This window comes from Flavobacterium sp. FG139, from assembly GCF_057809695.1.
Genome location: NZ_JBMDKL010000010.1, coordinates 57,672 through 163,670 on the forward strand (window position 1 = coordinate 57,672; position 105,999 = coordinate 163,670).

Below are 105,999 nucleotides of genomic sequence, written 5' to 3' on the forward strand. Positions count from 1 at the left end.
TAAGATATTGCCAATAAAGTTGAAACGAACAAACCGCTGAATACTGGTTTGTCTTCAATTATTTCGTATTGATCTTTTAAATCGTCTATTTGAAATATAAAATCTACTTCGTAATTACCCCCTTGGTTTATCGCTTTGTCCTTAATTATCCCATTGACATCTATAAATAAACGAATTTTTACAATTTTTTTTTCTAGATTGTGCATCACATTGTGTGCCATTTTAAAATCGTAAGTTGGGTTTTTGGACAACTTTTTTTCTAAAATAACCGTATTTTGAACAATCCAATGGATTTGATTCAAATGTATTTTTTCTGGTATTATTTGATTTGCCACTACTTTAGGATACTTTTTTCACAAAATCTATATCTTCTGTATTCACGTTAGAGTTTTCAAAAGCCATTTCTTGTTCTTCTTGTTGGTCTTTTACCATTACTTTGAAATAAATGTATTCTTTTTGAGGTTCAATATGAATAATATCAACTCCAAGAATTGATTCTATTTTGGTAATTGTTTTTGTTGTAAAAGTATGTGTGCCTGTTAGCCATTTGCTGATTTCAGATGGTTTTTTGTTTAGCATGCGTGCTAAATCTGCAGGCTTTAGACCTCTTTCTTGAAGTAACTCATAGATTTTATTGGCAATAGCCAAGTTTTTTTCTACTAATTTTTCAATTTCGGGGTTTCCTTTTTCGTTTAACCAATCGTTGATTATGTTGTTTTTTGGGAATTCCATAGTTTAAAGGACTAATTTAAAGTCTGGTGAAAATTTTATTAAAGAACCATCATCATTCCAGACGATGTGTTTTTCAGCAAAAGCTGTATCAATTGCTTTTGTTAATTGGTTTGCTACTAAAAAATGATTTTTGACATTTGGACAATCTTGTGCATAATGCGTAGTTTTTATGTCTCCATTAAATAGAAATACTATTTTTTCATTTGCTCTAAGGCAATATAACCTGATGTTATTTGATTTTGGTTTTCCCAACTCTGTATAACATGGTTGTCTGTTTTTTCCTTGTGGAGGCAAAGCGGAAGCGTCTGCGAATTCTGCCTCTGACCTAAATAAGTGAGTTTGTGCACCATATTTATTTCCTATAATTTTTATCCATGCTAGCACGTGATTTAGTTTGGATTTATTGTTTATTTCATGATACTTAAGAAATTCGTGAAACAAAGAATCACTTTGACCATTGATACAAACGGAATAATAAGCTACCTTTTTGTAACGTGCTATAGGTTTTATATGTGCAAAAGTATTCACTTATAAGTTAATATCCAAATTTTTGTTCACTTTTAAGTTAATATTAGTAAATTAACTTTTGTTTATCAGTACTTTCAAATGTATGTAATCTAGCTGAAAAAGTAAGAATTATTTTGTTTTTTTTATAAACAATTGTAATTACTATTGTTTATTTCTGAAGATGTTCAAATGCTACTTTTTTTGTTTTTATATCAATACTCCCAATCATTATGAGCGACTGGCAATTTATTCAATTCTGTTTTATACATTCTCCATTTAGGCATAAATTGATTCATATAGGATACAAATTTATCATTATGATTTCGTTCTAATAAATGCACTAGTTCGTGAACAATAATATACTCTAAACAAATAACAGGTTTCTTTGATAATTCTAAATTTAACCAAATTCTTTTAGCTTCAATATTACAAGTACCCCATTTGGTTCTCATTTGTTTTATTGCCCAGTCATTAGATTTAACACCAATAATGCTTTCCCATTTTGATAGTAATTCAGGAATCTGTTTTTTCATTTCAGTTCTATACCATTCTTTTAAAATGATAGCTTTATCTTCATTTGATGTATTAGGACGAACATAAAGATTAATATTTTTTGTACCTTTTATTTCTACTTTATTGAAACCTTTTCGTTCAATTACATTAAGCATATAACGTTTGCCTTGGAAAAAATGGCTCTCTCCTGAAATATATTCTCTGGGTGTTTCTCTCGGTTGCGCTTCAAAATTTTTAATGTGCTTTTTTATCCACCCAATTTTTGAAATAGCAAATAAACGCATCATTTCGCTATCCGTGTTTTCTGGAGCAGACAAGCGAATTCTACCATGTGGTGGATATACCGCCAAATGCATATTTTTAATGTCCTTACGAACAATATCGATAGTTAGATTTGATATTGAAAGCGTTTCCATATTAATATTCGCTTTGCGCTTTTACAATTTGCATAATAACTGCTGTTGTTTCATCATCTTTAATGACTTCATTTATGGCAAGTCTTAATTTCTTTTCCTTTAAACCGCCATCACGCCATCCATCCATTTTATTGGTTTTAATTACGTTGTCTAATGCTAGGGCAAGAATTTCATTTTGTTCTAAATTATCAAATAAGGCTCTTTTGGCATTTGAATCAAGCGAAGTAGGGTAGTTAGTTGTTCCCATTGGATTTGAAACATTACCTGCCAATTGTTTTATCTTTTCTAGATATTCTTTATAAGCAATAACTTCCTCTTTTCTTTGTCTAATAAGTTCTTCTAATAATTTAGACATCCTTTCAAAATACTTCGGATTGGTTTGACTTTCTTCAATAATTACTTTTCGAACATTATTTTCCATTGTTTCAGCCACAGCCTCATGACTTCGAATATTTCCATAAGGTTCTCTATCAGGTTCACTAACATGGATTATCAAATCCACTAAAGATTTGTTTTCAAAATCAGATATTTTTTGACTGCTTTTGGCATCAATATACATATCCATTAATTGACGCATTCCAGGTTCAAAACGTTTTAAATCAACATAATCACCATTAGCTTGTTTAATGGTTTCTCTTAAATCAGAATAGAATTGAACTTGCTTTTTTATTTTTTCCGCTTCTTCTTCTGAATAACCAATTTTATGCATTTCATTAGCAATATTGGCATAGGCTTTAATTAATGAAACAACGGCTTTGTATAAAGTAACTCTTCGTTCTTCTGTATCTTTTAAATCATCAGGATTTTCAGTATTTCCGCAAAAGTATCTAATAAAGCTTGGTTCATCTTGTGGATGAACTGGTTCACACAAAGCAATAACCGTTTCTAATGCACTTTCCAATCTATCTTTACTTACTTCATATCTATCAGAAAGTAATCCTTTAACATCGTCAATATCATAATCATCAAAGGCTCCCGAAGTATAATCGGTGATTGATTTTTTCAAACTATCAAATAAGTCTTTGTAATCTACAATATACCCATAATCTTTTCCATCATCGTCAACACGGTTTACTCTACAAATGGCTTGAAATAAACCATGATCTTGCATCGATTTATCAATGTATAAATAAGTAGCTGATGGCGCATCAAAACCTGTTAATAGCTTATCCACCACTATTAACAATTTCATTTTATTTGGTTCTTTTATGAATTGTGTTTTGGCATTTTGTTCAAACTCTTCGGTCGATTTACCGTTCAACATTCGTTGATACACTTCATATTTTAAAAGCTTTTCAGTTGGATTAGCTTCTCCAGTTTCTTCACCTTTAATGTCTCCATGATGTGGATTATAGGAAGTGATTATAGCACATTCTTTAAAACCTGCATTTTGAAACAATTCATAATATTTACAAGCATTATAAACACTACTAGATACTAACATTGCATTTCCATCACCAGTAGAAATTCTTGGTTTTATTTTGAAGTCTTTAATAATATCAAAAACAATTTTTTCTAAACGAGATTTTGAACCCAATACTTTCTGCATTGTGCCCCATTTTCTTTTTAAATCTATTTTGGCAGCATCGGTTAAACCTCTTGTTTCAGCATCAAACCATTGGTCAATGCTCTGTTGGTCGGTTACAAATTGCTCTACATCACGAGCTTCATACAATAAGTCTAAAACGACACCATCGGCAACGGCTTCATCAAATTTGTAGGGTTCACCAATGTATGGTCCAAAAACTTCTATACTTTTTTGTTTGTCTTTTTTCAATAAAGGTGTTCCAGTAAAACCAATGAATAAAGCCTCTGGTAACAACATTTTCATAGCATCGTGTAACTTGCCTGATTGTGTTCTGTGACATTCATCTACAAAAACATAAATGTTTCCTTTAGCTCTAAAATCGGATATTAAATTCTTTTTTAAGTCTTCAATATAACCTTCAAAATCGCCTTCTTCAGAATTTCTACCAAACTTGTGTACTAAACTTGCAATCAACCAAGGACTTGTATTATTTAGAGTGGAGATTAAATCTCTACCGCTTTTGGTTCTGTAAATGTTTTCATCAACACCTAAATATAATTTTTCTATTTGGTCATCTAATTCCTCACGGTCAGTGATAATTAAGATTCGGCTGTTATCTACATTTTCTCTAATCCATTTTGCCAACCAAACCATTGTCAAACTTTTGCCACTTCCTTGGGTATGCCAAATGATACCGCCTTGTTTCGTTCTTACATTGGTATGAGCAGCTTTGATTCCAAAAAACTGATTTGGACGGCATAACTTTTTAGTTCCTTTGTCAAAAACTACAAAGTCATGCATTAATTCTAACAAACGTTCTTTTTGACACATCAAATACAAATGTTTATCTAAGTTGTAGTCAAACAATTTGTCAGCTTCTTCTTTCCATTGCAAATAATATTTTTCAGAAGTTTCAATAGTTCCATAACGCAAACCTTGTGTATCATTACCTGCAAAAAGATATTGTGTTGTAGTGAAAAAGCTTTGAATAAAAGCTTCTTTTTGATTGTCTAAATTTTGACGAATTCCTTGTGTTACGCCGACTTTACTTCGTTTCAATTCAATAACACCAATAGCAATACCATTAACATAAATGACAATATCAGGACGCTTGTTGTTTCTTCCTTTTACGGTTACTTCCTCTGCAATAGCAAAATTGTTTTTCAATGGTTCCTTCCAATTGATAAACCAAGCACGTTCTTTTAGTTCTCCCAATTCCTCACGAACGGAAACACCATAGCGTAACAATTTATAAACTTCTTTATTGGCTTCATACAAACCACTAGATAGGTTAGTGGCAGCTTTGACCAACTCTTGAACGGCTTTTTTTGCTACAATTTCAGAATAGCCTTGTGACTTAATTAGAAAATCTAATAACAAGTTTTCTTCAATAGGTTGTATTCGTTCTTGGTCTTCCCAATTTCCCAAATAAGTGTATTTTAACTCATCCTTAAAAAGAGCTATAATACGGTTTTGGGTTTCGCGTTCTGATTTGCCTATGTTATTCATTATTTTGGTTTTTTTGTAAAGAATTTAATATCATCCAAATTGCTTATTAGTTTGGTTATAATTTGTCCTGCAACTTAAGTATTATCAAATACTAATAAATTGAAAAACAAATCAATAGCTGTTTGTTCTATTAAATTATAGTGTGAGTATTCCCAAGTCATGTTAATATTTTATTTAAAAAGGTTTCAACATCCATAAATTTGTTAGACTCAAAATGTTTTGACCAATTATTGTTTATCATTAAAAACTCTGTCTCTTTAGGGTCAAAATTCAAATCAATTTTGTATTTATGAGTACCATTAATATTTTCAAAACAAACATAGACATTCATTTTTTCCTTTACGAACAATGTTGTCAGTGGTGTTTCAGTCTGTGAATTAAAATATACAGCAGACCAGTTGTTTTGACCATCAAACATTAAATTCCAATAATATGTATTTAGTTCGCTATGCCTATTAAATCCAATCCATTTTTTACTTGTTTCTAACAAACAGATTTCCATCTTATTTTTATCCCAATAATCAATTTGATTTTGTTCACACCTATTATAGATTTCAGGTTTAATTAAAAAACACCTTCTCCAATCTTCGATTGTTTTTACTGCATTTTCAATTTCAGCTATACAAAAGTCTGTAATAGAGCTATTTTCACTGTCGATAAATTTGTCAACCACAATTTTAATATTTTGAGACTTTTGTAAATTTCTCAAATAGCTTTTCCAACTCCTGTCTCTGTTTTTATTATTCTCAACCAAACAATCATCTTTCAAAAGTAGATAGTTGTCAATATTTGCCATTAAACAGTTTCTAAACAAATGAGAATTATTATTACTTAGTTCTGCTGTTAAACCGTTTGAATCAAATATTTGATTAATTGCGTTTTTGTAAAATATGAAATTTTCTAAATTATAGGAATCACCATCTTTAGACCAATTTAACAAGAATCTAATCTGTCCTAAGAAAAATCTATGTTCTTCAATTTCTTGAATTTCTTTCCACCATTTTGAATCATTTGAGTTTTCAATAATTAGTTTAGCTTTGTTAATTTCTTCTTCAAATTGGTCTTTGACAAATCGTCCTTTGGGTTCATTTGTTATCCGATGATTAGCAAAATATTGATTGATTGATTTACCACCATTATCGCCATATACTTCTTCACACCATGATTGATAGGTAATTAAAGTAATATGAAAATCTTCTACATCATCAATAAATGAATTAGAAAGTGTTGAAAGGTTTCTGATAATTCTTATCCAATTATTTAGCTCTGTTTTTAAATCTACGTCTTCATGAAGATTGGTCGTTTTATTTGTTCTGCTAAAACATATTAATGAGTAAAACAGCAAATATGTTTCGTAATCTATGCTTTCATTAATGAAAGAGTCGAATAGAGTTAAGTTTTCTTTAGAAAAACTTACAGTAGTTACTAAATCTGAAACTTCATGTTTTAAACCTGTTTGGTCTTTGTAAATCATTTTTTCAAAAACATCAATTACGTATGTAAAAAAGCTTTCATTAAACAAACAAGTTTTGAAGAATAAAGGGAAAAGCATTGATATATCTTTTTGAATAGCTTGGTCAAGAAGTTTTCGTTTTAAATTATCCTCATCAAAGTCATTAAAAGGTATTAGCCTTTGAATATTAAAATCTTCTATATCATATTTTAAGGTTGAAATATTTTCAGCAAAGTACAAACCAATAAGTCGTTTGAAGAATATAAGAAAACCCTTTTCAACTGATTCAACAATTCTTTTTTGTTCTTCAGAAGATATGTTTTCACTTATGTTGTTTTTTGCCAATTTATTCCAAAATAAATCAATCCAATTGCTATCAATATTTGACTTCCACTTATTTTGAATTTCTTCTGATACGTTGTTTAATTGCATTTGCTCTTCTAGAGAGGATTTAAAAATGTCAAAAGAGGATAATTCTTTACCACGAGCATTCATTTTTACGTAAAGTTCATCAGTAAGTGCAAATTGTTCGAGTGGTAATAAATGAAAAATGATTTTTCCTTTTTCTAATTGTTCCCAAATTGCATCCTTTGCTTCTACATCAATTTGCTTAACACGCGCTTCGATTTCATCAAGCATTACCAACATTGCTTTTACTGTTGGGTCTTTTCTCCATGACCATAAAAACCAAGGTTGATTTTTGATTATATCGGACAACAATTTTTGAGAACCAATGTTAGTCGCATTTTCCTGAATTAGTAAAGACTTTAAATCATTACATGAATATTCTGCAAGAGCATTACAAAAATCCTTACTCGAAATTCTAGTTTCGTATGAAAATAAAGAATAACAAGAATTACCATCAACTTTAAATAAAAGAGATTTCTTGCTTTCAGGTATAAAATACCAATGCAATAAAAATAGAGTAGTTAATCGCTGTTGGCCATCTAATGGTGTAAAAAGATTGTTATGAGTTGAACCATAAATAAAATCTAAAAGTAAAGGAGCACTATCTTTTGTAGTTAAGGCCTCAAAAATTGAACTTAAGAAATTATTTCTAATTTCAGAAACTTTAATATCTAAACGTCCCTGAGCATAATCACGCTGAATTTTTGGAACTACTATTTTGTTGTTTTTAATTAAGTCTATAAATGATATTCCTTCTCGCATTTCAATATTATCTTTCATATTCGATTATTTTAAAATGAAATCTATTGTTTCATGGATGGTATTTAGATATGCTTTTCTATCGCTATCTTCCCAACTATTTTTCCATTGTGAATTACTTTCATCATTTGAAGAGTAATATTTTAAAAACAAGTTTTTCGTACAAATAGGTATAAAAACCCCATTCATATCATTTTCAATTATTGTTTTTCTTTTGGTAGGGAAAAGAGCATTTCCATAGCCTCGGTTAGTTCCAAAATCTAACAAAGCTAAATTATCAAGTGTATCTTTTGAGTCGTTTTCATTTTTTTGAATTACATCGACTATATCAGAATACAGACCTTTAAATTGATTGCCATCATCTTTGTTTTTGTCTTTAAGTGTTTTATATAGCTCCTCGGCTCTTTTTTTCAAATTAGGCCAATTTTTATCATCGCATGAAATGCCTGGAATGTAACTAAGCCAAACAATTTTATCTTTTACTTCATGAAGTGGATTCTCTGTTTTTGACCCAACATGCTCAATATCCCAATCGTTTAATTTAAATAAATCAAAAGGAAATCTATAATAGGTAAGGTTGTCTAAATTTTTTACCTTAGAGTTTTGATTTATTTGTTGCTTAATAGAAGTTTCAATGTTAAAGAATAGAAGTATTCTTTTGCATTCTTTATAGTTATCATCTTTTAGAAAAGAATCAATATCAGATTTGTTATAATTTAATAGTTTATCTCCAATTAGAGTTTGCAAATAATTAATTGTATCTGACTTTGTTTTACCCTTGCAATCTTTGTAAATAGTATGAATAGAAACGCCATTATAAATTAAGTATCCTACATAATGATAAATACTGCTGTTTTCGTACCAATAAATAAAAGTTTGATAAACCTCTTTTACCTTTTGCCAAGCTTCAGTAAAATTCTCTACTCCTTTGCTTTTCCAAAAGTCATCACCTGAATTATCGTAAAGATTCTGAAATCTACGGTATGCAAAATCATCGTCATCATTTTTATTTTTTTCAGTGAGAAAATCAAAGATTAAGTCAATGCGTGTTGCAGGATTATAATCTTTATTTGCTAAGAAATACCATAAACGGTTGTCCTGCAAACTACTTTCAAATTCGTTCCACTCATAAGCCAATTCCTCAATGTTTAATACTTCAACTTTTTTATCGTTTTTGTATTCTTGGGTTTTTAAAATAAAAAGTGCCTTAATTAATTCGGCATTAGTAAGCCTGATTTTGCCTTTGTTTAAATTATTGAAGATCTTTATAGAATCAATATCTTTTTCGTTTTCTGTTACGTACCATATGATTTTTACTTGAGCAATGTCTTTACTTTTGTTGAAAAGGACTTTCTCTAATGCAGCATAATCAATTTCGTTAATTCTGTCTTCAAACCATTTGTTAATTACATTTCGTGCTTGAAAAACATGAAAACTATCAATATCTGCTAACTTGTCAGGATTATTAAAATCCATAGAGCCTCGTGTATGATAGTCAATGTTGTACATCATAGAGTTTACAACAAAAGGCGTACGTGAGCCATTTTTTATAAAGTTAAGAAGGAGTAACAAAGTTGTCAAACGTTGTTGACCATCAATCACAATCCATTTGTTTTCTTGCTTTTTTACCACAACAGGTTGCAAACAATAAAAATCTGTTTTCTTTTTTTCATCATCCTTTGCAAAATCCCAGATATCTTTCAATAAATCTTCAACTTGCTTATTATCCCAGCGGTAACCTCTTTGATAAGAAGGAATATAAAAGTGATGATTACCATCCAATAACTCAGCAATCGCCTTGAGTCTAAAATTCGGATTTTCGATATTTTCTGTTATTTCTGCCATAGTTTAAACTTCTATTTGTTCGTTCATTAGTTTAGGTGATTTTTTTATTCTCTTGTTCGTCAAATCGACAAACTATGTCGTTACAGATTTTAATAATTTCTTCACTTTTTCGATATCGTTATTGCTTCGCAAAATCTTATCCCGTCCATCAAACTTAAAATCCGAATACGAAATCTCCATAACTTTAATTCCGTGTTTGGGTAGCACATCCAATCTTCTTTGGTCATAAATCTTTCGTTGTTCACCTCTGTGTACACCACTTACAGTAAACAAATTAGGCTTATCAAAATTCTTGTTGGGTTTGGTATGTTGTTGTTCTTTATATTCAATTACCAAATTCAAATTAGGATAATAACAATCAACAGGTAATTTAACACATCTTCCTTGAGCATTTGGGTCACCTAACAAAAAATCAAAACGATGTTGACGCAATCCAGTAATTCCTAAAACTTCATTACATAAGTCCAATACATAATGCTCATCACTATCTTTTCTTGATGTAGTTTTAGAAGCTTTAGGTTCTTTTTGTTTTACTGTGACAACTTTTTTGGGAATAGGAGCAGAGACACCACTTCGTTGAAAATACCAATTTGTATTAGCATCTTTTCTTTCAGCATATACAAAAGGGATTTCATGCAATTCATTTTTAGAATCCAATCTTCTTAAGACCTCTCTAATTGGTTTTCCATTTTTTATGTCTTTAGTAAATATACCAGCTAATATAAAATAAGGCATCATATCCTTTGCAGGAATAGTATTAATGCTTTTGTTAAGTTCAAAATACTCTTTAACTACTTTGTTTATTTGGTTTATTTTTGACATGTATATTTAATTTTAAAATGCCAATTTTTTCTCCACTCTTGTAAAATAAAATTTCTTAAAGGAGTTTTATCATAGGGATTATTTATTTTAAATTCTTTTATCTGAAATCGTGCACTTGCAGATGGTGTAAGCAAATTTTTGATATGATATCCTTCTTTATTATTTAAGTATTCTTTTATTTGATTCCATTCCGAATCAAATAATTCAACACCTTCATTTCTTGTTAAGTAAATATTCTTTATTGTTGGGTATCTTTCAAGGATTGATATAATATCAGTAAATTCAAATTTGCTAAAATAATCTGCAATTGATGTGTCAAGATAACTTTTTAATATTTCTTGGTGCTCTTCATTTTCTTTATCAGCATCTTGAATTGTAGTTATTAAATCAGTAATTAAAATGCCATTTTCAACACAAAAGCTTTTCCATTCTTTTTTAGTTGATTTTCTTAAACTTTCTTCTCCATATAATCTGGGTAAAACATCCCAAAAATAATTACGAGCTGTCCTTCCATAAAACCACTCTGCTTGATTACCTGCAGGCCATTCAGGATTAAATGTACCAACAATCAAAGTAGTTGGTTCAAAATCTAAATTTTCTAAATTTAGATACTCAATAAATTTATGATTACAAGCCATATTATATTAATTTGAAAAAAGCGTATTTGTCTTCAATGTAATAAGATTTACAACCATTCTTGTTTATTTCATCATCCCAAGTATCTCTTAAAACAGTTATATTATTAAACCAATAATTCATTCCCTCATCCCAAGCTTGCCATACTTTGCCAACAATTCTTCCTTTTTTGTGCCAAAAATACTCTTCTGCACATAGGTTTAAATAATCTAGTACATCATTGTATAAATGTTCATCTTTTTTAAGTTCTTCAAGAGTGTAACCATTAAGTTCTAAATGGTTTAATGTACTATTCACTTTATTGTATCTTTCGTTAAAATCTCTAAAAAGTTGATGAAATATTGTATCCTCATTTAGGTTTTGAGATTTTTTTGAGTACTTTTCAGTCAACTTATAAGCCATTATACCTAATATACTTGTTGCAACTAAGTTTAAACAGCTTACAATTAATTCGATAGTTTCTTTATTCATTTATTATTTTTTATATATCTAAAATTTCAATTTCTCCAATTCTGTCAAACTTAAATGTTCTTTTTTCTTGTCTTTTATGGCAATAAGCAGTTAAATAATTACTGTTTAATCTATAGTTTTCAATATGTTCATTAGATAACACATTTATTGCTAATTGAACATTACTTACTGTTCTAATACTTTCCTCTGCTTCAACATTATCAATAAATAATTCTCCAGTTTCTGTATCAACTGCCATATTTTGCCAAGCAATTCGAGTATATTTCATTCTAATATATTTCTCATACTCAATAGCTGTGTTTACAATATTTGAAATTTTATCGATTCCAATAGTTGGTCCTGATAATCTTACAGTATAATAGTTTTGTTTTATTTCTGCATTTTCTATATCAGCAAATGCAAATGTTCTTATTTCATTTTTTACGTAACAAAAACCAGACGTTTCATTTTCGTTTACTTGAGTTGGTCTAAAAATTGTTTTTTCTCCATTAGTAGTTAATGAAACATATTTTCCAGCCATTTCAGCCATTAAAATTTTATGATAATTATTAAACTCAACAGTTACTTTCTCTTTTTCTTGAATTTTTTCATTATCAACTAATTCCTCAATAGCCTTTCCAAGTTCTGTCTCTTCAACTTCAAGCAATTGATTTGTATTCGTAATAACCCCAAAATTATCAATACCTAAATAATGTTCTCTGTACTTCTCCAAAGACCATTGTTTGGCTTCTTCTTCTGTCCATTGCAATATGGGTTGAATTTTGTCTTGGTTTAGTAATGATTCAGGGATGCTGAATTGTTGATTGATACTTTTTAGGATATGAGCTATAAATTTGCAACAAGCATCGGGTTGTTGATGTATTTGTATTTCTGCAAAGCGAATAACTACCCAACCTCTATCGGTGAAAGCATAATTCCTGCTCGTGTCTGAATATTTAAAGTGCGTTGGCTTTCTGTTTTCTATGTCATTTGTACCTTCGTAAGGTTCGTCAATTTCTATGTCAACAAAAATATTGATGCCGTTTTTTTCATTGATTAAAGTGAAGTCAGGTTCATAAGGCCTTGTATTGTTGGCTACTAGCACAAATCTGTCATCATAAACTTGATAGTTGCTTTTGAAGTATTTATCAATGTATTGTTTAAATGCTTCTTCCTTAAAACCTTTTCTGCCAGTTCTACCTTTTCTTGGAAACTTAATCACGCAATTGGGCTTTGGCATCATCACATATGGAAAATACAACGGTTCTGTTTGTTTTAATATATTGATTGGATTATAGCCAATATATTTTTCTTTACTATGTTCTTCTTCCTCTTCTTTAACAACAATTTTAATTATTGTCTCCTCTACAGGTAGTTGTGGTATTTTTTCAATTTTTTCAATTGGTTTTTCAATTGAAGGTGTGTTTGGCTTAGATATAGGTGTTTTAGTAGAATTGTCTTCTAATTTATTAATTTTAACCTCTGACTTAACTAGAGGTTTTTTTTCATTAGTTTCAGATACTATTTTTATTTCATCATTCTCAACTTCTTTTGGTGTTTTTGGTCTCAATATTACATACAATAGAATACAAACAACAATAATCACTATAATGAAAAGAATGTTTTCATTTGAATTATCAGTAGTAGCTATATTTCCTAAAGTGTCTTTATTCATTATTGATTGTATTTTACTATTACAAAATCTTCTACACCAGCCTAATCCTCCCAGTCAACAACTCCTGCATCATGCCTTGTTTGATTTGCTTGGCTTTGGCTAACTTGGTTTCTAATTGGGCTATTTCTTCATCCATATCGCTTAAAATAGTAGCGATGCGGGTTTGTTCTTCAAATGTTGGTGGGAATGGAATTTCAAAATTTTCAAATGTTGGCAACCTTAATGAATCAACTGTCGCTTTTACAGAATTTTCCATTGCATGTTTACCAAAAAATTCAGAGATATATCTATAAATATATTTTCCAAAAAATCCTGAGCTGAAATTACTTATTTTATATACTCTTTGGTGAAAATCAAATTTTCCATTTATGTAGTGAAAAATTTTCCCAATGTTTCCTTCGCCAGGAATTAATATTGCTTCTCCATCAAATGAATAAGAATTAATTCTTTCAATTGTTTGTGAACGAACAAAAAATGGATATAATCCATTTTCAATTTTATCTTGATTATTTTTTTTTCCTGTATATATTTTTGAAACCTCCCCCAATTTCTTAATTTCCCAACCTTCTTTAGGTTGCAACAACTCCTGCATAGCACCTTGTTTGATTTGGCGTTTTTTTGTTAGTAGTTGTTCTAAACTGTTTATCCAAGTATCGCTGTCAGATAAGGCATTAGCTATTGCTGTTTGTTCTTGGAGAGGTGGTTTTATGAATGAAAGACTTTTTAAATTTGGTAAACCAATTCTTAATCGAGTAGAGCCAGTACTAATGTCAAATGCTCTTAATCTAAAATATTTAGAATTAATATATTCATGAACAAATCTCTTGTTGAATTTTTTTTCATTTACTATTAACTTAATACCATCTGATGCCATCAAAAAACGTTCTGCCGTATTTGGAATAAAACAACATCTAGCAACAGGGTCACCCATTTTTGAAAGGATAATTTCACCAGGATAAATGTTGCAACTCAATAATTGATTTGCTTTTTCTTTTGAAGTGTAAACTTGACTTTCATTAATAAAAGAACCATCACCAATGTTTTGTAATTGAATTATCTGAACACCATCATTAGTGTAATCACTTGTTTTTAAATTAGAACCAAATGGACCACCCGTAATACTCCACTTTTTAGTTTTATCCGCAATATTTTCAAAAGTAGTAACTTCCCAATCCTCAGGAATAACTCCAATTTCTGTTTGTTTATATCCTACTTTTACTTCCATGCCAATCCCATTTTTTGTAAATGTTGCAATACTTTTTCTTCTTGGGTTTGGGTGCTTTGGTTTAAAGCTACCAAAGTAGTGGCATAGCGTTCGGCTAATTCTTTAACTCTACTTGTTAAACGTTGGCTTATAGCGTCAATTTCGGTTTGTATGTTGGCTTTTATGGTAGTAAGCCATTTGTCATCAACTACTAATGTTTTTACTTCATCGGCGGTTAGTTTTTCAAATTGTTGTAAGGTCAATTGGTCTAATTGTTCTTCTAAGGTTTTTAATTCTTTTTTGGCTTTGGCTTCTTTTTCAAATAATGCCAATACTTTTTCTAACAAAGCAATATCTTCTTTTTCAGTCTTGTCGTTTTTAATTTCTTTCAAACGTTTGGTGGCAGTGGCTTTGGTAATTTTGTTATTGTCGTTGGTCGCATCAGCCAATAAACCTTCTTCGCCAGTGTGTTCTTCTTCTAGTTCGTTCAATTCAATTTGCAATAATTCCAATTCGGTTTGATTTACTTGTACCGCCAATTGTTCACGGGTTAAGTACTTGTTTACTATCAATTCTTTAGGTATCAAATCGCAAATCCAACCTTTGTCAATTTCTTTGCCTTTGTTGTTTTTTTCAATAATGCGACGCACTTTAGCAGTCCAACCGTCTTCTACCACCAAATACACATCGTCTTTCATGGTTTCGTTCCAATAATCCATCAAATGTTGGTAAATGTTATAATTGTCTACCAAAGCTTTGCCTTCATATTCTTGTAATAACGCTTCCGAAAGCGCATGAATGAATTTTTTGGGTGCTGTTGTATTGCTAATATCGGTTAATGACGAATATATTTTAGTTTTCCAACTGTCGTATGTTTTTTCTAATAAAGTGCTGTAATTTTTAAATTCAGCATGCGAGAAAATAGTTTCTTTTATATCTGTAGGAGCAACCGTTAATTGCAAATAGTTTTTAGAAAATGGTTTGAATAAATCTTTTTGTAGTGTAGGGTAAACTTCCCAAAAAGCTTTTAAATCATCTACATCACGTTCAGGAATACCACCATTCAAATGGGCAAACAAATCTTGAATGTCTTCGCTTTCTTGAGTATCAATATAACGCGGTATGTTGAGGTTGTATTCGTTTTTTTCTATTTCTTCAAAAGGTACAAAACGAGCAAATTTTTCTACTTTACGTTGGTTGTTAAATACATCTACAATCTTATGAATGTCTTGCTCACGCAAACGGTTTTTATTTCCATCTTTCATAAAACCTTTAGAAGCATCAATCATAAATATACCTTTGCGGATTTCGGTTTCTTCTTTGTCAATTACAATAATACAAGCCGGAATTCCAGTGCCATAAAACAAGTTGGCTGGCAAACCAATAATACCTTTAATCAGTTTGCGTTCAATGATGTTTTTTCTAATATCGGCTTCGGCATTACCACGAAACAATACACCGTGAGGCAAAATAATAGCACCTTTTCCAGTACTATTCAACGAGGCAATAATATGAAGTAAAAAAGCATAATCACCATTTTTATCAGGTGGAATACCATAACCTCTAAAACGGTTGTATTCGTCATCCATAGGAGAAATTCCATTGCTCCAATTCTTTACCGAAAAGGGTGGATTTGCGACTACATAATCAAATCGTTTTAACTTACCATCAGCTTTATGTTGAGGGTCGGCAATAGTATTTTTACCGGCTATTTCAGCTTCGGGATGACCATGCAACCACATGTTCATCACCGCTAAACCTTTGGTAGCAATGTCTTTTTCTTGTCCGTAAATGGTCAACCCTTTTTTAGATTCATCCACCACTTTAAGTAACAACGAACCTGAACCACATGTTGGATCATATACTGTAAATGAGGGTTTATCGGCTTTTTCGACACTGATTACTTTGGCTAAAATACGCGATACTTCTGAAGGTGTATAGAATTGCCCTTTACTTTTTCCGCTTTCAGTTGCAAAGTGACGCATTAAAAATTCGTAGGCATCACCTAGAATATCATCATCTTCGGCACGGTTGTTTTTAAAGTTTAATGCTGGGTTTTCAAAAATTGCAATAAGGTTAGTCAGTAAATCTATTTTTTCTTTACCGCTACCCAATTTGTCATCATCATCAAAATCGACCAATTCAATAGAACCTTCCAATCCATTAGCCGCAAAAAGAGGTTTTAATATTTTTTTATTGATTTGTTCTCCAATATCTGATTTTCCTTTCAGCGCAATCATATCTTCAAAAGAAGCACCTTGAGGAACTTCAATCAAACTGTCTTTTTGATTGCCATATTTATCGGAAACGTATTTTACAAAGAGTAAAGTCAGCACATAATCTTTATATTGAGAGGCGTCCATTCCACCACGTAATTCATCACAACTTGCCCATAATGAGCTGTATAATTCTGATTTCTTAATTGCCATTTAATAATATAATTGTATTTATTTTGTATTTGATAAATCTATTGAAAAAATATAAGGTGTCCAACTTTATTTCATAGGTAGTTTTAGGTGTTTTTTTACAAAAATAATATTTTGTTTCAATCTATTTTATGGGAAACCGTATTGAAGTTATTTTTTGTTTTGAGAGCCATGATTAAAAGCAAAAAATTATCTTTCGTTACTAATGAATTTATATTTTACATTTTTTATTTATGTTCCTTAGAGTTTTTGCGAAAAAATGAAGAAGAAAGAGAATAGAAGCAAGAGTCAAGATGATAGAAACAAGAGGCAAGAGGCAAGAGAATAGAAAAAAGAGTCTTGGTACCTAGCCTCAACACCCCATTCTAAAAATAACAAAAATAAACCATTGAAATGACCGCCATAAAAAACATAGCAGCAATACTAGCAATCTGTAGTGCTTTAGGGTTATAAAAAATAGTCACCACCGAAAGTAAAAGGGACAGCATCACTAAAACAAATAGAAACGTGTTGGCGAACACACCAACTTTTAGTGTTTTCCAACCTTTATCCCAGATTCGAATTTCATTGATATTATTTGAAATGACGGCACGAACCAATATAATTTTGCTTCCTTTAGCATAGTCTTTATCGGGTAGTTTTCCAATAGGGTAATCTTGACCGTCTACCAATTCAATTTTGCCTCGGGTTTCTATAATGGGTCTTCTAGACGTTCCAGTATTGGCTGAACCACTGTAAAAAGAGCTTAATTGGTTTACATCGCTTTCAGTTCCCGGAATTCCCAAGTCGAGCAGAATAAACCCTGATAGAAACAGGGTAAAGGTTAGCATGCGAAGTAGTATGTTTCGTTCCAAAATCAGTTGATTGTGTTTATTATAGAGGAATGGTAATTGATTTCAAATATATGAAAGAAACTAATAATGCCTTATGAATTCTTCTCGATACGATTTCACTCCATTGCATTGCGTAAAATCACTCGAAGTGACGCTGGGGTGGATGCTTCTCGATACAATTTTACTCCATTGCATTGCGCAAAACCACTCGAAGTGACGCGTTGGAAGGACATTTTCATTATCTAGCACTACCGTCATTTAGAGTGTTTTATAAAATGCGATTAGCTTTTTATAAAATGTATCGAGAACTACTGAAAACTAAACTTCTCGAAACCATTTTGCTTCATTGCATTGCGTAAAATCACTCGAAGTGACGTTATTCAATTGTCTTTTCTTCCGCCCAAATGATGGTCTGCTTGTCTTTTGGTCGATTAAAAATAGTTAGGGCTTCTAAATTTTTAGTTGTTACGTCGAACGATTTTTCAACCGAATAGAAGTCGAACCCCAATTTAATTTTTGTTTCCTTGCTACTGCATCTGAAATGGGCCACAAAATCATATTTCTCATTTGGAGCTATTTTAATAATACTAGGAAAACGAGCATTACAATTTTATAGCCACTTGATACACTTTGTCATCGCCGTCTTTCAATTGGATGCCTTTTAAATAATAGCGGTTTTTGATTTTTACTACATGCGATTTCAAAGGTTCGTCTTCGCATCTTCTGTAGGTTACACTGGTTATTTTGTTCCATTGTTTGCCTTTAAGACTGTAAACATAAAGTTGTCCCCAACAGCTCGTAAACCAATTGGGCGAAAACAGCAATTCGGCATAACCGTCGTGGTTGATGTCACCTATGCTTTCGAGATTACCCCAAACCGATTCATCAAAGTAGAGTTCGGGTAACGCACACGAAAAAGTAATTTTATTGTAGCAATTGTTGTCTACACAACCAAATAAAAACAACAACTTACCCGAGTCGTCGAGTTCTTTAATGGTGGGTGGTGTGTATACAAAAGCGGTATCAATAATCGAATCGTTGTTGAGGTCACCCACAATAAGGGTATCGGTATCAGCAGGTTCTATTTGTTGGTTTTTTTCGATGGTATCGATCAATTGGGTTAGATCACTAGAACACCGATTAACTCTTTTAGTTTTAGGAAGAAACCCAACCGAGACAAACGAAATAAGAAGTAGGATTGCGATTTTTTTCATTAGTTATTATGGCTTTATTTACTGTATTGCAACAAACTAGCGGATTTGTATTGTCTATCAGTATTTATATACTTCTTTTATTTAGCAATTCGGGTTCATATTTATGGAACCGTACTTTGCGCACCATAGAAATTAGTAGGTTTTTAGATTGTATTGTAGCATAAACATCATAGGCTAACGGACCCAAATGCAGGGTGTCAAGTTGGAGTGGAAATGTACCATTCAAAGTCGTTATATTCGATTTTAACTCAATTTGATAACGGTCTTTGCCTTGAATAATGATATCGTATTTGATATTTAGGGTCTTGTTTGGATTAGGTAAGGAGATGGATTTATTCCAATCGTTTATTAGGATTTCTTCCTCGAAATCTAAATAGTTATGAATTTCAGTAGGGTATAAAGATTTACCATCAATAACAATGCGTTTAGCGCTCCAATTTCCTTCTAATGAGATTGCATCTTTTTGGTAAAAAGATAGGTAAATCATGAAAAGAATTATGCTGCTAAGTCCTATAATTTTGATTTTTTTCATGTAAAATACCTTATACAAGACCTACTTGTGATGCTTTTATTAATTATAAGATAGCTTATTTAATTTTGGTATAAATGATAATAGAGGGTTGGGTTGCTTCTCTGTTCATGCCGTTAGGTTCTAATACCAAAACTTCCATTTTGGCTACATTTTTGGGGTCAATTAGGTATTCGTCGGCGTTTTCAATCAGTAAATCGTTGACCATCACATTAATGTTCTTGGCATTTTTGAGTGCTTCATTTTGGGCTTTTATTCGGGTCACAAATTCGGTTAGACTTATGGAAGCCGTTTTGTTTTTATTGGTTTCTGAAACCAAATTTTGAGAAGAAGCACCTATCGAAACTAAGATAAAAAGAAGCGAGACTATTTTTTTCATGACCAATAAACGAGACAAATTAGATTTTCTTCACCAACAATGCCGTGTCAGTTATTGGGTAATAACCAGACCGACATTCACAAATGTAAAAATTTGTTTCTAAAATAGGCTTGTGCTACAGAAATAATTTTAACACTAATAGTATTTTACTAATGATTTCCTTTTGCGTTTGCCAAAATGCTCTGAAGCGTTCTATTTAACGTATCATTGGAAGTTATTTTTTTGCAATTTCAAATACAATTACAATACTTTCTTCCAGCTATATTTCTTCAATTTCAAACGAGTCAAATGAGGTTTTCGGACCAGCACTAGTAGGTGCATCTGCTTTAATATTTGGCATACCCAATTTCATATTAGTTACTCCAAGAATTTCTCCAAATTCTTTAGAAACGTGTTTTACAGTTCCCAATTTCAGGTCTAAGGCAGCAGCGATGTTTTCGGCATTGTATTTGGCATCAGTAATGGCGAGTTGTAGTAATTTTTTGCGCGATTCTTTTTCAAGATCTACTGATAAATAAGAATCAAAGGCAACTTCTAGATCGGTAAAGTTTCCATTTTGAAGTTCTTGGTAAAATTGATTGATGACTTTATTGTCAATTTTGAATTCAACGACCAAGGTATTTGTAGCTGTAAACGACTTCGAATTATTAGAATACTTGTTTTCATTCGAAATTTTATAAGTAGAAATTTTGATTTGAGAAGGAGTAAAGCCTATTTTGGCTAGCAATAGTTTGATTTTTTCAATCTCTTCGTTCAGTTCTTTGATGGCATCTTTTTCAATTTCATTTTCTTTTAGAACTGTAATTTCAAATCGAGCGATATCGGGTTTAATTTTAGATTTGGCACTTCCAGATGAAGTAATTTCATTTGAATTTGTAGTTTGAGCATTTGTTGCAGCTGCTGCAAAGAGTAATAGTGTAATAAAAAGTATACGCTTCATGGTGGTTTGAATTTGGTTACTACTGAAATACTAATGATTAGTTTAGGGGATAATGTACCACTCCTAACTTATCTTATAACCTAATTTTTAGTTAAATAGTATAGCTCTAATGCAAATTATACAGATTGAATAAGTCTGAATAGCTTTATAATAGTTATATTTATGATTTTTCATTTATGGCATCATTTGATATTATCATTGCACGAACCACCACCAACTCGGCGGTTAGATTGAATACATTTCTGGGAGAAGGTACAGTAGTGTTGCGTTCTTTTGAAATCTACGGTGATTATCAATCGCCAACCACCTTCAAAATTATAATCGACCATCAAGATACAGTAGAAGAACAACTTATAACGTTACGTATTGATGCGCAAAACAAGTGTTATGTGTCTCATTATATTGGGAAAAGAATCAGCGCTATTGATAGTAGTATAAAAATTATTGGATGGACAGATTGTGAAACAATAAAAAAAGAAGCCATTAGTTATGCCATCAATTTTGAAAATAATGAGGGTGATGAGGCAGATGATGGACTTCCAAACGATAGTGTTTTTAAAAAATCACCAACTACAATAGAACAAGAGATTTCATCTTTTGTAATACAGGATTAACTTCGTTGTTCCACAATATGCTCCTCATGAGACTACGGGAGTGGAAATAAAAAGCCTTTTTCAATCAGAGATTTTGTTTTTAGTACTACTGGATTAACTTCGTTGTTCCAGAAAAGCTGCGTAGTGGAAATGAAAAGCCTTTTTTTCAATCAGAGATTGAAAAAACTTTTTTGTATGCCTTTTTAATTTACTGAGCGAGCTCAGCATTAAAAAGTCATACAAAAAAAGCCCTGACTTTCGTCAGAGCTTTTCATTCTTAAGTGACCTCGACTGAAGGGTTTTTAGGTCATGTTTTTTTATGATTTTAGCGTCAACTCGACGTTTTTAAAGGCTTTTTTATAATTGATTTTTTGTTGTAGTGGACACAAATGGACACAAATGGTTCAGAATGGTCACAAAAACGGTCACAAAATTTTGATTAAAATTTACCAAAATCTAATATTACAATAGTAATCTTTTTAAAAAAAGTTAACCGATGAAAATTAGATTTTATCTTCGTAAAAGTACAAAAAGTTATTCAATAAATTTTGAATACAGAAACTCAAATGGAAACATTAGATTGAGAACATCAACAGGTTTTACCATTCTTAATTTGAAGGAATGGGATTCCAAAAAAGAACGTCTCAAATTACCTTCTTCGGTATTGGGTGCAGCAGATATAAACATGAAATTATCAGAATCACTTATCAAATTCAATAAATCAATTTTGTCATTTGATGAAAATGATCTTTCTGAAATGATGGCTCTAAAAATTATGAATGAAGCTTTTGGTAAGAAAGTTGAAATATCAAATAGCTCAACTGCCCCAAAGCATAATTTAATTGATTATTACGAATGGTTTTTAGTTTATTATTCTAAAAACAACAGTCCCTACACCAAAAAGATATTGACCACTGGAACCTTAAAAACCTATAAAACTGGACTATCAAGATTAAAGGAGTACATTGCAAATAGAAAATTAAAGAGGTTTTCATTTAACGATTGTAATCGGGAGTTTTACAATGATTATATATTGTATTTAACCGAAAAGAATTATTCTAAAAATTACATTGGAACAATTATACAAAAACTCAAAACAATATTAGGATTTGCCTATGATGAAGGAATTCATAGCAATAGTGAATATAAGAAAAATTATTTCACTAAAATGACTGAGGAAATAGATCATGTATATCTTACGGTTGAAGAACTTAAAAGGATTCAGGAATTGGATTTAAAAGATGATTTACTTGACACTGTTCGAGATATTTTTTTAATAGGATGTTATACTGGATTACGGATTTCTGATTTATCAGGATTGCTTAGAAAACAAACTGAGGTAATACGCACGGAAGATAGTGTTAAGTATTTTCACATAAAGCAAATAAAGACGTCTAATGCTGTTATTATACCATTGAATACAATTGTGACTGATATTATCAACAAAAGGCAAGGAAGTCTCCCAGAATACACTCACAAGACAGTTGTCAATAAACACATAAAAGCTATTTGTAAAAGAGCAAAGATCACACAAAGTCATACTTTAACCAGAACAGAAGGAGGGAAGGAAATTGAACATGTAATGCCAAAATATAAACTAGTTTCGTCACATACTGCAAGAAGGTCTTTTTGTACGAACGCTTACAAATCGGGAATGCCAATTCATGATATTATGGCTATTAGTGGACATAAATCGGAGAGGGTATTTGCAAATTACGTGAAAGTTGAAAAAGCGGAGAATGCTAAACGTATTTCTCAACATGCTTTTTTTAGATAGTAAATTATTCAAAGTTTAAAAAAATATAAAAAAATATCGAAAAATAACAAAAGCGAAGCATTATGCTTCGCTTTAAAGTTAAGAACAAATCGTTTTACCATTCGTAAGATAGATGTAAGACTACCGAAATAAATTGATTTGTATTTGAGAGTGTTATTGTTGAAGGAAATGTTAGATCTGATGCATTATATATAAAAGAAGGTAAAGTATTTCCCATTATATCATAAGTATTATTTGATTGATTGAAATCTCTTAATTCTAATATTATTGGAGCATTAATTGACGTTATAGTAATTGGATTGATTAATGTGAAAGTATGTGCTAAACTTGGATCAGAATCATTAAATACATAATTATGAACATAAACATAATTACTATTTTGATATAAGGCAAAAAACATATCTGGTCTTGAGGCATTTCCAACTTCATTTGCATCCCAAGCAATATTTCCATTGTTATAATCAACTACTGGATAATTGGTAATATCTATACTTGTAATTTTTATTTTTGAAGGAGTTATTTTAGTTGTACAATTTGCTCCTGTAAACCCTTGTGGACATGGAGAGGTTTGATTAGTTGGCGAATCTTTTGAACAGCTAAAAATGGTAAAAAGACAAATAAGGGCGATTGATTTTTGAAATAGTGTTTTCATAAAAGTTTTTGTTTAACCCCAGTCCCAAAGAGTTTTTAAAATTGATTAAAAAAACCAAAAGCGTGGGAACAAACTCTTACCGTCACTCAGGTATCGCCAAACACCCACTCAACAAGAAAAGAGAAGCCCACGCCACAACGTGAGCGTTCACTTATTAATTCTTTGTTGAGTATAATGAAATTGGCGATTTCGAGTAACAAGATTAATAGCTAACGCTTATGGTAAAACAAGAATAATATTTATGTATTCAATTTATTTAAAATTTATTTTATCAAATGTATTAAAAACAAAATTATCATCAAATTAAAAAAGATACTTTTAGATTAAAAGAGTAAATATTAATGTGAAAATAAAATTTTCATATTAATATTTTTTATATCCATCCCTTAGCTGGTATAAAAAACGTTCAATCAATCTCAAATCTTTTGTAACAATATCAGCGGAACCGCTCATTTCCTGCTGGAATACTATATGTTTTTTATAAGATGTTATTAATCCATTTGGTAATGAAACATCAATTAGAATTTTACCATCTTTATCAGGTGTTAAAGAAATGGCTTTTATAGTTCCTCGTACCACACCAAATTCTCTATCGGGATAATTAGCTAATCGAATATTTACTTTTTGACCTACTTTAATTTTACCCGAATTTTCTGCTGGAGCTTTTGCTTTGCCAATAAATTCATTTTCATTGGTTGGAATAATGGCAAAAACATTGTCTCCTGAATTTACGGTTTGGTTCTCTGCCCAAAGTTGTAAATACGATACTTTACCATCAATTGATGAGCGAAAAACATAATTTAGTTCCCAATCCTTAATAGCTTTTTTAAGTCCATAAAAAGCCTGTATTACATTACGCTCTAAATTGACATTCTCTTTGTTTTCATTTATTTGAGTTGTTTTACTATTCTTGTTTAAATCATTCAAAGATGATTTAATTTGTGATATAGAACTGAGCAAACTTTTGTAATTCCGCTCCGTTTGTAAATAAGTTAGTTTATGTTTTTCTAATTCTTGTGAGGCAATAATTCCCTTTTTAAAAAGTGTTTCGTACCTATCTAAATCACTTTTTTGTAATTCTAGTTCATTTTGGTTAATACTTTTTTGTGATTGTAATAAACTTAAACGTTCTTTTAATTGAATGGCTTCATAACTTTGAGCCTTTCCCTCGACTTTAAAAGGCTGTAATTTATTGTTTAATTCACTGACCGAACACTCTTTTTGAAATACAGCAAAACTACTTTCTATATCCCCCAATTGAGCAGATTTTAATTTATCAAAAGGGAAACTATTTTTGTCAATACTAAAAGTATCAACAATACTTTTCAATAAAAATACATCTTTGTAATTAGCTGTATTTTCTATGACTGCAATCGGAGTATTTTTTAAAATAATGGCTTTATCTCTTATCAAAATTGTTTCAATTTTCCCCATAGTTTTAGCTACTAATTTTTGAGGTGGTACATTAGTTGTTATCACAATTTTACTAGTAACAATATCGGGATATTTTACTAACCAAGAAACAAAAAAAAGCATCAGGATAATACTAAAAACAACCACAGAACCCCATCGGATTAACCAATGCGGTACACGAGTAAGTATTTCTTGAACTTCTTCGCTTCTAAGTTCAAATGAGGTGTTTTTATCTTCCATACTATTAACTTCCTAACTGCAATTGATTTTTGACCAACTTAAAATAACTTCCTTTCAAATCTACTAACTCTTTGTGATTTCCAAGTTCAACAATCTTACCTTTCTCTAAAACTACAATTTGGTCAGCATTCATAACCGTACTTAAACGATGAGCAATTACTACTACTGTTTTATTTTTAAAGAAAACGTCCAGTTTCTCCATAATTTCCTTTTCATTATTTGCGTCTAAGGCAGAGGTAGCCTCATCAAAAAATAACATTTCAGGATTTTTGTATACAGCCCTTGCAATTAAAAGACGTTGTTTTTGTCCTGTACTCATTCCAACTCCTTCCATTCCAATTTTAGTATTATAACCTAATGGATAATCTTGTATAAACTCTTTTATATTGGCTACATCAGAAGCATATACTAATCTTTCTTTATCAATTACATCAACCCCAATGGCTATATTATTTGCAATGGTGTCACTGAATATAAACCCTTCTTGCATTACAGCACCAACATGATTCCTCCAAGTCTTTTGAGCTATGTTTTTAAGTGGAGTTTTACCAATACTAATCACCCCATTTTGAGGGTCATAAAACTTCAATAATAGTTTCATTAAGGTAGTTTTACCGCTTCCGCTAGTTCCTACAATAGCGGTTATTTTATTGGTAGGAATAGTTAAATTTAGATTATTCAAAACATTTACATCAGAGCCAATATACCTAAAAGATAAATCTTTAATTAGAATATCTGAATTCTGTGGTATATCGTGTGTTTGGTTTTGTTCCTGTTGGGTTTCATCCTCTTTATCGTGAATTTCAGATAATCTTGCTAATGATATTTTGGCATCCTGTGCTTCTCTAATAAAATTTATTGACATCAAAACTGGAGTATTTAAGCTACCGACAATACTGCTAATTGCCAACATCATACCTAGAGTTATTTCGCCATCAATAACTAGTTTTGCAGATAAAAAAACAATGATAATATTTTTTAATTCATTAATAAAATTTGAACCAATACTTTGAGTTTGTTCGAGTACCAACCCTTTCATTGATACTTTAAACAATCTAGCTTGAATATATTCCCAACCCCAACGTTTTTGCTTCTCAGCGTTGTGCAATTTAATTTCTTGCATTCCATTGATAAGTTCAATTACTTTGCTTTGTTCTTGAGATACTTCAGAAAATCGCTTATAATCGAGTGTTGCACGCTTTTTTAAAAATAATGTCACCCAAACAAAGTATAAAATACTTCCAATAAAGAAAACTGTGAATATTTTTAAGTTGTAATAAGCCAAGACACCACCCAAAATAATCATGTTAATAGCAGAGAATAATACACTCAAGGACGATGTAGTTAATATTCTTTCGATTCTGTGATGGTCGTTAATACGCTGCATGATGTCGCCTGTCATTCTAACATCAAAAAATGAAATAGGTAAGTTCATTAATTTGATAAAAAAATCTGAAATGAGTGAAATGTTGATTCGGGTGGAAAGATGCAATAATGTCCAACTCCGGATAAGTTCTAATGCTGTTCTGCCAAAAAATAAAAATAACTGTGCAAATAACACCAAATAAATGAAATGAATATTTTGATTTTGTATTCCGACATCAACAATACTTTGGGTTAAAAAAGGCACAATGATTTGTAATAAACTACCAGCTAAAAGTCCTATTACTAATTGAATAACAAAGGACTTGTACGGTTTGACATATTTAAAAAGGAAAGAAAAACCTAATTTTTTACTGTAGTCACTTTCAAATTCCGATTGATGAAATTTTAGGGTTGGTTCTAAAAGTAATGCAATTCCTTCTTCCGTTGTTTCGTTTGCATTGTTTCCAATCCAAAATTTTAAAAATTCTTCTTTGGAATATTCAATTAATCCGTGTGCTGGGTCAGAAATATAAAAGACATTTTTCTTGATTTTATATAATACTACATAATGATTCTTGTTCCAATGTAAAATGCATGGCAAAGGAACTTCATTTAATTTTGTTAGATTGATTTTTATTCCTAAAGAACGAAACCCTATTTTTTCAGCAGCATTACTTAAAAACATCAAATTACTTCCCTCTCGATTTGTCTCGCTATAATCACGAAGCTTTTGTATATTGAATATCTTTCCATAATGTTTTGCTATTATTTTTAAGCAAGTAGCACCACAGTCTTTGGAATCGGCTTGTATGTAATTTGGAAATTTTTTCAATTAGTTATAATTTGGTCTGAATTCAACGGTTTTATAATATCGGTGTAAATGGTCATAAATCAGACATTCATATTGTCTTTGTTTTGAAGTATATTGTCTATTAATTGTCATGTGTATATGGCTCTGTAAAAAGTTAAACAATGGAATCTTCAATTTATTAACAAGGGATGGAATTATTAAACTCATTTTTTCATTTTTTTGATTTACAACACTATAAAGCTCCGAATATTCCTCAGCAGCTTTATTTGTTAAAAAACGATTAACATCATTTAATAATTCTCTATAATGTTTATCAAATTCCTTTTTTAACAATTTATTTGCTTGAAACTCTTTTTTGAATGACAATTGCAATTCATTCATTAAAGCCAATTTGTCGGTATTATTTAATGAAAAAGAGTTTAAAAAATTATCTATTGTCAAAAAACTAAACAAGAGTTGCGTTTCTTCTTTTATAAAGGATGGTTTAATTGCAAGATATTCGACAATCATTTCGCTATCAAAATAAAACAGACTTTCAGAATCTACAATGGTATTTTCTCCATACCGTTCAATTTCTCTTTGATAGGTATCGGTTTGTAATTTCCAAATAATATCCGATTCGATTAATTCATTAAAAACTGGGTAAAACGAACTGATAACATTACTAACTGAAGTTTCAGAATTGCAATGCAATCTTAATCTGAGATGTTCATCGCTATCTTTATATCGAATGAAAAACCATTTATCTATTAAAGAGTTTTGTTTTAGGGATGAAATTATTGGATACAACTTTTCAATCAAAATAACATCCGTTATTTTTACACCTGTGTATATTTTATAATACAACCATTCACTACCGATACAAAAATCTCTTTTCATAAGTTAATAAACTTTTTCTTTATAAAATGACATTATAACTTGATTAGTAAACGATTCTCCAATGGTGTTTTTTACAATTGAATCCTCATTAATTAAAAACTCCTGCAAAATAATTTCTTCGAAATTTTTAACTGATTTAAGAAATAATTGAATTCCAATTTCTTTTTCTAAATCGAGTAAAAGAGTATTATCAAAATGAACCCAATTCACATATTTTGGTATATTTCTGCTATTCTTCCACATTGTAAAGTTTTCAAATAGTTTCACCCCATATTGCGAGTAGAAGTCTTTTATTTCAACTTTAGTGACTTTCCATTTCGCTTTTGATAGTATGACGTCGTTATAGATAACTCTAGGAAAATAGTTGTAATGTTCTTCAAGTACTCCCCAACTGAAGCTATAGATTGGTTTCAAATTTTGTAATTGTAAATCGCATAAAAAATGATAAATAGGTAACGAATTTTTATGATAATTATGTGCATTTGACAAACATGGTATTACTTCTTTATCAAACTTTTTTGATTTTAATACAATTCGATTGTTTTTTACGGATACCATTAGATCTGAAACTTCTATCTGAAATTCTTTTTTTACTGCTGAATTGCATAAATATGGAATTTCATAGTCTCTTAATATTGGTCTCCGTAAAATATTCCCTGTACGTGATTCGGGAATATGAACTATCTCAGCCAATATCTTATCTTTACAAAAGGATTCTTCTTTTTGTATTATTTCTTTAGTCAAATCATATATAGATTCATTTGTATTGCAAAATCTAGCTAATAATTTTGCAGCACTAACATCCCCAGATGAATCTATGTAAACAGTTTCTTGGTTGTCGTTTTTTATGATCTCAACCATAACAGAAAATGTAACTGGTACATTATTAAAATCCGAATCTGAATCGGGAAAATCACTTTCTGAAAGAATTATTACATTGCTGTTTTCTGCATTTGCATTTTGCAATTTTGCTTCCAAAATAAAGTCATTTGGAGACCAATTTTGTAAAAGTGCTGCCTTCTCATTGTTTTTAAAAGTGAATTTATCTAAAATAGGATTGGTGTCATTCATCAATGTGTTTTGTAAGTATCCAATTCCTATTTCAGTATCTAAAGCTATTGTAAGTGGGACTTCTTTAGTTTCATATCTTTTTTCAAATGCATTTATAAAAGCTTTTTGATTTTTTGGTTGATAAGATGCTTGAATGGAATTCAAAAATGATAGTGCTGCTTTAACTTTTATATTTAAAGTACTATTCAAGCTATTGGTTAATGCTGATGTGTTCAAATCTGTTTGAAATAAATATTTTTCATCGTATTCAACTCCTGTTTTTAGTAATAGCGTTTTTAGTTCTTTATATTTATTTTCAGAGGGAATTATTGTACTATCTAACTCCGAAAGCTCAGTTTCAATAGTTTGTAATATTTCAAGAAAATTGTCGATAGAGGGTGATTTCTTTAAAATTGAATACACTCTTTTAAACTCATTTGTTTCAGTTAAAGTAGCGTCTAATTCACTAACTAAAAATTGAAAATTGATAAGGTCATATATAAACTCTAAAGCATCTTCTTTTTCGGTTTCATTTTCTGCAAGTAACAAAAGCATTTCATCAATGGTAATGCCTAGTTTGGCTTTTTCAAATACAGTTTCTAGATATTCAGACTTTTTCAAAGCTGTTATACTATGCTCTCTATGAGTTTTGACATATTTGTATTCATTATATCTAAAGTAATCTCCGATTGAATAAATAGAATTGTTTGGATAATACGTCAGTATATGATTTATTTCTTTTCTTTTAGAAAAATGTTGCAACAATGATACCCAAAAATGCATGTCAAATTGAGTAACTCTTGAAAAATGTTCTTTTGTTGTTAGCCCGATCATGGACAGATTACTTTGAAATGTGCCAACGGAGCATCCAGCAAATATTCCAAATGGAGTACAACGAGAAGAAATTCGTGCACAATATTTTAACAAAGTAATTTCTAATGCTTCTTTATTTTCTACTGATAAAAAGTCCCATTTATTCAAAATATTCATTAATTCAGGAGATGCAATTTGAATAGCTTCTTTTAAAAAAGGTTCTTCATAAAATCTGATGAGCTTTTCAATTGTATAATTTTCCATTAACTCAAAATAACTATTAATTGGAAAGGCAGGTGTCCTTAATACGTATCTGTTAAAAGGGAAAACATGAAATTGAGACATTATTTTTTATTTTTACTCATTTCTTTTGCCATTTTCATAGCATTGTAAACATTTAAGACTTTACCAGATTTAGATAAATCTTTAAAAGGCAATTTTTGTCCTTCTCCTCCGGGTACTAATACATCAACATCATATGATGTTCCGGAGTCTAAAATGATTTTTTTTACTTCCTGTACGGTAAGATTAGGATAATGAAGCCAAATTAAGGCAGCTGTTCCAGAAACCATTGGAGCTGCTAAAGATGTACCATTATCATAAGTATATTTATTATCAGGTGCTAAAGTATATATATCACTTCCAGGAGCAAATAAGTCTACATTTTTTTTGCCATAACTAGAAAAGGTTGCCACAAATTTTTCATCTAACTTATTTGTTGTTGCTCCAACATTTATAAAATTATTACAAAGTTCGGTATCACTGGTATAATCATTATCATTAGGATAAACAGGACTTTTGTCAAGATTAACACTGTCGTTACCTGAAATATGTACAAATAAAACATTATGTTTTTCTGCATATTTTAATGCATCAAATACCCAGTTTTTGTGTAATGAAAATTCTTTGTATGATGACATATTAATTATTTTAGCACCATTATCGACAGCATAATAAATTGCCAAAGCGATATCTTTATCATTTTCATCACCTGAAGCCGATATTGCAAGAGGCATTATTTTTATATTATTACTGAATCCATTACTACCAATTGTATTTTGTCTATTTGCTGCAATTATTCCAGAGACTTCAGTGCTATGTCCATTAAGGCTGCGAATACCTGTTATTTTTTGATTTAATTTATCTGAACCATAACCTTTTTCTAAAATATCGGGATTATCACCAATTTGTGCTCTATCATTATAATCTAAACTAAGATTTTTGTTTACAATGGAGTCTACTTGAGTTTCAACATCTTTCAATTCTTCAAATTTTCTCTGATTTGTTTCAATATTACCCATCATATACGAAATTAACGCACCTAAATCTTTATCATTGTCATCACGTCTTTCTCTATAACTTTTATCATTAATTTTATGAATTTTATACAAACTATCTAATTGTTCATAAGTATAATCCTCCTTAGGGAAAAAATATTTTAGTGTATCCTTAACTATTGGATACACATCTACATCGTGTTTCATTGATTTAAGCCAAAAAGAGTAGTAGTTTTTATTACTCTTATATTTTTTAAGGGCTCTTTGATATTCTTTGAAATTTACTATATCTTTTTTATCTATTTGTTCTTCTGTTTTGCCTTCAAAATAATTCCCCCACTTTTTTAATATTCTTACATATTCGAAGTTAGTCCATACAACATAATTTCCACTCATAGTTCCTGTATAATTCCACCCATTTATATCATCAATATAACCGTTTTGGTCATCATCAATTTTGTTATTCGGAATCTCTTTTTGATTTGTCCAAATTTGATCTTTTAAATCTTCATGCTCTAAATCTATTTGAGTATCAATTACAGCAATAATAATGTTATTCTTAACTTTTTTTGTGTTTTCATTGTACCATTTTTCAAGCGAAATACCTGGAATATTATCTAAAGTAAAATCTTTTTGATACCAATTTTTTGAAGTATTTCCAAGTGTATTATTTGTTGGATTAGATTGTACCTCTTTTGTAGATTTACAGCTAATGGAAAACAAGATTATTATGAAAATGTAATATTTATGCATTTCTTAGTTTGTTTAAATTATAAAAAACTCTTACTTAAATAATGTAAATAAAAGTAAGAGTTTTGAAAATCAATAAAAGTAACTCTTACGGTGTAGGCGTTGGTTCTGCGCATTTAGCAGAAGAATTAGCACCAGCATTTCCAGTACCACCAATCACGCCGCCATCACCAAGTCCACCAGTTATAACTCTAGGATTTTTCAGTTTAGCAACTTCAAATTTGTCTAATGAAAATTTACTTTCTTTTTTTGTGTTCATAATTTTTAATTTTTAAATTAAGTTATCAAATTTAATAGTCTTGACGAATTGTAAATGAAAAAAAAACAATTCTGTATCGAAATTCCTGAATTTCGACTTTTTTTTAAACGTAGTTTGCTGAAATTTAAATCATTGTAAATTACACTTTCTCTAGTTCTTTTATGAAAAAGCTAGGCTTAATCCCAGTTTTTTTATAAAATGCGGTATTGAAAGATTCTGAATTATTAAATCCGTATTCTAAAGAAAGTGCTTGCATAGTATATTTTCTGGCTCGTCTATCATTATGTAAATTCTCTATAGCGTAATCAATTCGAAGATCATTCATATATTGGATGAAAGTTTTACCTTTATAATGATTTATTATTTTAGATAAATACTTAGTGTTGGTATTAAAGGAATCGGCTAGTGACTGAATGGTTATGTTTGAATTTAGAAACTCTTTTTTTAATTCAAATTCACTTAATTTTTCCAAAATTTGATCTATTATATCACTAGATATACCTATCGATTTATCTTCAATAATATTGATTTGTTTATTTTCAATTGTTTTTGATACTTCTTGAACTTGATTTGAAAAATTTTCCGAAACTAAGTTTTCAAATCTTTTTTTATAGATTTTGTTTAAACGTCTTTGATTAAAAATTAGTGATATAATAATGCTAAATAAAAGGATGATTGCCCAATAATAATATTGTCTTTTATTTTCTAAATCATTTATTAATACTTGTTTGTCTTTTATTAGGTGAGGAATATCATAATCATTTTGCAGTACTTTATCTAACTCTTTATAATTTTTATTTAATGTACTGTCTATTGACATGAATTTTGTTATATATCTCAATTCATTTTCTCTATCATTTTTCCCTCTGTAGTATGATATTAAAAACTTATACCCATCTGTAAATTCTGGTGTAATAATATTTTTGTCTAATTGATAGATTGAATCTATTTTTTTGAAATAGGTCAAAGCTAATTTTTTATTATTTAGACCTTCATAGGCTTTTCCATAATAATAATATGAAGCAATTACATTGATTGTGTTTTTGTTTTTGATAATTTCAGGAAGTGCAATATTAATGCTGTCAATTGTTGCTTTATAATTTTTTCTAAGAATTTGATTAGCCCCTTCATTCAAAATAAAAAGCGATAAAAAATTTTTATTTTGAGTCGTTTTAGACTCCTTGTACCCTACATTATTGTAATAAGAGCATGAGTCTACTTTTTTTAATGATTTATATGCATCGGCAATACCAAATATAATTGACAAATAAGCAGATGAGTATTTCTCATCATGAATATCTTTCGTTTTATAATATTTATAACATTCTTTATAAATTTTGAGTGCTTCATTAACTTCACCTAAATTCTCTGATTTTGTAATGGCAATGTTTTCCCTGATTATATAGTAATAATCAATATTATTATTTTTTGAATATGACTCACCTTTATTAAAATTATTTAAGGCATTTTTAAATAAATGCATTTTCACCAAAAGATTTCCTTTTTCACAATATGCTGCGGCTGGAAAAAAGGCGTCATTACCATTTTTTGAATACTTTATGACGCTGTCTAACAGTTTTATAGCATTTTTGCGGTCAATATCGTAATAAAGAAGAGCTTTAAAATAAAATCCTCGTGAAATTCGTTCTTCTTTATTCTCAATTTTACCTTTACTTAAGTATGCATTGGCATAATTAATTAAATCTTTCTTGGGTGTTTTTGGATTAAAATAGTAATTTTTTAATTCATCATAACTGAGTTTAGTTAAGTCTTTATTTGGTTTTTGCCCAACAGTTAAAATTGGAATAGTGATAAGTAGTAGGTTTAGAAATCTAATAAATCTCATAAAGTTAATTTTTAACCAGTTTTAGGGCTAAACTGAATAGTTAATTTGATAAACAATAATATGATTTATTTATTAAATTCTAAATGTTTTTCCTTTTTTTCATCAAAATTGTTTTTCCTTATTGTATAAATCTAAAGTAATAATCCATATTATCTGCTATATGTTTATCATCAATTATTGAATTATTAAATTTTTATTGCATTAAAAAATCTGGTATTTTGTGCCTTACTATTTTTTAAAGCTAGAAATTCCCGAATTTCGATAAGCATTGTTTGTTAATGAATATGCTTGAATTTAGATTTGCTGACAACAAAATTAAATTCTAAAAAAATGAAAAAATCACAAATTTTAGTACTATTTTTTTTCGTCACAACTTTAACCTTTGGACAACAAACACTTTTTAGTTATGACGCAGCAGGAAATCAGATAGCTGTTTACGTAGAAATTCAAATTGTTGCTGCCAGCAAAATGGATTCTACTTCAAGTTTGCAAAATAATCCAATCTACAAAGATGTAAAATACTTTCCGAATCCTGTAAAAAGTGAGCTTTATATGGAATGGCAGACAATTGATGAAATCACATTGTCTACTATCTCTATTTTTAATATCGAGGGCGTTCTTCTTAAGGACTATAAAGAGTTAAATAATGTTAACAATTATACTTTGTCTTTTGAAAACTACCCTCAAGGCATCTATTTTGTCGCTTTTTTATATAAAAATGGAGAAGAAAAAACTTTTAAAATCATCAAACAATAATTAATATGAAATTGCAATTAACAAAAAGTTTGCATTTGCAAACAAAAACTGCTATAAAAGTAGAACCATTTGGTAAAACTAAATTAAACTGTGTTAAATTTCATTTGACTCTTTGTATATTATTTATTACTAATTTTATAATAGCACAAAATTATCACGATACACAAGGTAAACTGGAAATTTCTGCCTCAGGTCAAGCCACCTATTTATTGCCTATTGCTTTGCCGCCAAGTATAAATAATATTGGGCCAACTATTAATGTCGTATATGCAAGTGGACAAAGTAACGGTATTGCAGGACAAGGTTGGAATATAAGTAGTATTTCTAATATTAGTAGAATTGCAACTCGTCAAGATGTTGATGGATTTAGAGATGGTGTTGACTTTGATGATAATGATAAATTAGCACTTGATGGGCAAAGACTTATTGTAAAATCAGGGTCTACTTACTGGCAGGATGGTTCTCTATATGAAACCGAGGTACAGAGTAATTCCAAAATACAATTAATGGGTACTGGAGCAAATATGTATTTCATTGTTACTTCTCCAGATGGTTCTAGATCATGGTATGGAAATTATGGTGGTATGGACGCAACAGATTTATCTGCTTACTACATTGTAAGATACGAAGATGCAAATGGAAACTTTATGCTCTACAATTATAGCAAGCCTCTAAACAAAAGCTTATGTATTGATACTATTCAATTCAGTGCTAATACAAATAGTAATATCACACCATTAAATTATATCAAATTTACATACATTACAGCTGATAGAACTGAAAGAGCTTATTTCAAAGGAATGTTAATTGAAAAGCCTGAATTATTAAATAATATAAAGGTTTATACCAATAGTGCTTTGTTTAAGGAATATCGTTTTACACATACTACTGATAGTCAATTGGGTTATCAACGTGTTACAAAAGTTCAGGAGTATAATGGTGCTGGTGAAGAGGCAAATCCAGTTTTATTTGAATATAACGCTACAAGTGATTCTGTCAATGAAATGACAACAATATCTACAGATATCTACAACATAAATGATGGTGCACAAATAACTGGAGATTTTGATGGCGATGGAAAAATGGATGTTGTTGAAAGTAGTAACTTATATACCAATTTATTTTCAAACTCAACAAGTAGTGCAATACTTCCATTCTCAGCGCCAACAAGGCAAAAATTTGCAGCAACCACACTAACAAATAATAAACTAAATCAATCTCAATCAATTGTTTATGCAGATGAAACTATAGATAATATAGCTTTTAAAATTCATAAATTAAATATAAGTTCTAATACGGTCGCTTTAGATTATACTAAAAATGTTCCATTTGATAATGCAAATACTTATTTTAATGGCTGTGAAGCAGAGCCTTTGGCTGCAATGCCAGCATCAACAGTTAAACACAGTAATGAGTATCTTGAAGGAGATTTTAATGGAGATGGAATTTCAGAAGTTTTAATATTTTCTCATTTTGAACAAGATTTTTATGGGCAAGTTGCCCCAACAACAGTTGGTAAACCCGTAAATCCAAACCCATGTGTATGGACCCATGTTTACTATCCTACTTATAATGACGTGAGATTAGTGAACTTAAATCCAAATGTTTCTAATTTAGTAAATACTGCAGGAAATTGTTCCATCCCAACACCAAATATTTATTTGTATGGAGACAAAAAGTATGTTATGGATTTTAATTCTGATGGAAAAGCAGATGTTTTAGTTTTAACAGGCTCTAGTTATAAGGTAGTAAGTTTTAAACAACTTAATTCAGCTCCATGGATTGAATTGGAACTTATTGGACAAGGTGTTTTTGACAGTTTTGCTACTGATAAACCCTTGCTATTTGGTGATTATAATGGTGATGGAAAACCAGATGTAATGATACCTCAAGCTGGCGGAAATTGTATACCAAGTCCTGCTTATACCGTAACAAATAATGGAGTTACTACGACAATTCCAGCAGTTGTATGTACTGATAGTAACCTATGGAACGTGTATTATGGGAATCCTAGTCCAACTGGAGGGACTTTTTTTACAAAGCAATCTTACATAATTACAGATTATATTAAACAAATAGGGGATGATACTAATTTATTTTACGCCCTTGATATTAATAAAGATGGTAAAACCGATTTAGTAAAAGCTACAGTAGGTGTTTATGACGTGGGTGGCTTTTTTGACCCAACAAATCGAAATTCACGATGGACTATTTCTTCTTACGTTAACAATATAGGTAATAATCAAGCTGGTGCACTTAGCTTTTATAATAATTATAACTCACCACAAAATCATGTAAGTGATGATAATAGTTATCCTATTCCTTTAGTAGCAGATGTTAAATATAAAGGATTGTCGAGTGATATGTTAATGATTCGTTATCACGGCAGTAGTAGTTTTGCTAAATTAATCAGCTATATTGAATTTACAAAAGATGTTACGTTTGAAAATTCACTAAAAAAAGTAACTCAGTCCAATGGTGCTATTGTTGATGAAATCACTTACAAACCAATGCAAAGCAGTACTTTTAATGGTGGTTTGGGTATTGCTTCTGATTTTTATTCTTCTAACAATTCAGTTGACTATCCTTTATTAGAAATCAAACAAATTCCAAGTAATAAATTAGTTAGTAAAATAACAAATACCACTTTAGGAATTTTAAAATTTCAAGATTTTAAATACAACGGTTACCTTGTTCAACTTGATGGAGTTGGCAGTATTGGATTTAAAAAATCGGCACGAAGTGCTTGGTATAACTCACCTGCTGATAAAAAAGTATGGACTGTAACTGAAATTGATCCACTATTAAGAGGTGCTACAAAAGTAACATATACTTTGTTTCCGAGTACAACAAATTTTTCATTTCCACTGAGTTTAACAACCGGAATATTGAGTAAATCAGAGAATAATTATACGGTCTCAGCTCAAGGTGTAATTCCTTACTCTATATTGTTACAAAACCAAAAAACAACTGATTATTTAACAGGAGTAGTTAAAGAAACAGTTTATGATAGTTATGACTCCTATTATCTTCTCACAAAAGTTACTAATAATAGTTATTTAGGTACTACTCTTCAATCATCTACTATTAAAGAGACAATATATGATGTTCCTAGTTTTGGAACAGGTAGTAATTATTATATAGGGCGTCCTAATAAAATAACTACTACTACATCAGCGTATGGGGACGTTAAAAAATCGGTACAAAGCATGGATTATATTAATGGTAATGTATATCATATTTACAATAATGTTTATGTAAACGGAAGTACAACAGTTTTAGACCCAATAACCATGGTTGAAACCATGAGTTACTATTCGAACGGATTATTAAAAGATAAGGAAGTGAGTGCCACTGGAACTACTGCTGGTGTAAATGATGTTATTGCTAGAAAGATTTCATATACTTATGACCCAACCAACAGATTTGTAAGTACGGTTACAGACCCAGAATTATTAGTTACCACCAATGTAAGTTTCCATCCACTATACGGTACTGTGTTGGTTGCTAAAAACCCTTTCAATCAAACTACAACAAGTGTCTATGATAATTGGGGAAAACGTACTAGTATAACTGATGATATTTTGAATTTAAGAACTAATTATGCTTATAGTAGGATAAATAATGTCTACACTACATCTGTAACTAATACAACAGCAACAGGAGTTTCTGATGGTAGTGGTTCTATTATAGAGCAGGATATTTTGTCTCGAGAAATACGAAAAGGAAGTAAAAACCTAAACGGTACATTGACTTATGTTGCTACTGAATATGATGCTTTTGGAAGAAAATATCGAGTTAGTGAACCTTTTTTCAGTGGTAGCTCACCATCTCAATGGACTGTTTATGCTTATGATGATTATAGCAGACCTATTACTGTAACTTCATTTACTGGGAAAATAGTAAACACCATTTACAATGGATTGACTGTGACTGTTAATGATTCAGTAATGAGTAAGTCAAAAACTATTGATTCAAATGGACAGGTTACTACAACAACAGATTCACCAGGAGGTACTATATCTTTTAAATATGATGCCAATGCTAATCTTTTAGAGTCTGATTATGATGGTATTAAAACCACTATGTCGTATGATAATTGGGGAAGAAAGACACAACTAATTGATACTTCATCAGGAACTTATACATATAGCTATAATGCTTATGGGGAAACTAAAACTGAAGGAACTCCTAAAGGAATTAGTACCTATACTTATGACGGCTTAACCGGTAGAGTTCTTTCTAAATCTACACAAGGATTAACTACTGCCGATGCTACAAATATAGTAAGTACCTTTGCTTACAACACTACTAGCAAATTGTTAGACTCGATGACGGTTACAAATCCGAACGATGGAAATAGCTCTTTTGTATACACCTATGACCCACAAAGAAGATTATATAAAACAGTAGAAACACAAAATTTGTTGCCTTCTGGAACTGCAATTTTTACAAAACAATTTTCTTTTGACTCTTTTAGTAGAATAGATGTTGAAACAAACTCTGCAACAGCTTTTGGAAAAACAAGTACTAAGGCTATAAAACACAATTATTCTTCAAATAATGGTGTAGAAAATCAAATTAAAGATAATTTAACCTCCTCAAATCTATGGCAAGCTAATACAATTGACGAGAGAGGAAATATATTAACTGCTTCTTTAGGTAACGGAATTAGTATTACTAATACTTTTGACCAATATGGATATGCTTCTCAATTTCAACATAAATTAGGAACGACTGATGTAATGAAACTTAATACAATATTTGAACCTATATTAGGTAATTTAACTTCGCGTTACAATAGTTTGTTTGACCAACAAGAAAACTTTGCTTATGATTCATTGGATAGACTTATTTCTTGGGAAGGTAATACAAGTACACTATTATCACTGCCTTTTAACACCACAACCGATTCATTTGTTTTTGTGAAAAGTATTACTAGTAGCACAGGCTCAGTCAGTAACGTTACAGGTACATTAAAAGCAAATTTGAATAATGGTTATGCCCAACGTCCATTAACTGGTATAAATATAACCACGGGGAATAAATTACGAATAAAAGCAACTATTACTGGTAAAACAGGAACTCCAAATGTTATTGTTGATGTAGTGATGGTTGAAACCGATCCTAGCAATGCACTCTCAACAAATGAAGTGCTTGTAGGTACTTTAGAAAACGGTGTTTTTGATGCGCAATACACATCAACTAATTTTGTTTCAAACCCCAAGTTAACTTTAAAGTTTGTGGTAGATATTGATAGTCCATCAGGTAGTAATGGTGGAGGAACAGTTGCACCGAACGCACTATTTTATGTTGATAATCTTCAAATTGATAATGTATCCATAAACATCCAAAATTATGACGACCGTGGACGAATTACAAGCAATAGGGTAGGATATTATAATTATGGTAGTGCAAACAAACCTTATCAAAACACCTCTGTGGTTGCCGCACAAAATGACCCTATTACGACTTCTTCCAGTCTTGTACAAAGTATTAATTATAATGCTTTTAAAGCACCTGTTCAAATTAGTAGCACATCTAATTTAACTAAAATTAGTTTTGGCTACAGTAACAATGAACAAAGAAGTGTAATGTATTATGGTAGTAATGCAACTGATAAATTAGCTCGTACCAAAAGACGCTATTACAGCGCAGATGGTAGTATGGAGATTAACGCAGTTTTCCCTACTACTAGCACTACATCTCCTACCACTGTAGAATTTCTTACATATATTGGTGGTTCGGCATATAATGCTCCATTGGTGTTGAAAAGTGATGGAACTACATATAATTATTTTTATTTGCATAGAGATTATCAAAGTAGTATCTTAGCTATTACAAATGCCACTGGAGGGTTAATAGAAAAACGTGCTTTTGATCCTTGGGGTTTTGTAACTAAAGTGCAAGATGGTGCTGGTGTTACGCTAGCTAAAATGACGTTCTTTGATAGAGGTTATACAGGTCACGAGCATTTGCAAGATGTTGGTTTAATCAATATGAATGCGCGCTTGTATAATCCAAGTTTGCACCGCTTTTTGGAAGCAGATAATTTTATACAAGATCCTTACAATACTCAAAATTACAATAGATATGGTTATTGTGTAAATAATCCATTGAAGTATACCGATGTAACAGGAAATGTTTTTAATATCGCAACTTTGGCAAGTTGCATACCACTAGTAGGCTCTATTTATTCTAGTTTACTATTACATCAACCTATTGACTGGGGGCGTGTAGGAGTAGATGTTGTGATTACTGGTGTAAGTATAGCTGTGACTGCTGGTATTGGCACAGCTTGTTCAACCATTGGAAACTTTTATACTAGAGCAACTGTTTCGGCATTAGCTCATGGTGTTTTTCAAGGTGGACTTAGTGCTGCTACAGGTGGTAAATTTTGGGCTGGTTTCGCCTCAGGCGCTTTAAGTAGTATAGGAGCTAGTTTTTGGCAAGGAGGAAGTAGTTACACATTCAATGCTGACGGTAGTGTTGCTTCCTCAACTTTAGCTTTTAAGGGAATTGGAGCTGGTACTGGAGCTGTAGGGACATTAGCTTTTAGTGCAATTGTTGGTGGAGCAGGTAGTGCAATAGGTGGAGGAAACTTTTGGCAAGGTGCAGTTACTGGATTGATTGTTAGTGGATTTAATCATTTGATGCATCAAAATGATAGTAGTAATGAGCAACAAAAGCCTAAAATTAGTACTGTTGAAGATACACTTAGAAAAAAGCTAAATTCAATGGGAATTGGTGATACAATTTCTGGAGAAGCATTAAATTTCTTAGATGAAGATGCTTCTAAAGGAATAAAAAATATTGAAAAAGTTAGTCCTACAAAATTTAAAGTTCATCCAACTTGGAAAGGAAATTTAGCAGGAATTGAAGATGATGCTTATATTATAATAGAGGCAAATAAAGTTATAACAGGAGATTATTATGATAGGGGCATTAAATCATTTAAAGGCTACAAAATCACAACTTTTAATATGCCGCAAATGAATGTAGATGGTTTGAAATTTAATTCGTTCATTATAAAAGGTAATTATGGTTTTTACAACATTAACTCTAAAACAGTTTCATCATGGAAATTAATAAAATAAAAATTACAATGTCATATTTAATAATAAATACATTTATATGGCTATTTGGATATTACTTTTCTTTATTTAATATTTTATTTTATGATTTATCAGTATTTATATATAAATTAATTTTTAAAGATGTTATTTATCCATGGTCTATAATAACTGTTTTTATGATTATGATTTCAATTTTTCTTATTTTAACTAATATTGTTATTCATTTATTTTTTAAAACAAGTTATTCATTTATTAATGCACTAATTTTTATATTTTTAGCAATTTTAATATGTTTTTTTATATGATTTTAGGTAAGATTGATTTAGTCAAGACTATATAAAACTTAAGTATAGTCCACTTCATTTTTTTAAAGAACTTCTTAATTTTTTTTGTTCTTTCACAACCAATTTAGATTAATAAATTAAAATTATAAAAACTTAAACTATGAAAAAAATAATCATTTTATTATCACTCTCTCTCATTGTTTCATGCAGTAAAAGTGAAGATAGTACACCAGCTTCTTTACCTCTTACTTATCAAAATTTAGCTGGTAAGTGGAATTTTAAATCAGTTATTAGAACTAACGGATCTGTTGTGCCTTTTGTAGGGCAGTGCCCTACAAAAACTGATTATATAGAAGCATTTAATTATGGAAAAATAGTTACTTACAATTATTATCAAGATTGTCTTAGCTCTGAAGATAATGGGTCTAGTACTTACTATATTTTTCCTGACAACTTTATAACGTCAGCAGGTCCAATTTTCGATAATGCAACTGTTAAAAATCTTACAGCAAATGGGTTTACACTTGAATTTAACGCTTCTAAAGGATTAGGTTTTATGATAGATGTAAATGATGCAAAAGCCATTGTTTTTGAAAAAAGGTAGTATATGACTTAAAATTTATCATTTGACATTTTAAAGTAAAGCAATATTTACTTTTGACTAAATTAAACGTAAAAACTACAACTTTTTGAGTTGTAGTTTTTATTATATAATGTTATGAAATAAAACGAAAATAAAATATCTAATTAATTCTCGAATTGATTATGTGTTTATTTTATTAGGTATTTATAAAAAGGTATCGCAAAAGTCGTCTTAGTTAATAAAACTCTTCCATAAAATCTCGCTTCTCTTCTCTTTCAATGTCTTTGTTCTTCCAAATAATCCTTTGCTCGAAATAATCTATATGCTCAGAATAGTCTAATATATTGGGTAATGTATTTATCATTCTTAGAATATCTTGATAAAATACTATTTTTTTCTGATAAACGGGAACCCAGCTCCCGGTTGTGCTTGAAAATCTACCAAAACTAATTTGCTTTGTAATTTCAATATCCTTATTCAGCAAGAGAAACTCTTTAAAATAATCCATAAACCAATCTCTGTAAGTGCTATAGACAACTTCAACTAACATTAACAGTAATTTTTTATTGTTTGAATGCTTCTGCGTTAACTTAAAAATAAATGCTTTGACTCTTTCTGCTCTATTTTCATCAGTATTACTAAATCTGAATATGGAATTAATATCATCGTCAATAAATAATGTATATTTCTCTTTATTTAAAATTGTTACTAATATATCTTCTATCAATTCTTCATATTCAGGATAGTCCCAGATACAATCAGTATTAATGTTTTTTAGTTTAATTTTAGAAGAATAGTCTAGACCAATCACATCATTTTTTAAACTTTCATTAATAAAGGTTCTGTTGATCTCCAATATTGCCCTTAACTCTTTGCCATCGTAATCAAAATGAGAATCAATCTCGTATTGTGCCCAATACGCACTTTTTAAAAGTTGAGTGTGGTTATTAAAATAAGAGGAGCACTCTGCACAAAAATGAAAGCCAAAATCACGGCTTGTTTTCCGAGCTTTATTCAGTCTAATGCTTGTTATGTAAGAGATAATGTTATGATCTTCTAATTCTTTATTATTTCCTTTATAGCTGTCAAATACAGTTTCATATTTAACATAGTCTAGCATTTTATGTATATAAATGTAGTCATTCGTGTTTTTGAAAATATTTAGTAGTAATTCTAAGAAACTTTCATTAATTTGGTCCTTTGGCAACATAGTTAAAAGAACAGATTCCCAATAAGGTCGTTCTTTAAATTCATAATCGTTTATTATACTCAGGAGTTCCTGTCCTGTCATAATATTTTCTAACAATGCTACATTTACAACGGTTGTTTGTAATGGGAGAAGTACTTTACCACTAAAGAATAATCGCAATGCGTTTTCAAATTCATATTTATCTTTTCTTGCAATAGAAGCATAAATATCAGTAACGGCACATTCTATATGCCAGCCATTATTGTCTTTTTGCTGTTTGTACAAATCATCAATACTTAGAAGCAACTTTTCTAAACTCTCCCAATCATTTATCTTCACAAAATCATTAAGCTCCTGTCTTTTCTCCGATTCAGATTCTTCAATGGATTTCCCTTCTCTATATTCCCAGCTTGGCTTTAAAAATTTGGATAATTTTCTTATATCAGAATCAATAAAAGCATTCCAGTTTTCAGGATATTTAGTTCCAGCTTCTGTTAAGTGTTTAGCAAGTACACTTACAAATTTGCAATGTGAGTATTGTTTGTTATCCAGCTTTTCAGAAATGATTTTTTTTAAAAGGGGTAATTCATCTACATAAATACTCTTATCAATTTCTCCACTAGGATAACTATATTGATGCAGTATTTTCTGAATTTGTTCGTTTTCAGTATCAATCAAATGGTATATTTGATTTAGAGTTCGTTCTCTTAATTTCATTAATTCATCTGATTTATATAGATCAAAGTTGTAAATTGTAAATTTATGTCCTTTGGCTGATGTAAACTGCGTATAATGCCATCCAAACAGAGCTTCTGATAATTTCAGGAAAATACCATTTGCAAATGATTTTTCAATACCACTTAAATTTTCATCTAACAAAATATCGAATAACATATTTTGTCTAATGTAACTGTGCTCTCTGTCATCTAATCTGTACTTAAAATCTTCGTGGATAAACTTTAATATTTCGGGTAATCGACTTGGTTGCTTGTTTAATAAAATTAATGTGAGCTCAAGTGAAGGTTTGAGTAATTCATTTGGATGGTTCCAAAAATCTTTCAAAAGTTCAAAATGCTTCGAGGCTCTTGTATGATCATTATTCACATAACTAAAAGTAAGTTTCTCTGGTTGTTCTTCCTGTGGAAGGCTTCCTATCCATTTTTTTAAATACAGCAAACAGTCACGTCCTTTATAAAACCAAAACAGATTGTAAAAAGTATATAATTCTTCATCTGAATTTATATGTTTTGTCACTTCATTCAAATGAGGTAATACCAAGTCCTTCACGTGATGATAGGCAAATGTGTTATTAACGTCTACTAGTGTTGTTCGAATTCTATTTGAAAACTTCTCTATAAAAGTAGTAATCCACTCTGCATAATTGATAACGGCAGACTGCTTGTCAATAAAGCACTTATAAAAGGCATATGTTGCCAAAACCTGATCTGATACTTTTACTATTTCATTGGAATAGACATCTAATATTTCATTATTGTGAAGTTCAATAATAGAACTCCATAATTCATTCCATTCAATACTAAATTTAATTGAAAGCGTTTTTTGTAATTCTTGATTATTTCTGTCTAGAACACCAAAAAATGAAACAATAGCAAGGGATTTGAGAATAATAGGATTGTTAAAGATACCTATTTCTTCAGATATCTTATTAAAGTACTTTTCATAAAGTAGTACAGGACTACTCAAATAATTTGTTTCTGAATCTGGAGTTACTGAATAGGTAGCCATTAAGGCAACTCTGGCATTTCCTTTGGCTAAGTCAATTATTTTTCGTTTTATATCGTTATGATGTTGAAGATTAGGTAAAGCCGCTACAATGATTTTACCGATTTCTTCATCCTTAAATTCAGGTATATTAAATTCTTTATATGGATAATTGTAAAGGCTAACAGATACTTCCTTTTTCACATAATCTCTTGATGTAATAATCAATTTTACAGTATAGGATTTAGAATCTTCTAATTTGCTCAACAAGTAGTTTAGGTTATTAATTGATTTATTAGCATCATCAAACAAAATTACATGTTGTTTACCCACAGAAAAAAGATGCTGATAATCATCCCATAAGGACACTCCTGAACTTTGGATAACAATTGGAACATAATCATCTTTTGAAAGTTTCTCCAAAATCTTAACCGCCAATTTAGATTTGCCTACACCTGCACCACCTGATAATAATAAAATGTCATATTTCTTTAAAGCATCTATACTATTTTTGATTTCTTCTTCTCTCCCTATGAATTCATTTGTTAACGATGGCTGTAATCCCTTTTCTGTTTTTAAAAGAAATTGATCCAAAGTGTATATATCTCCTTTTACCATTTGAATATTCAGATACTCATCAGCTAATTTAGGGATGTCAAATATCATCATTGGCAAATTTTGGATATTGAAAATCTCAAACTTTGTATTTGGATTAAGAGATTTTACTTTTTCATTTAGCAGATTGTATTCTTTAACACTAACTTTGTCATTGCAGGCTAATATGACTTTCTCTATTTTATTCTTTTCTATTTTTGTTACAGCTTCTTTAAAGCAATGGTCAACATCTTTTGATAGTTTTTCAAAGAAAGTTTTCGATTCCCCTAATCTTTCTTGAGTTGTACACTCAACAAAAATGTATTTATCTTCGTTTACAAAAAATGAATCTGGCGTTCCTTTACTGGTTTTTTCTTTGCCAACAACAGCTCCAGGAGCACTAATAAATTTGTTACCTTGTAAGTGTAATAAATGGTTTATTAAAGTCTGAAAGGTTGCTTGATTAATTGCTTTTAGGGCATTCTCAATTTGAGCTATTGTATTCATGAATAATTAGATAAAATTGTAAAGTTCATTTTTAGAGGATTTCCTATAACCTTATATCGCTTCAGCCGAGTACCGGTTTTCGACATTAACGAAAATAAATATACCGAAAAGTTAGAACGAAAAAACGCAATTGAAAGAAAAAGATATTCACTTCCTCATCCTGATAGATCCCGAGCCACGCCATTGGTGCAAACCATTGACAGCAGAATGACTTTTTTTGTTTTTTAATAAATCTTTGACAATATTATTATTCCGTAAATCCAAAAGTTATATAAAAGAGTGTACATTAATCCGTAAAATATACTTCTTTCGACATTTCCGCTACATTCTGAGGATTTTTTAAATATTAATCTTAATGCTCTAAAAAAAATCCAATATATCATTCCCAAAAAAATCAAAATAGACAACCAAATTATTGTTCCAAGGGCAAAAAAGAGATAACTAATAATTATAGTTGCTAAAATCCATAAAATTATGCTCATAATTATTCCAATAATTCCATCACCGATTTCTGGGATAGAATCTCCAAAAGCATGATCAGCATTAATTTCTTTTAAAAAATTTAATTTTTTGGAATCGAATTTGTCAGTGAATTTTCCAAGATTATCTTTAAGTTTAGTTCCATTATACAAACTAATTGATATAAAAAGGAAAAAAGCGATTGAAAGAATTGAGGTTGAAATTAAAGAATTTTCAATAACAGTTTTATGTTTTCCAATATCATAAAACCAAACACTCAATATTGTAATTATCATTGTAATTAATGATATTGTGAATATTTTTTTTGAGTCGATTAATGTTCTTCTGTTTGGTATTTTCATCTATTAACTAAATTTGTTTTAGTCTTTACACTAACGTTTCACGGCTTAAATAAGTGGCGATGAACCAAGACCAATCCTTCACAAATATAAACAAAACTTTAAATTAAAAACCTTACCGATTTCAAATAAATCCCATGCCTCACCATTTCTTGAAACGGCTGATAGCAGAAGTTGTTTTGTATAGAAAACTACTTGTCTTTTTTTCCAAAAATGAAACCTAAAGCTAATGTAATTAAAGGTGTTATTATTCCCCAAAATTCTAAAATTCCAATCGCCTTGGGATTATTTTTTGTGTCACATGCTAACATACTTATGGTGTATCCAATTCCAGATAATAGAAGCACAAATATTGTAAGTCCAGCAATATTCATCTTGATAGAATTTCCAGAGCCAAAAAATTTTCCAAGAGTTCCAAGCTCTTTATCGGCAAAATCATGCTCAAACGATTTAGTAATTATCATTTGGCTAGTTTCTGGATCCTTAGGTAAGTTTTTTAAATCTAATCCTTTCATAAGTTTTCATATTTACCTACAAACCAGGTGTAGTTTATCATTGGACAGTCACTAACCTCATTAATATCAATTCTAAAATTAAAATAAAGTGTTCTACCATTAAATGTTCCTAAATCCAAAAATTCAGTAGGACCAAAATTATTAGCTTTACCAATATAATTAACTTTGACTAATAATGTCTCATAATCAAATTCACTTAAATTTATATAATTTTGAGTAAAAATTGGATTACCATTATAAACTCCTTTTGAATCAACATTACTTGTCTTAAATTCAAACCGAACTTTTATGGGCGTGCCATCTTCTTCTTCAATTTTTAATATAATAGGTTTTGTAATATTATAATGTATAATAGACCCACTATCTATAACATCGTAATCTTCATCAAATTCTATTTTCGTCATAATTTTTAATTTTTCTTGTTTTATTCTAAAATCATACAATTTTTGCTATAGTATATATGCACAACTTATTACAGTTATTTATTTTTTTATTGTTTATTTTCAGTGTTTTAGTAAAGTCGATTTATAAATGTGCAATGTGTATATTTGTTTAAATCAAATGTATAAAATAATTTAAATTAAACTTTCTAGTGGACTTATTATTTTTCTTATGCTTTTTTCAATAAAATTGGTGCATAGCAATCATATTTTGATGTCCTTAAGACCAAGGAGTTCTTGAATAAAACTAATTTTTAATATTCATTTTTTTGATATGGTTATTTTTTTGTTTTCTTCTTATACTTAAAGTGTTTAATTTTTGTAAAACTATTTTAGGTATTAATTTTAGCTTTAACTTCACGTAATTCTTGACGCATTTCCATCATTAAAGAAGTTAAGTTGTCAGCTGAAAAATCAGTTTTTTTATCTGTTCGACCTATACTGCACTCATATTCCCAAATCTCCAAAATGTCGGAAGCTTTCACTTCATAAGGCTCATAAAAAGTATTATCAGAGTTTAGCATTAAAGAATTTTTCCCATTTTTATTCAAACGTTTATAAACGATACCATTATCTTTTGTAATCACTATGTAAGTCTTGCCATCTAGTACATTACCCAATTTTTCGATATAGCGACCGATAATAATCGAACCATCTTCGTGTGGTGGCATAGAATCACCTTCTACTGGAAAACCTCTGTGTTTGCCTGGCCCGAGAAAAGGTAGTGAGATTTGTTGTAATGATTCAATATACTCAGGATCAGAATAACCATTTAAATAGCCTGCTTTGGCTTTTTGAGTAACTACTTCAACTAAATTATTACCATGTGAATCTACCGTTATAGGAAGTAATAATCTGTTGTTTTCTAACTTCAATAAATCTCCAATTGGTATTTTTCTGACGTCTACAGAAAGTAATAAATCAATACTCATTGAAAAATATCTAGATATTGCTAGTAGCGTTTCTGGTGGTGGGAAGTTTTTTCCATCTTCGTATTTAGCATATCTAGGTCTAGGAATTCCAATACCATCAGCAATAACTTGTTGTGATACATCTTTTTTAATTCGAAGGTACTTTATGTTTTCTGAAAATAGTGACATATGTTAATGTGAGTATTTGTCACAACAAATATAAATATAATTGTGCGTATTCGTCCTAATTTTGTAAAATAATTTTTAATTTAAATACAATAATAAAATGACTAGGGCAATTGTACACATGGACATGGATACCTTCTTTGTGTCTTGTGAACGACTCACAAACAGTTCTTTAAATGGAATTCCACTCATTATTGGTGGTGGAGACCGTGGAGTTGTGGCTTCATGTTCTTATGAAGCTAGGAAGTTTGGAGTTCGTTCAGCTATGCCCATTCGAATGGCGATTAAGTTATGTCCACAAGCCAAAATTATCCGTGGTGATATGGATTTATATTCCAAACTTTCTGCTAATGTTACTCAGGTTATTGAAGAAAAAGCTCCCATAGTTGAAAAGGCAAGTATTGATGAACATTATCTTGATATAACGGGCATGGATAAGTTTTACGGATGCTATAAATGGACTGAAGAGCTGGCTCAAAAAGTTATGAAAGAAGTGGGTTTACCCATAAGTTTTGCACTATCAGTAAATAAAACGGTTTGCAAAATTGCCACTGGTGAAGGCAAACCAAGAGGTAATTTAGAAATATCAGAAAATAATGTACGTCCTTTTTTAAATCCTTTATCAATACAAAAGATACCTATGGTTGGTGAAGTTACTTTTCAATTATTAACTCGCATTGGAATTAGAAACATTCAAACCTTATCTGAAATGCCTCCAGAAATCCTTCAACAAATGATTGGAAAAAATGGAGTAGAGTTGTGGAGGAAAGCCAACGGAATTGACAACAGTCCTGTAGAACCATACAAGGAGCGAAAATCACTATCAACCGAACAAACCTTTATACAAGATACAATTGATATTCCGGTAATGAAATCAATTCTTGTTGGAATGGTTGAAAAGTTAGCTTATCAATTGAGATCTGAGCAATGGTTAACTTCAACAGTTGTGGTTAAAATTAAATATGCCAATTTTGATACACAAACTAAACAAGTTGGAGTTTCTTATACCTCAGCTGATCATGTTTTAATAAAATCTGTGATTGAATTATTTGATAAATTATATGACAGAAGAATGCGACTTAGAATGATAGGGGTATCCTTCAAAGGATTAGTTAGAGGTACTTACCAAATAGATTTATTTGAAGATACTGTTGAAATGTTATCGCTTTATGAAGCTCTTGATAAAATGAAAAAACGATTCGGATTTAATGCAGTAGGAAGAGCAGATACAATACTTAAAAATAATTTATAAATGCATCTTAATTGTCATTCTTATCATAGTCTACGCTACGGAACCATTCCGTTAGAAGATTTAATTGCACAAGCAGTGGAATTGAATATATCTGCGATGGCATTAACTGATATCAATACCGTTACAGGAATTTATGAGTTTATTAAAGAGTGTAAAAGTGTAAACATTAAACCTTTAGTAGGAATTGAATTCAGAGACAACAACCAATTAAAATACATTGGAATAGCAACAAATTTTAAAGGTGTAGGTGAAATGAATCGGCTTCGTACTAAACACAATTTTGAGCAAACGGAACTTCCATTAATTGCCCCAAAATTTGAAAATGTAATACTTATTTACCCAATAGATAATATTCCAGAAACACTAGCTGAAAATGAGTTTATAGGTATAACTTCTGAGCAATTAATCAAGTTGTATGATACTAATTTAAAAGCTCAAATTTCTAAAATGGTCATTCTACAGCCTGTGACTTTTAGAACTAAAAAGGAATTTAATTTGCACAAAATTTTGCGTGCTATTGATAATAATGTCATTCTATCTAAATTAACCCAAAGCGATTATTGTAGAACATCTGAAGTAATGATTTCTGAAAAAGAATTAGCAGCAAAATTCAGTGATTACCCAGAAATTATTGAAAACACTTTAAAAGTCATTGATAAATGCAATGTCGAATTTGAATTTGAAACTCCTAGAAATAAGAAATTCTACACTAATAGTGAAGAAAGTGATATAGCATTGTTGACAAACTTAGCAAAGCAAGGTTTGAAATGGCGTTATGGAGACAACAATATTTTAGCACAACAACGTGTAGAGAAAGAATTAAAAGTTATTAATGAATTAAAATTTAGCGGTTATTTTTTGATGACTTGGGATATTATACGATATAGTAATAGTTGTGGATTTTTGCATATTGGTAGGGGTAGTGGTGCAAATAGTATTGTAAGTTATTGTCTTGGTATCACTGATATTTGCCCTATTGAATTAGACTTGTATTTTGAACGGTTCTTAAACGTAAATCGTAAAAGTCCTCCTGATTTTGATATAGATTGGTCGTGGAAAGAACGCGACACTATTTTAGAATATATTTTTAATAGATATGGTGCTGAACATGTAGCTTTTTGTGGCACAAACGTTGAGTTTAAATATCGTTCTATCTTTCGGGAAGTGGGTAAAGTATTTGGTTTACCAAAAGAGGAATTGGATGTTCTGGCAAAAAATCCGATGAGTTTACATGATGGAAATAAGATAGTAAAATTGGTCCAAGAGTACGGAATGTTACTAGAAAAATATCCAAACCAAAGAAGTATGCATTCTTGTGGGATCATAATATCAGAAGAACCTATAACTAATTTTTCAGTATTAGAAATGCCTCCAAAAGGATTTCCAATTGTATTATTTGATATGCATGTTGCAGAAGATATTGGGTTTGAAAAATTTGATATTTTAAGTCAGCGAGGTATTGGACATATTGATGATACAGTGAAACTCATTGAGAAAAATAGAGGTATAAAAGTCAATATTAGAGATACATCCATTTCAAAAAATGAGTCTTTATCCAATACTTATTTGAGTATAGGAAAGACCATTGGTTGTTTTTATATTGAGAGTCCAGCGATGCGTGGATTATTGAGACGATTAAAATGTAATGATTACATTACTTTGGTTGCTGCTTCTTCAATAATTCGCCCAGGTGTGGCGCAATCGGGAATGATGAAGGAATATATTTTTAGGCATAACAACCCTGACAAATTTGAATACTTTCATGATGTATTTAAAGAGCAACTAGGAGAGACGTATGGTATTATGGTTTATCAAGAAGATGTAATTAAAATTGCCTTGCATTATGGAGGTTTGCCAGCTGCTGATGGTGATATTTTACGACGAGCGATGAGTGGAAAAGGACGTTCTAAAGCAGCATTGCAAAAAGTAAAAGATCATTTTTTTGAATGTTGTAAAGCTAAAGGTCATCCTGAGAAATTGAGCACCGAAATTTATAGACAAATTGAATCCTTTGCCGGCTATTCTTTTTGTAAAGCTCATTCAGCTTCCTATGCTGTAGAAAGTTATCAGAGTTTGTATTTGAAGGTGTATTATCCAATTGAATTTATGGTAGCTGTAATCAATAATCAAGGTGGCTTTTATCGAACTGAAGTTTATATTCACGAAGCTAAAATGTCTGGAGGAAACATTAACAATCCTTGTGTCAACAAAAGCAATTATGAAACTACTTTGTATGGTGTTGAAGTATTTTTAGGATTTATCCATTTGGAAGGATTGGAAACTAGAATCGCACAGTTTATTGTTAAAGAAAGAGAAACCAATGGAGTTTATTTATCTCTGGAAGATTTTATAAATAGAGTTCCCATTGGAATAGAAAGCATTCAAACATTAATTTTTATTGGTGCTTTTCGATTTACAGGACAATCCAAAAATCAATTACTTGTAAAGGCTCGATTGATAATGGTAAATTTTAAACCCGAAGATAGGAGTTGGACTTTACTGCAACAACCCATCAAAGAATATAAATTGCCTGTTTTACAACGTTCCGATTATGAAGATGCATTTGATGAGATTGAACTATTAGGATTTCCAGTTTCTTGTTCTCCTTTTGATTTGCTTCAAACGAAATATCGAGGTGATGTTTTGACTAAGGATTTATTGTCATATCATAAGAAAACGGTTAAAATGCTGGCTTATTTAATTTCTAGAAAGCAAGTACCAACTAAAATGGGTACAATGTATTTTGGAACTTGGATAGATGCTGAAGGAGCATTTTTTGATACGGCGCATTTTGCCGATTGTTTAAGAAAATACCCATTTCAAGGTGGTGGTTGTTATTTGTTATTAGGTCAAGTTGAAGTTGATTTTCATTTTCCAACAATTACTATTTCCAAAATGGCTAAAATGCCTTTTATTGTAGATCCCAGATATTCTAATTCTAAAGATAGAGCATTTACAACGCAACAAAATTTAAAAGAGGATGTAAGTAGTACACAACGTCAACCTTATCCACAAGAACATGAAATTAATTTGCCAAGACTAAAGATGAATTAGAGTTCAAAATCATACTATAATAAAGAGAGTAACGTTAAACAAGCAATGAAAAAACAAGAATACGCCATAGTCGATATCGAAACAACAGGAGGAAATGCTAGCGGAAGTCGCATTACTGAAATTGCAATCATCATTCATGATGGAAAGAAGATTATTGATAGATGGGAAACATTAGTTAATCCACAAAAAGACATTCCGCCAGCTATTTTTGCGCTTACAGGAATTACTAACGAAATGGTTAGTAGCGCACCAATCTTTGATTTTGTTTCAGAAAGAGTTTTAGAATTACTCAAAGATCGAATTTTTGTGGCTCATAATGTTAATTTCGATTATTCATTTGTTAGAAACGAGCTCGAATTGTCAGGATTCAAATGGACTGCAAGAAAGTTATGTACTGTTCGTGCTGCTAGAAAAATCAAACCTGGGTTGCCTTCTTACAGTTTGGGAAGATTATGTAATTCCTTGGGAATTACTCTGGAAAATGCCCATAGAGCAGGAGGTGATGCTGATGCAACAGCCATACTATTTAGTAGATTATTAGAATGGGATGAGGCAAATGTTATTGAAACAATGATTAAAAAAACAGCAACAGATCAGCGTTTGCCACCCAATTTACCTCCAAGTGATTTTGATGCTTTACCCGAAGAAATAGGAGTGTATTATTTTTATGATCAATTTAAAAAAGTAATTTATGTGGGTAAAGCCATAAACATTAAAAAGCGAGTTTCATCTCATTTTAGCGGTCATAATATCAACTCACAACGACAAAATTTTCTAAGAGATATTCATGGAATTTCCTTTGAAATTTGTGCTACTGAATTAATCGCACTCCTTCTTGAATGTAATGAAATAAAAAAGTTATGGCCCGTGTACAATAGAGCATTGAAACGATTTGAGTTCAACTATGGACTATATGAATATGAAGCCAGAAATGGTTATCGTTATTTAGCAGTTGGTAAACTTAGCAAAGGGCAAAATTGCATTGAATCGTTCAATAGTTTACACATTGCAATAAATAGTCTCATGCATCTAAGAGATCAATTTGGCATTGATAATCGTTTTTGCAATTTCGGAATGCCAGAACTTCCTCAAACAATTAGTAAAGAAGTCGAAATGCTACCTGAAATGGATTTACATAATGAGAAAATAGAAAATGCTCTTCAATATTTAGTTTCCAATAGAGAAAGTTTTGCAATAATTGACAAAGGAAGAGCCAAGGATGAAAAGAGTATCGTCTATATTGAAAACGGTCACTTTTATGGAATGGGATATTTATCTTCAGATTTTGCTGTTAATGAACCACACGAATTAAAAGAACATGTGGTACGTTATTCAAGTAATCAATATATTATGCAGTTGATAACTGCTTTTGCAGATAAATATCCCCAAAGAGTTACTTCAATCCCTCAATATTAGCTCTAAAACTAGCCAACCAATATTCTGTTATTTCAACTTTATTTCAGTCTTTATGAATTTTGAGTAAACAATCTGTAATAAAACTACAATAATATTATCTGAATTATGTTGATGTAGTCGGTAAATTGAAATTAAATCACTTTTTTGAAGAGTTAATTTTCCTATACATATTGCCATTAAGAACTCATAAGGTGCAGTATCTTTGTTGTTATTATCATCTATTGAACTTATTATTATTGTAGACATCAATGAACTTGCATTGCTATCAATTTCATAATTCAATTCTTTATTTGTAGCTGCTCTCAAAAAAGATGCTTGTATTATTCCATCATTATATCTGTTGAAGTTTTCAGGATCGAAAATATGTCGTTCGTAAATTGTTTGCTTTATGTTCTTTTTAATCCTAAAATTATGCAATACTGATAATATAGAAAAATAAACTTTCGATTGTTGAATATCCTCAGGATTCCAATTTGTAAATTTAAAGAAAGCAAAATTCTTATTAAGGACTAACCTATCTCCATTTGATTTTTTTAAATAAACATTATTGATTAAACCATCAATATTGTTATTCAATTCATTATATCTATTCTGAAAATATTCTTTTGTATTATCATTAATTAATGTTTTTGTTTCAAATACATTAAATCCTTCTAATAGTATATTTATCAATTCTTTTTCAAACTCCCAACTTATACTATCGCTATCTTCATTAGGCAACAAAATTTTGTCAATTGTAATAAAACTATATGTTGAAAAATCATTGTATTTACCATATTTGATGTTACTCATTAAATTAGAGTATGCTTTTTCATCAATACAACGCACAAATCCATTAAAATAAATAATTTGTGAATGTTCTTGTGTTCTCAGCTTTCTACTTACATCTGATATTTTTTTCCCATTTGAAATACAAGACGAACAAACTAAATAACAAGATGGTTCTGAAAATGTCTCATCTAATTTTAATTCTTTGTATAAAATTGATTCAACAGTTTTTGAATGGGCTACTTGATAGTACTCTTGTATCTTATCTGCTATGTATTTTGATTCAGCATCATCAACATATATTATACTTTTAATATTGATTGGAAGTTGATTAATAATTAAATTTTTTGTTTTCTTTTCAAAATGATTTAATTTTTCTCTGTCAATATCAATAAATAGTTTACTAACATCAATATAGATGTCTCTTGTTTTTCCTAAAGAATTTTGACCTTTATAACAACTAACAAAATCATAATCTAAATAATTATACATCAAATCACTTAAATTCTCTGGAGCATCTTTTAATATTATTTTAAACCTTGAAACTGTCGGTGGTGATGGGATAAATTGTTCATCTTCAAACTTAATTTCAAATGTTCTGTTAGGATATAGTTTCTTAAACTCTTCAGGTTTTCTTGAGACAAACTCTGTACTTAAAATTTCTATTGAGTTTTGTTTACTCATAATAGAATATCGACTCACTGTACTATTATCAAAAGCAAATAATACAACAATTTTTGACCAATCAATTCCTAAATCATTCAACTTTTTAGGCAAAGAACCATTTATTGAAGTAGATACAATAAATAATGAATTTCCAATATTTTCTATTTCATCTTTTGTAACGTGATTAGAAGAATAAAATTTAACTCTTGGATTATAAACCTCTGATTTATTAATGTTTTTATATAAAATACAAGAGTAGATTAATGGAAAGATTGTTGGAGTATCTGAATAAATTATGTCTGGATTATCTTTAAAATATGGTAGTAGAAAAATAGATAAAACATTTATATCTTGACTTTCTTTAAAAATATTAGCTATCCTGATAAAATGGGTTGCGTAAACACCTGATGGCAATAAAAAATAAGATTCTAAACCTGCTTTTAATATTGAATCGTACTTAACTAAAAAATGAGTGCAAATAGATTTTGAAAGTTCTGAATAAATATCTTCTTTAATATTTTTACCATCTGAAACATAAACTATTGAACCATCTGAATTGTACTTATATTCGGTAATCTTTATACTTTCGAAATTTGGTATTCTTTCTTTTTTAATCTCATAATTTTCTGAATTATCAGGTCTTAAAAAGTGAATAAACTCTGGTGTATAATTAAAATTAAGATATGACTTTATTTCTGTTTCTAGTTCTAGATTATTATCACAAGAAGATATTGCAATGCACCAATGCAATTTATTTGAATGATTGAATGAAGTGATTATCATAAATTAATTTATTTGGATTGGTAAAAAAATTGAAAACATTGTCCCTTCTGTTTTGTAACTAGGAATTGTTTTCTTTTGAATACTATGCCAATCATCTAATTTATAATTTTCACGATTGTTTTCTGTATAACCATTAAAAGGATTTTTATCAAAATCTCTAAAAAGTTTTAATCCATTAGTCCTTAATTTAAGATACCCTTTTCTATCTCCTAATAATGTCATCATATTATGTAATCCGAAACCTCGTTCGTAACTACTTGTTTTATCGCTAGTATTATTTTTAATTAAACAATCAATAATACTTTCGTAAATCTCCTCTTTTGAATCAAAGTCTTTAACTTCTTTTTTACTCCATTTGCTAGCCAATCCTGCTCCTGAATCAAATACTGAAATTTCAACAATAACATTATTAGATTCATTATTAGTAATCAAATTAGATATATAGTCAAACATTGGCTTATCATCTTTACAGTTTGATAATAATGTTTCTTTATTTCCTTGATGAGAAGAAAACAATAAACCTCTAAAGCCTGTTGGGAAAGTTTTTCCTGTATAATCTGTTTGACTCCAATAATGAGTGTTTTCTATAAGTTCAAATATAATTTCTCCTATTAGTTTTTCGTAATGTTCCAATACAAAAGTTGAAGTGCTTGAAATATAGTTTTTTGATATATCAATTAATATATTTTTTGACAATTCAATAATTTCTTTTTTTGATTTTAATATTCCATTAGAAAAATAAAATGCTGAAGGATATGGATTAGCAGAATGTTGTACTGAAGAAATAAAACTATTAGTTCCTTTTTTCCAATTCTCATTAGTCTTTAAAAATGAAGTTCTTTCTTTTATCACATTTGCAACTTTGGAAGAAACATCTGTTTGGTCTAATAAAAAAATTCCGTTTTTATATCCCATACAACCTGCAACAAAATTCCAATAACGATTAAACATTTTGTCTATTTTGTCATCAAGCTCTAATGTAGTTGAATTATAATGAATGTAAAGCTTTCCTGTGCTTAACCTACTCCAAGTAATTATTAGTTGTATTATTTCAGTATAAATACCAAGCTGTTTGCCTGTAATATTTGCAGGAATATATAAATCTACATTTGACGATTTCTTTAAATCCTTGTATGCCTTTTCAATTTCTAAATACGAAATATCATTCTTTATACTTATTTTCATTTGATTTTTTTTTAATCAATTAAACTTATTATCAATTAACCTAATATAACTAAGAAGCAGTTAAATTTTCTACCACCCAAATCCCACCTTTCGTATGACATAAACTATCCAAATAGTCTTTAACATTTTCTTCTAAGACTACAAAACATAATAAATGAGTTGGTCTTGAAAATCCTACATACATCATTTTTAATGCTTGCTTGTCATATGTCCCTTTGCATTTATGCTCCTCAAGTAACAAAGGATTAGATTTATCTTTACCCTTTGGTTTTATAATTTTTTGAGTATCGTAAGTTGGTCTTTGATATGCTGATTCAATATACATAGTTGCACAATGTGTTTGCCCTTTAACAGCGTGAACCGATGCTAAGTCTATTTGTATATCTTCTTTTTTCTTTGAAACTTCATTCATTTGTTCTTTTAATTGAAAATCACTAGAAATTATAAATTGGTTTGATTTTGAAATAATCTTTGGCTTATAATTTTCTAAATTTTGCCAATTTAAACCTATAAAATCTTTACTTTTAACAAAAGATACAATTTCTGTATTAACTTCTTCATTTTGTTTATAAACCACAATTCTAAAACACCAAGAATATAATTTAGCTTTAAAGTCATTGTAATCATCTTCACTTTGATTTTTAATGAATTGCATTAAAGTAGATTTTCGATATCTTCTTTCTCTCTCATCCTTTATATCCTCTAAATCTAAAATCCTTGTAAAACTATTCAGAATAGATTTCCTAATTGATTCTAACGTTTTCTTATCTTTATCATAGTGGTATAAATAATCCTTTAAACAACTATGATCGCCTTTTTTATTTATACTTTCTTTTTCATAATTCTCATAAAAATCAATTAGGCGCAATTTTTTAAGTTTTGTTTTTTTATCAATATTTTCTTCGTCATTATTCCAAACCGTATTCCAACTTATAATTTTAAATCCATTTTTTACATTTTTACTACAATGATGTAGGTTATACTTTTTAATTAATTCTATGAATAGATTCTTTATTTGATTTCCAGTTATATCTCTATTAATGACAATTAAATGAGGTTTTAAATTTGATTCTTGTAATTGTCCAACGACTTTATAATTTTTAGGTCTTTCTAAAACTAATTTATCTACTAGATCTGCTACATTTGAATTCAATCGTAAAGAATTTTGAAAACTTAAATCTATATATTTTTGTGAATCAAACTCTTGGCGAGTTTCCCAATCACAGTTTTCTTTTACAATATTATATATCGATTGATTCTTGTCTCCAATCCTTTGAATTATTGTTTTAGAATATATTGAAAAAAAAATATCATCAATTATATTAATTTGATACTTTTCTAAATCCTGCATTTCATCAATAAAAACATATTTAAAGCGCTTTTGAAGAATTAATTTTATTGTTTCAAATTTTAACAAATACTTATTCGCAAGAAAATAACCATCATCAAAATGTAAGTAACCATTTTTAATCAAATTTTCTTTAAATGATTTTAATCCTTTATATGTTGGTTTTGATTGGTCTTTCAATTCAAAATCTTCTTTGTTGGAATTTAATCCATTTATTAGGTTATAATCATTGTCAAATCTTAGATTGAATAAAAACTTTATTGGATTCTGCTTTTTATCTAACCAATTCTTTAAACTTAAATTTTTAATATTTGAGTAATATTTATTTATTTGGTAATCATATCTTTCTGTGTCAAAAGTTATCGGTCTTTGTTTGAAATGTGATATATAATTCGGAATAGCTAAATATTTATTGACAAAACTCTGAATTGTGCCCACAAAATTGGGATATTCAAAAAGTTGAGGGCAATGTTTTTTTAGTTTCTTTTCTATTTCGTCAATAGCATTATTAGTATGAGCTAATACCAAAATTCCAGAACCATCTTCAAAAGGCATATTTTGAGCGATACAATATAATTTGGCTATCAAAGCGGTAGTTTTTCCACTTCCTGGAACGGCTAATAAGTCACAAGTTTCCAAATTTTTAATAAAATCTATTCGCTCATTTCTGTCATCTTTAAAAGTTCCTTCTCCTAAAAAGATTTTTTCTGCTTGAGGTATGTATTTTTCAATTTCCATTTTTACAAGCGTGTTTTATAGCATCAACGATGTAGTAAAAAGTATCATCCTCATTGAAACTTAAGGAATTTGATACTTTGATTTTTTCACTTAGTTGGTAAGCAAGATCTGTTTTTTCAAGTCCATTATTTAGAAGTAATTTTGCTAATCCTATTTCCCAATCTTCATCCTTTTTACAATTAACAAATGTAGTTGAATGTACTATTTTTAAAATCTCTTTGAATGAATCTCCCAAAACTGTTGATTTTAGTATACACCATTCAAAAGTCCATTGTTTAGAGACAAAAGGTTTTACAAAATCACTTTTTTTATCTAAAATTTGATTTTCTTTTTCTTCAACCAATTTGTTATGATTAGTAATATTTTGTTTTACAAATGAATACTGTTTCTCTTTTTCAACCTCTTTTTGCTTTCCATCTTCAATAATAGCTTCCCTTTTATATTCTTTTTCATCTAAATCTGTAACAATTGAAACGGGAACTTTTAATTCATCACTATTTTCTTTTCTCAAAAAAACCTTGGCAAAATTAAGATATGCAGTTGAACCAACATTTACTATAGAAACTTCTTTTTTAGTTAAATCACAATCCATTTTTTTTGCGATTTCAGGTATTAATAATTCTTCTGACCAACCTTCCACTAAAATTACACCTTTTGCAAAAAATAGATTTGATTTTGTAACATCTAAAAATCGTTTAAGGTATTTATAACTATTTGCGTATTTACTTTTTTTCGTTTTTTCACCCAAATAAGTATAATCTTCTCCTAAAGGAAAAACATTAGTGTTTTTACAAATTATTAAAGATTTTAAATCAACTTTTGAAGCGATATTAGGGCTATGAGTTGTAAGTATAAATTGAATGCCGTTATTAGACTCTCCATCCAAGGTTTCAATAATTTTCATCTGAGCTTGAGGGTGCAAATGAGCTTCTAATTCTTCAATTATACACAACTTTAAACCATCATAATTATCCTTTTTCAAATGCAATAATTCAGCAGCCATAAACAATCGGTTCATAGTACCTAAACCTAAATTTTTCCTTCCATCAATACCTAATGAAATTTTTTCAAGAATACTTTTAATTTCTGCTTCTGTTATATCAAACTTTGAGATATAGTTATCATCAATAAAATTTTTTAAAAATGTGTTGATAGGTTCAGCAATTTGTTTTTTATTACTTTGTTGACCATCAACCTTTTCATTATCATCATTAAAATAGTTTTTAATTAAACTATTTGCATCTTCAAAAATTCGTTCTAATTGATGTTTACTGGTATCACCTTTTCTCTTTTTAAATAACTTATGCTCTTGTAAAATTTGAGATAGCCTAGAGTTCTTTTTAGCCATTAATTCACTATCTGCATCACGCAAGGCTTTTAAATAAGTACATTTTAAATACTCTCTAACCTCAGCGTTTAAAAGAAAACCCGTTCCATCCATACCTGCTTTAACATCAGATGGTATAATTCGGTTATCCTTGAATTCTGCTTGATAAACTAAAATTAATTTAGGTCTTTTAGTTATTTGTTCATCAACTTCTTCATCCTCCCAACCTAACCATTCAATAAAATGTTTGGCTTCATCCTCAGCAATTCCTTTAAAATGAATTTCAATTCTCAGTTTTTCAGTATTTGAATGAAAATCTGACTTTTCAACTTTTATCCATTCATATGCGTGTGTTTTTAGTACTAATTTAATGGCATCTATGATGGCTGTTTTTCCTGAATCATTTTCACCAATTAGAATATTCATGCCTTTTTCAAAAGGCACAGTTAGATGTGGATTTTCAAGGTCTAAATCATTTAATCCCTTACCATATTTTCTAAAATTCCAAAGTTTTAATTCTGATATATACATTTGATATTTTTATTAAAATCACCTTCTATAAACTAAAGCCTCATAAACAACATATCTCAAATACTCTTTAGCATCAATATCTTCGGTAAGCATATCTAATTTGTTAAACATCTCTAATAATTCTGCTATACTATCAACTTTACTACTCATTGTATCAAGTAAATTTTTCTTGTATTTAGCTATATCGCTTGTTTTTGCTTTATCAATTTTTTGCCTAACTAAAAACTTAATCTCATCTGGCTTCTTAATTTTTGCAATTTCTTTAATATCGTCTAGTAATTCTTTTTCAACATCAGTGTAGTTTGACAACTCGGCAAGTTGATTTATAGCTGTTACCGGTAATTGACTATGCTTAATTGATAATATGCTTGATTTAGCTTTTTTAGGCTTTATAAAAAATATATCATTGCTTGATTGACCTTCAAAATTTAAAGAATAAATGCAATTAAATCTTAGTGCTTCTCTTTTTATTTCATCGTTAGAGACTTCAATAATATTATCGAAATTACCAACTTTTGTTATGTTATTTGATTTATTACTTTTGAAAAAGATTCTTATGTAGGATTCATTGTATTCACATTTTTGAACAATAAATTTAGTTTTTGAACTTTTCATTTCATTATGAAGGGTAATCAAACCTATGAATGCTGCAATTCTATTATTATAATCAAAGTATCTTCTAGATGTTATAGCTCGTAAATAGTATTGATTATTTGTATCACGAATTATTCTGTAAACTTTATTTGTTTCAATTTCATTAAGTTTTAATTTTTTTAAATAATCGAAATTATAAAACACTAAATCTTTATGGCCATTAGCGATTAATTTCTTAGCATATCTATCCATACTGTATAAATCTGAAAAGAAATCTGTATGAGATGAATAAATAGGAGTTGCCACAAATTCATCACTCTCAAAAAAAGCTTGCGCCTCTAAATCAACAATATTTGAAAAACTAAAATTATAATTCTCTTTATATGAAATATTTATGTTTTGAATAGATGTTTCAACATCATACTTTTCAAATTTTTTCTCAACTTCTAATATGGTATTAACCAATTTTGAAGCTCCAGGAATTGAAATGAATTCTTTTTTAAGATTATTCAAATTTAGATGCTTTTCAAAATCAGATTTAAATTTACTATTGTCTAACAATTTTATGGCTTCTTGCATTGAAACCCCAGTATCATCTTTTTCAACATCATTTTTTGTAAATGATTTTTTTCTAAATAAGTCAGCCATAATTATCGTTACAAATTGTTACATATCAAACATACCAAAAATAAAAATCTTTAACAATAATTTAGTAGGTAGTTTTACGTGTTTTTTCAAAAGTAAAAACAACCAAAGTATTTTTTTTACGGTTTTCCGCATTTTGAAAAAATAAATAAACTTAATTGATGAAATTTTATAAATCAATTGTTAAAATACTATTTCAATTGATGGAATCTCAAAAAAGGTAAACAAGAGCGTGAACTTTAAAACGTATTAAGAAGTATTAAAATCTATTAATACGTTTTAATTCACTTTATTTGTTATTGTTTTTAAACCTCAAAAAACTTTTATGGCATCTTTCGATATTGTAGTAGCTCGCTCAAAATTTAATTTTCCTACTCAGATAAACAAGTTTCTAGAAAATGGAATTGTAACCCTGCAATATTTTGAAACACATGGAGATTTTAAATCACCAAAGAAGTTTAAGATGCTATTAGATAATCAAGGGAGAATCCAAGAACATATAGTTGAATTAAAGATCAATGAGGAAAATAACACTTATTATCCTCACTATTTAGGATTAGTATTTAATAGTTCAAATGTTATATTAAGCATCATAGGATTGACTGATTTAATCGAAGAAGGTAATGATTCAATCAGCTATTGCATTATATTTGAAAATAATGATAGTGATGGAGGAAGAGAAGGTTTTCCGATCAAAAATGTAGATACAAAGTTGAAAACTAAAAAAATAGAACTGGTATAGAATTTAGTTTCTAAGACTTTTTCCTCCGACAACTACAATGTTAAACATTTCAAATATTCTATCATATATTCTTCCATCATATTTAGATCCAAATTCTTCTATTGCTTTTATATAATCATCAGGATAATTTTCATCGAAATTACAAGTGAATATTGTTCTTGTATCATTTTCATATCTTGAAAATAAAATATCTTTTATTATTGGAATTTTTCCATAAGTTGAAGCATCTCGTTCAGATTTGACATCATCATAACATTTGAAACCTTTTGAATGTTTTTTATAAAAATCATTTTTTTGCATAATATTTTCTAATGTTTCAAAAGTGTTAACAACATCCATTACATTATATATTCGAAAATAATAGCTTTTATTGAATTCACAATAAGTAGTGAATAACCCCTCAAATGTTTTTAAGATTTTGGATTTACCTACGCCATAATTGCCAATAATTAATAATCCTTTATTTAGAGATGGGCTGTTAAGATTTTTTATTAAAATAGGAGAATTATAAAAATCTTCATTTCCACAAAAGTAATTTAGTAGTAATTGTAAGTATTGATTAGAATCATCATTAATTTCAAATTCTTTTTTAAACATTTTCTTGAAAATGATTAAAAACAGCTCATTAACATTGTCTTGAGATAGTAATATTTTATTTTCTTTTAAAAACAATCGAAAATCAGTATTTACAGATTCGTTATCTAATTTTTTAAAATTTTCTAAAACTTCTTTAAAGTTGTTCATGATTTCTATTTTTTATAAATGATTTTTTGTTATCAGTTTTTATAAATGTTTTCCAATTAGAAAGTCTAGTATTCAAATTCCAAAATTTTTCTTCAATAAATTTTGGTCGCCCGGTTTGCTTATTTTCTTCTGTCCAATAATTAAAAAAAGAATCTAAAATTGTTTTTGAATATTGATTTTTATATTTATCAAGCTCTGCTTGAAATAATTCTATTTCTTCTTTAATAGTTTTTTCTTTCTTTTCTTTATTAGTTGTTGTTACTTGATTGTTATTTGATTGTTGCACGTTTGTTTTTTGATTGCTATTGTGTTTGTTGTTATAATTATATTCAACAATGAAAACATCTGAATCTATAAGCTTTATTAATGAATATTGGCTTGTTGGTCTAAGCTTAATATAACCTGTCTTTTCTAATTTTTTTAGAGCCGTTCTTATGTTTTGAACGGAAAGATTCAATTCAACATGAAGCTTCTCAACAGAGGTAATGAACTCACCAACTTTAATTTCAATTCCTCTCCAATTATTTTGCTTGAAATTTGCTTTTAACTGGATATGAATGTATAACCTAAACACATTTGGTTCAGTATACCATTGCCAATCTAAAATAGCTTTTGATAATTTGACAAAACCATTTTCGTAGATGTTTTTTTCTTTTATCATTTTAAGTTTTTTTTTCAATTATTAGATTTGACTTATTTAATAGTTGATTTTTCTTTTTTGCTATTGTAATACTTTCTTATAGCAACTATTGCGGTAACAATAATTATTACAATAATTGAACGCTTCAAAAACTTATTTTCATCTTTAATTTTTGAAACATTTTCTATTTCCAACATAGTTAAATTACTTTCAGGAATTAGATTTACATTGTTTAAATCTGGATCTATCATAGCTTAGTTAATAAATAGTTGTTTTCATCAACTTTTTCAAATGAAAAATCATATACGGCATAGGTATAAGCTGTTTTGCTTTTATTCTCAACCATATTTGTAAAGAAGCGGAAGTCAAAGCCTTTTCCCTTCAAAAATTCTCTATGAACAGTTATAGATTTATTTTTATCTAATAATTCTATGCAAATTTTATAGTTGACTATTAGTTGGTTATTAGTTGACTTTAATTCGTTTCGTAATTTGTTGTTGATGGCATTATGATAGTTGATTCTATTTTTTTTAGAAGCAAATACTTGGTTGTTTCTTTTAGGAATGAATTCTTCCCCAGAATGCAAACATTTTCGGGTTTCTATATTTTTATTCATAGATGAAAAGTTTTTAAATGATTTAAAGTTTGTTAATATGCTTTGAGATAAAAAATTAGCTTTTATTTTGAAACTTTGGTTTTACAGCATTGATATTTTCCTCAGTCATTGAGTCAAAATGAATTAAGACTCTTTTACCAAGTTTAAAAGCTTTAATTCGGTTGTCACGTATTAAACGGTCGATGGTTTTAGCAGAGACTTTAAGATGAGCTGCTGCTTCATATCTTGAGAGATATTTTGGAGGTAGAATTTGTGTTTCCATAATTATTTGTTTTTCTTATGGCAAAGCAACAAATAATCAGAAAGTGAAAAAGTCCTAATTTTTACACCATTAAAAAAAAATAGGACGATTTGATATTGTTTTTTTTTGTATGGCTATTTTTTCATCCTTAGGCGAAATTTTTTAAAATATTCGATTACCTCATGATCATCACTTTTTGAGTTAATATATTCTCTATGAAAAAAAACACTTGTGATTAGAATGAAAAAGGGACGTAAAGTTCTATTTTGTTTCGTTTGACTTAGTGAATCATCAAAAATTATATTTTTTTCAATTAGTTGATTTAAAATTTTTTCAGAATCTTTCAAATCTGAGTAAAGTAACATTTCATTGTTTATTCTTTCTATTTCGATTTCATCTTTAGTATTAAAAGATTTTTTATAATTATGTAAAAAAGTTTTAATAGGATGGTAATTAAATGAATCACATTTTCCTTCTTCAAACTTTGATTTGTAAAGAGTGTATTTATTTATATATTTAATTACATCTAATACTTCAGTAAATTCGTCCTCGGTATTGCAATATATTAAGTTAGCAAATTTTACATACAGATATTTGTACGTAAATCTTATTATGCCGGAAATCAGCGCTGTCTTATATACTTGTATGCCTTTATTTTCATTAATTAAATCTTCTAGATAGTCATTAATTTTATTTAAATCGATTCTCATATTTAAAAGTTTAAGAAAGTCATTAATATTTGAAATTGATGAAGATGTTATTCCATCCTTTAAAGAAATTTTTTTATGTGATTTATTAAAGATAGCTCTTAGCGAGTAAATTGTTATAATTTCAAACAGATGTTGATTTTCGAATTGCTTTATAGAATGTATCAAAAGATTTTCAAATGTCATTGTTGACTCTGGAAAATCAACAAAAACAAAATTTTTTAAATCATCATAAGAGTCAAATTCTCTATTATCTAGTAAATTGAATTTATGAAAAGGAAAGGTTGAATTATTTGTAAAAATAGGCATACCCTTAGAATTTATTTTTAATGATTTTTATCCTCTAACAAATATTATAAATAATTAAATTCTCTATTTGTTTGATTAGGAGAAATTTATATCTTAGTAAAGATATTAGAAATGGGCACAAAAAGGGCACAAATGAATAAAAAAAATCCCCAAGCCTTTATTTATAAGGGATTGGGGATTGAAGAGTGACCTCGACTGGATTCAAACCAGTAACCTCTTGAGCCGTAATCAAGTGCGCTATTCAGTTGCGCCACGAGGCCTTAATGCGGGTGCAAATATAGGTATAAATGTGTAATTTGCAAATCAAAAGTGATATAAAAAAGCAAAAAATATGTGGTTACTTAAATAGTATCGTGATAGTCAGCTTTTTCCCTATTAAAAAAATAGGTGTTGAGGTGTTTTATTGCTCCAGTGCTCTAACAGTAACATAATACCGATACCCAATCAGTGCCAATTGCCATTTTTTGGCTTTGGTGAGGTCCAATTGCTGCTTGGTAAAACTGGGAAGCAGGAGTTTGTTGATTTTAGCTAAAACTTTAAACATAGGGTTTTTAATTTGTTACAAAAGTAAAAAAGACCGCTCTATTGGAACGATCTTTTTGGGATTATTATGTTTTTTGTGTTTTTAATTTAGGTTTGCTTTTCTCTAAATCTTTCTTGGTTTTTTCCAATTCTTCACGCGCTTTAATCATTTCTTCTTTGGCTTTTAGCATTTCCTGTTTGGCTTGCTCCATTTCCGATTGGGTGTCATCAGTACCTTTTAGATTCGGAGCCATTTTATTCAATTCCAATTGCATTTGCTCCATTTGCTTTTTATATTGGTCTAAGCCATCCTGATTTCTAAAATCGAATTGTTTCTGACCGTTGTTGTTGAATCCAAAAGAGTCCACTTTATTTTCGTTTTTTATCTTTTCTAATTCTTCAGGAGTATAATCATCGCCACCTTCAATAATCTTTCCGTCTTCTATTACCAAAGGTTTTCTATCGTCTCTTTGAATCATGATGCGCGACTTAGAGGATTTCATGCCACCATCACCGTCATTGGGAAAACTAAAGCTAAACGATCTCGAATCGCCTCCACCATTGTTGAATTGAAACTGCTTCATTAAGTCTTGCGGATTGGTAAAACCGTTCGTGAAATCGTTGCTTGCAAAACCATTATTAGTGGAATTTGATTCTCCAAAACCTATTTCGTCACCTTCTTTGTAAAACACGATAGTGGTAATGGGTTTTTGGTTGTCGTATTCCAAATTGCCTTTATTTCCCTTGCGGTCTGCATAGGCTACTTTAATAGCGGTAATCTCGTTATTAGCATTGCGTTTTACACCCGAATATTTGATGGTAATTCCCTTTTCAGACAAAGCTTTGATGTCGTCTTTCATTTCCGACTCGGGTGTGTTTTTGTTCCAAGTCATGACGATATCGTTACTGTGATCTTCCGATTCTGATAATGAAAACGATTTGTCGCTTTGAGCCAACGTATGCAGTTGAAATAAAAGCATTACAGCCACGGCATACTTCATAAAGATTCTATTTCTTGACATGATTATTAGGTTTAAAAATTCTAAACAAATTTAAAAAGAGATTTATTTTGCCAAATGATGTTTTGCAAATTTTTAACTTTTGCAGTGTGTCTTTACCTTAATTTATTTCGTAGTAATCACCACTTTTTTAATCGGCGTTCCTTTTGATTCTTTGTCGTTTTCATCATAAATACGCACCGATTTGATTTTGTTAACGTCCATAATTTCTAAAGTGGCTTTCGGATTGCTTTGCACGTTTCCGTTTACAATCAATACTGGAGCATTTTCAGAAAACAACACGCTTGGACTACCCGGAACTTTAAACAATTTGTAGTTGTCGGTAATGACAATGTCATCTCCATTGTCGTTAGAGAATATTATAGGTTTGTCTCTAACAGTGATGTTTTCAGAATCTTTAATGGTTTTGGTGGTGACCATAATGACGCTATGTTTGTCTTTTTCATCATATTTTTTAACGACATCTTTGTCGGTAATCACATCTATTTTTTGAATAAAATTGGGGTCTAAATCTCTCAAAGTAGCGTCATCGTATTTTTGACCGTTAATAATGATGATTGAATTTTGAGTCCCTTTTACATCTTCATTTTCTTTAGCCGTATTGATTTTGATGTCTCTAAAAATAGTTTTATCCGAGCTATTATTGTTTTGAGCAAAATTGGGTGCATTCATTTTAGTGAAGCCAATTTTATCTCCTTCGGCATTGAAATAAATAGGCTCAATGGGTTCATCAGAATCGACTTCTATTTTACCCGATTTACCTTCTTTAGTTTTGTACTCAATTTTGATGGCAATAATTTCGCCTTTGTCATTTCTTTTTACGTTCGAAAATTTGTAATCTAAACCCAACTGCTCTTTGGCTGTTTTGGTGTCGTTTTTCATTTCTTCATTGGTGGCATCTTTGTTGGTTACATAGCCAATAGCTGTTGCTTTGACAGCATCAGAAGTGGTTTTTGCTTTTTTCTCTTGTGCAACTACTCGTACTTGAAATAAAAATACAAAGGCAATTAGAGCTGGAAGTACTGCAGCATATTTCCATGAATTGCTGCTGTGGGATTGGTTTTTGTTTAACATAACGATTCGTTTTTTGATTAATGATTGATAAAAATGATTGGTAATGGGTAAGCAGCTTTGATGAGAAACTACCTTTAAAAGTGTTTTTTGATAGGCTTTTTTGTCTTCTATTTGTTGGATGGCATGGTGATCGGCAATGAATTCTAAATTTTGTATTACGGCTTTTTTATACCACCAAACAATCGGATTGATCCAAAAAATAATGGTAAAGAAATGTGCCAGTAAGACATCTAAAGAATGTTTTTGTTTGCTGTGTACTTTTTCGTGACAGATAATGTTTTCAAGTTCTTCGGCAGCATATAAACGCGAATTGAATACGATATAATTGAAGAATGAAAAAGGTACCACGGCTTTATTGATATCGATAATGGCATAGCGGTCTTCCTTTTGCACCTTTTGACCGTGTACTAATTTCATGACTGAAAACAAATTCAGAAGAATCTTAACAAACAATATAGCTACTACAATTCCATAGCTTATAACGGCTATTTGAATCCAATCAATACTTTCTTTGACAGGAACAGCATTCGATACCTTTGTAGCCGTTTGACTCGACAAGGCAATCATGTCGTCAATGGTGAGCTTGGGACGTTCTACATACCTGATTTTTTTGATAAAAAATAGTGGTAATAGGGCAGAAGTCATTAAACCTGTAAGTAAAAACCAACGATTGGCCGTAAAAAAAGTTTCTTTACGCAACAGTAGATGATAGGCCAGAAAGAAGGCAATCATCAATCCGCTCGATTTTAAAAGATAGGTGAATACGTCTTGCATGGTTGTACTTATTTTAGGTTACAATAGGCTATTTTCGATTCTCAATAATTTCCAAAATCTCGCGCAATTCGTCTGCTGAGATTTTATCTTCTTCGGCAAAAAAGGACACCATATTTTTATACGAATTATTAAAATAATTCTCAATAGCGGTATTCATGAACTCTTTTCTATAATCTTCAATTGCCACAATCGGATAATATTGATGGGTATTTCCAAAAGCATTATGATCTACATATCCTTTTTCTTCTAAATTTCTAATAATAGTAGAAAGGGTGTTGTAATGAGGTTGCTCTTCCGTAATTTCTGCCATAACTTCCTTTACAAAAGCTTTTTTGAGCTTCCATAAAATGTGCATGATTTCTTCTTCTTTGTTGGTCAACTTTTGCATGATACGTTTAGTATTTCATTTTGATAAAACAAACATATAACTATATTTTTAGTTACACAACTATTTTTATAGTTATTTAACTAAATTTAACGTTTACTAAAATAGTAGCTTATCCATTTCAATTGATTATTTTTGTCGAAAGTCTTGTAGAATAAGCTATGGCAGTAAAAACATACAACAAAACCAATTTTCATAAATATACCTTTTGTATCTTTCAGGAAGTGGCTAATTCGGCATTAGTTAACTTGCAATTGCACTACAAAAGCAAGTCGGGTAGTAGTTATTATTTTACCAATGAAGGTGTTTACCGTATGTCAAACCATTGGGGCAGGGCTGCCAATTGCAAATGGCGCTTAGTACCAACCAGTAGTAATTCTCAAAGAATTAAAGTTGGTTTTGCGCGTTGGAGCGATTTTTATCCCGATAATGATTATGAGAAGTTGTATTTTATTGAAGTTGATTATGCTACCGCAACGGTGCATTTCAATCACAAACAAAGTGCTGGGTTTACTTCGAACAAGGTTTTGCGCACCGCACCTGAAACTACCAAACTTATAAAACAAATACGGTCCTTACTAGAAGAAACCGCCTGGGCGAAATACCTAAAAGAAGACAATATCGACCTTCTTCGCAAAGTCATTATTGATGAATTGGTAGGAACCAATAAGTCGTTTATGGAAATACGGAAAGGGTTTGTTTAATTAGGAATTAAAAATTAGGAATTAGGAATTTCACTGATAAGAACAATACGATTATATATAGAACTACCGTCATTTCGAGTGTTTTATAAAATGCGATTAGCTTTTTATAAAATGTATCGAGAACTACTGTAAACTAAAGCTTCTCGAAACCATTTTACTCCATTGCATTACGCAAAATCACTCGAAGTGACGTCTTAGAACTCTATTTTATTATTTACCACCACCGTCATTTCGAGTGTTTTATAAAATGCGATAGCTTTTTATAAAATGTATCGAGAACTATTGAAAATAAATCTTCTCGATATAATTTTACTTCATTGTATTGCTTAAAATCACTCAAAGTGACGTTAAAATATAAGTATAGTGTGTCTTTCAAACCCTAGAACGATTCTTTAAATCTCTCGTTCACCACCTTCAGTAGGATGGTTAAAGTTAGTTGCAACAATTCTATGTGGTGTCTTTTCTTGAGCCACCAATCGAATGACCCAATACCCAGAGGCCACACCTATCAATCCTAAAGTTCCCATAAAAGCCCAATTGGTTTGGTATCCTTGCCAAGCAATGATTCCCATTCCCACTTTGGCACTCAAGATGTGCGCCATGCTGTAACTCATTGTAAATATGGCCATATAACGCCCTTCGTGTCCTTTGGGAGCGCGACTCATCGCAAACGAATTGGAAAACGGAAAAGCAAACATTTCGGCAAAAGTCATGAATACCATCATGACAACCAAAATTCCCACCCAAGTATTAATCAGCATCAAAAACAAACTGATGGCCATCATCAAACAGCCTAACGAAACCATTTTGACTTTATTGATTTTTTTGCGCTCTACATAACTCACAATCGGCATTTCCAAAAAGAAAACCAAAATACCATTCATAGTAAGCAACAAGCCAGTTTGGAATTCGGTCAAATTGAATTGCTCTCGATGATACAACGGAATGGTCGTAAATACTTGGAAAAACAAAATGCCTGTAACCACACAACAAAATAAGAAAATCCAGAACGGTCGGTCTTTAAACACGGATACTCTATCGGCTTCAATCAATTGTTTTTCTTCTTTAGAAATCAAATGGTTTTTTCGCTCTTTTACCAACATCCAAAAAATAGAAATCGCCAAAATGCACGTCGCACCATCTACCCAAAACAATCCTTTATACCCTACATTCATAATGATCAATCCGCCCAAAGCGGGTCCGGCAGCAAACCCAAGATTAATAGCCAAGCGCACCAAAGTTAAGGCTCGAGTTCTGTTCTCGGGTTTGGCATAAGCACTTAGCGACACAAACATAGCCGGGCGAAACATGTCGGCTATAACCATAATTCCGAAAATACTGATACAAAGTCCGATAAAAGAAGTAATAAACTGCAAGACAAAAAATGCCAATCCACTGGTAAACAAACTAAAAATCATGATGGGGTAAAATCCAATCTTATCCGATAATTTACCGCCTAACCACGAGCCAAGCATGGAGCCGCATCCAAAACAGGTCAAAATCCAACCCACTTGTTCATACGAAAAATGCAAATCTTCTTTCAGGTATTTCGACAAAAACGGAAACACCATAGTACCAGCTCGATTGATGAACGTGATGAATGTAAGTATCCAGATTTCTCTAGAAAATCCTCTAAAATTATTGATGTATTTGCGAAAGGCGTTTCGTAGCATTTTGAAGTTCCTGAGCCGCAAATTTACGAAGTTTTTTTGAAGCCAATCCAGCTATCCGTTACAATCTTTTCATTTGTTGCCTTTGAGTGCCTCAGGCAACAAATGAAAAGGATTTCCACTGCTATCTGGGCTAAACTTATCGGTAAACTAGGAGCTGACTTAAAATTCTGTGAAAATTTGTGATTTACTGTATATTCCCTTTATTTTTGCACATGCAATTTTTCAATTTACATACACACCGCTATTCCAATTCGCCTACGACTTTAGAATTGGTGAATCAGTATCCATGGGAATTTGATGCTGCCATACCCCATTATTCTATCGGTATTCATCCTTGGTATATAGACGAAAACCGATTGGAAGCCGATTTAAAAACGATAGCAGAAAAATTGCCATTACCCGAATGTTTGGCGCTGGGCGAATGTGGTTTAGACAAACGAATCGATGTACCGATGTCTTTGCAAACTACCGTATTTGAACAACAAATTGCTTTGGCCGAACAGTTTCAAAAACCATTGGTATTGCATTTAGTAGCGGCGTTTGATGAGTTACTAGCAATTAAAAAGCGAATGAAGATTTCGGTTCCCATCATCATTCACGGATTTTCTAAAAACCAACAAGTTGCCAAACAATTAGTAGACCATGGTTTTTATTTGTCTTTTGGAAAATATTTGTTGCAATCCCGAGACTTCGGGACAGAATTGGAATCGGTTTTTAAAGCGGTGCCCAATGATAAATTCTTTTTAGAAACCGATACTATAGCCGAAACCTTGGAAGAAGTATATACTTTAGCGGCACATTATAAAAACATTTCAGTAACCGATTTGGCAACACAAATACACTCTAATTTTAATACAGTTTTCAACCCTAACAATATAACATTCTAAGATATGGCAAAGTGGCAAGAACGCGCAGCATTACTATTTAAACCCGAAGGATTAAACAATTTAAAAAACGCCAAAGTACTAGTGGTAGGTTTGGGAGGCGTAGGTTCGTTTGCAGCCGAATTCCTTGCTCGTGCAGGCGTTGGAAACCTTACTATTGTTGATGGTGATGTGGTGGATATTACCAATATAAACCGTCAATTACCGGCTTTGCATTCTACCGTGGGAATGCCCAAAGTGCATGTGGTTGGCGATCGATTAATGGACATAAATCCGGAATTAAATTTAACACGCCTTGAAGAATTCCTATCGCCGGAGCGCGCATTGGAAGTAGTTACAGAAGAGTTTGATTATGTTTTGGATTGTATTGATAGCATTACACCAAAGTTAAATTTGATTATAGCAGCCAAGCGCAAACGCGTTAAAATCATTTCGTCTATGGGTGCTGGTGGCAAAATGGAAGCTTCCAAAGTAAAAGTATCGGATATTTCAAATACCGAAAATTGCTTTTTAGCCAAAACCATCAGACGCCGCTTGAAAGAAGTAAAAATTGACAAATTAAAAGTAGTGTTTTCCTCTGAAATTCAAGATGAAAGTAGTTTAAAAATGACCGATGGTTCTAATTTTAAGAAATCATTTTACGGAACCAACAGTTATATGCCCGGACTTTTCGGATTGTATGCTGCTGAAACGGTAATTCGACATTTGCTTAAGAAAGCGTAATTAGTGAACAGTAAATAGTAATTAGTGAATAGTAATAAGTGTCTTTAATTTTTAATACTGCTTTTCGTCATTGCGAAACAACAACAATATGATACAGACTGTAATTTTTGATATGGATGGTGTAATTGTAGATACCGAACCGGTACACCATTATGCCTACAATCAACATTTTAAGCAATTGAACATTACGGTTTCTCCAGAAATGTATGCTTCCTTTACAGGATTTTCGACTAAAAATACCTTTGAAAAATTAAAAGAGCATTTTGATATAAAGGAAGACGTTGCGAGTTTAATTGAAACCAAACGGTCTCTATTTAACGACGCTTTTGATCAAAAAGAAGATTTATTTTTGTTGGAAGGTGTTGAAGATTTGATTAAAGATTTACATAGCAACGGTATGCAGCTGGTTTTGGCTTCTTCTTCAGCTAAAGTCACTATCAATAGGGTGTTCCACCGATTTGGTTTGCATCAGTATTTCTCTCATATTGTTTCGGGAGAAGATTTTCCACAGTCGAAACCCCATCCAGCTATTTTTCAGCATGCTGCCTTTTTATCTGGAACTCCAGTTGAAAATTGCATTGTCATTGAAGACAGTACCAACGGAATACGTGCCGCCAAAGCCGCTGGAATTTACTGTATAGGCTATGATAGTGTCAACTCTAAATTGCAAGACTATTCCAAAGCAGATATGGTTATTAGTGCTTTTTCAGAATTGAATTTTGAAAGGGTTAGGAAAATTGTGTAATGAGATAATCATCTAGAGGAAAGGAATCTTAAAAAGATATTTTAAAATAATTATTAGCCCACAGCTTCTTTATAAATACGTAAACACTTTTCTCTAGCTTCTTTGTGATCTACTATAGGTTTGGGATACTCTAAAGTATTGAGTTCTGGAATCCATTTTTTAATGTATTTTAACTCTTTATCAAACTTTTTAATTTGTTCGGTTGGATTGAAAATTCTAAAATAGGGTGCCGCGTCAACGCCACTTCCGGCAGCCCATTGCCAATTCCCTACGTTACTGGCTTGTTCATAATCTAAAAGTTTGGTAGCAAAATAGGTTTCGCCCCAACGCCAGTCTATAAGTAAATGTTTGCATAAAAAACTAGCGGTAATCATACGTACTCTGTTGTGCATGTGTCCGGTAGCATTGAGTTCGCGCATGCCTGCGTCAACAAAAGGATACCCTGTTTTTCCTTCGCACCATTTTCGGAACAACGCTTCGTTATTATCCCATTTTATGCTATCGTATTTCGGTCGGAAACATGACGTATTAGTATGTGGAAAATGCCATAGAATTTGCATAAAAAATTCCCTCCAAATCAATTCTTTGAAAAAGGTTTCATTTTTGCTTTCTATGGCTTTAGCAATCATTTTTCGAATAGAAACAGCACCAAAACGAAGGTAAATCCCTAAGTAAGATGTTTTATTTAGCGCAGGAAAATTTCGAGTCGCTTCGTAATTATCAATCAATGTATTAGAAACATCATATGGGGTCACTTTGATGGTTGAAGTGATAAATCCAATAGCATTTAAGCTCAAAAACGGATAGGAGTGATGGGTAATTTTATCTAATAATGCTTCCGAATTATAATGTATTAGCTTAATTTTTTTGAAATTTTCTTTCCATTTATTCGAATAGGGAGTATATACTACATAGGGCGTTCCATCGTCTTTAACGACTTCACTTTTTTCAAAAATCACTTGGTCTTTACTGGTCTTGAATTCGATGCCTTTTTCCTTAAAAAGATGGTACAATTCCAAATCACGTTTGCGTGCATACGGTTCGTAATCGTGGTTGGTATAGATTGATTTTATGGTGTTTTCGGTGATTAACTTTTGGTAGACGTCTATAGGTTTGCCATGGAAAACAGCCAGTGATTTTCCAATACTTTGCAATTGCTTTTGTATGTGTTCCAGTTGTTGATGAATGAACGTAACCCGAGCATCATCTTTGGGCAATTGCGATAGAATTGTATCGTCAAATATAAAAATAGGCAACACTTCTTCACCGCTGTTTAAGGCATGAAAAAGGCCAACATTATCATCTAATCGTAAATCTCTTCGGAACCAGAATATGTTCATAGGTAAAAGTTCAATTTCAATTGCAAAATTCAAATTCAATTAATTATCTAAATATACAATTTTATTGACATTGAATTTTGTAATTGATTTTTGATATTGTTATTGATTGGTTAATAAAGTAGACATTCCTCCATCTACATGGAAAATTTGTCCCGAAATCCAACTGCTTTTTTCACTCAATAAAAAACTTGCCATTTGAGCCATATCATCTGCAGTTCCGACTCTTTTTAAAGGATGTCTTTCGGCCGATTTTTCTCTTTTTACTTCGTTGTTTAAGAATTTATCCGCTAAAGGCGTATCGGTTAGTGATGGTGCAATCACGTTTACTCTAATTTTTGGAGTATATTCGGCTGCTAAGGCTTTGGCAAATCCTTCAATAGCTCCTTTGGCCGCAGCCACACTAGTGTGAAAAGGCATTCCCATACTGGCAGCTACCGAACTGAACAACACAATACTCGATTGATTGGAAGCTGTTAAATTAGGCAAAACCGATTGGATTACTTTCACCAAACTTATGAAATTTATTTGTAAATCGGCTTCAAAACTTTCGGGCTTCAATCCTTTAAACGGACGTAGGTTGATACTGCCAGGGCAATACACCAATCCGTCAATAACTTCTGGAAGCAAACTCGTGTCTAATATATCAGTTGTGGCATCAAACGGAATATGCGTGACGTGTAAATCGGCTATATTTTCATTTGTTCGTGATGCAATAAAGACTTTGTTTTCAAATTGAAGTTCCTTTGCTAAGGCCAGTCCGATTCCGTATGAACCGCCTATTAATAGTATGTTTTTCATGTGTTATCCTTTAAATTCTCCGAATAATTCTACTAGTTTTTTGTGTCTAAAATCGAATATTTTTTTCAGTTTGGGCTTTACTAGAAAGGGATGTACCAGCTGACCAATGATCCCCATTGGGATTTTATAATCTACAATATCTTCCATTTCTACACCACCCGGAATTTCTTTTAGAAAATGTTTGTGATGCCATAAGGCATAAGGTCCGAAACGTTGTTCGTCTACAAAATATTTTTGATCTTGCACGTGCGTAATTTCGGTAACCCATTTCATCGGGATTCCCATTACAGGGGTAACTATATATTGGATAATTTGCCCGGGAAACATGGCTCTGTCATCACCAGAAAGCGTTTTAAACCCCATATAGTCGGGTGTAATGACCTTTAAATTTTTTGGGTCTGAGAGAAAATTCCATGCTTCTTCCAATGAAATTGGGAGGTTTTGTTTGGTATGTAAGGTATAAATTTTCATAAATATTTTTTTGTAAAGATATATATTGTTTAACAATTTTGTAAAAATAATAAACAAAAATTACTTCGATTTAAGTTTAAATTAACATTTGAAGAAAATACAATTCGTAATTTTGACCATCTAAACTTATTATTATGAAAAAAATATTTATGTTATTGGCAATTATGATTGCTAATTTTTATGTTCAAGCACAGGTTAAAACACCTCAAGCAAGTCCAAAATCGGTGGTAGAACAAGTAGTTGGTTTGACCGACGTTACTGTTGATTATTCTCGTCCAAGTACCAAAGGAAGAGTTGTTTTTGGAGATTTAGTTCCGTTTGGAAAAGTATGGAGAACTGGAGCTAATGCCAATACGATTATTTCATTTAGTGATGATGTAGTGATTGATGGCAAAACATTAGCCAAAGGAAAATATTCTTTATACACTTTACCAAAAGCAGACAATTGGGAAATTATTTTTTACAAAACCACTGACAATTGGGGAAATCCAGAAGAATGGAACGAAAGCAATGTAGCTTTGCGCGCTAATGCTAAACCCGAATTGACTAATAGAAAAGTAGAAACGTTTACGATTGGATTTTCTAATTTGAGCAACGATGGTGCAAATTTGGATTTGGCTTGGGAAACTACTATTGTTTCATTAAAGTTTGAGGTTCCTACTCAAAAAACGGCAATAGCTAGTATCAATAAAGCTTTGGCTGGTCCAACGGCTGGTGATTATTTTTCTTCAGCTCAATATTTTTTCCAATCTAATGGTGATATGAACAAAGCTTTGGAATATGTAAACAAAGCCATCACAATGACTAAAGCTGGTGAAGATGTTCCGTTTTGGTATTTGCGTCAGAAATCATTAATTCAAGCAAAATTAAACGATAAAAAAGGTGCTATTGAAACCGCAAAATTATCTTTAGCTGCAGCTGAAAAAGCAAAAAATAGCGACTACGTTAAAATGAATACGGATAGTATTAACGAATGGAGTAAAAAATAATTCCATTACTTTTATTTATATAAAACCACAAATTCAGAAGCATATTCTAGAATTTGTGGTTTTTTTAGGCCTTAATTTTACTTCTTTGGTTGATAAAAAATTGTGATGTCAGCGATAGTACGATGGTTAATATAGCACCAATAAAATTAAGCCATAAGAAACTCACCACATCCAAACAGTAGATGTAAATAATGAGCGATTGGCTTATCAGTGCACACCAAAAGATGGAAGTAGCTTTGATGTATTTGATGTAAAACCCAACTAAGAAAATCCCTAAAACAGTTCCGTAGAAAATTGATCCTACGATGTTTACCAACTGAATTAAATTTTCAAATAAGGTGCCCACACAAGCAAAAAGTATGGCAATAACACCCCATAACAATGTAAAATATTTGGTAGCATTTACATAATGTTTCGGTTCCATTTCGGTCTTTTTGTTTCGTTTGTATATGTCGATGGCCGTGGTTGAGGCTAAGGCATTGATTCCCGATGCCGATGATGACATAGCTGCTGATAAAATTACTGCCAGAAGCAGTCCAATTAATCCTTTTGGTAAATAGTTTAGAATGAAATAAAGAAACACATAATCTTTGTCGTTGGTTTCCGATTTTTCATCCGCTTTGGTGATCAACTCTTTAGCTTGATCGCGAAGATCTCGTTCTTTACCCGACAAAGCAACCAGTTTATTTCTTAAAATAGGATTGTCATAATTCTGGTTTAAGTGATCAATATACAACAGATTGTATTCTTTTTTTTCTTCGGTTAAATCTTTCAACTGTTTTTCTAACCCATGATATTGGTCGGCATAGACCGATTTTTCGATGGTTTCTTTATTGACAGGATTGAAATTTAGCGGCACTTCATTGAATTGAAAAAACACAAATACCATTACACCAATTAATAAAATAAAGAACTGCATTGGAATTTTTAGAAATCCGTTCATAATCAATCCCATTTGGCTGTCTTTATCCGATTTACCAGAAAGATAGCGACCAACTTGCGATTGATCGGTTCCGAAATAGGCTAAGAATAAGAAAAAACCACCGGCAATTCCGCTCCAAAACGTATAGCGTGTTTCGGGATTGAAAGAAAAGTCGATGATGTTCATTTTTTCATTGGCTCCAGCAATGTGCATGGCATTTGAAAACGTCATTTCGTTAGGTAAAAGGTGTAAAATCAGGAAAAAAGTAATGAACATTCCAGACATGATCACAAACATTTGTTGTTTTTGAGTGACATTAACTGCTTTGGTACCGCCCGAAAAGGTATAGATGATTACTAAAATTCCGATGATAATGTTCAATAAGGTAAGGTTCCATCCTAATAATGTTGACAGTATAATTGACGGAGCATAAATAGTTAGTCCCGTTCCTAATCCACGCTGAATCATGAATAAGATGGAAGCTAATGTTCTGGTTTTTAAATCGAAACGATTCTCTAAATATTCGTAGGCTGTAAAGACTTTGAGTTTGTGGTAAATGGGAATAAAAGTTGCACAAATGACTACCATTGCTATGGGTAATCCAAAATAAAATTGCACAAACCCCATTCCGTCTTGATAGGCTTGACCTGGAGTAGATAAAAAGGTAATTGCGCTGGCTTGAGTGGCCATTACGGATAGTCCAACCGTCCACCAATTGGTTTGTTTGTTGTCTAGTATATAATCTTCAACATTTTTACTTCCTTTGGTTTTATAAACACCATAAATCACAATAGATAAGAGGGTTACCGAAAGAATAATCCAGTCAATTTGTTGCATATTACGAGAAAATTTGCATTAAAATATAAAATATCAAAAAATAAACTGCATTAATTACCAATAACCATGTGTAGGTATTTTTTAGTTTACTAGTTTTATTTGTTTCCATATTATTTTCCAATTGAAATCATGTTAGCCATTAAGCGGAAAGCGCCTGCCACACCTTCGGGTAATTCTCTAAAAAAGGATATTCCGGTATAAATGTATTTTCCTTTGCCATAGTTAGCTACTAATATAGCGCCATTTTTAGGGGTTTCACCAGTATCGTTTGATGATAGAATTGGGGTGAAACTAGCATCCCATTCACTAGGATAATACAATCCTTGTTCTTGTTTCCAGCCCTCAAAATCTTTGGTTGTGATTTTGTTTGGCGAATTTAAAATAGGATTTTCAGGGGCTAAAAAGCGTACTTCGGCATTTTCTTCGGTGACACGATCGCGTGAAATTTTTAGTGAAAAAGGCGCAAAATCTTTAGTCACAAAATCGTCCAAAGTATTGTATTGAACAATCATCGTTTTACCATTTTTCACTAAATCTAATAAGATGTTTTGCTTGATGGCAAGTGTGTTAACTACATTGTAAGCACGAATTCCAGTCATAATGACATCAAAAGGTTGTAATTTTTCTGCCGAAATTTCTTCTGCTTTAATGATTGTTACGTCATATCCCATTTGCTTCAAACTTTTAGGTACTTCGTCACCAGCACCCATGATGTACCCAATTTTTTCGTTATTGGTTTTGATGTTTAGCTTTATAGCTTTGGCTTCGGCTGGTTTCAACACCATTTGTTTATATATGTGTGGATAGTTGATGTCGATTTTGTCTTTATCAAAGGTTTCACCATCAACCGTTACGATGCTTTTGAAAATTACTTCTGAAGCTTCTTTGGAAGGTGTAACCGTGAAAACAGCGATTTGTTCTTCACCTTTATTTTTCAATGAAAACGGAATTGAATTTGGGGTTACCTTCCAATTGTTGGGTACTTGCAACGCAATAGTTCCCGTAACGTTTTCTTTTCCAGATTTGATTTTGACGCTAATAGACTTTTCTTTATTGTTCGGAAAAATATATACCTTTTCTTGGATAGACGAGGTTACAAGTGGTACAATGTCAAGTGGTTGGTAGACTTCGCCTTTCACATCATCATTGTATTTATACACTACATTGCGTTCAAAAGGAATCACTACACCATTAATTTCAATTGAAAAAACGACTTTTACCTCACGCAGAATATCGGGTTTTCCTATGTTTTCTTGGTCGTCTACTCGATACATGCCCACGGTACCTTTTTCTTTTAGATAGTAGGGTTGGGTGTAATTTGTAATTGAACTTAAATCCAATTCGATAGTTTGATTGACAGGTTTATTATTCTCTAATGGTTTCACCACTTGAGTAGTCATCGCGCTTGGGGTTGTAGTAATGCCGTTCCAATTGATTTTTAAATCACTTCGGTTGATCGCTTCCAATTTTACTTTTAAACTACTTTTAGCAGTTGCTTCTTGATTGTCTGTGACCGCTTCGAGGTACATTCCGGCACAAGCTGCAATAATTTTTTTAATCTCTTCCGACTTAATGGTTTTCCAATGTGTATCGGTTAATTGTTGAATCAATTCGTAGGCTTTTAGTAATTCGGGTACACTAGCAGCTGGGTTTTTAAAATCGAAATTTTTTTGCACATTGGCTAAAATATCGCCAATTGGTTTTCCGTTTTTCACTCGATTCCAAGTGGTATCAATTCCTTCAAAAAGATTGGTTTTATCCGTTAAGGCATCACCTTTTAAAAACTCTAAATATTCATCTTCTTCACCACGAGTACCCGTGCTACCAAAACCTTGTGATTGGTGGCGACTTCTACTCAATGCAGCAATTTCTTGATTGGATTTACCAAATTGCTCATAATACACTCCAGTTTGTAATTTGCTTAAATTGGTTTTGTCGGCGGCATCAAATTTCTCTTTACTTCCATAAAACCACCATGAGGTATTGAAAAACAATCGTTTGGGTTGCCAAGTAGTTGTAAGTTTTAATTGATCTGGAAATATATTGGGATCATTTACTTTATCAAATGCTTCAACGCTTAACATGGCTGAAGAGGTGTGATGTCCGTGAGTCGTTCCAGGAGATCGATGATCGAAACGGTTGATGATTACATCGGGTTGGAAGTTTCGAATGACCCAAATCATATCGCTTAGGACTTGATTCTTATCCCAAATTTGCAAGGTTTCAGTCGGATTTTTAGAAAAACCAAAATCGTTGGCACGCGAAAAAAACTGTTCGCCACCATCAATTTTTCGGGCTTCAATTAACTCTTGTGTACGAATTACGCCTAATAATTCTCGCAATTCGGGTCCGATTAAATTCTGACCACCATCGCCACGAGTTAATGATAAATACCCTGTTCGCGCATTTTTTTCGTTGGATAAATACGAAATTAACTTCGTGTTTTCATCATCGGGATGTGCGGCAATATATAATACCGAACCTAAAAAATTCAGTTTTTCAATTTGATGATAGATTTCAACAGCGTTGGGTTTGACCGGTTGCTGCGCTTTAGCACTTAAAAAAGTGAGTAGTAAAAGAAATGAAATAGCAGTTTTTAACTTTTGCATCGTATTGGTTTTATTGCAATAGTCTCAAATGTAGTAATTATAATAGATTCCCTAAATGTTTTGGATTTTTTTTGGATTTCTTTAACAAAAAAAAAGAGCTATTTGAATTTCAAATAACTCTTTTAAAATCTAATTGAATGGTAAACTAAAATTTAACGCTTTTTACCTTTTCCTTTATGATTATTCTCTTTCTTTTCTCGATGTTCACCTTCTTTTTTTTCCTTTTTTTCAGGCTTAAAATTGTTATTTGGATGGTATTTTTCTCGATGTTTAGAATGGTATATGTATGGAGAATTTCCTCTATAATCGGTTAGATAGACTACTTGTCCACCACGCAAATTATAGTTTCTGTAGCGATATGGCAGTGATGCCGAACGAAACCATTTTCCGTTTTTAATATAGATAAATCGAGCCGATGGCACATCGTAGTAGCTATCAATTTCGGGTAAATAATAGTATTGTACTTCAACACGATCGGCAGGTGCCCAAACGGGTGGTGAACCAAAATTTACATTCACAGAAACTTGCGCTTGTGAATGTGCTATAGTTAGTAATAGAATTCCTAAAAATAGCAGTTTAACACGTTTCATTATAATAAAAGTATTAAAAGAAGTATGATAATAATAATGGCACCAACAGAAAGGTAAACACCGTTTCCAGTTGATTTTAGAGTCGTTTTGATGGCACGTACTTCTTTACGAAGTGCTTTTTTCTCAGAGGCATTCAATGCTGATTTGTCCATTGCTTTGATCTCATCAAGACGCAATAATAACGCTTTTACTTCTGCCGGAACTTCTTTAGGCGTTTCAGTAGCTGTTATAGGATTTTTGGGCGCAGCATGTATTTGATTCGGTACCAATGACAATGAAGCGATCATTATCATAGTGTAAAGTGTTAATTTTTTCATCTTTTTAAATTTTGATTAAACATTATTGTTTATACAAATTTGAGAAGATGTGACGTGAAACGCGTTACATTATATTATCTAAATGTTATAAAATTCACACTTAGTTTTAAAGGTGTCCAGAACCCGTGCGTTGATTGATGTAGTTGAGTTGGTGTTCGGCAACATAATTGCGAAACAGCGTGAGTAGGGTGTCGTAATACTTTTGAAGATTTTGCACATTTACTTCCGGACGATTGTCGATGGGAATGGTAATGGGCATTTCGTTTAAATATTTGGATAATTCGGGATAATTCTCCTGAATTACCATGGTTATTTTCAAAATTTTAGCATTGATTTCTTCTTCTGTTTCCATTGCATTTTTCAATTTAGTTGGCTTTCAAATGAAATGTAAATTTACAAATTATCTGCTATCATAAGTGTTAAATGTTTGTATACTTTTTCGGTAGGTAAACCTACTACATTGGTATACGATCCTTCAATTTTTGATATTCCTATTAACCCAATCCATTCCTGTATTCCGTAGGCTCCAGCTTTATCAAATGGTTGGTAATGGTCTAAATAATAGCGAATTTGTTCGTCTGATAATTCGGTGAAAGTAACTTTGGTAACTTCAAAAATTGTTTCCGTTTTCGTAATAGTTTTAAAACACACCGAAGTTATCACTTCATGAGTTGCATTTGAAAGTGATTTTAAAATTTGAAAAGCATCGTCATAATCTTTTGGTTTCCCAAGTGCTTTATCGTTGTGCCAAACGAGCGTGTCGCTTGTGATTAAGATTTCATTTGTAGCCAATTCGCCTTCAAAAGCTTGGGCTTTGAGTTCGGCTAAATAATTGGTAATGGCTTCTGCTTTTAAATGATTGGGATAAATTTCTTCAACTTCTTTTAAACGAATTTCAAAATTGATATCAAAATCTTTGAGAAACTGCTGACGTCTTGGCGAACCCGAAGCCAATATTATTTTATACTCTTTACGCATTGTGAATGATGTTTAACGTAACGACTGCCACCGAAAATATTCCAAAAAAGATGATCCATTTTAATAAAGTACTAATGAAATGAAAGTCGTTTTTTTCTTTGGCATTCCAAATTTTAACCGAACAGAAAAAAAGTGGCGCTATCACCAATGCCATCATGTAGGCAATGGCGTAAAACAAATTGTTTTCAAACAGGTAATTGTAGGTGTAAAATAGTAAATATAAGGTTGGAAGTAAGAGTAAAACAAAGGCTGTTTTAGTAGTTCTTGAAATTCCTATAGCAATAGGTAGCGTTCCCATTCCTTGTGTAATATCGCCTTTAATGTCTTCCAAATCTTTGATGATTTCACGAACCAAATTGATGCAAAACGCAAATTTGGCATAATCAAACAAAATTGAAAATGCCACCGACATTTGTTGTTGATTGATAGGAAATGTGTTTGGGAAAATATCAAAAACACCAATGATAATTACGCTAAATGCCAGTAATGCAGCTACCACTACATTTCCTAAAAGCGCTATTTGTTTTAACGTACTCGCATAAAAATAGAGTAGGGTTGCAATGAGTACAAAAATCACGGCAAAGTTGGCGTGACCCACCGAATTGGCAAGTATAAAGCCGCATGCCACACCAGTTATCGTTAAAGCTGCATATATATTGTAGGCTTTGGCTTCTGAGATGTATTTTCCAATAATTACTCGGTTAGGTTTGTTTTCTTCGTCCGATTCTTGGTCAAAAACATCATTGATGACATAGCCTCCAGCCGCAATAAGAACTGTAGCCGCTATTAATAAAGCATATTGCCAGTAAAAAAGCGAAAGCGGAATATTAATCAACTCTAAATACCCAAATCGGAAAACAAGTTGCATTAAGGCAAGTAAGAATAGGTTTTTGTATCGTATTAATTGTAAAAATTTCATTTTATATAACAGGTTTTCAGTAATCTAACTTTCTATTTTCTATTTCGTATTTTCTACTTCGTATTTTCTATTTCGTATTTTCTACTTCGTATTTTCTACTTCGTATTTTGTACTTTTAATCGTGTTTTCCGTCGTAATACAAATGCCATTTCCCTTGCACTTTCATCACTTGCTCGATGATTTCTCTCACAGCGCCTTTTCCGCCTTTTTTATGTGAAATATATTTAGAAATCGCTTTGATTTCTGGACTTGCATCTTGTGGACACGTAGGTAAGCCTACCAATTGCATAACGTGATAATCGGGAATATCGTCGCCCATGTATAATACATTTTCGGGTTTGATATGATACAATTCGATGTATTCGTTAAACGTTTCTACTTTGTTGGGACTGGCCAAATGAATATCGTGTATGCCTAAGTTTCTCAAGCGAATTCGAACACCTTCGTTATTTCCACCCGAAATAATGCACACATTATAACCGCTTTCTAACGCTGCTTTCATGGCAAAACCATCGCGAATGTTCATAATTCGGAGCATTTCACCAGTAGGAGTGATATGAACAGAACTGTCGGTTAATACGCCGTCGACGTCAAAAATAAAAGTGGTGATATCGTTTAGGAGTTCTTTATAACTTTTTGCCATTATCAATAATTGATTTGGTTAATAATTTGTAAATTTCTTTTTGATTTTCATCGGTCAACATGTTTAAATGCTTGTTGATGGTAGTGGTATCGTTTCTTTTGGCCGGACCCGTTTGCGCTTCATTGGGAGAAAGCGACGTTATTTTGTCGGCAGTTTCCAAAATTAAAGGTCTTAATATTTCAAAAGGGACTTGGTGTTCGGTACAAATATCGTTTCCAATTTTATACAAATGATTGACAAAATTGCAAACAAAAACCGCTGATACATGTAAGGCTTTTCGTTGTTCGGATGAAATTTCAAATACGGTATCCGAAATAGAATGGGCTACTTTTTGAAGTACGTCATAATCCGTTTTGTCTTCGGTTTCTAAGCAAATGGGAATCGGTCGAAAATCAACTTCTTTATTCTTAGAAAATGTTTGCAATGGATAGAAAACTGCGGGTCTATTTTTAGGGTTCAAATCACTAATAGCCACACTTCCCGAAGTATGTGCGACCAATTTATTAGTAAATGGTATTTGGTCGGACACTGTTGCTATAGCATTGTCGGAAACGGCTATAAGATACAAATCGGCTTCTTTTAATTCAGAGTAATCGGATGTAATTTTATCTGCCTCAAGAAGGTGTGTAAGTTGAGTTTTATCTCGAGCAAACGCTTGTAGTAACGCTATATTTTCGGCCTTTAAAAAAGCAGAAATCAAGTGTTGCGCTACATTTCCGGAACCAATAATAGAAACTGAAATCATTCGGTAAAAATATTCATTTTTTTTGAATTGGTAGGAGACTTTTTCTTTTAAATATAAGATAAGAACGGCTGTAGTTTTATTCTATTTTACGAAAAACAACAGTTACCCATGAACCATTTTTGAGTTTGGATCTCATTTTAATTAAATTGTGTTTGGTTGAAGTTTCCACAATTTCACTGTAAATCTCATCGCCTTTTTGAAAAATAAAATCAGGAATAGTGCATTCTACAATAGTCATTTTATAGGTGCATTTGTCCTTAAAAGCCAAAGTCGATTTTAAATAATACTTTCCATCTTCTACATATTCAATTTCAACGCCGTCTTTAATAATGGCATAATATCCCGAAGTAACCCTATCATCCGTTTCCATGTTGATGTATTTTCCACCTGACATTAATTGGCAATTAGGAACATTATCTCTATCGGGAATAATTCGATCTTGCGCTTTAAGGCCTAAAGACGTTAAAAGAATTAGAATTAAAAGTAATTTTTTCATCACGAATACTGAATTACAATACGTTTATTTTTTTATAAAAATAACTATTTATCTTGAAATCACAAATGTAAATTACGTCTTAAAATAAAATTAAAAACACCGCTTTTCAACGTCTCTTAAAGAATACTTAAAAGCAATTAACTTTTATAAAAATCCACAATTTTAAATTACTTTTGTGCTTCCGAAATTTTCGGTTTATAAAAAGTTTCTCTTATGGATAAAAGATTATTTTCTATTTTGTTTTCAACTCGATTAATGGCCATGTTGTTTCTGATTTTTGCTGCAGCAATGGGAGCCGGAACGTTTATAGAAAGTTATTACAATACGGATACTGCTCGAATTTGGATATACAATACTCGTTGGTTTGAAGTGATAATGATCTTTTTTGTAATTAACTTTTTTGGAAACATCAAGCGTTATCAATTGTATAAGAAAGAAAAATGGGCAACATTGCTACTGCACTTGTCTTTTATTTTTATCATTATTGGAGCTGGAATTACACGATACATCAGTTATGAAGGCATGATGCCTATCCGAGAGGGAAATACTTCTACCGAAGTTTTTTCAGATAAAAATTTCTTGACTGTTTTTGTTGATGGACAATACCAAGGCGAACTCAAACGTCGTATTTTAGAACAGCCGTTATTACTTTCAGAAGCTACTTATTGGCCATTTGCGACAAATAATTTTTCTATCAAGGAGAAGTTTGATCAAACACCATTCGAAATTAGTTATAAGAATTTTGCAATGGATGTTAAAGAAACTATCAAACCAGCTACATCGGGTCAATTTTATTTAAAATTAGTTGAGTCTGGTGGCGGTTCTCGACACGAACATTATTTAAAAGAAGGTGAGGTTCAAAATATTCACAACTTACTATTTGCCTTGAACAAGCCCACACCAGGCGCCATCAACATTACTACCGATGGAACTACTACAACCATCAATGCTCCATTTGAAGGAAACTTTATGCGCATGATTGATAAGTTTCAAGGAAAGTTAGAAAAAAATGTGCAACAAGCTTTGATGTTTCGTTCGTTGTATAATGTTGGACAAGCTCAATTTGTATTTCCTGAGCAGCCTCTTAAAGGCGTAAAATCTTGGGTTTCTAGTGGAAATTACAAGGCCAAGAAAAGTGATGATGCTTTAACGATTTCAATTACCTCTGAAGGACAAACCAAAGACGTTACATTGGTAGGTTCTAAAGGAAAAGTAGGACAACCGACAGTAGTCAAATTAGGGAAATTAGAATTTATATTGTCTTTTGGAAGTAAAGTATACAACTTGCCGTTTAGTGTAAAATTGAATGATTTTATAGCCGATAAATATCCTGGAACCGAAAAAAGTTATTCATCATATAAAAGTAAAGTGACGGTTGATGATCACGGTAAAAAATTTAATGCCGACATTTATATGAATCACATTTTGGATTATGATGGATTTCGATTGTTCCAATCTTCGTTTGATCCCGATGAGCAAGGAACGGTTCTTTCGGTAAACCACGACTATTGGGGAACTATGATTACCTATATTGGATATTTCTTATTATTCTTTGCAATGATGGCTATTTTGTTTGTTAAAAACACTCGTTTTTCGGATTTAAAAAGAAAATTAGAAGATGTGAAAGCCAAAAAAGAGCAGTTATTGCTGGTATTCATTTTGTTGTTTTCTTTTAGTGGATTTGCGCAAAATCATGATAATCATTCCAATCAGGTACATTATTTAGATTCGATTCTGAAATACAAGGTACCAGAGCAACAAGCAGAAAAATTTGGACGTTTAGTAGTTCAAGATGTGAATGGAAGGATGTACCCTATTAATACGTTTTCATCGGAATTGTTGCGAAAAGTGAGTAAAAGTGATACTTACGAAGGTATGAATTCGGATCAGGCTTTTATTTCGATGACGCAATTTCCAACGGCTTGGTTTGAGTTGCCTTTGATTTACATCAAAAAAGGAAATGATAGTATTCGTAAAATTATTGGTTTAGATTCAGAAAAGAAGTTTGCTACTTTCAGAAGTTTCTTTGATGAAAGAGGAAATTACAAGTTGTCTAAATATTTGGATGAAGCCTACAAAACGACCAATCCCGATCAGTTTCAGAAGGATTTTATTGAAGCCGATAAAAAGATTAATTTATTGAATTCGGCGTTAAGTGGAACCATTCTCAGAATTTTTCCAGCACCAAATGATAAAAACAATAAATGGTTGTCTTTTTTAGAAATTGGAGAGAAAACGGGTACTGATTTGGATCAGATAAAGAATGCGTTACCTTATTATTTAGATGCATTAGCTAAGGCTTCTAAATCAAAAGATTATACAATGGCCAATACCATGTTGTTGGGAATGGAGAATTTTCAGAAAAAATATGGTAAATCCGTTCGACCTTCCGACAGTCAGATTTCTTCTGAAATTTTATTGAACAAATACGATGTGTTTAGAAACTTGTTTTGGTTGTATATGTTGGCAGGAAGTGTCATGCTAATTATAGTAATCGTTGGAATTTTCTATAATAAAAAACCAATTCGATTGGTCATCAATATTATGCACGGTGGTATCGCTGCGTTGTTTTTATTACACACCTTAGGCTTAATGGCACGCTGGTATGTTTCAGGTCACGCACCTTGGAGTAATGCCTATGAAAGTATGATTTATGTGGCATGGGCAACGATGTTTTTTACATTAGCATTTGATATAAAATCTAAATTAACAGTAGCATCGGGAACCTTTGTGGCATCAATGATTTTGATGGTAGCTCATTTAAGTTGGATGGACCCAGATATTGCTAATTTACAACCCGTTCTTAATTCGTACTGGTTAATGATTCACGTTGCGGTAATTGTGGCGAGTTATGGACCGTTTACGTTGGGAATGGTGTTAGGATTAGTGGCTTTAATTTTGATGTTGTTTACCAACGAAAAAAATAAAGCTTTAATGAGTTTGCACATTAAAGAGATTACGTACATCAACGAAATGGCCTTAACTATTGGTTTGGTTATGTTGACAATTGGTAACTTTTTAGGAGGTCAATGGGCTAATGAAAGTTGGGGTAGGTATTGGGGTTGGGATCCAAAAGAAACTTGGGCTTTGATCAGTATTATGATTTATGCTTTTGTGATTCATGCACGATTTGTACCTTCTTTACGCGGATTATTTTCGTTCAACTTTATGAGCGTATTGGCGTTTGCTTCTATATTAATGACCTATTTTGGAGTGAATTTTCACTTAACAGGAATGCACTCGTATGCTTCTGGTGAAAAGCAAAATGTGACTATTTACCTCTATGTATTTGTTACTTTTATGGTATTCGCTTCAATAGTATATTGGAGGTATCGAAAAGTATTTAAAAAATAAATATAAAAAAAGGCTCAACATTGTTGAGCCTTTTACCTACTTGAATTTACCAATTATACTTTCCCTAATGTGTATAATTGCTCCATAGTAGGCGATTTACTTCCGCCTGCTGGTTCCAGTGTAATTCCGAATGCTTCTGCACCAGAAGTACCGCTTACAGCAAACATTCTTTCGTGATTTCCTTTAAAATTATCCAATAAACCAATACTCGTTGGTGTTAATGTCGGACTTAATTTTAAAGACCAAATTTGGTATACTTTTCCTTCTGGTGGCTCAGGTAATCCCGAAGCATCTACATAAACTGTTGATGTTTCTTTGTTCCAATAAATTTTCGCAGAAGCTGTAGGTGCTACCGTTTGTCCGGCCAAATTTACTACGGTGTTTTTAGTATCTCGAACCACACTCAAAGCATTTGCCGCTTCTTTCTTTTCTAATTCTAAAGTTACTACCGATTTTTGTAGATTCGATTTTTCTATTTGAATGGAGTTGATAGTTGAATTACTTTCATTCAATTTATTGTATTGAAACGCTACACCAGCTAATAATGCTATTGAAGCTGCCCAGCCAATATATTGTGAAGCATTGGAACGAGGTTTCATCTCAATTACTTTTCCATGTTTTAATTCGAGTTTGACTTTGATTTTTTCAAAAATCTCTGCCGAAATATTCGGAGAAAAGCTACTAGAAAGGTTTAGTATGGATTTCTCAATTGAAACCACTTCGTCTGCTATAGCCTTATCGGTTTTCACCAATTCGCTAATTTCTTTAGTATCACTTTCGTTTAATATCCCATAAACATAAAGTTCTAAATTCCCTGAATCTAGGATTTCTTGTGTTGTCATTATACTTGTAAATAAGTTCTTAAATCATTGATGCAATTTCTATTCTGTGTTTTAACAGTGCCAAGCGGAATTTCAAGTTCGTCAGAAGCTTCTTGTTGGGTATATCCTTTAAAGAATAACAATTCAATTAATTGGATACACTTTGGTTTTAATTTTTTTACGAATTCTTGAATTCCTATCGTATCGATACGATTGATTAACTTGTTACTGTCATCCAACAGATGTACGAAATTATCGGATGATAGGTTTTTTTGGCTGTTATTATATCCTTTAGAACGTAATTTATCAATAGCAGTATTTCGTGCAATGTTTAACATCCAAGTATATAATCGACCTTTGGAATCGTTATAGGATTCGATGTTTTTCCAGATTTTCACGAACACTTCTTGAAGCACGTCTTCGGCTTCTTCGGCTTCTTTAACTAAATTAGAGATTACAGCAAAAAGACTTTTGGAATACATATCATACATGATAGTAAATGCGCGATCGTCTTTTTTTAAAATTAATGGGATGAGTTGTTCTTGTGTCATACGCTTTCAGATTTGTTCAAAGTGAATAAAATTATTTAGAGTAATTTTATCTACGAAAGTTAAGGCCTTATGGTTTTATGTTTTATAAATTTTAACATTTATTTATAGCTTGATTAATAAGCTAAAAGGCTATTTATTACGTAATTTTATAAAAAAATATAAAGGTATGAAAATAAAAATTGTAGTAATGGTAGCAATTTTTACACTAGTGAGTTGTAAAAATGAGGCGCAAACAAGTGTCCAACCGAAGTTAACTTCAAATACAGAAACAATGAACAAAGAGAACATTTATCAATTTAAGGTTAAAGATTTGAGTGGCAATGAATTTGATTTTGCTTCTTTAAAAGGGAAGAAAATTCTTGTAGTAAATACAGCTTCCAAATGTGGATTAACACCACAATACAAAGATTTGGAAGCCATTTACAAAAAATACAAAGACCAAAATTTTGTGATTGTTGGATTTCCAGCTAATAATTTTGCATCTCAAGAACCCGGTACTGATAAAGAAATTGAAACCTTTTGCCAGCTTAACTATGGAGTTACCTTTCCGATGATGAGTAAAGTGTCTGTAAAAGGTGGTGATATGTGTGAGGTCTATAAATTTTTAACCCAGAAAGCTAAAAACGGATTGCAAGACAGCGAAGTTGAATGGAACTTTCAAAAGTATTTGATTAATGAAAAAGGAGAATTAGAAAAAGTAATTGAACCGCGTGTATTACCAACAGACGCCTCTGTGGTGGATTGGATTACTAAATAAGTTTCGATATAGCCTAAAATTAATTTCCTCTACTTCACAGTAGAGGTTTTTTTATGCCTAATTTTAAATAATTTTATTTACTTTTACACACCAAACACACACTTCATTATGAGTCAAAAAATATTACTCACTGCAAAAGAAGTTAACATCATTCTGCACCGTTTGGCCTGTCAATTAATCGAGAAACATCTTGATTTTTCTGCTACAGTTTTAATAGGATTACAGCCACGAGGAAAGTTTTTAGCACAACGCATCAAGCATATTTTGGAAACAGAATATCAAGTCAATTCTGTTGCACTTGGGTTTTTAGACATCACTTTTTTTAGAGATGATTTTAGAAGAGGTGAGAAACCATTGGAGGCTAATAAAACGCAAATCGATTTTTTAGTTGAGGATAAAAAGGTCGTATTTATTGATGATGTTTTATATACTGGTAGAAGTATTAATGCTGCTTTAACGGCTATTCAATCGTTTGGAAGGCCTTCTGAAGTAGAGTTATTAACGCTCATAGATAGACGTTTTAGCCGCCATTTACCCATTCAACCCGATTATAGAGGTAGACAAGTAGATGCGATAAATAATGAAAAAGTCAAAGTTTGCTGGCAAGAAAATGAAGGAGAGGATGCTGTATTCTTAATTACAAATTAGCAAATAAGAATTTTAATATTACAACACACAACAACACAACAATAAATGAAAGAATTAAGTGTAAACCATTTATTAGGCATAAAATATCTTGTTAAGGAAGACATCGATTTAATTTTCGAAACTGCCGACCATTTTAAAGAAGTCATCAACCGACCAATTAAAAAAGTTCCTTCGTTACGAGATATCACCATAGCTAATATTTTTTTTGAGAACAGTACACGCACCAAATTATCGTTTGAATTAGCACAAAAACGACTTTCGGCCGACGTGATTAGTTTTTCTGCGGCACAATCATCTGTTAAAAAAGGAGAAACGCTTATCGATACAGTGAATAATATTTTATCAATGAAAGTGGATATGGTGGTCATGCGTCATGCGAATCCCGGTGCTGCTTATTTTCTGTCACAAAATGTAAAAGCAAGTATAGTAAATGCTGGAGACGGAGCACACGAACACCCAACACAAGCGTTATTAGACAGTTTTTCAATTAGAGAAAAATTGGGTGAAGTAGGAGGAAAGAAAGTGGTAATTGTAGGCGATATTTTGCATTCGCGTGTGGCACTTTCTAATATCTATGCACTGCAAATGCAAGGCGCCGAAGTGAAAGTGTGCGGACCAAAAACTTTACTTCCGAAATACATTGAAAGTTTAGGAGTTCAAGTAGAACCTAATTTGCGTAAAGCTTTAGAATGGTGCGATGTTGCTAACATGCTTCGCGTGCAAAACGAACGTATGGATGTGAATTATTTTCCGTCCACACGTGAATATGCACAACAATATGGTGTTGATAAAACATTATTAGATTCTTTGAATAAAGAAATTGTAATTATGCATCCAGGACCTATCAATCGCGGAGTAGAAATCACTTCCGATGTAGCCGACTCCAAACAATCTGTAATATTGGATCAGGTTGAAAATGGTGTAGCCATTCGAATGGCCGTAATTTATTTATTAGCCTCCAAAATAAAACAATAATGAAAGTAGAACAAAAAGGCCACACCACCACTATAAAAGATACCCAAGGAAGTATTCAATTATTCCTTGATAAAGTAACTCACGAACACCATTCGTATAAAAATCAAAACCTCATTTTAGATGTTACTCCAGATAAAAATGTGAGTTTAAAAGATCTAAAATTGTTTGCTGATTTGTCTAAAACGCATCGAAAAGGGAAAAAGTCATTTGTAATTGTGGTGAATGATATCGATTTTAATGAAGTGCCTACTAAGTTAATTGTGGTGCCATCACTTCAAGAAGCACACGACATTATTGAAATGGAAGAAATTGAACGCGATTTAGGATTTTAAAACTCATAACAAATGAAACTAACCAACAAAACAATTATTTACATTTACGTAGCGGCATTGTTTATTCTGACCTTTTTATTTACCCGAAATCTAATGAAAGGCATTAGAAATCAAGAGTTTGATTACTTAAAGTTAGCTGTCAATTTAGTGCTTTTGGTTTATATTATTGTAAAAGTTGTCAAGCTGGGTAAAATTGAAAACAATAATCAAAATGAGAAATAAAAAACTGACCTACTTTCTATTAGTTGGTTTTGCACTATTACTCGGTCTTTCTATTTATAACCGCTATGTCCAAAAAAAATATAATTATTGGGGCATAACTTCCAACGCTGTATTTATGGTTTCTATGCTACTTATTGTTTATACAAACAGAAAGAAACAATAATTTCGCAGTAAATTTAATATAGTGTAAATGAAACTTACCATCTTAGGCTGTTATGCCGCTACACCACGCACGTTATCCAATCCAACTTCACAAGTGTTAGAAATTAAAAATCAAGTATTTCTAATTGATTGTGCTGAAGGAACTCAAGTGCAATTGCGCAAAAGCAAGGTTAAGTTTTCTAAAATCAATCACATCTTTATTTCGCATTTGCACGGCGATCATTTCTACGGTTTAATTGGATTGATTTCTACGTTTATGTTACTCAATCGCCTTAACGATTTGCATGTATACGGACCCAAAGGCATCAAAGAAATCATACTACTTCAATTGCGCGCCTCAGGTTCTTATACAGGCTATAACTTGTATTTTCATGAATTGGAATCTAAATCATCCGAAACTATTTTTGAAGATGACAAAGTAATCGTAAAAACTATTCCTCTCCAACACCGCATTTATACCAACGGATTTTTATTTCATGAAAAAAACACCGAACGCAAACTCAATATTGAAGCTGTTGAACAATACAACATCGACAAAGTATATTTCAACAAAATAAAATACGGCGGTGACATCACTTTAGAGGACGGCACAATAATTCCTAACGCAGAGCTTAGTTTTGATCCGCAAGTAGCCAAAAGCTACGCTTATTGCAGCGATACGATGTATAACGAATCGATCATTCCCATTATTGAAAACGTAGATTTCCTCTATCATGAAAGTACGTTTTTAGAAAGTGAAGCGCATCTTTCAGAAAAAACCATGCATTCAACCGCCAAACAAGCGGCCACAATTGCATTCAAAGCGAAGGTTAAAAACCTAATTCTAGGGCATTATTCTACGCGTTACGGTAATATTCAACTCTTTAAAGAAGAAGCCGAAACCATTTTTCCCAACGTGTATTTAGCCGACGACGGAAAAGAATTTGAAATAGAGTAGGGCATCTCCATTTTTTTTAGAAGCAACCCGAGCAATAGCGAACAGGCGAAGCAATGGCTTGGGCTTTTTCTGCCTTCCATTTTCCCGCTTTCATCCCAAAACTTTGCAAAAAGGCAAAGGTTTTTCCTTTAAATCGGGGCTAGCAGAAAAACCATTTTAATTTCGGTAAACTTTATTAAAACTTTGCGAACTTTGTAGTTAAATAAAAAAACTATGAAAGACTTAGGCAATTATAGAAAATCCTACGAAAAAAGTGAACTTTTAGAAAATGCCATTCCAGAAGATCCCATTAATTTATTCAACAAATGGTTTCACGAAACTGAAGATTTTGGCGGAGTAGATGAAGTCAATGCCATGACAGTGGCCACCATTGGTTTGGATGGTTTTCCAAAATCGAGAGTGGTATTGCTTAAAAAGTTCAATGAAGAAGGATTCATCTTCTATACCAATTACAATTCCGAAAAAGGAAAAGCCATCGATACTAATCCTCACGTGTGTTTGTCTTTTTTTTGGACCAGCCTAGAACGCCAAGTCATCATTAAAGGAATCGCCGAAAAAACTTCTGATGCGATTTCTGATAATTATTTTAGTTCTCGTCCCGATGGCAGCAAACTCGGTGCTATCGTTTCTCCACAAAGTGAAGTAATTCCCAATCGCGAATATCTTGAAACCAATTTAAAGCTTTTAGAGCAAGAATATGAAGGAAAAGAAATTTTGCGTCCAAAACATTGGGGCGGCTTTTTAGTGCGACCAATTGAAGTTGAATTTTGGCAGGGACGTCCGAACCGTCTTCACGATAGAATTCGATACCAATTGCAAGATGATTTTTCTTGGAAAATAGAAAGATTATCCTCTTAGTTGTAAGAAAAATACAGTATTAAAAATTAATTTTATGTATTTTATCGATTTTATTTGTCACTTTAGCGATATAGTAGTAATATTGTATAACCAAATCAGAAACACGTTCTTACAATATAGATAACGAGAGTATTTGCCCCACACATACTTTCCATATTCAACCCGAAGATATTTGCCCCACATCTACCTTCAAAATCTTAACCTACTACTATGAAAGCAAAACTACTTAGATTGTTTGTGCCAATTGCATTGGTATTTACTTTAGTATCTTGTTCTAACAATTCAAACGAAGATACTTCTACTGTTGATAAAACATTAGTTACAAATTACAATTATTCTACCGAAGAATTACAAGTAGCTCAATTGATCAATGACTATAGAGTTAGCCAAGGATTGAGTCCATTAGAAATTGTCAACCATATTTCATTTAAATCGTTAGAACATAATGAATATATGATTGATAACAATGTAGTGAATCATGATTTGTTTGCAGAGCGCGCTGAGAACATCAAAGAAGTTTTAGGTGCTACTAAAGTAGGAGAGAACATTGCCTACAACTTTTCAACTCCGGGTTCGGTTGTGAATGCTTGGTTGAACAGTGCGGGTCACAAAGCCAATATTGAAGGCGATTACACCCATTTTGGAATTTCAATAGCTGTTAATCCAGATACTGGGAAAAAGTATTACACTAATATGTTTATGAAGAAATAATTGATTTATAGTTTTGTTTGATTTTGAAAAAGAAAACCATCTGTTAGCAGGTGGTTTTTTTTTTGCAACTTTATTTTTAAAATAAGTAGTACAGTATAATTATTGTAAGAAAAATACATTATTAAAAATTAATTTTATGTAGTTTATCGATTTTATTTGTCACTTTAGCGATATAGTAGTAGTATTGTATAACCAAATCAGAAACACGTTCTTACAATATAGATAACGAGAGTATTTGCCCCACATATACTTTCCATATTCAACCCGAAGATATTTGCCCCACATCTACCTTCAAAATCTTAACCTACTACTATGAAAGCAAAACTACTTAGATTGTTTGTGCCAATTGCATTGGTATTTACTTTAGTATCTTGTTCTAACAATTCAAACGAAGATACTTCTACTGTTGATAAAACATTAGTTACAAATTACAATTATTCTACCGAAGAATTACAAGTAGCTCAATTGATCAATGACTACAGAGTTAGCCAAGGATTGAGTCCATTAGAAATTGTCAACCATATTTCATTTAAATCGTTAGAACATAATGAATATATGATTGATAACAATGTAGTGAATCATGATTTGTTTGCAGAGCGCGCTGAGAACATCAAAGAAGTTTTAGGTGCTACTAAAGTAGGAGAGAACATTGCCTACAACTTTTCAACTCCGGGTTCGGTTGTGAATGCTTGGTTGAACAGTGCGGGTCACAAAGCCAATATTGAAGGCGATTACACCCATTTTGGAATTTCAATAGCTGTTAATCCAGATACTGGGAAAAAGTATTACACTAATATGTTTATGAAGAAATAATTGATTTATAGTTTTGTTTGATTTTGAAAAAGAAAACCATCTGTTAGTAGATGGTTTTTTTGTTGCCTATTTTTATCGATTGGAATATTCTTCCATTTTTAAATCTTTATCAAATGGACTTTTGGTAAATGGATAAACAGTTTGTTTGATATAACCTTTTGGGAAGTTAGCTTCCAATAAACCGTTATTTTTAGGCCATTCTGCTTTGATTTTTTCTTTTAGGAAAAACCATTTCTATAGGAATGAAAATATCAGCCATTAAAAATAAATCGAGAATTAACCAAAATTATAGTAGCAGTAATAAATAGAATTCCAATTAAGGACCATTTTTTATTCTTGCTAGCGATGAAGCTTATTATGGCAAAGAACATTGCTGCAATAATAGCGCCGGTCAATAACATTTTCATAGACTCTCCGGTATACACTTCGCTAAATTCAGGTGTGGTAAGCCATTCTGGATATTTAAAACAAATTACTCCAAGTAGGGAAGAAACTACTAAAAAGACAGAAGTATAGCCGCTTATTTTCCTTCACAAAATTTACATTTTCTTTTATTCCCATTGCATTATATTTAAAGGTCTAATATATAAAAGTTGGCAAATTAATATAGTTATTCAAGTATATTTTTTTGGGTTTAATATAAAAAAAGAAACACCCAACATAAGTTGAGTGTTTCATAGGGTTTAAACAATTGTAATCTTTGACAATATTACAATTTAGTAATAATAAATTCTGATCTTCTGTTAGCTTGATGTTGTTCTTCAGTACAGTTAGATTCGTTGGTTGGTTCACAACCACAATTGTTTACTAATTGTGATTCTCCATAACCTTTTCCAGTAAGTCTAGATTTGTTAATGCCTTTAGCGATTAACCATGCTATTGTTGATTTGGCTCTTCTGTCTGATAACGCTAAGTTGTATTTAGCAGTTTGACGACAATCGGTATGGGAACGAACATCAATTTCCATAGTTGGGTTTTGTTCCATTACATCCAATATTTTAGCCAATTCAATAGCTGCATCTGGACGGATGAATGATTTATCTAAATCAAAATAAATAATTTTAATTCCGAATGCTGTTCTAAGATCATCGCCAGGTTTCACTGGTTTAACTGTTTTCTCAAGTTCAACTGGCACTTCAGTTTTGCCAGTTTCTTTAGCAGTCATTGTTGGTGTTTCTACAGTATTGTATTCTGTTTTTTCAGTTTTAAGGTAGTATTTGCTTTCACATTCTACTAAACCAAAATCAAATTTCCCATCTTTACCTGTAGTTACTTCTTTTAACATTTTAAAGCTAGCATCCGACAAAGTAACTTTAGCACCTTCAATGGGTAATCCAGTCTCTTTATCTGTAACTATACCTGAAAGCATTTGCTCACAGATTAATTTTTTGTTTTCTTTAAATTTATAAATATCATCTCCACCTTGTCCACCTTCTCTGTTAGAAGTAAAATAACCTAAACGCGTTTTGTCGTTAATTAAATAACCAAAATCATCTTTAGGACTATTTACAGGCTCTCCAACGTTTTGAACGTCTTTATAACTTCCATCAGCTTGAACTTTTGATACAAATACATCCAATCCTCCAAGTCCAGGATGACCGTCTGAAGCGAAGTATAATTCGCCATCAGAAGTTACCATTGGGAATGTTTCTCTACCTTCAGTATTAATTACATTTCCAAGATTGGTAGGAGTTCCAAAACTTCCATCAGAGTTGATTGCAACTTTATACAAATCGGATTGGCCAAGTGAACCAGGCATGTTAGAGGCAAAGTACAATGTTTTCTCATCGGCACTAAGTGCTGGATGTGCTACACTATATTCATTACTGTTAAAAGGTACTTCAGTTATATTAGTCCATTGATCACCTTCCAAAGTAGCCTTGTACATTTTAAGTAAAGTTGATTTTCTAGCATCTTTACCTTTTTTTCCATCAAGAAAATTATTTCTAGTAAAATATACTGTTTTACCATCTTTTGTAAAGGCAGGTGTAGATTCATTAAATCTTGAATTTAAAGCACTACCATATCTCTTAGCATTAGATAGAGCTCCTTGGTCACCCATATCTGCACTGTAAAGATTAGTGAAACTTTCACCTGTCCAAGTATGTTTTCTTTTTCCAAAGCTACCCGTATCTCTTGCCGAGGTAAAAATAACTTTGTCATTAAAGAAAGCACTGCCATAATCAGAATATTTCGAATTGATTCCAGCATTCTCTATGTTATAACGACCAGAGTTTTTCTTAATTTGATCTAAATAATTTTTTTGAGAAGAAGCCAATTTAGCTCTTAATTCATTTCCACTTTTTTGGTTGAATTTGGCCAACATTTCGTCTGCCTTTTTATAATCTTTTACCGCTTTTAACGCCTGTGAATAACGGTAATAGTATTCTGGAGCTACATCTTGTGTAAAGGCGAATAATTCACCATACCATTTGGCAGCATTGTCTAAATCAGCTTTAAAATAGTAGGAATCACCTAATTTTTCTAACATATCCTGTGACTTGTACCCTTTAGCAAAGATACGCTCATAGGTTTTGATAGCATCAACATAGGCAAATTTATCGTACTCTTTATCGCCTTTAGCTTCTTTTAATTTTTGCGAATGCATACTTACTGAAGCGATGCAGGCAACTACTAAATATATAATTCTATTTTTCATCTTGTCTTGGCTTTTTATTAGAAGAATCTTGGTGATACTATTCGACTTTGACGTTTGAATAATTCAAAGCGTAAAAATATTTCATGGGAACCTGAATTGTAGTTGGCTAACTTAGTAGTTTCTAAATCATAACCATATCCAGCATATAATCCGTCGGTAATTTGAAATCCAGCCATGAAACTCATTGCAGCACTCCATCTCCAAGCAGCACCTAACATTAATTTATCATTAATTAAAAAGTTTCCTGACACATCAAGTTGTAGTGGTGCACCTTGAACCATTTTTGTTAAGAAAGCTGGTTTGAATTTCAAACTTGGTGATAATTCAAATACGTAACCTCCAATGAAATACATATTGGTTCTTTCTTTATAAACAGCTACATCATTATCGCTGTAACGTTTGGTTTCAAAAAAGTTAGGAACAGAAACTCCTAAATACGATTTGTTGGAGTGAAAATAAACCCCAGCACCTACATTAGGTGAAAAATTATTGTTCAAGTTTTGTAACAATGGATCATTTTGATTCATTGGGTTTAATTTAGTTGGGTCTAAATTAAATAGGTTAGCAGTACCTTTAATACCAAAAGACAGTTTGTAGGTTTCAGAGGTTTGAATGGTATAAGAAAGATCTGCCGAAACAGTATTCTCAACTGTAGGTCCGATACGGTCATTTACAAACGATAATCCAACTCCTAAATTAGTATTTTCTATTGGTGAGTTTACAGAAAAAGCACTGGTGACTGGAGCACCGTCCAAGCCAACCCATTGGGTTCTGTATAATCCGAAGATACTCATTACACCACGTGAACCAGCATAGGCAGGATTCACATTAATAGTGTTGTACATGTACTGTGTATACTGAGCATCTTGTTGTGCATACGTCACAAAGCTCATCAACATCAAAGCGAAAATTAAAATTCTTGTTCTCATTTATTTGGGTGTTTAAATGAATAACTGAGGGTGAGGCCACCCTCAGTTACTGATTATCTTGATAAATATAAATAGCCGTTTTTAGTTACATAATTACCTCCTCCAGTTTTGTATTTCAAAATATAGAAGTAAGTTCCTGTTGGCAATTCAGCGGATTGTTTTACAGTGTCTCTTCCTTCAGATATTCCTTGGAATACATGGGATGTATTGTCATAATTGTCTGTATCAAATACTTTTACTCCCCAACGGTTGTAAATTTCAACATTATTTTCGGAATAACAAGGGTCTGTGATATTTTCAATGATAAAATAATCATTTAGACCATCTCCGTTAGGAGTTACTGCATTATGAATATTTAAATCATCACATTCAATAGGAGCAACTATACAAACATTATTATCTACTGGTATTGTTAGTGTAACAGTACTAGGACAAACTGGATCATTATTATTATAAGTTACTACATAATTTCCATCCGCTAATTGATATGGTGTAAAGATACCAGTTGTTGCATTAAATCCTGTTGTGGCTGGACTAATAGACCAAGTACCTGTTGCAGTTATTACTCCAGGGAATTGAGTGTTAATTACGTTTTGAGAATCAACAGTTACAGCGATATCTTTTGGACAAACTGCAAGTACAGATGTTGATTGTGCAAAATTAGCAACAGTTACATTAATGGTTTGTGTGAAATTGTTTGAATTTCCACAAGCATCACTTGCTGTCCATGTTCTAACAATTGTATAGGTTCCTCCACTCACAGCTGAAGTTGTTTCATTGTAAACAACAGTTACTGGAGTTGTAGAACAAGCATCTGTAAATTGTAATTGCGGTACAGATGGTATTGCATTACAGTTAACATTTGCCACAGCAAGGTATGGTGTTGACAACTGAGGAGCCGTAGTATCTTGAACTGTTACAATTTGAGTAGCGGTTGTTGTATTACCACAAGCATCCGTAGCGGTCCATGTTCTAGTTAAAGTATAAGCACTTGGACAAGCACCAGCCGTTGTTACTTCAGCGAAAGTCACAGTAGCAGTACCACAGTTATCAGTAGCAGTTAAAGTAGCTGCAGTTGGAACCGCAGAACATTCAGCTGTTACATTCACAGGAAGTGCTTCAACAAACACAGGAGCCGTAGTATCTTGAACCGTTACTATTTGAGTAGCCGTTGCTGTATTACCACAAGCATCCGTAGCGGTCCATGTTCTAGTTAAAGTGTAAGCACTTGGACAAGCACCAGCCGTTGTTACTTCAGCATAAGTTACAGTAGCAGTACCACAACTGTCAGTAGCAGTTAATGTAGCTGCAGTTGGAACCGCAGAACACTCAACCGTTACGTTTACTGGCAATGTTTCAACAAACACTGGAGCAGTAGTATCTTGAACCGTTATTACTTGAGTAGCTGTTGCTGTGTTACCACAAGCATCCGTAGCGGTCCATGTTCTAGTTAACGTGTAAGCACTTGGACAAGCACCAGCTGTTGTTACTTCAGCATAAGTTACTGTAGCAGTACCACAGTTGTCAGTAGCTGTTAATACTATTGCCTCAGGGAAATTAGAGCATTCAACTGTTATATCAGTCGGAAGCGCTTCCACAAATGTTGGAGCCGTAGTATCTTGAACAGTTACAATTTGAGTAGCCGTTGTTGTATTACCACAAGCATCCGTAGCGGTCCATGTTCTAGTTAAAGTATAAGCACTTGGACAAGCACCAGCCGTTG

90 protein-coding genes and 1 tRNA gene (1 of these 91 cut by a window edge) are annotated in these 105,999 nt (G+C 31.4%); 25 read left to right on the plus strand and 66 right to left on the minus strand.

Annotated elements, in window-relative coordinates; all coding sequences use genetic code 11:
- The 14 genes from ACODSI_RS09990 to ACODSI_RS10055 form a co-directional block, all read right to left on the minus strand.
- Positions 1-302 carry the 5' portion of a hypothetical protein gene (locus ACODSI_RS09990; RefSeq protein ID WP_488916706.1) on the minus strand. Its footprint begins 106 nt before the window's first position, so only the first 302 of its 408 coding nucleotides appear in the window; the start codon lies at positions 300-302; the stop codon falls past the left edge of the window.
- Positions 303-339: 37 nt separating this feature from the next.
- Complete coding sequence (locus ACODSI_RS09995; RefSeq protein ID WP_488916707.1) at positions 340-732, minus strand: helix-turn-helix domain-containing protein; 393 nt, start codon at positions 730-732, stop codon at positions 340-342.
- Positions 733-735: 3 nt separating this feature from the next.
- The gene (locus ACODSI_RS10000; protein ID WP_488916708.1) at positions 736-1,260 is read right to left on the minus strand and encodes a hypothetical protein; all 525 of its coding nucleotides are present in this window, start codon (positions 1,258-1,260) and stop codon (positions 736-738) included.
- Positions 1,261-1,451: 191 nt separating this feature from the next.
- On the minus strand, positions 1,452-2,168 hold the full coding sequence (locus ACODSI_RS10005) for a M48 family metallopeptidase (protein ID WP_488916709.1): 717 nt from the start codon (positions 2,166-2,168) through the stop codon (positions 1,452-1,454).
- Position 2,169: 1 nt separating this feature from the next.
- On the minus strand, positions 2,170-5,205 hold the full coding sequence (locus ACODSI_RS10010) for a type I restriction endonuclease subunit R (protein ID WP_488916710.1): 3,036 nt from the start codon (positions 5,203-5,205) through the stop codon (positions 2,170-2,172).
- 157 nt (positions 5,206-5,362) lie between these two features.
- Positions 5,363-7,846 (minus strand): GmrSD restriction endonuclease domain-containing protein, encoded by a 2,484-nt coding sequence (locus tag ACODSI_RS10015; RefSeq protein ID WP_488916711.1) that lies wholly within the window; start codon positions 7,844-7,846, stop codon positions 5,363-5,365.
- A gap of 6 nt (positions 7,847-7,852) precedes the next feature.
- The gene (locus ACODSI_RS10020) at positions 7,853-9,670 is read right to left on the minus strand and encodes a DUF262 domain-containing protein (RefSeq protein ID WP_488916712.1); all 1,818 of its coding nucleotides are present in this window, start codon (positions 9,668-9,670) and stop codon (positions 7,853-7,855) included.
- A gap of 72 nt (positions 9,671-9,742) precedes the next feature.
- Positions 9,743-10,492, minus strand: coding sequence for a hypothetical protein (locus tag ACODSI_RS10025; protein WP_488916713.1), 750 nt, complete (start codon positions 10,490-10,492; stop codon positions 9,743-9,745).
- Positions 10,480-11,130 carry a hypothetical protein gene (locus ACODSI_RS10030; protein ID WP_488916714.1) on the minus strand — a complete coding sequence of 217 codons (651 nt, stop codon included), beginning with the start codon at positions 11,128-11,130 and terminating at the stop codon, positions 10,480-10,482. The genes ACODSI_RS10025 and ACODSI_RS10030 overlap by 13 nt, the downstream gene beginning before the upstream one ends.
- Before the next feature lies 1 nt (position 11,131).
- Positions 11,132-11,599 (minus strand): hypothetical protein, encoded by a 468-nt coding sequence (locus ACODSI_RS10035; protein WP_488916715.1) that lies wholly within the window; start codon positions 11,597-11,599, stop codon positions 11,132-11,134.
- A gap of 10 nt (positions 11,600-11,609) precedes the next feature.
- A complete protein-coding gene (locus ACODSI_RS10040) occupies positions 11,610-13,253 on the minus strand; it encodes a WYL domain-containing protein (RefSeq protein ID WP_488916716.1) in 1,644 nt (547 codons plus the stop codon).
- Positions 13,254-13,284: 31 nt separating this feature from the next.
- Positions 13,285-14,478 (minus strand): restriction endonuclease subunit S, encoded by a 1,194-nt coding sequence (locus tag ACODSI_RS10045; protein ID WP_488916717.1) that lies wholly within the window; start codon positions 14,476-14,478, stop codon positions 13,285-13,287.
- On the minus strand, positions 14,469-16,886 hold the full coding sequence (locus tag ACODSI_RS10050) for a type I restriction-modification system subunit M (RefSeq protein ID WP_488916718.1): 2,418 nt from the start codon (positions 16,884-16,886) through the stop codon (positions 14,469-14,471). The genes ACODSI_RS10045 and ACODSI_RS10050 overlap by 10 nt, the downstream gene beginning before the upstream one ends.
- 362 nt (positions 16,887-17,248) lie before the next feature.
- Positions 17,249-17,737, minus strand: coding sequence for a hypothetical protein (locus ACODSI_RS10055; RefSeq protein ID WP_488916719.1), 489 nt, complete (start codon positions 17,735-17,737; stop codon positions 17,249-17,251).
- A 66-nt stretch (positions 17,738-17,803) separates the two neighbouring features.
- On the opposite strand from ACODSI_RS10055, the gene ACODSI_RS10060 reads away from it, so the two are divergent.
- On the plus strand, positions 17,804-17,962 hold the full coding sequence (locus ACODSI_RS10060; RefSeq protein ID WP_488916720.1) for a hypothetical protein: 159 nt from the start codon (positions 17,804-17,806) through the stop codon (positions 17,960-17,962).
- A 356-nt stretch (positions 17,963-18,318) separates the two neighbouring features.
- Here ACODSI_RS10060 and ACODSI_RS10065 read toward each other — a convergent pair whose 3' ends face one another.
- The 4 genes from ACODSI_RS10065 to ACODSI_RS10080 form a co-directional block, all read right to left on the minus strand.
- A complete protein-coding gene (locus ACODSI_RS10065; RefSeq protein ID WP_488916721.1) occupies positions 18,319-18,930 on the minus strand; it encodes a hypothetical protein in 612 nt (203 codons plus the stop codon).
- A gap of 64 nt (positions 18,931-18,994) precedes the next feature.
- Positions 18,995-19,462: a hypothetical protein gene (locus tag ACODSI_RS10070; protein ID WP_488916722.1), complete on the minus strand. Its 468-nt coding sequence runs from the start codon at positions 19,460-19,462 to the stop codon at positions 18,995-18,997.
- Between the two features lie 55 nt (positions 19,463-19,517).
- Positions 19,518-19,838 (minus strand): hypothetical protein, encoded by a 321-nt coding sequence (locus ACODSI_RS10075; protein ID WP_488916723.1) that lies wholly within the window; start codon positions 19,836-19,838, stop codon positions 19,518-19,520.
- Between the two features lie 259 nt (positions 19,839-20,097).
- Positions 20,098-20,778, minus strand: a complete 681-nt coding sequence (locus ACODSI_RS10080; RefSeq protein WP_488916724.1) for an SIMPL domain-containing protein — start codon at positions 20,776-20,778, stop codon at positions 20,098-20,100.
- Between the two features lie 176 nt (positions 20,779-20,954).
- On the opposite strand from ACODSI_RS10080, the gene ACODSI_RS10085 reads away from it, so the two are divergent.
- Positions 20,955-21,392: a hypothetical protein gene (locus tag ACODSI_RS10085; RefSeq protein WP_488916725.1), complete on the plus strand. Its 438-nt coding sequence runs from the start codon at positions 20,955-20,957 to the stop codon at positions 21,390-21,392.
- 475 nt (positions 21,393-21,867) lie between these two features.
- On the plus strand, positions 21,868-23,148 hold the full coding sequence (locus ACODSI_RS10090) for a tyrosine-type recombinase/integrase (RefSeq protein ID WP_488916726.1): 1,281 nt from the start codon (positions 21,868-21,870) through the stop codon (positions 23,146-23,148).
- Between the two features lie 94 nt (positions 23,149-23,242).
- On the opposite strand, the gene ACODSI_RS10095 is transcribed toward ACODSI_RS10090, so the two are convergent.
- From ACODSI_RS10095 to ACODSI_RS10130, 8 genes are all read right to left on the minus strand, one after another.
- The gene (locus ACODSI_RS10095) at positions 23,243-23,800 is read right to left on the minus strand and encodes a hypothetical protein (protein WP_488916727.1); all 558 of its coding nucleotides are present in this window, start codon (positions 23,798-23,800) and stop codon (positions 23,243-23,245) included.
- A 363-nt stretch (positions 23,801-24,163) separates the two neighbouring features.
- Positions 24,164-25,453 (minus strand): HlyD family secretion protein, encoded by a 1,290-nt coding sequence (locus ACODSI_RS10100; RefSeq protein WP_488916728.1) that lies wholly within the window; start codon positions 25,451-25,453, stop codon positions 24,164-24,166.
- Between the two features lie 4 nt (positions 25,454-25,457).
- Positions 25,458-27,650, minus strand: a complete 2,193-nt coding sequence (locus ACODSI_RS10105) for a peptidase domain-containing ABC transporter (protein ID WP_488916729.1) — start codon at positions 27,648-27,650, stop codon at positions 25,458-25,460.
- Positions 27,651-28,508 carry a thiopeptide-type bacteriocin biosynthesis protein gene (locus ACODSI_RS10110; protein ID WP_488916730.1) on the minus strand — a complete coding sequence of 286 codons (858 nt, stop codon included), beginning with the start codon at positions 28,506-28,508 and terminating at the stop codon, positions 27,651-27,653.
- 3 nt (positions 28,509-28,511) lie between these two features.
- Positions 28,512-30,716, minus strand: coding sequence for a lantibiotic dehydratase family protein (locus ACODSI_RS10115; RefSeq protein ID WP_488916731.1), 2,205 nt, complete (start codon positions 30,714-30,716; stop codon positions 28,512-28,514).
- The gene (locus ACODSI_RS10120) at positions 30,716-32,401 is read right to left on the minus strand and encodes a S8 family serine peptidase (RefSeq protein WP_488916732.1); all 1,686 of its coding nucleotides are present in this window, start codon (positions 32,399-32,401) and stop codon (positions 30,716-30,718) included. The genes ACODSI_RS10115 and ACODSI_RS10120 overlap by 1 nt, the downstream gene beginning before the upstream one ends.
- Before the next feature lie 85 nt (positions 32,402-32,486).
- The gene (locus tag ACODSI_RS10125) at positions 32,487-32,657 is read right to left on the minus strand and encodes a hypothetical protein (RefSeq protein WP_488916733.1); all 171 of its coding nucleotides are present in this window, start codon (positions 32,655-32,657) and stop codon (positions 32,487-32,489) included.
- Between the two features lie 139 nt (positions 32,658-32,796).
- Entirely contained in the window at positions 32,797-34,503 is a 1,707-nt protein-coding gene (locus ACODSI_RS10130; RefSeq protein WP_488916734.1) for a helix-turn-helix domain-containing protein, read from the minus strand.
- Positions 34,504-34,833: 330 nt separating this feature from the next.
- Between ACODSI_RS10130 and ACODSI_RS10135 the strand changes: the two genes are divergently transcribed.
- The 3 genes from ACODSI_RS10135 (at position 34,834) to ACODSI_RS10145 (ending at position 43,223) form a co-directional block, all read left to right on the plus strand.
- Positions 34,834-35,259, plus strand: a complete 426-nt coding sequence (locus tag ACODSI_RS10135) for a T9SS type A sorting domain-containing protein (protein WP_488916735.1) — start codon at positions 34,834-34,836, stop codon at positions 35,257-35,259.
- Between the two features lie 5 nt (positions 35,260-35,264).
- A complete protein-coding gene (locus ACODSI_RS10140) occupies positions 35,265-42,356 on the plus strand; it encodes an RHS repeat-associated core domain-containing protein (protein ID WP_488916736.1) in 7,092 nt (2,363 codons plus the stop codon).
- A 423-nt stretch (positions 42,357-42,779) separates the two neighbouring features.
- Entirely contained in the window at positions 42,780-43,223 is a 444-nt protein-coding gene (locus tag ACODSI_RS10145; protein WP_488916737.1) for a hypothetical protein, read from the plus strand.
- 214 nt (positions 43,224-43,437) lie between these two features.
- Here the strand turns inward: ACODSI_RS10145 and ACODSI_RS10150 are convergent, their stop codons facing one another.
- The 5 genes from ACODSI_RS10150 to ACODSI_RS10170 form a co-directional block, all read right to left on the minus strand.
- Positions 43,438-47,214, minus strand: a complete 3,777-nt coding sequence (locus ACODSI_RS10150) for an nSTAND3 domain-containing NTPase (RefSeq protein ID WP_488916738.1) — start codon at positions 47,212-47,214, stop codon at positions 43,438-43,440.
- 224 nt (positions 47,215-47,438) lie between these two features.
- Entirely contained in the window at positions 47,439-48,035 is a 597-nt protein-coding gene (locus ACODSI_RS10155) for a hypothetical protein (protein ID WP_488916739.1), read from the minus strand.
- A gap of 188 nt (positions 48,036-48,223) precedes the next feature.
- Positions 48,224-48,547 (minus strand): hypothetical protein, encoded by a 324-nt coding sequence (locus ACODSI_RS10160; RefSeq protein WP_488916740.1) that lies wholly within the window; start codon positions 48,545-48,547, stop codon positions 48,224-48,226.
- Entirely contained in the window at positions 48,544-48,951 is a 408-nt protein-coding gene (locus ACODSI_RS10165; protein WP_488916741.1) for a DUF6864 domain-containing function, read from the minus strand. The genes ACODSI_RS10160 and ACODSI_RS10165 overlap by 4 nt, the downstream gene beginning before the upstream one ends.
- Positions 48,952-49,319: 368 nt before the next feature.
- A complete protein-coding gene (locus ACODSI_RS10170) occupies positions 49,320-50,087 on the minus strand; it encodes an XRE family transcriptional regulator (protein WP_488916742.1) in 768 nt (255 codons plus the stop codon).
- Positions 50,088-50,184: 97 nt separating this feature from the next.
- On the opposite strand from ACODSI_RS10170, the gene dinB reads away from it, so the two are divergent.
- The 3 genes from dinB to ACODSI_RS10185 are packed head-to-tail and all read left to right on the plus strand — an operon-like array spanning position 50,185 to position 55,806.
- Complete coding sequence (gene dinB / locus ACODSI_RS10175; RefSeq protein ID WP_488916743.1) at positions 50,185-51,336, plus strand: DNA polymerase IV; 1,152 nt, start codon at positions 50,185-50,187, stop codon at positions 51,334-51,336.
- Entirely contained in the window at positions 51,337-54,390 is a 3,054-nt protein-coding gene (locus tag ACODSI_RS10180; RefSeq protein WP_488916744.1) for a DNA polymerase III subunit alpha, read from the plus strand.
- A 45-nt stretch (positions 54,391-54,435) separates the two neighbouring features.
- Positions 54,436-55,806 (plus strand): exonuclease domain-containing protein, encoded by a 1,371-nt coding sequence (locus tag ACODSI_RS10185; protein WP_488916745.1) that lies wholly within the window; start codon positions 54,436-54,438, stop codon positions 55,804-55,806.
- A 27-nt stretch (positions 55,807-55,833) separates the two neighbouring features.
- Here ACODSI_RS10185 and ACODSI_RS10190 read toward each other — a convergent pair whose 3' ends face one another.
- From ACODSI_RS10190 to ACODSI_RS10210, 5 genes are read right to left on the minus strand one after another with little or no spacing between them, the layout of a single operon-like run.
- Positions 55,834-58,023, minus strand: a complete 2,190-nt coding sequence (locus tag ACODSI_RS10190) for a hypothetical protein (RefSeq protein WP_488916746.1) — start codon at positions 58,021-58,023, stop codon at positions 55,834-55,836.
- 3 nt (positions 58,024-58,026) lie between these two features.
- Complete coding sequence (locus ACODSI_RS10195) at positions 58,027-59,208, minus strand: hypothetical protein (RefSeq protein WP_488916747.1); 1,182 nt, start codon at positions 59,206-59,208, stop codon at positions 58,027-58,029.
- A 49-nt stretch (positions 59,209-59,257) separates the two neighbouring features.
- On the minus strand, positions 59,258-61,294 hold the full coding sequence (locus ACODSI_RS10200) for a UvrD-helicase domain-containing protein (RefSeq protein ID WP_488916748.1): 2,037 nt from the start codon (positions 61,292-61,294) through the stop codon (positions 59,258-59,260).
- Positions 61,284-63,152, minus strand: a complete 1,869-nt coding sequence (locus ACODSI_RS10205; RefSeq protein ID WP_488916749.1) for an ATP-dependent nuclease — start codon at positions 63,150-63,152, stop codon at positions 61,284-61,286. Before ACODSI_RS10205 ends, ACODSI_RS10200 begins: the two co-directional genes overlap by 11 nt.
- A gap of 18 nt (positions 63,153-63,170) precedes the next feature.
- Positions 63,171-64,394: a hypothetical protein gene (locus ACODSI_RS10210; RefSeq protein ID WP_488916750.1), complete on the minus strand. Its 1,224-nt coding sequence runs from the start codon at positions 64,392-64,394 to the stop codon at positions 63,171-63,173.
- Between the two features lie 322 nt (positions 64,395-64,716).
- Between ACODSI_RS10210 and ACODSI_RS10215 the strand changes: the two genes are divergently transcribed.
- Entirely contained in the window at positions 64,717-65,133 is a 417-nt protein-coding gene (locus tag ACODSI_RS10215) for a hypothetical protein (protein ID WP_488916751.1), read from the plus strand.
- A 3-nt stretch (positions 65,134-65,136) separates the two neighbouring features.
- Here the strand turns inward: ACODSI_RS10215 and ACODSI_RS10220 are convergent, their stop codons facing one another.
- From ACODSI_RS10220 to ACODSI_RS10270, 11 genes are all read right to left on the minus strand, one after another.
- Positions 65,137-65,877, minus strand: a complete 741-nt coding sequence (locus tag ACODSI_RS10220) for a P-loop NTPase family protein (RefSeq protein WP_488916752.1) — start codon at positions 65,875-65,877, stop codon at positions 65,137-65,139.
- Positions 65,864-66,538 (minus strand): hypothetical protein, encoded by a 675-nt coding sequence (locus tag ACODSI_RS10225; protein WP_488916753.1) that lies wholly within the window; start codon positions 66,536-66,538, stop codon positions 65,864-65,866. The genes ACODSI_RS10220 and ACODSI_RS10225 overlap by 14 nt, the downstream gene beginning before the upstream one ends.
- A gap of 32 nt (positions 66,539-66,570) precedes the next feature.
- Positions 66,571-66,768 (minus strand): hypothetical protein, encoded by a 198-nt coding sequence (locus tag ACODSI_RS10230; RefSeq protein WP_488916754.1) that lies wholly within the window; start codon positions 66,766-66,768, stop codon positions 66,571-66,573.
- Complete coding sequence (locus ACODSI_RS10235; RefSeq protein WP_488916755.1) at positions 66,765-67,133, minus strand: hypothetical protein; 369 nt, start codon at positions 67,131-67,133, stop codon at positions 66,765-66,767. Before ACODSI_RS10235 ends, ACODSI_RS10230 begins: the two co-directional genes overlap by 4 nt.
- A gap of 55 nt (positions 67,134-67,188) precedes the next feature.
- The gene (locus tag ACODSI_RS10240; RefSeq protein ID WP_488916756.1) at positions 67,189-67,395 is read right to left on the minus strand and encodes an excisionase family DNA-binding protein; all 207 of its coding nucleotides are present in this window, start codon (positions 67,393-67,395) and stop codon (positions 67,189-67,191) included.
- Positions 67,396-67,508: 113 nt separating this feature from the next.
- Positions 67,509-68,390: a hypothetical protein gene (locus tag ACODSI_RS10245; protein WP_488916757.1), complete on the minus strand. Its 882-nt coding sequence runs from the start codon at positions 68,388-68,390 to the stop codon at positions 67,509-67,511.
- A 186-nt stretch (positions 68,391-68,576) separates the two neighbouring features.
- Positions 68,577-68,650: transfer RNA gene (locus tag ACODSI_RS10250), tRNA-Arg, on the minus strand.
- Positions 68,651-68,790: 140 nt separating this feature from the next.
- A complete protein-coding gene (locus ACODSI_RS10255; protein WP_488916758.1) occupies positions 68,791-68,934 on the minus strand; it encodes an SsrA-binding protein in 144 nt (47 codons plus the stop codon).
- 64 nt (positions 68,935-68,998) lie between these two features.
- Positions 68,999-69,934: a coiled-coil domain-containing protein gene (locus tag ACODSI_RS10260; RefSeq protein WP_488916759.1), complete on the minus strand. Its 936-nt coding sequence runs from the start codon at positions 69,932-69,934 to the stop codon at positions 68,999-69,001.
- A gap of 102 nt (positions 69,935-70,036) precedes the next feature.
- Positions 70,037-71,779, minus strand: coding sequence for a M56 family metallopeptidase (locus ACODSI_RS10265; protein WP_488916760.1), 1,743 nt, complete (start codon positions 71,777-71,779; stop codon positions 70,037-70,039).
- A 28-nt stretch (positions 71,780-71,807) separates the two neighbouring features.
- Positions 71,808-72,167, minus strand: a complete 360-nt coding sequence (locus ACODSI_RS10270) for a BlaI/MecI/CopY family transcriptional regulator (RefSeq protein WP_488916761.1) — start codon at positions 72,165-72,167, stop codon at positions 71,808-71,810.
- Positions 72,168-72,325: 158 nt separating this feature from the next.
- On the opposite strand from ACODSI_RS10270, the gene ACODSI_RS10275 reads away from it, so the two are divergent.
- Positions 72,326-72,868, plus strand: a complete 543-nt coding sequence (locus tag ACODSI_RS10275; RefSeq protein WP_488916762.1) for a hypothetical protein — start codon at positions 72,326-72,328, stop codon at positions 72,866-72,868.
- A gap of 392 nt (positions 72,869-73,260) precedes the next feature.
- Here ACODSI_RS10275 and ACODSI_RS10280 read toward each other — a convergent pair whose 3' ends face one another.
- Positions 73,261-74,541, minus strand: a complete 1,281-nt coding sequence (locus ACODSI_RS10280) for an MDR family MFS transporter (protein WP_488916763.1) — start codon at positions 74,539-74,541, stop codon at positions 73,261-73,263.
- A 212-nt stretch (positions 74,542-74,753) separates the two neighbouring features.
- Between ACODSI_RS10280 and ACODSI_RS10285 the strand changes: the two genes are divergently transcribed.
- From ACODSI_RS10285 to ACODSI_RS10295, 3 genes are all read left to right on the plus strand, one after another.
- Positions 74,754-75,428: a TatD family hydrolase gene (locus tag ACODSI_RS10285; RefSeq protein WP_488916764.1), complete on the plus strand. Its 675-nt coding sequence runs from the start codon at positions 74,754-74,756 to the stop codon at positions 75,426-75,428.
- A 3-nt stretch (positions 75,429-75,431) separates the two neighbouring features.
- On the plus strand, positions 75,432-76,148 hold the full coding sequence (locus tag ACODSI_RS10290) for a tRNA threonylcarbamoyladenosine dehydratase (RefSeq protein WP_488916765.1): 717 nt from the start codon (positions 75,432-75,434) through the stop codon (positions 76,146-76,148).
- A gap of 88 nt (positions 76,149-76,236) precedes the next feature.
- On the plus strand, positions 76,237-76,893 hold the full coding sequence (locus ACODSI_RS10295) for an HAD family hydrolase (protein WP_488916766.1): 657 nt from the start codon (positions 76,237-76,239) through the stop codon (positions 76,891-76,893).
- Positions 76,894-76,946: 53 nt separating this feature from the next.
- Here the strand turns inward: ACODSI_RS10295 and ACODSI_RS10300 are convergent, their stop codons facing one another.
- From ACODSI_RS10300 to ACODSI_RS10310, 3 genes are all read right to left on the minus strand, one after another.
- Positions 76,947-78,233: a cryptochrome/photolyase family protein gene (locus tag ACODSI_RS10300; RefSeq protein ID WP_488916767.1), complete on the minus strand. Its 1,287-nt coding sequence runs from the start codon at positions 78,231-78,233 to the stop codon at positions 76,947-76,949.
- 99 nt (positions 78,234-78,332) lie between these two features.
- On the minus strand, positions 78,333-79,031 hold the full coding sequence (locus ACODSI_RS10305; RefSeq protein ID WP_488916768.1) for an SDR family NAD(P)-dependent oxidoreductase: 699 nt from the start codon (positions 79,029-79,031) through the stop codon (positions 78,333-78,335).
- A 3-nt stretch (positions 79,032-79,034) separates the two neighbouring features.
- Positions 79,035-79,502: an SRPBCC family protein gene (locus tag ACODSI_RS10310; RefSeq protein WP_488916769.1), complete on the minus strand. Its 468-nt coding sequence runs from the start codon at positions 79,500-79,502 to the stop codon at positions 79,035-79,037.
- Positions 79,503-79,636: 134 nt separating this feature from the next.
- Between ACODSI_RS10310 and ACODSI_RS10315 the strand changes: the two genes are divergently transcribed.
- Positions 79,637-80,491, plus strand: a complete 855-nt coding sequence (locus tag ACODSI_RS10315; RefSeq protein WP_488916770.1) for a DUF2911 domain-containing protein — start codon at positions 79,637-79,639, stop codon at positions 80,489-80,491.
- 64 nt (positions 80,492-80,555) lie between these two features.
- On the opposite strand, the gene ACODSI_RS10320 is transcribed toward ACODSI_RS10315, so the two are convergent.
- The 10 genes from ACODSI_RS10320 to ACODSI_RS10365 form a co-directional block, all read right to left on the minus strand.
- Positions 80,556-82,250: a sodium:solute symporter family protein gene (locus tag ACODSI_RS10320; RefSeq protein WP_488916771.1), complete on the minus strand. Its 1,695-nt coding sequence runs from the start codon at positions 82,248-82,250 to the stop codon at positions 80,556-80,558.
- A gap of 110 nt (positions 82,251-82,360) precedes the next feature.
- A complete protein-coding gene (locus ACODSI_RS10325) occupies positions 82,361-84,859 on the minus strand; it encodes a PIG-L family deacetylase (protein WP_488916772.1) in 2,499 nt (832 codons plus the stop codon).
- Between the two features lie 152 nt (positions 84,860-85,011).
- Complete coding sequence (locus tag ACODSI_RS10330) at positions 85,012-85,449, minus strand: hypothetical protein (RefSeq protein ID WP_488916773.1); 438 nt, start codon at positions 85,447-85,449, stop codon at positions 85,012-85,014.
- Complete coding sequence (locus tag ACODSI_RS10335; RefSeq protein ID WP_488916774.1) at positions 85,449-85,742, minus strand: hypothetical protein; 294 nt, start codon at positions 85,740-85,742, stop codon at positions 85,449-85,451. Before ACODSI_RS10335 ends, ACODSI_RS10330 begins: the two co-directional genes overlap by 1 nt.
- Positions 85,743-85,872: 130 nt before the next feature.
- Positions 85,873-86,118, minus strand: coding sequence for a hypothetical protein (locus tag ACODSI_RS10340; RefSeq protein ID WP_488916775.1), 246 nt, complete (start codon positions 86,116-86,118; stop codon positions 85,873-85,875).
- 41 nt (positions 86,119-86,159) lie between these two features.
- Positions 86,160-86,744: a Maf-like protein gene (locus ACODSI_RS10345; protein WP_488916776.1), complete on the minus strand. Its 585-nt coding sequence runs from the start codon at positions 86,742-86,744 to the stop codon at positions 86,160-86,162.
- A complete protein-coding gene (locus tag ACODSI_RS10350; protein WP_488916777.1) occupies positions 86,737-87,663 on the minus strand; it encodes a geranylgeranylglycerol-phosphate geranylgeranyltransferase in 927 nt (308 codons plus the stop codon). The genes ACODSI_RS10345 and ACODSI_RS10350 overlap by 8 nt, the downstream gene beginning before the upstream one ends.
- 115 nt (positions 87,664-87,778) lie before the next feature.
- Positions 87,779-88,306: a KdsC family phosphatase gene (locus tag ACODSI_RS10355; RefSeq protein ID WP_488916778.1), complete on the minus strand. Its 528-nt coding sequence runs from the start codon at positions 88,304-88,306 to the stop codon at positions 87,779-87,781.
- Complete coding sequence (locus tag ACODSI_RS10360) at positions 88,290-89,051, minus strand: Rossmann-like and DUF2520 domain-containing protein (RefSeq protein WP_488916779.1); 762 nt, start codon at positions 89,049-89,051, stop codon at positions 88,290-88,292. The genes ACODSI_RS10355 and ACODSI_RS10360 overlap by 17 nt, the downstream gene beginning before the upstream one ends.
- 76 nt (positions 89,052-89,127) lie before the next feature.
- Positions 89,128-89,547, minus strand: a complete 420-nt coding sequence (locus ACODSI_RS10365; protein ID WP_488916780.1) for a hypothetical protein — start codon at positions 89,545-89,547, stop codon at positions 89,128-89,130.
- A 213-nt stretch (positions 89,548-89,760) separates the two neighbouring features.
- Here ACODSI_RS10365 and ACODSI_RS10370 point away from each other — a divergent pair, with 213 nt between their 5' ends.
- A complete protein-coding gene (locus tag ACODSI_RS10370; protein WP_488916781.1) occupies positions 89,761-92,901 on the plus strand; it encodes a cytochrome c biogenesis protein in 3,141 nt (1,046 codons plus the stop codon).
- A gap of 53 nt (positions 92,902-92,954) precedes the next feature.
- On the opposite strand, the gene ACODSI_RS10375 is transcribed toward ACODSI_RS10370, so the two are convergent.
- Both ACODSI_RS10375 and ACODSI_RS10380 read right to left on the minus strand, forming a co-directional pair.
- On the minus strand, positions 92,955-93,743 hold the full coding sequence (locus tag ACODSI_RS10375) for an anti-sigma factor (RefSeq protein ID WP_488916782.1): 789 nt from the start codon (positions 93,741-93,743) through the stop codon (positions 92,955-92,957).
- The gene (locus tag ACODSI_RS10380; protein ID WP_488916783.1) at positions 93,743-94,273 is read right to left on the minus strand and encodes an RNA polymerase sigma factor; all 531 of its coding nucleotides are present in this window, start codon (positions 94,271-94,273) and stop codon (positions 93,743-93,745) included. Before ACODSI_RS10380 ends, ACODSI_RS10375 begins: the two co-directional genes overlap by 1 nt.
- Before the next feature lie 166 nt (positions 94,274-94,439).
- Here ACODSI_RS10380 and ACODSI_RS10385 point away from each other — a divergent pair, with 166 nt between their 5' ends.
- The 9 genes from ACODSI_RS10385 (at position 94,440) to ACODSI_RS10425 (ending at position 100,688) form a co-directional block, all read left to right on the plus strand.
- Positions 94,440-95,030 carry a glutathione peroxidase gene (locus ACODSI_RS10385; protein WP_488916784.1) on the plus strand — a complete coding sequence of 197 codons (591 nt, stop codon included), beginning with the start codon at positions 94,440-94,442 and terminating at the stop codon, positions 95,028-95,030.
- A 108-nt stretch (positions 95,031-95,138) separates the two neighbouring features.
- Positions 95,139-95,678 carry a bifunctional pyr operon transcriptional regulator/uracil phosphoribosyltransferase PyrR gene (gene pyrR / locus ACODSI_RS10390; protein ID WP_488916785.1) on the plus strand — a complete coding sequence of 180 codons (540 nt, stop codon included), beginning with the start codon at positions 95,139-95,141 and terminating at the stop codon, positions 95,676-95,678.
- A 45-nt stretch (positions 95,679-95,723) separates the two neighbouring features.
- Positions 95,724-96,653 (plus strand): aspartate carbamoyltransferase catalytic subunit, encoded by a 930-nt coding sequence (locus ACODSI_RS10395; RefSeq protein WP_488916786.1) that lies wholly within the window; start codon positions 95,724-95,726, stop codon positions 96,651-96,653.
- Positions 96,653-96,985 carry a ribonuclease Z gene (locus ACODSI_RS10400; RefSeq protein WP_488916787.1) on the plus strand — a complete coding sequence of 111 codons (333 nt, stop codon included), beginning with the start codon at positions 96,653-96,655 and terminating at the stop codon, positions 96,983-96,985. Before ACODSI_RS10395 ends, ACODSI_RS10400 begins: the two co-directional genes overlap by 1 nt.
- A 12-nt stretch (positions 96,986-96,997) precedes the next feature.
- Positions 96,998-97,207 (plus strand): hypothetical protein, encoded by a 210-nt coding sequence (locus tag ACODSI_RS10405; RefSeq protein WP_488916788.1) that lies wholly within the window; start codon positions 96,998-97,000, stop codon positions 97,205-97,207.
- Positions 97,208-97,397: 190 nt separating this feature from the next.
- Positions 97,398-98,306 carry a ribonuclease Z gene (locus ACODSI_RS10410; RefSeq protein WP_488916789.1) on the plus strand — a complete coding sequence of 303 codons (909 nt, stop codon included), beginning with the start codon at positions 97,398-97,400 and terminating at the stop codon, positions 98,304-98,306.
- Between the two features lie 213 nt (positions 98,307-98,519).
- Positions 98,520-99,164 carry a pyridoxamine 5'-phosphate oxidase gene (pdxH, locus tag ACODSI_RS10415; protein ID WP_488916790.1) on the plus strand — a complete coding sequence of 215 codons (645 nt, stop codon included), beginning with the start codon at positions 98,520-98,522 and terminating at the stop codon, positions 99,162-99,164.
- A 210-nt stretch (positions 99,165-99,374) separates the two neighbouring features.
- Positions 99,375-99,875: a CAP domain-containing protein gene (locus tag ACODSI_RS10420; RefSeq protein ID WP_488916791.1), complete on the plus strand. Its 501-nt coding sequence runs from the start codon at positions 99,375-99,377 to the stop codon at positions 99,873-99,875.
- A 312-nt stretch (positions 99,876-100,187) separates the two neighbouring features.
- The gene (locus ACODSI_RS10425; protein ID WP_488916791.1) at positions 100,188-100,688 is read left to right on the plus strand and encodes a CAP domain-containing protein; all 501 of its coding nucleotides are present in this window, start codon (positions 100,188-100,190) and stop codon (positions 100,686-100,688) included.
- Positions 100,689-101,397: 709 nt separating this feature from the next.
- Here ACODSI_RS10425 and ACODSI_RS10430 read toward each other — a convergent pair.
- The 3 genes from ACODSI_RS10430 to ACODSI_RS10440 form a co-directional block, all read right to left on the minus strand.
- Complete coding sequence (locus ACODSI_RS10430; RefSeq protein WP_488916792.1) at positions 101,398-103,347, minus strand: OmpA family protein; 1,950 nt, start codon at positions 103,345-103,347, stop codon at positions 101,398-101,400.
- 17 nt (positions 103,348-103,364) lie between these two features.
- Positions 103,365-104,276: a PorP/SprF family type IX secretion system membrane protein gene (locus ACODSI_RS10435; protein ID WP_488916793.1), complete on the minus strand. Its 912-nt coding sequence runs from the start codon at positions 104,274-104,276 to the stop codon at positions 103,365-103,367.
- A 53-nt stretch (positions 104,277-104,329) separates the two neighbouring features.
- Positions 104,330-105,999 (minus strand): T9SS type B sorting domain-containing protein (locus ACODSI_RS10440; RefSeq protein WP_488916794.1); only part of this gene is annotated, 1,670 nt, incomplete at its 5' end.

Excerpts from the sequence above, each read along its gene's own strand:
- ACODSI_RS09995 (WP_488916707.1), bottom strand. The coding sequence starts at position 732 with ATGGAATTCCCAAAAAACAACATAATCAACGATTGGTTAAACGAAAAA.
- ACODSI_RS10005 (WP_488916709.1), bottom strand. The coding sequence starts at position 2,168 with ATGGAAACGCTTTCAATATCAAATCTAACTATCGATATTGTTCGTAAG.
- ACODSI_RS10010 (WP_488916710.1), bottom strand. The coding sequence starts at position 5,205 with ATGAATAACATAGGCAAATCAGAACGCGAAACCCAAAACCGTATTATA.
- ACODSI_RS10015 (WP_488916711.1), bottom strand. The coding sequence starts at position 7,846 with ATGAAAGATAATATTGAAATGCGAGAAGGAATATCATTTATAGACTTA.
- ACODSI_RS10020 (WP_488916712.1), bottom strand. The coding sequence starts at position 9,670 with ATGGCAGAAATAACAGAAAATATCGAAAATCCGAATTTTAGACTCAAG.
- ACODSI_RS10025 (WP_488916713.1), bottom strand. The coding sequence starts at position 10,492 with ATGTCAAAAATAAACCAAATAAACAAAGTAGTTAAAGAGTATTTTGAA.
- ACODSI_RS10030 (WP_488916714.1), bottom strand. The coding sequence starts at position 11,130 with ATGGCTTGTAATCATAAATTTATTGAGTATCTAAATTTAGAAAATTTA.
- ACODSI_RS10035 (WP_488916715.1), bottom strand. The coding sequence starts at position 11,599 with ATGAATAAAGAAACTATCGAATTAATTGTAAGCTGTTTAAACTTAGTT.
- ACODSI_RS10040 (WP_488916716.1), bottom strand. The coding sequence starts at position 13,253 with ATGAATAAAGACACTTTAGGAAATATAGCTACTACTGATAATTCAAAT.
- ACODSI_RS10045 (WP_488916717.1), bottom strand. The coding sequence starts at position 14,478 with ATGGAAGTAAAAGTAGGATATAAACAAACAGAAATTGGAGTTATTCCT.
- ACODSI_RS10050 (WP_488916718.1), bottom strand. The coding sequence starts at position 16,886 with ATGGCAATTAAGAAATCAGAATTATACAGCTCATTATGGGCAAGTTGT.
- ACODSI_RS10060 (WP_488916720.1), top strand. The coding sequence starts at position 17,804 with ATGCCTTATGAATTCTTCTCGATACGATTTCACTCCATTGCATTGCGT.
- ACODSI_RS10065 (WP_488916721.1), bottom strand. The coding sequence starts at position 18,930 with ATGAAAAAAATCGCAATCCTACTTCTTATTTCGTTTGTCTCGGTTGGG.
- ACODSI_RS10070 (WP_488916722.1), bottom strand. The coding sequence starts at position 19,462 with ATGAAAAAAATCAAAATTATAGGACTTAGCAGCATAATTCTTTTCATG.
- ACODSI_RS10075 (WP_488916723.1), bottom strand. The coding sequence starts at position 19,838 with ATGAAAAAAATAGTCTCGCTTCTTTTTATCTTAGTTTCGATAGGTGCT.
- ACODSI_RS10080 (WP_488916724.1), bottom strand. The coding sequence starts at position 20,778 with ATGAAGCGTATACTTTTTATTACACTATTACTCTTTGCAGCAGCTGCA.
- ACODSI_RS10085 (WP_488916725.1), top strand. The coding sequence starts at position 20,955 with ATGGCATCATTTGATATTATCATTGCACGAACCACCACCAACTCGGCG.
- ACODSI_RS10090 (WP_488916726.1), top strand. The coding sequence starts at position 21,868 with ATGAAAATTAGATTTTATCTTCGTAAAAGTACAAAAAGTTATTCAATA.
- ACODSI_RS10095 (WP_488916727.1), bottom strand. The coding sequence starts at position 23,800 with ATGAAAACACTATTTCAAAAATCAATCGCCCTTATTTGTCTTTTTACC.
- ACODSI_RS10100 (WP_488916728.1), bottom strand. The coding sequence starts at position 25,453 with ATGGAAGATAAAAACACCTCATTTGAACTTAGAAGCGAAGAAGTTCAA.
- ACODSI_RS10110 (WP_488916730.1), bottom strand. The coding sequence starts at position 28,508 with ATGAAAAGAGATTTTTGTATCGGTAGTGAATGGTTGTATTATAAAATA.
- ACODSI_RS10115 (WP_488916731.1), bottom strand. The coding sequence starts at position 30,716 with ATGTCTCAATTTCATGTTTTCCCTTTTAACAGATACGTATTAAGGACA.
- ACODSI_RS10120 (WP_488916732.1), bottom strand. The coding sequence starts at position 32,401 with ATGCATAAATATTACATTTTCATAATAATCTTGTTTTCCATTAGCTGT.
- ACODSI_RS10125 (WP_488916733.1), bottom strand. The coding sequence starts at position 32,657 with ATGAACACAAAAAAAGAAAGTAAATTTTCATTAGACAAATTTGAAGTT.
- ACODSI_RS10130 (WP_488916734.1), bottom strand. The coding sequence starts at position 34,503 with ATGAGATTTATTAGATTTCTAAACCTACTACTTATCACTATTCCAATT.
- ACODSI_RS10135 (WP_488916735.1), top strand. The coding sequence starts at position 34,834 with ATGAAAAAATCACAAATTTTAGTACTATTTTTTTTCGTCACAACTTTA.
- ACODSI_RS10140 (WP_488916736.1), top strand. The coding sequence starts at position 35,265 with ATGAAATTGCAATTAACAAAAAGTTTGCATTTGCAAACAAAAACTGCT.
- ACODSI_RS10145 (WP_488916737.1), top strand. The coding sequence starts at position 42,780 with ATGAAAAAAATAATCATTTTATTATCACTCTCTCTCATTGTTTCATGC.
- ACODSI_RS10150 (WP_488916738.1), bottom strand. The coding sequence starts at position 47,214 with ATGAATACAATAGCTCAAATTGAGAATGCCCTAAAAGCAATTAATCAA.
- ACODSI_RS10155 (WP_488916739.1), bottom strand. The coding sequence starts at position 48,035 with ATGAAAATACCAAACAGAAGAACATTAATCGACTCAAAAAAAATATTC.
- ACODSI_RS10160 (WP_488916740.1), bottom strand. The coding sequence starts at position 48,547 with ATGAAAGGATTAGATTTAAAAAACTTACCTAAGGATCCAGAAACTAGC.
- ACODSI_RS10165 (WP_488916741.1), bottom strand. The coding sequence starts at position 48,951 with ATGACGAAAATAGAATTTGATGAAGATTACGATGTTATAGATAGTGGG.
- ACODSI_RS10170 (WP_488916742.1), bottom strand. The coding sequence starts at position 50,087 with ATGTCACTATTTTCAGAAAACATAAAGTACCTTCGAATTAAAAAAGAT.
- dinB (WP_488916743.1), top strand. The coding sequence starts at position 50,185 with ATGACTAGGGCAATTGTACACATGGACATGGATACCTTCTTTGTGTCT.
- ACODSI_RS10180 (WP_488916744.1), top strand. The coding sequence starts at position 51,337 with ATGCATCTTAATTGTCATTCTTATCATAGTCTACGCTACGGAACCATT.
- ACODSI_RS10185 (WP_488916745.1), top strand. The coding sequence starts at position 54,436 with ATGAAAAAACAAGAATACGCCATAGTCGATATCGAAACAACAGGAGGA.
- ACODSI_RS10190 (WP_488916746.1), bottom strand. The coding sequence starts at position 58,023 with ATGATAATCACTTCATTCAATCATTCAAATAAATTGCATTGGTGCATT.
- ACODSI_RS10195 (WP_488916747.1), bottom strand. The coding sequence starts at position 59,208 with ATGAAAATAAGTATAAAGAATGATATTTCGTATTTAGAAATTGAAAAG.
- ACODSI_RS10200 (WP_488916748.1), bottom strand. The coding sequence starts at position 61,294 with ATGGAAATTGAAAAATACATACCTCAAGCAGAAAAAATCTTTTTAGGA.
- ACODSI_RS10205 (WP_488916749.1), bottom strand. The coding sequence starts at position 63,152 with ATGTATATATCAGAATTAAAACTTTGGAATTTTAGAAAATATGGTAAG.
- ACODSI_RS10210 (WP_488916750.1), bottom strand. The coding sequence starts at position 64,394 with ATGGCTGACTTATTTAGAAAAAAATCATTTACAAAAAATGATGTTGAA.
- ACODSI_RS10215 (WP_488916751.1), top strand. The coding sequence starts at position 64,717 with ATGGCATCTTTCGATATTGTAGTAGCTCGCTCAAAATTTAATTTTCCT.
- ACODSI_RS10220 (WP_488916752.1), bottom strand. The coding sequence starts at position 65,877 with ATGAACAACTTTAAAGAAGTTTTAGAAAATTTTAAAAAATTAGATAAC.
- ACODSI_RS10225 (WP_488916753.1), bottom strand. The coding sequence starts at position 66,538 with ATGATAAAAGAAAAAAACATCTACGAAAATGGTTTTGTCAAATTATCA.
- ACODSI_RS10230 (WP_488916754.1), bottom strand. The coding sequence starts at position 66,768 with ATGATAGATCCAGATTTAAACAATGTAAATCTAATTCCTGAAAGTAAT.
- ACODSI_RS10235 (WP_488916755.1), bottom strand. The coding sequence starts at position 67,133 with ATGAATAAAAATATAGAAACCCGAAAATGTTTGCATTCTGGGGAAGAA.
- ACODSI_RS10240 (WP_488916756.1), bottom strand. The coding sequence starts at position 67,395 with ATGGAAACACAAATTCTACCTCCAAAATATCTCTCAAGATATGAAGCA.
- ACODSI_RS10245 (WP_488916757.1), bottom strand. The coding sequence starts at position 68,390 with ATGCCTATTTTTACAAATAATTCAACCTTTCCTTTTCATAAATTCAAT.
- ACODSI_RS10255 (WP_488916758.1), bottom strand. The coding sequence starts at position 68,934 with ATGTTTAAAGTTTTAGCTAAAATCAACAAACTCCTGCTTCCCAGTTTT.
- ACODSI_RS10260 (WP_488916759.1), bottom strand. The coding sequence starts at position 69,934 with ATGTCAAGAAATAGAATCTTTATGAAGTATGCCGTGGCTGTAATGCTT.
- ACODSI_RS10265 (WP_488916760.1), bottom strand. The coding sequence starts at position 71,779 with ATGCAAGACGTATTCACCTATCTTTTAAAATCGAGCGGATTGATGATT.
- ACODSI_RS10270 (WP_488916761.1), bottom strand. The coding sequence starts at position 72,167 with ATGCAAAAGTTGACCAACAAAGAAGAAGAAATCATGCACATTTTATGG.
- ACODSI_RS10275 (WP_488916762.1), top strand. The coding sequence starts at position 72,326 with ATGGCAGTAAAAACATACAACAAAACCAATTTTCATAAATATACCTTT.
- ACODSI_RS10280 (WP_488916763.1), bottom strand. The coding sequence starts at position 74,541 with ATGCTACGAAACGCCTTTCGCAAATACATCAATAATTTTAGAGGATTT.
- ACODSI_RS10285 (WP_488916764.1), top strand. The coding sequence starts at position 74,754 with ATGCAATTTTTCAATTTACATACACACCGCTATTCCAATTCGCCTACG.
- ACODSI_RS10290 (WP_488916765.1), top strand. The coding sequence starts at position 75,432 with ATGGCAAAGTGGCAAGAACGCGCAGCATTACTATTTAAACCCGAAGGA.
- ACODSI_RS10295 (WP_488916766.1), top strand. The coding sequence starts at position 76,237 with ATGATACAGACTGTAATTTTTGATATGGATGGTGTAATTGTAGATACC.
- ACODSI_RS10300 (WP_488916767.1), bottom strand. The coding sequence starts at position 78,233 with ATGAACATATTCTGGTTCCGAAGAGATTTACGATTAGATGATAATGTT.
- ACODSI_RS10305 (WP_488916768.1), bottom strand. The coding sequence starts at position 79,031 with ATGAAAAACATACTATTAATAGGCGGTTCATACGGAATCGGACTGGCC.
- ACODSI_RS10310 (WP_488916769.1), bottom strand. The coding sequence starts at position 79,502 with ATGAAAATTTATACCTTACATACCAAACAAAACCTCCCAATTTCATTG.
- ACODSI_RS10315 (WP_488916770.1), top strand. The coding sequence starts at position 79,637 with ATGAAAAAAATATTTATGTTATTGGCAATTATGATTGCTAATTTTTAT.
- ACODSI_RS10320 (WP_488916771.1), bottom strand. The coding sequence starts at position 82,250 with ATGCAACAAATTGACTGGATTATTCTTTCGGTAACCCTCTTATCTATT.
- ACODSI_RS10325 (WP_488916772.1), bottom strand. The coding sequence starts at position 84,859 with ATGCAAAAGTTAAAAACTGCTATTTCATTTCTTTTACTACTCACTTTT.
- ACODSI_RS10330 (WP_488916773.1), bottom strand. The coding sequence starts at position 85,449 with ATGAAACGTGTTAAACTGCTATTTTTAGGAATTCTATTACTAACTATA.
- ACODSI_RS10335 (WP_488916774.1), bottom strand. The coding sequence starts at position 85,742 with ATGATAATGATCGCTTCATTGTCATTGGTACCGAATCAAATACATGCT.
- ACODSI_RS10340 (WP_488916775.1), bottom strand. The coding sequence starts at position 86,118 with ATGGAAACAGAAGAAGAAATCAATGCTAAAATTTTGAAAATAACCATG.
- ACODSI_RS10345 (WP_488916776.1), bottom strand. The coding sequence starts at position 86,744 with ATGCGTAAAGAGTATAAAATAATATTGGCTTCGGGTTCGCCAAGACGT.
- ACODSI_RS10350 (WP_488916777.1), bottom strand. The coding sequence starts at position 87,663 with ATGAAATTTTTACAATTAATACGATACAAAAACCTATTCTTACTTGCC.
- ACODSI_RS10355 (WP_488916778.1), bottom strand. The coding sequence starts at position 88,306 with ATGGCAAAAAGTTATAAAGAACTCCTAAACGATATCACCACTTTTATT.
- ACODSI_RS10360 (WP_488916779.1), bottom strand. The coding sequence starts at position 89,051 with ATGATTTCAGTTTCTATTATTGGTTCCGGAAATGTAGCGCAACACTTG.
- ACODSI_RS10365 (WP_488916780.1), bottom strand. The coding sequence starts at position 89,547 with ATGAAAAAATTACTTTTAATTCTAATTCTTTTAACGTCTTTAGGCCTT.
- ACODSI_RS10370 (WP_488916781.1), top strand. The coding sequence starts at position 89,761 with ATGGATAAAAGATTATTTTCTATTTTGTTTTCAACTCGATTAATGGCC.
- ACODSI_RS10375 (WP_488916782.1), bottom strand. The coding sequence starts at position 93,743 with ATGACAACACAAGAAATCCTAGATTCAGGGAATTTAGAACTTTATGTT.
- ACODSI_RS10380 (WP_488916783.1), bottom strand. The coding sequence starts at position 94,273 with ATGACACAAGAACAACTCATCCCATTAATTTTAAAAAAAGACGATCGC.
- ACODSI_RS10385 (WP_488916784.1), top strand. The coding sequence starts at position 94,440 with ATGAAAATAAAAATTGTAGTAATGGTAGCAATTTTTACACTAGTGAGT.
- pyrR (WP_488916785.1), top strand. The coding sequence starts at position 95,139 with ATGAGTCAAAAAATATTACTCACTGCAAAAGAAGTTAACATCATTCTG.
- ACODSI_RS10395 (WP_488916786.1), top strand. The coding sequence starts at position 95,724 with ATGAAAGAATTAAGTGTAAACCATTTATTAGGCATAAAATATCTTGTT.
- ACODSI_RS10400 (WP_488916787.1), top strand. The coding sequence starts at position 96,653 with ATGAAAGTAGAACAAAAAGGCCACACCACCACTATAAAAGATACCCAA.
- ACODSI_RS10405 (WP_488916788.1), top strand. The coding sequence starts at position 96,998 with ATGAAACTAACCAACAAAACAATTATTTACATTTACGTAGCGGCATTG.
- ACODSI_RS10410 (WP_488916789.1), top strand. The coding sequence starts at position 97,398 with ATGAAACTTACCATCTTAGGCTGTTATGCCGCTACACCACGCACGTTA.
- pdxH (WP_488916790.1), top strand. The coding sequence starts at position 98,520 with ATGAAAGACTTAGGCAATTATAGAAAATCCTACGAAAAAAGTGAACTT.
- ACODSI_RS10420 (WP_488916791.1), top strand. The coding sequence starts at position 99,375 with ATGAAAGCAAAACTACTTAGATTGTTTGTGCCAATTGCATTGGTATTT.
- ACODSI_RS10425 (WP_488916791.1), top strand. The coding sequence starts at position 100,188 with ATGAAAGCAAAACTACTTAGATTGTTTGTGCCAATTGCATTGGTATTT.
- ACODSI_RS10430 (WP_488916792.1), bottom strand. The coding sequence starts at position 103,347 with ATGAAAAATAGAATTATATATTTAGTAGTTGCCTGCATCGCTTCAGTA.
- ACODSI_RS10435 (WP_488916793.1), bottom strand. The coding sequence starts at position 104,276 with ATGAGAACAAGAATTTTAATTTTCGCTTTGATGTTGATGAGCTTTGTG.